The 111,482-nt window shown below is 70.8% G+C and carries 103 protein-coding genes and 1 other RNA gene (1 of these 104 cut by a window edge); 53 read left to right on the top strand and 51 right to left on the bottom strand.

The features are described 5' to 3' along the window. Window positions 1–57 precede the first annotated feature (57 nt). The 3 genes from JMJ56_RS12715 to JMJ56_RS12705 form a co-directional block, all read right to left on the bottom strand. Entirely contained in the window at window positions 58–288 is a 231-nt protein-coding gene (locus JMJ56_RS12715) for a hypothetical protein (RefSeq protein ID WP_144404362.1), read from the bottom strand. Window positions 289–354: 66 nt separating this feature from the next. After that, entirely contained in the window at window positions 355–1,155 is an 801-nt protein-coding gene (locus tag JMJ56_RS12710; RefSeq protein WP_202832138.1) for an NUDIX hydrolase, read from the bottom strand. A 5-nt stretch (window positions 1,156–1,160) separates the two neighbouring features. Continuing rightward, a complete protein-coding gene (locus JMJ56_RS12705) occupies window positions 1,161–2,162 on the bottom strand; it encodes a Bug family tripartite tricarboxylate transporter substrate binding protein (protein ID WP_202832137.1) in 1,002 nt (333 codons plus the stop codon). Between the two features lie 124 nt (window positions 2,163–2,286). On the opposite strand from JMJ56_RS12705, the gene JMJ56_RS12700 reads away from it, so the two are divergent. Continuing rightward, window positions 2,287–3,006: a DUF1028 domain-containing protein gene (locus JMJ56_RS12700; RefSeq protein ID WP_202832136.1), complete on the top strand. Its 720-nt coding sequence runs from the start codon at window positions 2,287–2,289 to the stop codon at window positions 3,004–3,006. A gap of 18 nt (window positions 3,007–3,024) precedes the next feature. On the opposite strand, the gene JMJ56_RS12695 is transcribed toward JMJ56_RS12700, so the two are convergent. After that, window positions 3,025–3,489, bottom strand: coding sequence for a GatB/YqeY domain-containing protein (locus tag JMJ56_RS12695; protein WP_456318787.1), 465 nt, complete (start codon window positions 3,487–3,489; stop codon window positions 3,025–3,027). Window positions 3,490–3,617: 128 nt separating this feature from the next. Between JMJ56_RS12695 and carA the strand changes: the two genes are divergently transcribed. The 7 genes from carA (at window position 3,618) to JMJ56_RS12660 (ending at window position 11,877) form a co-directional block, all read left to right on the top strand. Beyond that, the gene (gene carA, locus JMJ56_RS12690) at window positions 3,618–5,000 is read left to right on the top strand and encodes a glutamine-hydrolyzing carbamoyl-phosphate synthase small subunit (protein ID WP_202832134.1); all 1,383 of its coding nucleotides are present in this window, start codon (window positions 3,618–3,620) and stop codon (window positions 4,998–5,000) included. Next, complete coding sequence (locus tag JMJ56_RS12685) at window positions 5,000–5,758, top strand: SDR family NAD(P)-dependent oxidoreductase (protein ID WP_202832133.1); 759 nt, start codon at window positions 5,000–5,002, stop codon at window positions 5,756–5,758. Before carA ends, JMJ56_RS12685 begins: the two co-directional genes overlap by 1 nt. 3 nt (window positions 5,759–5,761) lie before the next feature. Further along, a complete protein-coding gene (locus JMJ56_RS12680; protein ID WP_202832132.1) occupies window positions 5,762–6,397 on the top strand; it encodes a LysE family translocator in 636 nt (211 codons plus the stop codon). Further along, window positions 6,394–6,654, top strand: coding sequence for a hypothetical protein (locus JMJ56_RS12675; RefSeq protein WP_202832131.1), 261 nt, complete (start codon window positions 6,394–6,396; stop codon window positions 6,652–6,654). Before JMJ56_RS12680 ends, JMJ56_RS12675 begins: the two co-directional genes overlap by 4 nt. Before the next feature lie 87 nt (window positions 6,655–6,741). Beyond that, on the top strand, window positions 6,742–9,987 hold the full coding sequence (gene carB, locus JMJ56_RS12670; protein WP_202832130.1) for a carbamoyl-phosphate synthase large subunit: 3,246 nt from the start codon (window positions 6,742–6,744) through the stop codon (window positions 9,985–9,987). A gap of 196 nt (window positions 9,988–10,183) precedes the next feature. Next, window positions 10,184–10,657 carry a transcription elongation factor GreA gene (gene greA / locus JMJ56_RS12665; protein WP_043338559.1) on the top strand — a complete coding sequence of 158 codons (474 nt, stop codon included), beginning with the start codon at window positions 10,184–10,186 and terminating at the stop codon, window positions 10,655–10,657. Between the two features lie 8 nt (window positions 10,658–10,665). Then, window positions 10,666–11,877 (top strand): threonine ammonia-lyase, encoded by a 1,212-nt coding sequence (locus tag JMJ56_RS12660; protein ID WP_202832129.1) that lies wholly within the window; start codon window positions 10,666–10,668, stop codon window positions 11,875–11,877. A 3-nt stretch (window positions 11,878–11,880) separates the two neighbouring features. On the opposite strand, the gene JMJ56_RS12655 is transcribed toward JMJ56_RS12660, so the two are convergent. Continuing rightward, complete coding sequence (locus tag JMJ56_RS12655; RefSeq protein ID WP_202832128.1) at window positions 11,881–12,225, bottom strand: HNH endonuclease; 345 nt, start codon at window positions 12,223–12,225, stop codon at window positions 11,881–11,883. 16 nt (window positions 12,226–12,241) lie between these two features. Beyond that, window positions 12,242–12,721, bottom strand: coding sequence for an Lrp/AsnC family transcriptional regulator (locus JMJ56_RS12650; RefSeq protein WP_202832127.1), 480 nt, complete (start codon window positions 12,719–12,721; stop codon window positions 12,242–12,244). A 158-nt stretch (window positions 12,722–12,879) separates the two neighbouring features. On the opposite strand from JMJ56_RS12650, the gene trxB reads away from it, so the two are divergent. The 6 genes from trxB to JMJ56_RS12620 all read left to right on the top strand — a co-directional run bounded on the left by trxB (window position 12,880) and on the right by JMJ56_RS12620 (window position 20,976). Further along, window positions 12,880–13,860: a thioredoxin-disulfide reductase gene (gene trxB, locus JMJ56_RS12645; RefSeq protein ID WP_236037701.1), complete on the top strand. Its 981-nt coding sequence runs from the start codon at window positions 12,880–12,882 to the stop codon at window positions 13,858–13,860. A 130-nt stretch (window positions 13,861–13,990) separates the two neighbouring features. Further along, window positions 13,991–14,878 (top strand): LysR family transcriptional regulator, encoded by an 888-nt coding sequence (locus JMJ56_RS12640; protein WP_202832125.1) that lies wholly within the window; start codon window positions 13,991–13,993, stop codon window positions 14,876–14,878. A 407-nt stretch (window positions 14,879–15,285) separates the two neighbouring features. Beyond that, window positions 15,286–16,305 (top strand): SH3 domain-containing protein, encoded by a 1,020-nt coding sequence (locus tag JMJ56_RS12635; RefSeq protein ID WP_202832124.1) that lies wholly within the window; start codon window positions 15,286–15,288, stop codon window positions 16,303–16,305. A gap of 57 nt (window positions 16,306–16,362) precedes the next feature. Next, complete coding sequence (locus JMJ56_RS12630; RefSeq protein ID WP_202832123.1) at window positions 16,363–19,332, top strand: caspase family protein; 2,970 nt, start codon at window positions 16,363–16,365, stop codon at window positions 19,330–19,332. Between the two features lie 28 nt (window positions 19,333–19,360). Next, on the top strand, window positions 19,361–19,960 hold the full coding sequence (locus tag JMJ56_RS12625) for a nitroreductase family protein (RefSeq protein ID WP_202832122.1): 600 nt from the start codon (window positions 19,361–19,363) through the stop codon (window positions 19,958–19,960). A gap of 128 nt (window positions 19,961–20,088) precedes the next feature. Further along, window positions 20,089–20,976: a hypothetical protein gene (locus JMJ56_RS12620; RefSeq protein ID WP_202832121.1), complete on the top strand. Its 888-nt coding sequence runs from the start codon at window positions 20,089–20,091 to the stop codon at window positions 20,974–20,976. 279 nt (window positions 20,977–21,255) lie between these two features. Here the strand turns inward: JMJ56_RS12620 and JMJ56_RS12615 are convergent, their stop codons facing one another. Genes JMJ56_RS12615 through JMJ56_RS12605 form a run of 3 tightly spaced genes read right to left on the bottom strand, consistent with a single transcriptional unit; the run spans window position 21,256 to window position 24,405 of the window. Then, complete coding sequence (locus JMJ56_RS12615) at window positions 21,256–22,389, bottom strand: bifunctional 2-methylcitrate synthase/citrate synthase (protein WP_202832120.1); 1,134 nt, start codon at window positions 22,387–22,389, stop codon at window positions 21,256–21,258. Beyond that, window positions 22,386–22,862, bottom strand: a complete 477-nt coding sequence (locus tag JMJ56_RS12610; RefSeq protein ID WP_202832119.1) for a GNAT family N-acetyltransferase — start codon at window positions 22,860–22,862, stop codon at window positions 22,386–22,388. The genes JMJ56_RS12615 and JMJ56_RS12610 overlap by 4 nt, the downstream gene beginning before the upstream one ends. Window positions 22,863–22,866: 4 nt before the next feature. Continuing rightward, window positions 22,867–24,405, bottom strand: coding sequence for an MmgE/PrpD family protein (locus JMJ56_RS12605; protein ID WP_202832118.1), 1,539 nt, complete (start codon window positions 24,403–24,405; stop codon window positions 22,867–22,869). A 118-nt stretch (window positions 24,406–24,523) separates the two neighbouring features. Between JMJ56_RS12605 and JMJ56_RS12600 the strand changes: the two genes are divergently transcribed. Next, entirely contained in the window at window positions 24,524–25,435 is a 912-nt protein-coding gene (locus JMJ56_RS12600) for a LysR family transcriptional regulator (protein WP_202832117.1), read from the top strand. A 36-nt stretch (window positions 25,436–25,471) separates the two neighbouring features. Next, complete coding sequence (locus JMJ56_RS12595) at window positions 25,472–26,860, top strand: dihydroorotase (protein ID WP_202832116.1); 1,389 nt, start codon at window positions 25,472–25,474, stop codon at window positions 26,858–26,860. Window positions 26,861–27,082: 222 nt separating this feature from the next. Here JMJ56_RS12595 and JMJ56_RS12590 read toward each other — a convergent pair whose 3' ends face one another. Beyond that, window positions 27,083–28,060, bottom strand: coding sequence for a Bug family tripartite tricarboxylate transporter substrate binding protein (locus tag JMJ56_RS12590; RefSeq protein WP_202832115.1), 978 nt, complete (start codon window positions 28,058–28,060; stop codon window positions 27,083–27,085). Between the two features lie 137 nt (window positions 28,061–28,197). On the opposite strand from JMJ56_RS12590, the gene JMJ56_RS12585 reads away from it, so the two are divergent. Continuing rightward, complete coding sequence (locus tag JMJ56_RS12585; protein WP_202832114.1) at window positions 28,198–29,427, top strand: ABC transporter substrate-binding protein; 1,230 nt, start codon at window positions 28,198–28,200, stop codon at window positions 29,425–29,427. Between the two features lie 209 nt (window positions 29,428–29,636). On the opposite strand, the gene JMJ56_RS12580 is transcribed toward JMJ56_RS12585, so the two are convergent. Beyond that, window positions 29,637–30,200, bottom strand: coding sequence for a hypothetical protein (locus JMJ56_RS12580; RefSeq protein WP_202832113.1), 564 nt, complete (start codon window positions 30,198–30,200; stop codon window positions 29,637–29,639). A 213-nt stretch (window positions 30,201–30,413) separates the two neighbouring features. Here JMJ56_RS12580 and JMJ56_RS12575 point away from each other — a divergent pair, with 213 nt between their 5' ends. The 4 genes from JMJ56_RS12575 to JMJ56_RS12560 all read left to right on the top strand — a co-directional run bounded on the left by JMJ56_RS12575 (window position 30,414) and on the right by JMJ56_RS12560 (window position 32,864). Then, window positions 30,414–31,037 carry a hypothetical protein gene (locus tag JMJ56_RS12575; RefSeq protein ID WP_202832112.1) on the top strand — a complete coding sequence of 208 codons (624 nt, stop codon included), beginning with the start codon at window positions 30,414–30,416 and terminating at the stop codon, window positions 31,035–31,037. A 16-nt stretch (window positions 31,038–31,053) separates the two neighbouring features. Then, entirely contained in the window at window positions 31,054–32,016 is a 963-nt protein-coding gene (locus JMJ56_RS12570; RefSeq protein WP_202832111.1) for an N-carbamoyl-D-amino-acid hydrolase, read from the top strand. 76 nt (window positions 32,017–32,092) lie between these two features. Beyond that, on the top strand, window positions 32,093–32,500 hold the full coding sequence (locus JMJ56_RS12565) for a hypothetical protein (RefSeq protein ID WP_202832110.1): 408 nt from the start codon (window positions 32,093–32,095) through the stop codon (window positions 32,498–32,500). Window positions 32,501–32,555: 55 nt separating this feature from the next. Beyond that, entirely contained in the window at window positions 32,556–32,864 is a 309-nt protein-coding gene (locus JMJ56_RS12560; RefSeq protein WP_202832109.1) for a hypothetical protein, read from the top strand. 43 nt (window positions 32,865–32,907) lie between these two features. Here JMJ56_RS12560 and JMJ56_RS12555 read toward each other — a convergent pair whose 3' ends face one another. From JMJ56_RS12555 to JMJ56_RS33830, 7 genes are all read right to left on the bottom strand, one after another. Next, window positions 32,908–33,312 carry a cupin domain-containing protein gene (locus JMJ56_RS12555; protein WP_202832108.1) on the bottom strand — a complete coding sequence of 135 codons (405 nt, stop codon included), beginning with the start codon at window positions 33,310–33,312 and terminating at the stop codon, window positions 32,908–32,910. Between the two features lie 70 nt (window positions 33,313–33,382). Next, window positions 33,383–34,867 carry a Ppx/GppA family phosphatase gene (locus JMJ56_RS12550; protein WP_202832107.1) on the bottom strand — a complete coding sequence of 495 codons (1,485 nt, stop codon included), beginning with the start codon at window positions 34,865–34,867 and terminating at the stop codon, window positions 33,383–33,385. A gap of 5 nt (window positions 34,868–34,872) precedes the next feature. Further along, window positions 34,873–37,056, bottom strand: coding sequence for an RNA degradosome polyphosphate kinase (locus tag JMJ56_RS12545; RefSeq protein ID WP_202832106.1), 2,184 nt, complete (start codon window positions 37,054–37,056; stop codon window positions 34,873–34,875). A 9-nt stretch (window positions 37,057–37,065) separates the two neighbouring features. Then, a complete protein-coding gene (locus JMJ56_RS12540) occupies window positions 37,066–37,812 on the bottom strand; it encodes a P-loop NTPase family protein (protein ID WP_202832105.1) in 747 nt (248 codons plus the stop codon). Continuing rightward, the gene (locus JMJ56_RS12535; RefSeq protein WP_202832104.1) at window positions 37,812–38,924 is read right to left on the bottom strand and encodes an AI-2E family transporter; all 1,113 of its coding nucleotides are present in this window, start codon (window positions 38,922–38,924) and stop codon (window positions 37,812–37,814) included. Before JMJ56_RS12535 ends, JMJ56_RS12540 begins: the two co-directional genes overlap by 1 nt. 47 nt (window positions 38,925–38,971) lie before the next feature. Then, window positions 38,972–39,589: a CDP-alcohol phosphatidyltransferase family protein gene (locus tag JMJ56_RS12530; RefSeq protein WP_236037700.1), complete on the bottom strand. Its 618-nt coding sequence runs from the start codon at window positions 39,587–39,589 to the stop codon at window positions 38,972–38,974. Beyond that, entirely contained in the window at window positions 39,576–40,277 is a 702-nt protein-coding gene (locus tag JMJ56_RS33830; protein ID WP_236037699.1) for a hypothetical protein, read from the bottom strand. Before JMJ56_RS33830 ends, JMJ56_RS12530 begins: the two co-directional genes overlap by 14 nt. A gap of 95 nt (window positions 40,278–40,372) precedes the next feature. Between JMJ56_RS33830 and purM the strand changes: the two genes are divergently transcribed. The 3 genes from purM to JMJ56_RS12515 are packed head-to-tail and all read left to right on the top strand — an operon-like array spanning window position 40,373 to window position 42,271. Continuing rightward, window positions 40,373–41,446, top strand: a complete 1,074-nt coding sequence (gene purM, locus JMJ56_RS12525) for a phosphoribosylformylglycinamidine cyclo-ligase (RefSeq protein ID WP_202832221.1) — start codon at window positions 40,373–40,375, stop codon at window positions 41,444–41,446. Next, window positions 41,443–42,102: a phosphoribosylglycinamide formyltransferase gene (gene purN / locus JMJ56_RS12520; RefSeq protein ID WP_202832102.1), complete on the top strand. Its 660-nt coding sequence runs from the start codon at window positions 41,443–41,445 to the stop codon at window positions 42,100–42,102. Before purM ends, purN begins: the two co-directional genes overlap by 4 nt. A 10-nt stretch (window positions 42,103–42,112) precedes the next feature. Then, on the top strand, window positions 42,113–42,271 hold the full coding sequence (locus tag JMJ56_RS12515) for an aa3-type cytochrome c oxidase subunit IV (protein ID WP_202832101.1): 159 nt from the start codon (window positions 42,113–42,115) through the stop codon (window positions 42,269–42,271). A gap of 37 nt (window positions 42,272–42,308) precedes the next feature. Here JMJ56_RS12515 and ndk read toward each other — a convergent pair whose 3' ends face one another. Further along, window positions 42,309–42,731, bottom strand: coding sequence for a nucleoside-diphosphate kinase (gene ndk / locus JMJ56_RS12510; protein WP_202823565.1), 423 nt, complete (start codon window positions 42,729–42,731; stop codon window positions 42,309–42,311). A gap of 111 nt (window positions 42,732–42,842) precedes the next feature. Between ndk and JMJ56_RS12505 the strand changes: the two genes are divergently transcribed. Continuing rightward, complete coding sequence (locus tag JMJ56_RS12505; protein ID WP_202832100.1) at window positions 42,843–43,031, top strand: hypothetical protein; 189 nt, start codon at window positions 42,843–42,845, stop codon at window positions 43,029–43,031. A gap of 53 nt (window positions 43,032–43,084) precedes the next feature. Next, a complete protein-coding gene (locus JMJ56_RS12500) occupies window positions 43,085–44,950 on the top strand; it encodes an ABC-F family ATP-binding cassette domain-containing protein (protein ID WP_202832099.1) in 1,866 nt (621 codons plus the stop codon). Here the strand turns inward: JMJ56_RS12500 and JMJ56_RS12495 are convergent, their stop codons facing one another. The 3 genes from JMJ56_RS12495 to JMJ56_RS12485 all read right to left on the bottom strand — a co-directional run bounded on the left by JMJ56_RS12495 (window position 44,951) and on the right by JMJ56_RS12485 (window position 47,606). After that, window positions 44,951–45,424 (bottom strand): DUF1203 domain-containing protein, encoded by a 474-nt coding sequence (locus JMJ56_RS12495; RefSeq protein WP_202832098.1) that lies wholly within the window; start codon window positions 45,422–45,424, stop codon window positions 44,951–44,953. A gap of 187 nt (window positions 45,425–45,611) precedes the next feature. Beyond that, entirely contained in the window at window positions 45,612–46,472 is an 861-nt protein-coding gene (locus JMJ56_RS12490) for an isoaspartyl peptidase/L-asparaginase family protein (RefSeq protein ID WP_202832097.1), read from the bottom strand. Window positions 46,473–46,490: 18 nt separating this feature from the next. Beyond that, complete coding sequence (locus tag JMJ56_RS12485; RefSeq protein WP_202832096.1) at window positions 46,491–47,606, bottom strand: DUF1835 domain-containing protein; 1,116 nt, start codon at window positions 47,604–47,606, stop codon at window positions 46,491–46,493. A 66-nt stretch (window positions 47,607–47,672) separates the two neighbouring features. Here JMJ56_RS12485 and JMJ56_RS12480 point away from each other — a divergent pair, with 66 nt between their 5' ends. Then, window positions 47,673–48,608 (top strand): calcium-binding protein, encoded by a 936-nt coding sequence (locus JMJ56_RS12480; RefSeq protein WP_202832095.1) that lies wholly within the window; start codon window positions 47,673–47,675, stop codon window positions 48,606–48,608. 6 nt (window positions 48,609–48,614) lie between these two features. On the opposite strand, the gene JMJ56_RS12475 is transcribed toward JMJ56_RS12480, so the two are convergent. The 3 genes from JMJ56_RS12475 to JMJ56_RS12465 all read right to left on the bottom strand — a co-directional run bounded on the left by JMJ56_RS12475 (window position 48,615) and on the right by JMJ56_RS12465 (window position 52,088). Continuing rightward, window positions 48,615–49,586, bottom strand: coding sequence for a tripartite tricarboxylate transporter substrate binding protein (locus tag JMJ56_RS12475; protein ID WP_202832094.1), 972 nt, complete (start codon window positions 49,584–49,586; stop codon window positions 48,615–48,617). Between the two features lie 94 nt (window positions 49,587–49,680). Next, window positions 49,681–50,682, bottom strand: coding sequence for a Bug family tripartite tricarboxylate transporter substrate binding protein (locus JMJ56_RS12470; RefSeq protein WP_236037698.1), 1,002 nt, complete (start codon window positions 50,680–50,682; stop codon window positions 49,681–49,683). Window positions 50,683–50,732: 50 nt separating this feature from the next. Next, entirely contained in the window at window positions 50,733–52,088 is a 1,356-nt protein-coding gene (locus JMJ56_RS12465; RefSeq protein WP_202832093.1) for a class-II fumarase/aspartase family protein, read from the bottom strand. Between the two features lie 164 nt (window positions 52,089–52,252). On the opposite strand from JMJ56_RS12465, the gene JMJ56_RS12460 reads away from it, so the two are divergent. Then, entirely contained in the window at window positions 52,253–53,002 is a 750-nt protein-coding gene (locus JMJ56_RS12460) for a GntR family transcriptional regulator (RefSeq protein WP_202832092.1), read from the top strand. 3 nt (window positions 53,003–53,005) lie between these two features. On the opposite strand, the gene JMJ56_RS12455 is transcribed toward JMJ56_RS12460, so the two are convergent. From JMJ56_RS12455 to JMJ56_RS12440, 4 genes are all read right to left on the bottom strand, one after another. Then, entirely contained in the window at window positions 53,006–55,342 is a 2,337-nt protein-coding gene (locus JMJ56_RS12455) for an LPS-assembly protein LptD (RefSeq protein ID WP_236037697.1), read from the bottom strand. Beyond that, the gene (lptG, locus tag JMJ56_RS12450) at window positions 55,339–56,460 is read right to left on the bottom strand and encodes an LPS export ABC transporter permease LptG (protein ID WP_202832091.1); all 1,122 of its coding nucleotides are present in this window, start codon (window positions 56,458–56,460) and stop codon (window positions 55,339–55,341) included. The genes JMJ56_RS12455 and lptG overlap by 4 nt, the downstream gene beginning before the upstream one ends. After that, a complete protein-coding gene (lptF, locus tag JMJ56_RS12445; RefSeq protein ID WP_202832090.1) occupies window positions 56,457–57,632 on the bottom strand; it encodes an LPS export ABC transporter permease LptF in 1,176 nt (391 codons plus the stop codon). Before lptF ends, lptG begins: the two co-directional genes overlap by 4 nt. A 97-nt stretch (window positions 57,633–57,729) precedes the next feature. After that, window positions 57,730–59,154, bottom strand: coding sequence for an FAD-binding oxidoreductase (locus JMJ56_RS12440; RefSeq protein WP_202832089.1), 1,425 nt, complete (start codon window positions 59,152–59,154; stop codon window positions 57,730–57,732). A gap of 143 nt (window positions 59,155–59,297) precedes the next feature. Between JMJ56_RS12440 and JMJ56_RS12435 the strand changes: the two genes are divergently transcribed. Further along, window positions 59,298–60,098 carry a M10 family metallopeptidase C-terminal domain-containing protein gene (locus JMJ56_RS12435; protein WP_202832088.1) on the top strand — a complete coding sequence of 267 codons (801 nt, stop codon included), beginning with the start codon at window positions 59,298–59,300 and terminating at the stop codon, window positions 60,096–60,098. 55 nt (window positions 60,099–60,153) lie between these two features. Then, window positions 60,154–61,230 (top strand): tartrate dehydrogenase, encoded by a 1,077-nt coding sequence (locus JMJ56_RS12430; protein ID WP_202832087.1) that lies wholly within the window; start codon window positions 60,154–60,156, stop codon window positions 61,228–61,230. Window positions 61,231–61,254: 24 nt separating this feature from the next. Here JMJ56_RS12430 and JMJ56_RS12425 read toward each other — a convergent pair whose 3' ends face one another. Together JMJ56_RS12425 and JMJ56_RS12420 are read right to left on the bottom strand one after the other, a co-directional pair. Further along, window positions 61,255–61,890 carry a hypothetical protein gene (locus JMJ56_RS12425; RefSeq protein WP_202832086.1) on the bottom strand — a complete coding sequence of 212 codons (636 nt, stop codon included), beginning with the start codon at window positions 61,888–61,890 and terminating at the stop codon, window positions 61,255–61,257. A gap of 136 nt (window positions 61,891–62,026) precedes the next feature. Then, complete coding sequence (locus tag JMJ56_RS12420; protein ID WP_202832085.1) at window positions 62,027–62,935, bottom strand: class I SAM-dependent methyltransferase; 909 nt, start codon at window positions 62,933–62,935, stop codon at window positions 62,027–62,029. A gap of 114 nt (window positions 62,936–63,049) precedes the next feature. On the opposite strand from JMJ56_RS12420, the gene JMJ56_RS12415 reads away from it, so the two are divergent. Together JMJ56_RS12415 and JMJ56_RS12410 are read left to right on the top strand one after the other, a co-directional pair. Then, the gene (locus JMJ56_RS12415; RefSeq protein ID WP_202832084.1) at window positions 63,050–64,228 is read left to right on the top strand and encodes a M20 aminoacylase family protein; all 1,179 of its coding nucleotides are present in this window, start codon (window positions 63,050–63,052) and stop codon (window positions 64,226–64,228) included. Window positions 64,229–64,308: 80 nt separating this feature from the next. Next, window positions 64,309–66,213: an AI-2E family transporter gene (locus JMJ56_RS12410; RefSeq protein ID WP_202832083.1), complete on the top strand. Its 1,905-nt coding sequence runs from the start codon at window positions 64,309–64,311 to the stop codon at window positions 66,211–66,213. A gap of 44 nt (window positions 66,214–66,257) precedes the next feature. On the opposite strand, the gene JMJ56_RS12405 is transcribed toward JMJ56_RS12410, so the two are convergent. From JMJ56_RS12405 to JMJ56_RS12395, 3 genes are all read right to left on the bottom strand, one after another. Beyond that, window positions 66,258–67,214 (bottom strand): acetyl-CoA carboxylase carboxyltransferase subunit alpha, encoded by a 957-nt coding sequence (locus JMJ56_RS12405; protein WP_202832082.1) that lies wholly within the window; start codon window positions 67,212–67,214, stop codon window positions 66,258–66,260. 287 nt (window positions 67,215–67,501) lie between these two features. Continuing rightward, a complete protein-coding gene (locus tag JMJ56_RS12400; RefSeq protein ID WP_268884999.1) occupies window positions 67,502–68,404 on the bottom strand; it encodes a tyrosine recombinase in 903 nt (300 codons plus the stop codon). Window positions 68,405–68,408: 4 nt separating this feature from the next. Continuing rightward, the gene (locus JMJ56_RS12395; protein ID WP_202832081.1) at window positions 68,409–68,555 is read right to left on the bottom strand and encodes a hypothetical protein; all 147 of its coding nucleotides are present in this window, start codon (window positions 68,553–68,555) and stop codon (window positions 68,409–68,411) included. An 89-nt stretch (window positions 68,556–68,644) separates the two neighbouring features. On the opposite strand from JMJ56_RS12395, the gene aroB reads away from it, so the two are divergent. Next, window positions 68,645–70,384, top strand: a complete 1,740-nt coding sequence (gene aroB, locus JMJ56_RS12390) for a 3-dehydroquinate synthase (RefSeq protein ID WP_328702365.1) — start codon at window positions 68,645–68,647, stop codon at window positions 70,382–70,384. A 51-nt stretch (window positions 70,385–70,435) separates the two neighbouring features. Here the strand turns inward: aroB and JMJ56_RS12385 are convergent, their stop codons facing one another. From JMJ56_RS12385 to JMJ56_RS12375, 3 genes are all read right to left on the bottom strand, one after another. Beyond that, the gene (locus tag JMJ56_RS12385; protein WP_202832080.1) at window positions 70,436–72,553 is read right to left on the bottom strand and encodes a PAS domain-containing sensor histidine kinase; all 2,118 of its coding nucleotides are present in this window, start codon (window positions 72,551–72,553) and stop codon (window positions 70,436–70,438) included. 130 nt (window positions 72,554–72,683) lie between these two features. Then, window positions 72,684–76,178 carry a methionine synthase gene (gene metH, locus JMJ56_RS12380; protein WP_202832079.1) on the bottom strand — a complete coding sequence of 1,165 codons (3,495 nt, stop codon included), beginning with the start codon at window positions 76,176–76,178 and terminating at the stop codon, window positions 72,684–72,686. A 12-nt stretch (window positions 76,179–76,190) separates the two neighbouring features. Further along, window positions 76,191–77,141: an ArsR/SmtB family transcription factor gene (locus JMJ56_RS12375; RefSeq protein ID WP_202832078.1), complete on the bottom strand. Its 951-nt coding sequence runs from the start codon at window positions 77,139–77,141 to the stop codon at window positions 76,191–76,193. Window positions 77,142–77,196: 55 nt separating this feature from the next. Here JMJ56_RS12375 and JMJ56_RS12370 point away from each other — a divergent pair, with 55 nt between their 5' ends. From JMJ56_RS12370 to JMJ56_RS12340, 7 genes are all read left to right on the top strand, one after another. Next, complete coding sequence (locus JMJ56_RS12370; protein ID WP_202832077.1) at window positions 77,197–77,556, top strand: hypothetical protein; 360 nt, start codon at window positions 77,197–77,199, stop codon at window positions 77,554–77,556. 244 nt (window positions 77,557–77,800) lie between these two features. Then, a complete protein-coding gene (locus tag JMJ56_RS12365; protein ID WP_202832076.1) occupies window positions 77,801–78,910 on the top strand; it encodes a TRAP transporter substrate-binding protein in 1,110 nt (369 codons plus the stop codon). A gap of 1 nt (window position 78,911) precedes the next feature. Continuing rightward, the gene (locus tag JMJ56_RS12360; protein ID WP_202832075.1) at window positions 78,912–81,836 is read left to right on the top strand and encodes a PAS-domain containing protein; all 2,925 of its coding nucleotides are present in this window, start codon (window positions 78,912–78,914) and stop codon (window positions 81,834–81,836) included. 116 nt (window positions 81,837–81,952) lie between these two features. Further along, window positions 81,953–82,876 carry a polysaccharide deacetylase family protein gene (locus tag JMJ56_RS12355; protein ID WP_236037696.1) on the top strand — a complete coding sequence of 308 codons (924 nt, stop codon included), beginning with the start codon at window positions 81,953–81,955 and terminating at the stop codon, window positions 82,874–82,876. Next, window positions 82,873–83,478: a TRAP transporter small permease subunit gene (locus tag JMJ56_RS12350; protein WP_202832074.1), complete on the top strand. Its 606-nt coding sequence runs from the start codon at window positions 82,873–82,875 to the stop codon at window positions 83,476–83,478. Before JMJ56_RS12355 ends, JMJ56_RS12350 begins: the two co-directional genes overlap by 4 nt. Further along, the gene (locus tag JMJ56_RS12345; RefSeq protein WP_202832073.1) at window positions 83,475–84,779 is read left to right on the top strand and encodes a TRAP transporter large permease; all 1,305 of its coding nucleotides are present in this window, start codon (window positions 83,475–83,477) and stop codon (window positions 84,777–84,779) included. The genes JMJ56_RS12350 and JMJ56_RS12345 overlap by 4 nt, the downstream gene beginning before the upstream one ends. Before the next feature lie 26 nt (window positions 84,780–84,805). Then, entirely contained in the window at window positions 84,806–85,843 is a 1,038-nt protein-coding gene (locus JMJ56_RS12340) for a TRAP transporter substrate-binding protein (protein WP_202832072.1), read from the top strand. 3 nt (window positions 85,844–85,846) lie between these two features. On the opposite strand, the gene JMJ56_RS12335 is transcribed toward JMJ56_RS12340, so the two are convergent. Then, on the bottom strand, window positions 85,847–86,590 hold the full coding sequence (locus JMJ56_RS12335) for an enoyl-CoA hydratase/isomerase family protein (protein ID WP_202832071.1): 744 nt from the start codon (window positions 86,588–86,590) through the stop codon (window positions 85,847–85,849). Beyond that, entirely contained in the window at window positions 86,587–87,555 is a 969-nt protein-coding gene (locus JMJ56_RS12330) for a tripartite tricarboxylate transporter substrate binding protein (RefSeq protein ID WP_202832070.1), read from the bottom strand. The genes JMJ56_RS12335 and JMJ56_RS12330 overlap by 4 nt, the downstream gene beginning before the upstream one ends. Window positions 87,556–87,660: 105 nt before the next feature. Between JMJ56_RS12330 and cysK the strand changes: the two genes are divergently transcribed. Next, window positions 87,661–88,623 (top strand): cysteine synthase A, encoded by a 963-nt coding sequence (cysK, locus tag JMJ56_RS12325; RefSeq protein WP_202832069.1) that lies wholly within the window; start codon window positions 87,661–87,663, stop codon window positions 88,621–88,623. A 26-nt stretch (window positions 88,624–88,649) separates the two neighbouring features. Continuing rightward, window positions 88,650–89,150, top strand: a complete 501-nt coding sequence (locus JMJ56_RS12320) for a cupin domain-containing protein (RefSeq protein WP_202832068.1) — start codon at window positions 88,650–88,652, stop codon at window positions 89,148–89,150. A 38-nt stretch (window positions 89,151–89,188) separates the two neighbouring features. On the opposite strand, the gene ilvC is transcribed toward JMJ56_RS12320, so the two are convergent. The 4 genes from ilvC to miaA form a co-directional block, all read right to left on the bottom strand. Then, a complete protein-coding gene (gene ilvC, locus JMJ56_RS12315) occupies window positions 89,189–90,205 on the bottom strand; it encodes a ketol-acid reductoisomerase (protein ID WP_202832067.1) in 1,017 nt (338 codons plus the stop codon). Between the two features lie 34 nt (window positions 90,206–90,239). Next, entirely contained in the window at window positions 90,240–90,764 is a 525-nt protein-coding gene (ilvN, locus tag JMJ56_RS12310) for an acetolactate synthase small subunit (RefSeq protein ID WP_202832066.1), read from the bottom strand. A 69-nt stretch (window positions 90,765–90,833) separates the two neighbouring features. Then, window positions 90,834–92,624, bottom strand: a complete 1,791-nt coding sequence (locus tag JMJ56_RS12305; protein ID WP_202832065.1) for an acetolactate synthase 3 large subunit — start codon at window positions 92,622–92,624, stop codon at window positions 90,834–90,836. A gap of 87 nt (window positions 92,625–92,711) precedes the next feature. Continuing rightward, window positions 92,712–93,656, bottom strand: a complete 945-nt coding sequence (miaA, locus tag JMJ56_RS12300) for a tRNA (adenosine(37)-N6)-dimethylallyltransferase MiaA (RefSeq protein WP_202832064.1) — start codon at window positions 93,654–93,656, stop codon at window positions 92,712–92,714. Window positions 93,657–93,685: 29 nt separating this feature from the next. Here miaA and serB point away from each other — a divergent pair, with 29 nt between their 5' ends. Together serB and rutA are read left to right on the top strand one after the other, a co-directional pair. After that, window positions 93,686–94,579: a phosphoserine phosphatase SerB gene (gene serB, locus JMJ56_RS12295; protein ID WP_202832063.1), complete on the top strand. Its 894-nt coding sequence runs from the start codon at window positions 93,686–93,688 to the stop codon at window positions 94,577–94,579. Window positions 94,580–94,619: 40 nt separating this feature from the next. After that, complete coding sequence (gene rutA, locus JMJ56_RS12290) at window positions 94,620–95,699, top strand: pyrimidine utilization protein A (protein ID WP_202832062.1); 1,080 nt, start codon at window positions 94,620–94,622, stop codon at window positions 95,697–95,699. A gap of 39 nt (window positions 95,700–95,738) precedes the next feature. On the opposite strand, the gene JMJ56_RS12285 is transcribed toward rutA, so the two are convergent. The 3 genes from JMJ56_RS12285 to hflK all read right to left on the bottom strand — a co-directional run bounded on the left by JMJ56_RS12285 (window position 95,739) and on the right by hflK (window position 99,543). Then, window positions 95,739–97,322 (bottom strand): DegQ family serine endoprotease, encoded by a 1,584-nt coding sequence (locus JMJ56_RS12285; protein WP_202832061.1) that lies wholly within the window; start codon window positions 97,320–97,322, stop codon window positions 95,739–95,741. A gap of 146 nt (window positions 97,323–97,468) precedes the next feature. Next, a complete protein-coding gene (gene hflC, locus JMJ56_RS12280) occupies window positions 97,469–98,353 on the bottom strand; it encodes a protease modulator HflC (RefSeq protein WP_202832060.1) in 885 nt (294 codons plus the stop codon). Then, window positions 98,350–99,543: an FtsH protease activity modulator HflK gene (gene hflK, locus JMJ56_RS12275; protein ID WP_202832059.1), complete on the bottom strand. Its 1,194-nt coding sequence runs from the start codon at window positions 99,541–99,543 to the stop codon at window positions 98,350–98,352. The genes hflC and hflK overlap by 4 nt, the downstream gene beginning before the upstream one ends. A 194-nt stretch (window positions 99,544–99,737) precedes the next feature. On the opposite strand from hflK, the gene JMJ56_RS12270 reads away from it, so the two are divergent. Next, window positions 99,738–100,850, top strand: a complete 1,113-nt coding sequence (locus JMJ56_RS12270; RefSeq protein ID WP_202832058.1) for an Mrp/NBP35 family ATP-binding protein — start codon at window positions 99,738–99,740, stop codon at window positions 100,848–100,850. Between the two features lie 4 nt (window positions 100,851–100,854). Here JMJ56_RS12270 and JMJ56_RS12265 read toward each other — a convergent pair whose 3' ends face one another. After that, complete coding sequence (locus tag JMJ56_RS12265) at window positions 100,855–101,163, bottom strand: hypothetical protein (RefSeq protein WP_202832057.1); 309 nt, start codon at window positions 101,161–101,163, stop codon at window positions 100,855–100,857. After that, window positions 101,160–102,101, bottom strand: coding sequence for an FAD-dependent thymidylate synthase (gene thyX, locus JMJ56_RS12260; RefSeq protein WP_202832215.1), 942 nt, complete (start codon window positions 102,099–102,101; stop codon window positions 101,160–101,162). Before thyX ends, JMJ56_RS12265 begins: the two co-directional genes overlap by 4 nt. 130 nt (window positions 102,102–102,231) lie before the next feature. Between thyX and ssrA the strand changes: the two genes are divergently transcribed. From ssrA to JMJ56_RS12220, 8 genes are all read left to right on the top strand, one after another. Next, window positions 102,232–102,529: a transfer-messenger RNA gene (gene ssrA, locus JMJ56_RS12255) on the top strand. 74 nt (window positions 102,530–102,603) lie between these two features. Continuing rightward, window positions 102,604–103,086: an SspB family protein gene (locus JMJ56_RS12250; protein ID WP_202832056.1), complete on the top strand. Its 483-nt coding sequence runs from the start codon at window positions 102,604–102,606 to the stop codon at window positions 103,084–103,086. 198 nt (window positions 103,087–103,284) lie between these two features. Continuing rightward, on the top strand, window positions 103,285–104,886 hold the full coding sequence (locus tag JMJ56_RS12245) for a fumarate hydratase (protein WP_202832214.1): 1,602 nt from the start codon (window positions 103,285–103,287) through the stop codon (window positions 104,884–104,886). Further along, a complete protein-coding gene (locus tag JMJ56_RS12240) occupies window positions 104,886–105,137 on the top strand; it encodes a DUF1272 domain-containing protein (RefSeq protein ID WP_202832055.1) in 252 nt (83 codons plus the stop codon). The genes JMJ56_RS12245 and JMJ56_RS12240 overlap by 1 nt, the downstream gene beginning before the upstream one ends. Before the next feature lie 5 nt (window positions 105,138–105,142). Continuing rightward, entirely contained in the window at window positions 105,143–105,538 is a 396-nt protein-coding gene (locus JMJ56_RS12235) for a RidA family protein (RefSeq protein WP_202832054.1), read from the top strand. After that, complete coding sequence (locus JMJ56_RS12230) at window positions 105,538–105,936, top strand: VOC family protein (protein ID WP_202832053.1); 399 nt, start codon at window positions 105,538–105,540, stop codon at window positions 105,934–105,936. The genes JMJ56_RS12235 and JMJ56_RS12230 overlap by 1 nt, the downstream gene beginning before the upstream one ends. A 73-nt stretch (window positions 105,937–106,009) precedes the next feature. Further along, window positions 106,010–107,416: a class II fumarate hydratase gene (locus JMJ56_RS12225; protein ID WP_202832052.1), complete on the top strand. Its 1,407-nt coding sequence runs from the start codon at window positions 106,010–106,012 to the stop codon at window positions 107,414–107,416. Beyond that, complete coding sequence (locus tag JMJ56_RS12220; RefSeq protein ID WP_202832051.1) at window positions 107,409–107,630, top strand: ribbon-helix-helix domain-containing protein; 222 nt, start codon at window positions 107,409–107,411, stop codon at window positions 107,628–107,630. The genes JMJ56_RS12225 and JMJ56_RS12220 overlap by 8 nt, the downstream gene beginning before the upstream one ends. On the opposite strand, the gene JMJ56_RS12215 is transcribed toward JMJ56_RS12220, so the two are convergent. The 3 genes in view from JMJ56_RS12215 to JMJ56_RS12205 are tightly spaced (at most 44 nt apart) and all read right to left on the bottom strand, a layout consistent with a single transcriptional unit that may run on beyond the window. Beyond that, window positions 107,627–107,956, bottom strand: coding sequence for a hypothetical protein (locus JMJ56_RS12215; protein ID WP_202832050.1), 330 nt, complete (start codon window positions 107,954–107,956; stop codon window positions 107,627–107,629). The two genes, JMJ56_RS12220 and JMJ56_RS12215, sit on opposite strands and share 4 nt — an antisense overlap. Before the next feature lie 41 nt (window positions 107,957–107,997). Beyond that, the gene (locus tag JMJ56_RS12210; RefSeq protein ID WP_202832048.1) at window positions 107,998–109,152 is read right to left on the bottom strand and encodes an acyl-CoA dehydrogenase family protein; all 1,155 of its coding nucleotides are present in this window, start codon (window positions 109,150–109,152) and stop codon (window positions 107,998–108,000) included. Window positions 109,153–109,196: 44 nt separating this feature from the next. After that, on the bottom strand, window positions 109,197–111,482 hold the 3' portion of the coding sequence (locus JMJ56_RS12205; protein ID WP_202832046.1) for an indolepyruvate ferredoxin oxidoreductase family protein. It continues 1,146 nt past the right edge of the window; the window shows 2,286 of its 3,432 coding nt (coding positions 1,147–3,432); its start codon lies off the right edge, out of view — the gene reads right to left on this strand; the stop codon is at window positions 109,197–109,199.

Here is a 111,482-nt window from a genome sequence, read left to right as displayed (position 1 = left end):
GGCGCGGGGCCGACGGATGGCCGGGTCAAGCCCGGCCATGACGCGAGGGAAGCGGCGTCAGCGGGTGCCGGCGCGGCCAGGCTGGTTGCCGCTGCCGACGCCACCGGCGCCGCCCGGCTGCAAAGGCGTGGGCACGCCGCCGCCGGTCGCCGTGCTGTTCACCGAGCCGGTGGGCGACCTGGCGCTCGGCGCCATCGGCTCGCCCGGCGTGCGGCCGCCGGGACCGGAATTGGAGCAGGCGCCGAGCGCCAGGGCCAGCGCCACCATTCCCACCAACCTGCCTGTCATGGACCTCTCCTTACCGTCATGTCACGCCGGAGGTAACCGGGACGGAGCAGGAAGGTTCCGCCGGGATCATCCGGGTGGGCGCACCTGTGGCACCATCGCCCGTATCCCAGCCGGGAAGAGCGGGCCGCCATAGCCGGCCTCGACCGGAATGCGGAGCATCTTGCGGCCCTCGGCATCGACCTCCATCACCGGCTGCACCGTCACCACGGGGCGGGCCGCGGCGCGCGAGAGGGCATCGCCAAGGCTAGCCGCCTCGGCGAGGCGCAGGAGGTTGAGCCGGGTCGGGAAGAGCAGGGTGCGCTCGCCCGCCTCGGCCTCGGCCAACGCCTGGGCCGGCGAGATCCAGATGCTGTCCACCGCCTCGTGACCGTCATGCGTCGCCTCATGGCCGCCGGGAGCGGGGGCGAGGAAGAAATGCGTGTCGAAGCGCTTGGAGAGATCGGCGGGCGTCACCCAGTGGGCGAAGGGGACCAGGCAGTCGATATCGGGGCGGAGGCCCTCGGCCTGGAGCAGGGCGGCGAAGCCGCGGCTGCCGGCGTTCAGCGCGTCGCGGTGCGCGAGGGCGATGGCGGCGCCCTGGGCGGGGTCCAGCGCCGTGCCTGATTCGGTGCGGGCGAGCAGCAGGCCGCTTTCCTCGAAGGCTTCGCGGATGGCGGCGACGCGGTAGGCGGCGAGCGGGTCGGTGCTGCCGAGGGCGGTAGCGAGCTCGGCATCGGCCGCCTCGACGCGGCCGCCGGGGAAGACCAGGGCGCCGGCGGCGAATTCGATCTCGCGGTGGCGGACGACCATGAAGATCTCGGGGCCGGAGGCGCCCTCGCGCAGCAGCAGGACGGTGGCGGCGGGACGCGGGGGGACGGGGTCTGACACGCGGGTTACTCCGTGCGGATGCCGGCGGCCTGGATCAGCGGTGCCCAGCGGGCATGCTCGGCCTGGAGGAAGGCAGCGAAATCGGCGGGGCTGCCGCCGACGACCTGCGAGGCCTGGGTCTGCTCGATCACCCGGGCGACCTCGGGCTGGCGGAGGGCGGCGTTGAAGACGCGGTTGGTGGCCTCGACCACCGGCTCGGGCAGGCCGGCGGGGCCCACGATGCCGTGCCAGCCCTGGGCCTCGAAGCCGGCGAGCGCCGTGCCGCCAGCCTCCGCGATGGTGGGCACATCGGGCAGGAAGGGGTGGCGCTGCCGCCCAGCCACCGCAAGCGGCCGCAGCTTGCCCTCGCGGATGAAGGGCAGGCTGGTCGAGACGGTGATGATGCTGCTGCTGGTCTCGTTGGCGAGCAGGCTGCGGGCGACTTCGGCGCCGCTGCGATAGGGCACGGGCGTCATGGTCAGGCCGGTGCGGCGGAGCAGCAATTCCTGCGCCAGGTGGCCGATATAGCCGATGCCGGGATGGGCATAGACCATGTCGCTGCGGCGGCGGGCGAGGTCGAGGAAGCCGGGCAGGTCGGTCACCGGCAGCGCCATCGGGGCGAGGAGGACGAGGGGCAGGTTGATCAGGTGGCAGATCGGGGTGAAGGCGCGCATCGGGTCGTAGCCGAGGCTCGGCTGCAGCTCGCGGCCGATGGCATTGGGCGAGAGGTCGGCCATCATCAGCGTGGCGCCGTCGGGGCGGGCGCCGGCCACCACGGCCCCGGCGATGGTGCCGCCGGCCCCGGCGCGGTTCTCGACCACCAGCGCATGGCCGTTGGCGAGCACCGGGAAGGCGTTGGCGACGGTGCGCGAGAGGGTGTCGATGGCGCCACCGGCGCCGAAGGGGACGATGAGACGGACGGGCCGGTCCGGCCAGGGGGAGGCGGCCGGTTGCGCGCGGGCGAGCGCCGGAAGGGCGAGGCCGCCCAGGAGCGTGCGCCGGCACCATGCACGTGACGCTTGCGACATGGTAGTCCCCTCCCCGATTGTAGCGGCGCGCAGGGTGCCGCCGGGCCGCGGCGGGCGCAACCGCTGGCGGAATCTGTGAAAACGCATATGGTCCGGGCCCGGCTCGGAAGGGGAGACGTCCTGCATGACTTGGTCCATCGTTGCGCATGACCCAGCGACCGGCGCCTTCGCCGTAGCCGTGACGACATGCGCCTTCGCCGTTGGCGCGAGCTGCCCCTTCGTGCGCTCGGGGGTTGGGGCGGTGTCCACCCAGTCGATGACCAACCGCTACCTGGGCCCCGCGGTGCTGGACGGGATGGCACGGGGGCTGTCGCCGACGGCGGCGATCGAGAGCGCGCTGGCGGGGGACGAGGGGCGCGGCATCCGGCAGGTCCATGCCGTCGACCGGCATGGGCGAAGCGCGGCCTGGACCGGGCAGAATTGCGTGGAATGGTGCGGCGACCGGCCGGGCCAGGGCTTCTCCGTTGCAGGCAACATGCTGGCCGGCGAGGCGGTGCTGGCGGATACGATGGCGGCCTTCGTCACCAAGGACGACCTGCCGCTGGCCGAGCGGCTGGTGGCGGCGCTCGAGGCCGGGGACGCCGCGGGCGGCGACCGGCGCGGGCGGCAATCGGCGGCGCTGCTGCTGACGACGACGGAGGACTTCCCCGACATCAACCTGCGTGTCGACGACCACCCGGAGCCGTTGGGCGAGCTCGGGCGGCTGCTCGGCCTCTGGCGGCGGGAGCGGGAGCCGGGGCTTAGGGACCAGCCGCGCAAGGCCAACCCGTCGGGCTGGATCGACCTCGACGCGATCGAGGCGGGCTGGCGGCGGAAGGGGTCGAGCCTGCGGTTCCGGCGGTAGGCCCCTCCCCCGTCCCTCTCAGCCTCCGAGGGCCGCCTTCACCAGCGGGCCTGCCTTGGCCATGTCGAGGCTGGCGGCGTGCTTCGCCCGCAGGGCGGCCATCACCTTGCCCATCTCCTTGATGCCGCTGGCGCCGGTCTCGGCGATGGCGGCCTGGACGGCGGCCTGCATCGCGGACTCGTCCATCTGCTGGGGCAGGAAGCCCTCGATGACGGCGATCTCCGCCTCCTCCTTCTCGGCGAGTTCGGGACGGTTGCCCTGGCGGTAGAGCTCGACGCTCTCGCGCCGGCTCTTGGCCATGCCGCGGAGCATGGCGGTGACTTGGTCGTCCGGCACCTTGTCGATGCCGGAGGGACGGGCGGCGATGTCCACGTCCTTCAGCTTGGCCAGGATCATGCGGAGGGTGGAGGTGCGGGCCGCGTCCTTGGCGAGCATGGCCTCCTTCAACGATGCGGTGAAGCGGCTGCGCAGATCCTCGGCCATGGACATGTCTCCGATGCTATGGGGTGCGGGGCTGTAGCATGGGGTGGGGCGGAGGGGGGAATGGGAAGTTGTTTCCCACGCCCCGCTTCCGGCTTGAAATGGGAAGTTCCTTCCCGCATGTTCGGGCCATGCGGACCGTCGAAGAGATCATCGCCCAGCTCGGCGGCCCCGAGGCCGCCGCGGCGCGTTGCGGCATCGGCACCGAGGCGGTGCGGAAGTGGCGGCAGGCGCGAGCCATCCCGCCCCGCCACTGGCCCGCCATCCTCGCCGCCACCGGGCTGACGCTCGCCGACATGCCCGGCACCCCCGAACCCCGTGTGGAGACAGAGATGCCCCAGACCGAGACCGCGCCCGAGGGTGCGACCGCCTGCCTGGTGCTGGCCGATGGCAGCGTCTTCTGGGGGCGAGGCTTCGGGGCGCAGACGGCGCCGGGGGCGGCGCCGGTGGCCGAGGTCTGCTTCAACACCGGCATGACCGGGTATCAGGAGACGCTGACCGACCCCTCCTATGCCGGCCAGATCATCACCTTCACCTTCCCGCATATCGGCAATGTCGGCGCCAACCCCGAGGATATCGAGGCGGTGACGCCGGCGGCGCGGGGGCTCGTCGTCAAGCAGGACCTGACCGAGCCGGCCAACTACCGGGCGACGCGGCACCTCGACGACTGGCTGAAGTCCTTCGGCATCCCGGGGATCGCGGGCGTCGATACGCGGGCGCTGACCATCCGCATCCGCGACGGCGGGGCGCCGAACGGGGTGCTGTGCTTCCCGGCCGATGGGCGGTTCGACCTCGATGCGCTGCGCGCGCAGGCGGCGGCTTGGCCGGGGCTTGAGGGGATGGATCTCGCGAAGGAGGTCTCCTGCCGGCAGTCCTATCATTGGGACGAGACCACCTGGGCCTGGCCGGAGGGGTTCGGGCGGCAGACGGCGGCGAAGCACAAGGTCGTCGCGGTCGATTACGGCGCGAAGCGGAACATCCTGCGCTGCCTCGCCTCGGCCGGGCTCGACGTGACGGTGGTGCCGGCGACGGCGACGGCGGAGGAGATCCTGCGCCACGAGCCGGATGGCGTCTTCCTCTCCAACGGGCCGGGTGATCCGGCGGCGACGGGCGCATATGCCGTGCCGGCGATCCAGGGCGTGTTGGAGAAGCGGGTGCCGGTCTTCGGGATCTGCCTCGGGCATCAGCTGCTGGGCCTCGCGCTGGGCGGGAAGACCTACAAGCTGGATCGCGGGCACCGGGGGGCGAACCAGCCGGTAAAGGACCTCGCCACCGGACGGGTCGAGATCACCAGCCAGAACCATGGCTTCGCGGTGGACGACAAGAGCCTGCCCGAAGGGGTGAAGGTCACGCACATCTCGCTCTTCGACCAGTCGAACGAGGGGCTGATGGCGACGGACCGGCCGGCCTTCTCGGTGCAGTATCATCCGGAAGCGTCGCCGGGGCCGACGGACAGCCACCACCTGTTCCACCGCTTCGTCGCGCTGATCGAGAAGAACAAGGGAGGGGCGTGATGTTCGACCTGAAGGGACGCACCGGGCTGGTCACCGGCGGCAATGGCGGGATCGGCCTCGGCTTCGCGCGGGGGCTCGCCAGGGCGGGCGCCAGCGTGATGGTCGCCGGCCGGAATGCCGAGAAGAACGCGGCGGCCGTGGCGGAACTCAAGGGGCTCGGCGCGGAGGCGGATGCGGTCATCGTCGACGTGACGGATGCCGCGAGCATCGAGGCGATGGTGGCCGCGACGGCGGAGCGCTTCGGCGGGATCGACATCCTGGTCAACAATGCGGGGACGAATATCCGCAACCGGCCGGAGGTCTATGCCGAGGCCGACTGGCATGCGGTGATCGACACCAACCTGACCAGCGCCTACCTCGCCTCCAAGGCGGCCTATCCGCACCTCAAGGGCAGCGGGCATGGGCGGGTGATCAACAACGGCTCCATGCTGTCGATCTTCGGCCTGCCCTTCCACATCGCCTATGCGGCGTCGAAGGGCGGCGTGGTGCAGTTCACCAAGTCGCTCGCCGTGGCCTGGGCGGCGGACGGGATCACGGTGAATGCAGTGCTGCCGGGCTGGATCGACACCGAACTGACCCGCAAGGCACGGAAGGACATGCCTCAGCTCAACGACAATGTGCTCGCGCGGACGCCGAAGGGGCGCTGGGGCGCGATGGAGGATTTCGAGGGTCTGGCGGCCTTCCTCGGCAGCGATGCGAGCGCCTTCATCACCGGCGTCGCCATTCCGGTGGATGGCGGGTTCTCGGTCCAGGGCTGAGCCGTGCCCTCCGCCGACACCCTCCTCGTCTTCGCCGCGCTGTCGCTCGGCCTCGCGGTAACGCCGGGGCCGAACATGCTCTACCTCGTCTCGCGCTCGCTGGCGCAGGGGACGGGGGCGGGGATGGTCTCGCTGGCCGGGTGCCAGGCGGGGTCGCTCGCCATCATGCTCTGTGCGGCGGCGGGGATCACGGCGGCGCTGCTGGCCATCCCCTATGCCTGGGACGTGCTGCGGCTCGGCGGTGCGGCGTATCTGCTGTATCTCGCCTGGCAGAGCGTCAGGCCGGGCGGGCAGCCGGTCTTCGCGCCGAGGGCGATGCCACGGGAGCCGGCCGTCAGGCTGTTCTCCGTCGGCTGCGCCACGGCGGCGCTCAACCCGAAGGTGGCGCTGTTCTACATGGCGGTGCTGCCGCCCTTCATCGACCCGGAGCGGGGGAATGCCTTCCTCCAAGCCGCGGTGCTGGGCGCGGTGCAGGTCGCCATCTGCACGGCCTTCGACGCGGTGCTGGTCTGGGGCGCGGCGGGCGTCGCGCGGTTCCTCGGCACGCGGCCGGGCTGGATGGCGGCGCAGCGCTGGGTGCTCGGCGCGGCGCTCGGGCTGCTCGCCGTCAAGCTGGCGAGCGAAGGGCGCCGGGCATGACTCTGTTCCTCATCGCCCTGGCCGCCCTGTCCTGGACGGGGCTGAGCCTCGCGGTGCTCGCCATGGTGCTGCGGCGCGTCGGCACGCCTCGTCAGGCGGCGTGGCGGGCCTTCGGCATCGGCCTCGTCGTCAACACGATCTCGGCCTGGTACGCGTCGCCGGGGGAGCCGGTCGCGGCCGTGATCCTGATCATCCTCTGCCACCTGCTGCTGCTGCCGGCGCTGCTGATCGCGGCGCGGCGGGAGGAGCGGCCTTGATGCGCGCGCTCCGACGATAGCGGCCGGCGCCCGCCCCCGACTGCCTGCTGCCGCCTGCACGGCCCCGAACCGACGGATACCCGACCCATGCCGAAGCGCACCGACATCAAGTCCATCCTCATCATCGGCGCCGGGCCGATCGTCATCGGCCAGGCCTGCGAATTCGACTATTCAGGTGCCCAGGCCTGCAAGGCGCTCAGGGCCGAGGGCTATCGCGTCGTCCTGGTGAACTCGAACCCGGCGACGATCATGACGGACCCCGGGCTGGCGGATGCCACCTATATCGAGCCGATCACGGTGGAGATGGTCGAGAAGATCATCGCCAAGGAGCGGCCGGATGCGCTGCTGCCGACCATGGGCGGGCAGACGGCGCTCAACACCGCCCTCAAGCTCGCCGAGGCGGGGGTGCTGGCGAAGTACGGCTGCGAGCTGATCGGGGCCAAGGCGGAGGTCATCGACAAGGCCGAGGACCGGCTCAAGTTCCGCGATGCGATGACGAAGATCGGCATCGAGAGCCCGCGCTCGGCCATCGCGCATACGATGGAGGAGGCGCGGGCGGCGCTCGACCTCGTCAAGCTGCCCTGCGTCATCCGGCCTTCCTTCACCCTCGGCGGCACCGGCGGCGGCATCGCCTATAACCGCGAGGAATTCGAGCAGATCGTGGCCGCCGGCCTCGACGCCTCGATGACCAACGAGGTGCTGGTCGAGGAGAGCGTGCTGGGCTGGAAGGAGTACGAGATGGAGGTGATCCGTGACACTGCGGACAACTGCATCATCATCTGCTCCATCGAGAACCTGGACGCGATGGGCGTGCATACGGGCGACAGCGTCACCATCGCCCCGGCGCTGACGCTCACCGACAAGGAATACCAGCGGATGCGCGATGCCAGCATCGCCTGCCTCCGCGAGATCGGCGTCGATACCGGCGGCTCCAACGTGCAGTTCGGCATCAACCCGGCCGACGGGCGCATGGTGGTGATCGAGATGAACCCGCGCGTCAGCCGCTCCTCCGCGCTGGCCTCGAAGGCGACGGGCTTCCCGATCGCCAAGGTCGCGGCCAAGCTCGCCGTCGGCTACACGCTCGATGAACTGACGAACGACATCACCATGGTGACGCCGGCCAGCTTCGAGCCGACCATCGACTATGTGGTGGTGAAGATCCCGCGCTTCACCTTCGAGAAATTCCCCGGCACGCCGGCGACGCTGACCACCAGCATGAAGTCGGTCGGCGAGGCGATGGCGATCGGCCGCAGCTTCGCCGAGGCCTTGCAGAAGGGGCTGCGCAGCCTGGAGACGGGGCTGTCGGGGCTCGACGAGATCGCGGCGCCGGGGGATGGCAGCGCGCAGGCCTTCCATGCGGCGCTGGCCACGCCGCGGCCGGACCGGATCGTCATGGCGGCGCAGGCGATGCGGGCGGGCGTCTCGCTGGCGGAGATCGCCGAGGCGAGCAAATTCGATTCCTGGTTCCTGCGCGAGGTGGAGAAGGTCGTCGCCGCCGAGCGCCGGGTGAAGGCCGATGGGCTGCCACGGACGGCGACCGGGCTGCGGGGGCTTAAGGCGCTTGGCTTCTCCGACAAGCAGCTCGGCAAGCTGACCGGGCAGGGCGAGGCGGCGGTCGAGGCGCTGCGGCTGAAGCTGGGCGTCATGCCGGTGTTCAAGCGGATCGACACCTGCGCGGCGGAGTTTGCTTCCGACACGCCTTATATGTACTCGACCTATGAAGGTGGCTTCGGCGTGCCGGAATGCGAGAGCCGGCCGACGGACCGACAGAAGGTCGTCATCCTCGGCGGCGGGCCGAACCGAATCGGCCAGGGCATCGAGTTCGACTATTGCTGCGTCCATGCCTGCTACGCGCTGAAGGAAGCGGGCTTCGAGACCATCATGGTCAACTGCAACCCGGAGACGGTCTCGACCGACTACGACACCTCCGATCGGCTCTATTTCGAGCCGCTGACCGGGGAGGACGTGCTCTCCCTGCTGCGGAAGGAGCAGGAGCGCGGCAGGTTGCTCGGCTGCATCGTGCAGTATGGCGGGCAGACGCCGCTGAAGCTGAGCCAGGCGCTGCACAAGGCGGGCATCCCGATCCTCGGCACCTCGGCGGAGGCGATCGACATCGCGGAGGACCGTGAGCGGTTCCAGCACCTGCTGAAGGGTCTCGGCCTGCGGCAGCCGCAGAACGGCACGGCGCGGACGCTGGAGGAGGCGGCACGGGAGGCCGAGCGCATCGGCTACCCCGTCGTCGTCCGGCCGAGCTACGTGCTGGGTGGGCGGGCGATGGAGATCGCCTGGAACCGCGAGCAGCTCATGCGCTTCGGCCAGGAGGCGGTGAGGGTCTCGGGCGAGAACCCGATCCTGATCGACCAGTACCTGGCGGACGCCATCGAGGTCGATGTGGACTGCATCGCCGACGAGGACGGCACCGTCTATGTCGCCGGCGTCATGGAGCATATCGAGGAGGCGGGCATCCATTCAGGCGACAGCGCCTGCTCCCTGCCCCCCTACTCGCTGCCCCCCGCCATCGTCACCGAGCTGAAGGCGGAGACCGAGGCGATGGCCAAGGCCCTCAAGGTCAAGGGGCTGATGAACGTCCAGTATGCGGTGAAGGACGGGGAGATCTTCGTCCTCGAGGTCAATCCGCGCGCCTCGCGCACCGTGCCCTTCGTCGCCAAGGCGACGGGCGTGCCGGTGGCGAAGATCGGCGCGCTGGTCATGGCCGGGCAGCGGCTCGGCGAGTTCGACCTGGACGACAGCGCCATCAACCGGCATGTGGCGGTGAAGGAGGCGGTCTTCCCCTTCAACCGCTTTCCCAATGTCGACGTGATCCTCGGGCCGGAGATGAAGTCGACCGGCGAGGTGATGGGGCTGGATGCCAGCTTCGAGCGTGCCTTCGCCAAGGCGCAGCTCGGCGCCGGGGTGAAGCTGCCGCTGGCGGGTGCCGCCTTCATCTCGGTGAAGGAGAGCGACAAGCCGGCCGCGGTGGTCCTCGCCCGGCGGCTGATCGACATGGGCTTCGCGGTGGTGGCGACGCGGGGGACGGCGGCCCGCATCCGCGAGGCCGGCCTCGCCTGCGAGATCATCAACAAGGTGCTGGAGGGGCGGCCGCATTGCGTGGACGCCATCAAGTCCGGCGACATCCAGCTCGTCATCAACACCACGGGCGGTGGGCAGTCGGTGGCGGACAGCTTCGACATCCGCCGCTCCGCCCTGACCCATGGGGTGCCGCATTACACCACGGCGGCCGGGGCCCGGGCGGCGGTGCATGCCATTGCGGCGCTCAAGGCCGGAACCCTTGATGTGGCGCCGTTGCAGGCCTATTTTCATCGCTCGTTCTGATCCCGGGCGCGGGTTCCACTGAGGTTCGCCGGGTTTCCCCCGGCGGGCCGGAACCCGGTGCCCGGTTTCCGTGTTTCCACTCGCCATCCCGTGCCGCAACCGCAAGGGTGGTGGGCTGGGTCAGCGTTTTTTGGCTGCACTTGCGGTGGCGGACCGCGCACACTCCGCTTCGATATGCTCAAGGGAAGGGCTAGCCGTGCAGAAGTTCCCCATGACCGCGGAAGGTCTGGCGAAGCTGGAAGAGGAGCTGAAGGTCCTCCGGGCCGAGGAGCGCCCGGCGGTGATCCGTGCGATCGCCGAGGCCCGGGCGCATGGCGACCTTTCCGAGAACGCCGAGTACCACGCGGCACGCGAGCGGCAGTCCTTCATCGAGGGCCGGATCGCCGAGCTGGAGACGATCATCCCGGCCGCCGAGGTGATCGACGTTTCGAAGCTCTCCGGCGACCAGGTGAAATTCGGCGCCCGCGTCACCGTCGTCGACGAGGAGACGGAGGAGCAGAAGACCTACCGGATCGTCGGTGCCTATGAGGCGGACATGAAGGTGAATTCCATCTCCATCTCCTCGCCGCTCGCCAAGGCGCTGATCGGCAAGAAGGTGGGCGACAGCGTCGAGGTGCCGGCGCCGGGCGGTGCCCGCGCCTATGAGATCACCGCCGTCGCCTTCCGCTGACGGGCAGGGTGCTCGACCAGCGGGTCGGCCTGGCGGAGGTCCGGGCCGCGGCGGCGCGCATCCAGGGCGCGGTGCTGCGGACGCCGACCGTCGAGGTCGATGCGGTGTCCCGCGTCGCCGGCGCGCGGGTCTTCCTCAAGCTCGATAACCTGCAGGCGACCGGGGCCTTCAAGGAGCGCGGGGCGGCCAACCGCATCGCGCTGCTGACGGCGCGGGAGCGGGCAGCGGGCGTCATCGCGATGTCGGCCGGCAACCATGCGCAGGCGGTGGCGCGGCATGCCTCGCTGGCCGGGATCGCCGCGACGATCGTGATGCCACGCTTCACCCCCTCCACCAAGGTGGTGCGGACCGAGGGCTGGGGGGCGCGCGTCGTCCTGCATGGCGAGACGCTGGCCGAGGCTGCGGCGCATGCCCATGCCATGGCGCTGAACGAGGGGCTGACCTTCATCCATCCCTATGACGACCCTGGCGTGATCGCGGGCCAGGGAACGCTGGCGCTCGAGCTGCTGGAGGATGCGCCGGCGGTGGAGGCCGTGGTCTTCCCTGTCGGCGGCGGCGGAATGTTGGCGGGCTGCGCCGGGGCGATCCGCGAGCTGCGGCCGGAGGTGCAGGTCTTCGGCGTCGAGGTCGAGGGCTATCCGGCCATGGCGCAACGCCTGGCGGGGCGGCCGGTCTCGGTCGGCGGGCCGACCATCGCCGAGGGCATCGCCGTGCGCGATGTGGGCGAGTTGCCCTATGCGCAGCTCCGCCGCCTCGGCATTGAGGTGCTGGTGGTGCCGGAGCGGGCGGTGGAGCAGGCGATCGCCCTGCTGGCCGAGGGGGCGAAGCAGGTGGCGGAGGGCGCCGGGGCGGCGGGGCTGGCAGCGATGCTCGCCCATCCGGCGCGCTTCACCGGGCGCTGCGTCGGGACCGTCATCTGCGGCGGGAACATCGATGCGCGCATCCTCGCCAACGTTCTGCTGCGCAACCTGCTGCGGGACGGGCGGATCCTCCGCCTGCATCTCGACATCCCGGACCGGCCGGGGGTGCTGGCCGATATCGCCATGCGGGTGGCGGCGGCCGGGGGAAATGTCATCGAGGTGAGCCACCAACGGCTTTTCGCGGCGCCCTCGGTGCAGAGCGCCGAGCTCGAATTGATGGTGGAGGTCCGGGATACGGTGCAGGGCGACGCCATCGTCGCCGCGCTCGAAGCCGGGGCCTATGTGGTGCGACGCGGCTGAGTCTCAGCCATCGTAATGAGGATAGAGGGCTGCGATCTTGGCGATGCGGACCCGCATCGGCAGGAGGTCGAGGTCGTCATAGATCGAGGCGTCGCGCCAGCTGCCGCCCTGGTGGACGCTGTAGTGGCAGGACCGGCAGAGGATCACGCAGTTCTCCAGCGTCACCGGCCCGCCCTTCTTGTGCGGGATGACGTGATGGGCCTCGGCCCTTTCGCCATAGGCATGGCTGGCGATGCCGGCTTCGCCGGGGGCGGATATGCGGGTGCCGCAGCTGGCGCAGAGGTTCCTCTGTCGGGCGAGGGCCTGGCGCTGCACGGCGGCCGGGAAATTCATGTGGGGCGCAGCCATCGGGGCCTCCTCGTGATCAGGGGGTGACCGGCACCCCCGCCTCGTCCTTCGAGGTGCGGATGGTCTGCAGGGTTTGGACGCGGGCGACCATCTCGGCGGCGGTGATGCGGGCGGTCAGCGCATTCTCATGCGCGGTGTCGCGGGCGACCAGGCGGAGCAGGAAGTCGCCGCCACCGCGGATCATGTGGCACTCGCGCACCTCGGGCCAATCCTTGGCCATGCGCTCGAAGGATTGCAGCACGGCCTCCTTCTGGCTCTCGAGGCCGACCAGGGCGAAGAAGGTGATCTCGTAGCCAAGAGGCACCGGGTCGAGATCGGCATGGTAGCCGCGGATGATGCCCTCCTCCTCCAGCCGGCGGACGCGGCGGAGGCAGGGTGGGGCGGAGAGGCCGACGCGGCGGGCCAGCTCCACATTGGTCATCCGTCCGTCCGCCTGCAATTCGGCCAGGATCTGGCGGTCCACCTCGTCGAGGGATGCGTCGGTCTCGATGGTCATGCTCTCTGTTCATTGCCGGTGGCGCGCGCCTGGCGCAATATCATTGCAGCGGGCCGGGGCCGCAAGACATCGGCGACCTTCATCCCGGCTTTCGCTTGTTCCGCGGGGCGCTCGGGCAAATATGCTCGGCCACCCTACCGACTGCCGGGAGCCGAGCCTTGTCCAACACCCATCGCACGCGACTGCTGATCCTCGGCGCCGGGCCGGCGGGCTACACCGCAGCGATCTATGCCGCAAGGGCGGGGCTGAAGCCGCTGGTCGTCGCCGGCATGCAGCCGGGTGGTCAGCTGACCATCACCACCGATGTGGAGAACTACCCGGGCTTCGCCGACCCGATTCAGGGGCCCTGGCTGATGGACCAGTTCAGGGCGCAGGCGGAGCATGTCGGCGCTACGATCATCCAGGACGTGGTGACGCGGATCGACCTCAGGGCGCGGCCGATCCGGGGGATCGGCGATTCGGGGGATGTCTACCTCGCCGAGTCGCTGGTGATTGCGACGGGGGCGCAGGCGCGCTGGCTCGGCATCCCGGGCGAGCAGGACCTGTCGGGCTTCGGCGTCTCGGCCTGCGCGACCTGCGACGGCTTCTTCTTCCGCGGCAAGTCGGTCGCCGTCATCGGCGGCGGCAACACGGCGGTGGAGGAGGCGCTCTACCTGTCGAACCTCGCCAGCCATGTCACGGTGGTGCATCGGCGGGACAGCTTCCGCGCCGAGCGAATCCTGCAGGAGCGGCTTTTTGCCAAGCCGAATGTTACCGTTCTGTGGGATACGGTGGTGGAGGAGGTGCTCGGGACCGAGGGCGGGCGCTTCCGCGCCGTCCGCGCCATCGCCACCCGGAATGCCCGCACGGGCGAGCGGGGGGAGCTGGCGGCGGATGGCGTCTTCATCGCCATCGGGCATGACCCGGCGACCGCGCTGTTCCGCGGCCAGCTCGGGATGGATGGGGAGGGCTATGTCGTGACCGAGCCAGGCAGCACCCGCACCAGCATCCCGGGCGTCTTCGCTGCGGGCGACGTGCAGGACCGCATCTACCGCCAGGCGGTGACCGCCGCCGGCACCGGCTGCATGGCCGCGCTGGAGGCCGAGAAATGGCTGGCACACCTGCCCGAGGATGCGCCCGCCATCGAAGCGTGGACCTGATCCCCACCAGGCCGCTTCGCGGCTCCGCGGGCCCCCCGATGGGCGCTCGGCGCTCCAGGCCTCGCACAGCCTGCCGCGGCAATGTCGCGGCAGGACACCCCCACAGGGCCGCTTTGGATAGGTGCATTTGATGCCGCTGGACTGGGACAAGCTGCGCGTCTTCCACGCGGTCGCCGAGGCAGGCTCCTTCACCCATGCGGGGGAGACGCTCAATCTCAGCCAATCCGCCGTCTCGCGGCAGATCCAGGCGCTGGAGGAGGCCCTCGCCGTTCCCCTCTTTCATCGCCATGCGCGGGGCCTGATCCTCACCGAACCGGGCGAAACGCTGAACCGCACGGTGCGCGAGGTCTTCGCCAAGCTGGCGATGACGGAAGCACTTCTGACCGAAAGCCGGGAGCGGCCGGCGGGGCGGCTGAAGGTGACCTGCACCACCGGCTTCGGCGGCACCTGGCTGGCGCCGAGGCTTTCGCGCTTCCTGGCCCTCTACCCGGATGTCAGCGTGACGCTGCTGCTGGACGACAGCGACCTCGACCTCGCCATGCGCGAGGCCGATGTGGCGATCCGCATGCATCCGCCGCGGCAGCCGGACCTGATCCAGCGCCACCTGGCGAGCTTCGGCTGGCGGGTCTGCGGGGCACCGGCCTATCTCAAGGCCGCCGGCGTGCCGGAACGGGTGGAGGAGCTGGACGCCCACCGCATCATCTGCTGGGGCGACCACCGTCCGCCGATCGACGAGGTGAACTGGCTGGCGGAGGCGGGGCGACGGCCCGGTTCGGCGCGCCGGGCCGCGGTGGAGGTGAACAGCCTCACCGGCATGCTGCGGGCGGTGCAGAGCGGGCTCGGCCTTGCCGCATTGCCGGACTACATGGGACCCGACCTGGACGGGCTGCTGCAGGTGCTGCCGGAGCTGAAGGCGCCGAAGCTCGATGCCTATTTCGTCTATCCGGAGGAGATGCGGCACTCGAAGCGCGTCTCGGTCTTCCGCGACTTCCTGGTGGCGGAGCTGAACGGGCATTAAAGTGAACTCCGGTCGGGCGGACCCACTCGATCGGGGCGATTTGCTCTTTTGGACAACGGCTTGGAGCGGCTGCGGCGAGCGGTTCGAACAAAAACCCTTCTGTTGCATGCGTCTGGCGCATGGGAGCCGGCCGATTTCACCAATACTGCACAGCAGTAGCAGGCGTAGGCTCACTGCATCCGGCGGTTGCGCCGGACAGGGTTTCGGGGGCCTCCCCCGGCATCCTTCGTCTCCCAGACGTGAAGCCTCCCTGTTTGACTTGGCCGCCGCCCCATCGGGACGGCGGCTTTCTTTTTGCGCGATCACGCCACCACGATATTGCCGCAAAATCACACAAGCGCGCGTGATGCGTGACGCAACCTCTGGCTGTGCTGGCCGGAAATGCACCGTCCTGTTACGTTCGGCACATGCATCATCCTCTTCCGCGGCGCCCGCTTCGGCGCCTGACCGCCAGCCTGACGGGCCTCGCCTTCCTTGCTGGTTGCGCCACGACCCAGGCCGACCGCATCGGCGCCGATGACGGCATGGATGCCTGCCGGCCGCAGCGGGTGGCCCTCGATTCCACCGGCAATTTCTACGGCCAGGACATGATCCGCGGCGCGGCCATCGGCGCCGTCTCGGGCGGCGTCCTCGGTGGGCTGATCGGCGCGGCGGCGACGGGGCGGACGCGGGACATCGCCATCGGCGCCGGGGCAGGCGTGCTGGCGGGTGGCGCGCTCGGCGCGGCGGGCGGGTACCTTGCGGCGAAGCAGCGGCAGGCGCAGGACCAGGCGAGCCTCAGCGCCGCGATCGGCGGCGACCTCGCCAACGAGAACGCGCAGATCGACAGGACGCAGCTGGCCTTCAACCAGCTCATCGACTGCCGGCTGATGGCCGCCGAGGCGATCCGCCAGGACGTGCGCGGCGGGCGGACGGCCCCGGAGGCCGGACGGCTCCAGATGGCCGATCTTCGGACGCGGGTGCAGCAGGACATCGCCATGGCGCGCAGGATCAACCAGCAGATCAGCACGCGCGGCGCGGAGTTCGACACGGCGATCGATGCCGTGGCGCCGGGGACGCGGACCCAGGTGGCGGCGCACAATGCCGCTCCCCCTGCCCCGGCCCGGCCGCGGGCGCCGGTGCCGCTGCGCATCCGCCCGGAGCCGAATGCGCCGGAGGTCGGCCGGGTCGCCGCCAACGAGCCGGTGAAGGTGAAGCCGGCGGGGAGCAATTTCGCCCTGGTCGAGACCGATAGCGGGCTGCGCGGCTATGCGCCGGCGAGCAGCTTCCCTGGGCGGCGCCAGGCGGCGGCGCCGGTGGGCGGCGGCGAGGGCGGCAGCACGCGGGAGCTGGCCGCCTCCAACATCGCCAAGCGCGACAATTTCTCCGAGAGCGTGACCAATGCGGAGCGGGCGGTGCAGGGCCAGGGCTTCGAGCTGGCCGGCTAGAGCAAACCCCGGTGGGGTGCCCAAGCTGGGAGGGGTAACTTGCTCATAGGAACCTCCATGCTGCGCCCGAGGCTACGGCTGGCTGGGCTGTTGCTGCTGGGCCTGCTGCTCGGCGCCGTGGCGGTGGCGCAGCCGGCGCCGCCGGAGCCGCCGCAGCAACCCTTCCTCCGCATCGAGGCTGGGGCGCATACGGCGCCCGTCGCCCGGCTGGCGGTGGATGCGGCCGGGCAGACCCTCGCCAGCGTCTCGGACGACAAGACGCTCCGCCTTTGGACCCTGCCGGAGGGGACGCAGCAGCGGGTGATCCGCCCGCCCATCGGCACCAACGAGGATGGCGAGCTCTATGCCGTCGCGCTCAGCCCGGATGGCGGACGGGTGGCGGCAGCGGGCTTCACCGGGCAGTCCTGGGACGGGGTCTTCTGCCTCTATCTCTACGACGCGCGGAGCGGGCGGCTGCTGGCACGGCTCTCCGGCCTGCCGGCGCCGGTGCAGCACCTCGCCTTCTCGGCCGATGGGCTGCGGCTGGCGGTGGCGCTGGGCGGCCGGGCGGGCATCCGGGTCTTCGATGCGCGGACCGGGGCGCTTCTGTTAGACGACCCGGGCTATGCCGGGCCGGCACGGATGCTGGGCTTCGACCGCAGCGGGCGGCTCGCCACGGCCTCCGCGGACGGGCATGTGCGGGTCTATGGCCCGGACGGGCGCAGGCTGGCCGACAGGGTGCCGCTCAACGGCGCCCGCCCCTTCGGCCTGGCCTGGTCGCCCGATGGCGGGCTGATCGCCATCGGCTACGAGGACCGGCTGCGGGTTGAGGTGCTGGCGGCGGCCGACCTGCGCAGCGTCATGCTGCCGGATGTGGCGGGGCTGGCCGGAGAGGGGCTGCCGGCCGTCGCCTGGGCCACGGATGGGCAGGGCGGCGTGCAGCTCCATGCCGGCGGCTATGCGCGGCTGGCGGGGGCGCCGGCCGCCTCCGGCCGGGGCATCGCGGTGCAGCGCCAGGCGGCGCCCACCCCCTCCCCCAGGCGCGAGTTCGTGGTGCGGCGCTGGACGGATTTCGGGCTCGGGCCCTCGACCGATATCCCCGCGGCACGGGATGCGATCTCCCACCTGCTGGCGCTGCCGGGTGGGGGCGTTGCCTATGCGGCGGCCGATCCGGGCTGGGGACGGATCACGCCGGAGGGGCTGATCGCTTTTCCGCCGCGGCCGCCGGGGGCGGATTTCCGGGCGACGGGGGCGGGCCTCGCCGCGACCGAGGAGGGCACGACGCTGCGCGTAGCGCTGCGGGCGGGCGAGGCGCCGGTCGTTTTCGATGCGCTGGACGGGCGGCTGGAGGCGGCGGGCGGCACGGGCGCCTTCCAGCCGGCGCGGATAGCGAGCGCGCGGCTGCCGGTCACCGACTGGCATAACTCCAACCGGCCGCGGCTCGGGCAGAACCCGCTCAGGCTCGGCGAAGGGGAATTCGCGCGGAGCCTCGCCATCCTGCCGAGGGAAGACGGGTTCCTGCTCGGGACGGACACGCATCTCCGCCTCTTCGATGCGGCGGGGCGAGCGCTGGACGCGCTGGCGGTGCCGGGAGCGGTCTGGGGGCTGACGGTGGCAGGCGACATGGCGATCGCCGCGCTCGGCGACGGCACGCTGCGCTGGTACCGGCTGGAAGGCGGGGCGGTGGTGGAGCAGGCGGCGCTCTTCATCCAGGCGGAGACGCGGCGCTGGGCACTCTGGACGCCGGAGGGGCTGTTCGACCATGCCGCCAATGGCGGGCAGGAGCTGGTCGGCGTGCTGCTCAACCGTGGGCGGGCGCAGAATACCGAATGGGTGAGCTTCCAGCAGGCCTATCGAGCGCTCTATGCGCCGCGGGCCGTCAGGCAGCGGATCGCCGGCGACCAGGAACCGGCGCAGCAGCGGCTGACGCAGCTCGGCGAGGTGCGGGCGCGGATCGGCCGGCTGCCGGTGCTGGCGGCGGGGCGCGCGGCCTGCGCCGTCGTCGGGGCGGGGTGCGTGCCGCTCGGCTGGGAGGCGCGCAGCCTGCCGGAAGGGGCGACGGCGCTGCGCCTCACCTTCGCCACCACGGACCGGGGGCTCGGGCTCGGCCCGCTCGACGTCCTGGTGAATGACCGCATCGCCGCGCGCACCGAGGCAAGCCCGGGCGAGACCGAGGTGGAGGTGCCGCTCGACCCCGGGCCGAACCGCATCGCCACGCGCCTCTATGCTGAGGACCGCACGCTCTTCGCCGATGGTCCGGGGCTTGCCCTGCGACGGCCGGGGGATGCGGAGCCGCCGGCGGATGCGGGGCGGCTCGTCGTGCTCGCCATCGGCGTCAACCGCTATGCCAACCCGGAGCTCGACCTGCGCTTCGCCGTGCCGGATGCGGAGACGGTGGCGGGGCTGCTGCGCGAGGGCGCCGGCTCGCTCTTCCGCGAGACGCGGGTGACGGTGCTGCGCGATGCCGAGGCCTCGCGGCGCGGCGTGCTGGATGCGCTGGCACGCGCCGCCGACGATGTGGGGCCGGGGGACACCTTCATCCTCTACATCGCGGGCCATGGCATCCGCACCGAGCCGGACAACCGCTTCCTCTTCCTGCCGGCGGATACGCGTGACACCTCCGGCTGGGCGGCGCTGCGCGCGCAGGGGATCGACGACGGCACGCTGGTCGCGGCGCTGGCGCGCATCCGGGCGCGGGATGCCTTCCTGCTGCTCGACACCTGCCATGCGGGGCAGCTCACCATGGAGCAGCTCTCGGCGCTCGGGAACGAGACGGGGCGCTTCCTGCTCGCCGCGAGCGGCAGCGTGCAGGAGGCGCTCGACAGCTATGACGACCGCAACGGCGTCTTCGCCTATGCGCTGCGCGAGGGACTGCGGGGCAAGGCGGCGATGGATGCGGAGGGGCGGGTCAGCGCGCTGGGCCTGGGCGAATGGGTGACACGGCGGGTGCCGGAGCTGGCGCGGCAGCGGCAGCATCAACAGGACGCGGTGTTCCGCACGGCACAGCGGGACCTGCGCTCCTTCCCGATCTCGCAGGTGCGGCGGTAGGCTTTCCTCCTCACTGAGGAGCAAGCGCATGTCCACGTCACCCGACCGCGAGGCGCCGGCCGAGCATCCGATCGAGGCGCTGCTGCGGCGGCGCTGGAGCCCGCGCAGCTTCACCGGGGCGCCGGTGGAGCGGGCGGCGCTCGACAGCCTGCTCGAGGCAGCGCGCTGGGCAGCAAGTTCGAGCAACCAGCAGCCCTGGCACCTCATCGTCGCGCGGCGCGACCGGGAGGCGGAAGCCTTCGGCAAGCTGCTCGGCGTGCTGGCGCCGGGCAACCAGGCCTGGGCGGACAAGGCGAGCGTGCTGATGCTGGCCGTCGCACGCATGGTGAACCCGGCGAACGGCAACCCCAACCGTCATGCCTTCTACGACACCGGCGCGGCGATGGCGCAGATGGCGTTGCAGGCTGTGGCGCTCGGGATGCAGCTGCACCAGATGGGCGGCTTCGACGCGGCGAGGGCGCGGGAGGTGTTCGGCATCCCCGAAGGCTACGAACCAGTGGCGGCGATCGCGCTCGGGCCGGTCGACGTGGCGGAGGCCTTGCCCGAAGCCCTGGCGGCGCGCGAAGTGGCGCCGCGGCAGCGCAGACCCGTCCGCGAATGGGTCTTTTTCGGCGAGTGGCAGGGATGAGCGCGGCGAAGGCCGAGATGCCCGCGCTTAAGGAACATAAGGCGGAAACGCGTTGCGCCCGCGGCGCGGCATGGCCCGCGGGCACAGGGCCGTAGGCACTCAGCTCTCCGTCATGGCCGAACACGGCCATGACGGAGAGGACTGCGTTGCCTCAGGTCGCCGGGGTCTCGGCCTCGGCCGGCGCGGAGGCCGGGGCGGCGGAGTTCATCGTGGCGGTCGCGGCGGCGGCCTTCCTCGCGGCGCGCGTGGCGGCGCCCTTCTTCGCCGCCTCGGAGCGGGCGGTGCTCATCGCCGTCGCCTTCTTCGTGGCGGGCTTCGCCACGGCCTTGCGCGCAGCGGGCTTCCTCGTGGCAGTGGCCTTTCTCGGCGCGGCCTTGCGGGCAGCCGGCTTCGCCACGGCCTTGCGCGCGGCAGGCTTCCTCGCGGCAGCGGCCTTCTTCGGCGCGGCCTTGCGCGCGGCCGGCTTCGCCACCGCCTTGCGTGCGGCGGGCTTCTTCGCGGCAGCAGCCTTCCTCGGCGCGGCCTTGCGGGCAGCCGGCTTCTTCGTGGCAGCAGCGGCGCGCTTCGGCGCGGCCTTCCTCGCCGCCGGCTTCTTCGTGGCGGCGGCAGCGCGCTTCGGTGCGGCCTTCTTGGGGGCTGCCCTCTTGGGTGCTGCCTTCTTGGCGACGGCCTTGCGCGCGGCGGGCTTCTTCGTGGCGGCGGCAGCGCGGCTGCGCGCAGTCACCGGCTTCTTGGCAGCGCGGCGGCTGGTGGCAACGGCCATGGGCTGCGCGCGATCGGCGGCGGGGGCTTCGGGTGTATCGGTCACGGTGGGCATCTCCTTGCGCATTCCGGTGTTGATCGGGCGGCAGCGCGTCGGCGCGTCCCCCGGTTGGTGGCAGCAGGCATCGCAGTCCTGGCCAGCCAGGCAGCACGCGGCGGCGGGCGATCGGCGGCGTGGTGCCGCATCGTGCTGCCGCCTTCCGCATATCCGGCATCGGGCAATGAGACTCTGCCCTGCTCCGGCGCGACGATGACGACGGACTGCGTCGCATCCTCGCCTTGCCCGCGGTCCATGGACCGTCCTTCCCTGCTGCGGCACGCTGTCGCCGGATGGCTCCGCGAGGTGCAGCGGTGCGAGCACCGCCGAACGAATCGCATGCAACATCGTGCGCGCGATTCACGCTATCTGCACACGCAACCACCGTGTCAACAGAAACCGCAATTCGCGCAGCGCTTTTATGCGCGATGCGCAATTGAAGACGGCCGCCGGATTGCTCCGGCGGCCGTCCTTCGGTGCGCGATGCCGCTGCCGCTCAGCGCTGATCCATCGGCGGCACCGGGCGCTGCTCCGGCCCGGTGTAGTGCGAGAGCGGGCGGATCAGGCGGTTGTCGGCGGCCTGCTCAATGACATGCGCCGCCCAGCCGGTGATGCGCGAGGCGACGAAGATCGGCGTGAAGAGCGGGATGTCGAAGCCCATCAAATAGTAGGCGGGGCCGGCGGGGAAATCGAGGTTCGGGTGGATGTTCTTCTCCTTGAGCATCTTCGCCGCCAGCACGCGGGAGGTCTCCATCCAGCGCCGGTCGCCCACAACCTCGGCCATGCGCTCGGCGTACTTGGTCATCGTCGGTACGCGGCTGTCGCCCGACTTGTAGACGCGGTGGCCGAAGCCCATCACCAGCGCCTTGTGGTCGAAGCGGGTGGAGAGCCACTCCTCCGCCTTCTCCGGCCCGCCGACCTCCTTCAGCATGTGCATCACGGCCTCGTTGGCGCCGCCATGCAGCGGGCCCTTCAGCGCCGCGATGCCGGCGGTGATGGCGCCGTGGATGTCCGCCCCGGTCGAGGTCACCAGCCGCGCCGTGTAGGTCGAGGCGTTGAACGTGTGCTCGGCGTAGAGGATCAGGGAGACGTCGAAGGCCTTCAGCACCTCGGGCTGCGGAACCTTGCCGAAGACCAGGTTGAAGAAGTTCTCGCCGAAGCTGTGGCTTGGGTCCGGCGCCACCGGATCGAGCCCCTTCGAGGCGCGGTGCGCGGCGGCGATGGCGGTCGGGATCTTCGCCAGCAGGCGGACGGCCTTGCGGCGGGTGGCCGCCTCGCTGACATCGGCGCTCTCCGGGTCCTCCATCCCCATGAAGGAGACGGCGGTGCGGATGGCGTCCATCGGGTGGGCGCTGGCGGGGAAATCCTTGATGACGCGGTGCAGCGCCGGGCTGATCTCGCGCTCCGCCGCCTCGGCGGCCTTGAACTCGGCGAGCTGGTCGCGGTTCGGCAGCTCGCCGTTCCAGAGCAGGTAGGCGACCTCCTCGAAGCTGCAATTCTCGCAGAGATCCTGCACGGCATAGCCGCGATAGGTGAGGCTGTTGGTCTCCGGCATCACCTTGGAGACGGTGGACACGTCGGCATAGACGCCGACCAGGCCCTTCTTGATCTCGGGGGTGGCTTCGCTCATGCGCTCTCTCCTTGTCGTGGTGTGGGTGGCGGCGGGGCCCAGGCGAGGATCACGTCCCCCTCCCCTTCCGCATTGGCCGTGGCGTCGCGGCAGGCGGTCGGCCGGAAGCCGCGCTGGCAATAGAAGGCGAGCGCGGCCCGGTTGCGCCGAAAGCAGGCGAGGCGGAGGCCGCCCGGCGCGGCGGCCTTCGCTGTCTCGAGCAACGTGGTGCCGACACCCCTGCGATGCAGGGCCGGCACTACATAGAGGTGCAGCACCTCATCCCTATCCTGGGCGAGGTAGCCGACCGGCTGGCCCGCCTGCTCCGCGACGGTGACGCGGTGCTGGGCCAGCAGCTCGCCGGCGAACCAGGCGAGCGTCTCCGCCTCCGTCCAGGGCCGCGCCAGGCCGGGCAGCGCGGCGTCGAGCGCGGCCCGGTGGATGGCGACCAGCGCCGGCGCATCGGCCGGCGTGCCGGGACGGAGGACGGTCATCGGCCTAGAAGATCCCGGGCTTCCCCTCGGCCAGCGCGTCCCGCGGCAGGGCCACGTTCAGCACCTCGAGCTCGCCGGCGGGGATGCGGGCCAGGTCCTGCACGTCGGCGAGGAACCGGTCGCTCTCCTTCGCCGAGATGATGCCGTCGGTCAGGATCTGGAACTTGTTGATGTAGTCGGCCCGGCCGAAGGGCTTTGCCCCGAGCGGGTGGGCGTTGGCGACCGCCAGCTCGTCGCTGAGGACCGAGCCGTCCTTCATGGTGATCTCGACGCGGCCGCCGAAGGACAGCTCGTTCGGGTCGCGCGAGTGGTAGCGGCGGGTCCACTCCGCCTCCTCCCGCGTCTCGATCTTGTGCCAGAGGCGGACGGTGTCGGCGCGGCCGGCCCGCTTCGGGGCGTAGCTGTCGACATGGTGCCAGCGGCCGTCCTGCAGGGCGACGGCGAAGATGTACATGATGGAGTGGTCGAGCGTCTCGCGGCTCGCCTTCGGGTCCATCTTCTGCGGGTCGTTGGCGCCGGTGCCGATGACGTAGTGGGTGTGGTGGGAGGTGTGGATCAGGATCCGTTCGATCGCGTCGAAGTCGCTGATCTTCTCCCGCATGCGGAAGGCGAGGTCGATCAGCGCCTGGGACTGGTACTCGGCCGAGTGCTCCTTGGTGTAGCTGTCGAGGATGGCGCGCTTCGGCTCGCCGGCGCCGGGCAGCGGCACCTCGTAGTAGACCGGCTGGTAGGCGGCCTCGCGGCCCTCCTTGTCGGCGACGGTGCGGCCGGAAAGCACCCAGCCGATGACGCTGTCCTCGCCCTCGTAGATCGGGCTCGGCGCACCCTCGCCGCGCATGGCGCGGTCCACGGCCTCGACCGCCAGCTTGCCGGCATGGGCGGGGGCGAAGGCCTTCCAGGAGCTGATCTCGCCCTTGCGGCTCTGGCGGAAGGAGATCGAGACGTGCAGCGCCTGCTGCACCGCCTGGTAGATCGTCTCCTGCGGCAGCTTCAGCAGGGTGCCGATGCCGGCCGCCGCCGAGGGGCAGAGATGGGCGATGTGGTCGACCTTGTGCTCGTGCAGGCAGATCGCCTTCACCAGGTCGATCTGGATCTCGTAGCCGGTGGCGAGGCCGCGGATGAGGTCCTTCCCCGACTTCTCCATGGTCTGCGCGACCGCCAGGATCGGCGGGATGTTGTCGCCGGGGTGGGAGTAGTCGGCGGCGAGGAAGGTGTCGTGCATGTCGAGCTCGCGCACCGCGGTGCCGTTCGCCCAGGCCGCCCATTCGGGCGAGAAGCGCTTGTTGGCCCCGACGCCGAAGATCGTGGCGCCGCCCTTGCGCGGATGGCCGAGCGCCATGGTGCGGGCCGAGGTGACGGGGCGGCGGTTGATGGCGGCGATGGCGACGGAGGCGTTGTCGATGATCCGGTTGATGATCATCCCCGCCACGTCCTTCTCGACCGCCACCTTGTCGGCGGCGACGCCGGCGATCTTCCAGGCGAGCTGGTCCTCGCGCTTCAGCAGCGACTTGGACGGATAGAGCTTCACTTCGTGTTTCTGCATCGGTGGCTGTCCCCCGGCGGGTGGTGAGGGATGCTTTGTCCCCCCGCCGGGCATCTTCGTCCATTCCGATTGAGCGGCAAGGGCGATAGGATTTTCGTATCGAAGCGAGTTGAGGGCGATGGATTTCCGTATCCTGCGGCGCATGGGGCATTTCCTCGCGGTCGCCGAGGAGGGGCATTTCGGCCGGGCGGCGGCGCGGCTCGGCGTCTCGCAGCCGCCGCTGACGGCGCAGATCCAGGCGCTGGAGGCGGAGCTCGGCGTGCGGCTGCTCGAGCGGACGCGGAAGGGCGCGCGGCCGACGCGGGAGGGCCAGGCGCTGCTGCCCATCCTCCGTCGCCTTGCCGAGGAGGCGAAGCAGGTGGAGAGCCTGGCGCGTGAGCTGCGTGCGGGGCGGCATGCGCCGATGGCCATGGCCTGCGTCACCTCGGCGCTCTTCGACTACCTGCCGCCGCTGGTGCGCGGGCTGCGCGCGGCGGCGCCCGACAGCGCGCTGGCGGTGCGGGAGATGGATACCGCCGATGCGGTGGAGGCGCTGCGGCGCGGCGAGGTGGATTTCGCGCTCGCCCGGCTCGACCGTGACCGGCCGCCGCTCAGGGTGATGCCGCTCGGCTCGGATGCGCTGGTGGCGGCGATGCCGGAAGGGCATGCGCTGCTCGATGAGGCGGGGCCGCTGCCGCTGGCCGCGCTGGCGGGCGAGGCGCTGGTGCTGCTGCCGCGCTCGATCAGCCCGGCCTATTTCGACCGGCAGGTCAGCGCCTGCCGCGAGGCGGGGTTCGAGCCCGTGGCGATGCGGGAGGTGGGGAGTGCGATGGCGCAGCTTGCCTTCGTCGCGGCGGGGCTGGGCGTGGCGCTGGTGAGTTCGGGGATGGCGGTGCTGCGGCCGCCGGGGGTCGCCTTCCGCGCGCTGGCGGGGCCGGTGGGGTCGGTCGGCGTGGCGCTGGTGTGGAACGGCGAGCGGGAGACGGAGGCGGCGCGGGCGGCGATCGCCGCCGCGCGGGGGGCCTTTCCGGCGGCGGGGGATGCGGCCTAGCCTCCCCGCCTCAACGACTCCAGGGACGCCCGCAGCATGGACCAGAGCCCCTTCGACCGCGTGATCCTCGGCGACATCGTGCTGCCCGATGCGGTGCTGCCGGGCGGCTATGTCGGCATCCGCGGCGAGGCGATCGCCGCCATCGGCCAGGGCGCGCCGCCGCCGGCCGGCGCCGTCGCCGACTATCGCGGCAAGCTGGTGCTGCCGGGGCTGGTCGATGGCCACATGCACACCAGCAGCAGCACGGGCTGGCCGGGGATCGAGGGGGCGTCGATGTCGGCCGCCGCCGGCGGCGTCACCACCTGCGTCGACATGCCCTATGACGTGCCGCAGCCGGTGACGGATGCCGGGGTGCTGCGCGCCAAGATCGGCGTGGTCGAGGGGTCGAGCCATGTCGACATGGCGCTCTACGGCACCATCGCCAAGACCGGTGGCGTCGCCGCCATCGAGGGGCTGGCGGAGGGGGGCGTCTGCTCCTTCAAGCTCTCCACCTATGAATATGACGCGGTGCGGTTTCCGCGCATCGACCACCCGACGATGCTGGCCGCCTTCCGCGAGATCGCCAAGACCGGGCTGATGTGCGCCATCCACAACGAGGACCAGGAGCTGGTGCAACGCCTGACCGAGGAGGCGAAGGCGGCCGGACGGACGGACCCGATCATGCATGCCCGCACCCGGCCGCCGCTGGCCGAGAGCATGGCGGACCTCGAGATCTTCGAGATGGCGCTGGAGACGGGGTGCCACGTCCACATCGCCCACTCCTCCCTGGCGCGGGGCTTCGAGCTGGCGGAGCTGTTCCGCCGCCAGGGGGCGAAGGCGAGCGGCGAGGCCTGCATCCAGTACCTCTGCATGACCGAGGACGACCTCGTCCGGCTCGAGGGCTTCGGCAAGTGCAACCCGCCCTTCCGCAGCGCAGCCGAGGTGGAGCGGGTCTGGGGCGCGGTCGCCGCCGGGCAGGTCGCCTATGTCTCGACCGACCATGCGCCCTGGCCGCGGGAGCGGAAGATCTACAAGGGCGACATCTTCACGCCCGGCGCCGGGCTGACGGGGATGCAGAGCTTCGCGCCGCTGATGTTCTCCCTGCTCGAGGAGCGCGGCCTGCCGGTGACGCTGATGGCCAGCCTCTGCGCCGAGCGGCCGGCGCGCTTCCATGGCCTCGCGCCGAAGAAGGGGGCGATCCGCATCGGCGCGGATGCCGACCTGCTGGTGATGGAGCGCGGCGACTTCACCTTCGACGAGGCGACGATCCAGGACCGGCCGGATGCGCGCTGGTCGCCCTATCATGGGCGGCGGATGCGGGCGCGCGTCGCGGCCACTTGGCTGCGCGGCAGCCTCATCTGGGACGGCGAGACTGTGCTGGCGCGGCCGGGCCAGGGGCGCTTCGTGAAGCGGCAGCACCGGGAGACGTATCTGGGGGAGGGCTGAGAGCCATCTCCTGGTCGAGGCGGCGCAGGGCATGGGCCAGCGCCGCCTTGGTCCTCGGCAAGCCGAGCGCGTCGGCGGCCAGGATCAGCAGGCCGAGGGAGTCGGCCATCTGCTGACGGGCATATGCCGTCCTGCCCCGTTCGTCCTTGTCCTCCGGCATCGCTCCCCGCGCCTCCCGGCGGCGTTACGTCCGGGGGAGGCGGGTGGATGCAGCCGGGCCGGCTATTCGACGCGGATATCGGCGCGGCGGATCACCGGCTCCCAGCGGGCGCCCTCCTCCTCAATGATGCGGGCGAGGGTGCCGCCATCGGCCCAGGCGGATTCGATGCCGCGGGCGGCCATGGCCGCGCGGCCTTCGGGCGTGTCCACGGCCATGCGGACGGCCTCGGCAATGCGGGCGAGGATGGCGGGCGGGATGCCGGCGGGGGCGAGCACGGCGCCCCAGTTGTCGACCGCATAGCCGGGCAGGCTGGCCGCCTCCGCGACGGTCGGGACGCCCGGCATCAGCGGGCTGTCCTGGGCGGCGAGGTTGCCGAGGGCGCGGAGCTGGCCGCCCTTCACCAGCTGCTCCACGGCGGACCAGGGGGCGGAGACCAGCTCCACCTCGCCGGCGACGCAGGCCGTCACGGCCGGGCCGGTGCCGCGGTAGTGGACATGCGTCAGCTTGCCGCCGGACATGCTGTCCATCAGCTCGGCCGAGACATGGGTGATGGTGCCGAGGCCGGGCGTGCCGTGGTTCAGCAGGCCGGGCTGGGCGCGGGTGATGGCGACGACCTCCGCCAGATCCTTGGCCTTCAGCTTCGGCCCGCCGGCGATGACGGTCGGCGCCAGCGCCACGCGGGCGACCGGCGCCAGGTCCCGCTTCAGGTCGAAGGGCATGGTGCGGAAGATGAACTGGTTCACCACGATGGTGTTGAACACCGTGACCAGCGTGTAGCCATCGGGCGGGGCCTTGGCGACGGCATCCGTGCCGATGTTGCCGCCGGCGCCCGACCGGTTCTCCGGCACCACCGGCTGGCCGATGACGTCGCCGATGCGCTGGGCCAGCAGCCGGCCGAGGATGTCGCTGCCGCCGCCGGGCGGAAAGGGAATCACCATCCGCAGCGGGCGGTTGGGGAAGTCGCTGACGGATTGCGCGAGGCCAGGGTTGGCGAGCGGGGCGGCGGCGAGGGCGAGCGCGGCACGGCGGGTGAAGGGCATGGTTTTCCTCCTTGGCCAGGTGACATGCCGCATGCGGCAGCCCCTGTCATCGGGGCTTATGCACTGGCAGGCGGAAAGCGAAACGGTGTAGCCTCCGGTGCAGGCGGCGCCATAAGCCGCAAGGGAGGACACCGACGATGGACATGTCTCGACGCGCCCTGCTGGGCGCGGGCGCCGCGCTTTCCGGCGGCCTGCCCTGGCGCAGCGCCCGCGCGCAGGCGGCCAACACCATCCGCATCGCGCTGCTCTGCGACTTCTCCGGCACCTACCGCGACGTGACCGGGCCCACGGAGCTGGCCTGCATCCGCCAGGCCGTGGCCGAGTTCGGCAATCGCGGCTTCAACATCGAGGTGGTCTTCGCCGACAACCAGAACCGCGCCGATGTCGGCTCCAACGTCACCCGGCAGTGGTTCGACCGCGACGGCGTCGATGTCGTGGTGGATGGCGGCGCCTCCTCGGTGGCGCTGGCGGTCAACGAGGTGGTGCGGGAGAAGAACAAGGTCTTCCTCAACACCTCCTCCGCCACCTCGGACCTCACCGGGCCGAGATGCACGCCGAACACCGTCCACTGGACCTACGACACCTGGATGCTGGCGAAGTCGACCGGCGGCGCCACGGTACGGGCGGGCGGGGACAGCTGGTACTTCATCACCGCCGACTACGCCTTCGGCCATGCGCTGGAGCGGGATACCGGGACCTTCATCAAGGCCGCCGGGGGCAGCATCATCGGCTCGGCCCGCACCCCCTTCCCCGGCACCTCGGATTTCAGCTCCTTCCTGGTGCAGGCGATGGCAGCGAAGCCGAAGGTGATCGGCCTGGCCAATGCCGGCTCCGACACCATCAACTGCATCAAGCAGGCCTCCGAGTTCGGCCTGGCGCGGCGCGGCATCAAGCTGGCCTCGCTGCTGATGTTCCTGCCGGACGTGCATGCGCTCGGCCTCACCACGGCGCAGGGGCTGATCTGCACCGAGACCTTCTACTGGGACCTGAACGACCGGACCCGGGCCTTCTCGGCGCGCGTGCGGCCGAATATCGGCACCAACGCGCTTTGCATGAATCATGCGGGCGGCTATGCGGCGGTGCTGCATTACCTGAAGGCGGCGGTCGACATGGGCGTGCCGGCGGCCAAGGCGAATGGCGCCGAGGTCGTGGCGCGGATGAAGGCGATGCCCTGCGACGACGACTGCTTCGGCCCCGGGACCATCCGCGCCGATGGCCGCAAGCTGCATCCCGCCTACCTCTTCGAGGTCAAGAAGCCGGAGGAGAGCCGCGGGCCCTTCGACTACTACAAGCTGCTGCAGACGACGGCGGGTGATGACGCCTTCCGGCCGATCGGCGAGGGCGGCTGCCCGCTGATCAGGGCCTGATGGGGCGCTGCTCAGCAAAAGAAGTTCGACTTTGTACACACGCCGATATCGCAGTATCGGCGCGATAGCGCAGCGGCCAGTTACAGAAAGCGCGTGCCTTCAGCTTCGGCCCGCCGGCGATGCCGCGGACGCCAGGGCGTGTGAGCATGGGCAGGTTCCTCCTGCCCTGCGCTCTGTCCGACGCGCCCCGGCTTGTCACCAAGACATGCTCAACCGAAGGTCGCGGCGACGCTCCCGAGGGTCGAATAGGCGCCTGCGGGAGCGTCCTTCAGCGGCCAGTTCTTCACATAGGCGAAGCTCGGCGTCCTGCCCGTCTGATCGCCGTAGTGGTTGTTGCTGTAGATCAGGTGGGCAAAATAGCCGCCATCCGAGCTGTGGATGGTCTTGCCGGTGGGGGACTGCGCGCCCGGCCAGTTTTTCAGGATAGCGATGAGGCGGCGCGGCCCGTTTGGGTCGTTCGGCGAGCCGCGGTTGTAGAGATCGAAGGTGACGCACCAGAATTGCATGGGTGCCTCCGCGAGCTTCGTGAAGCCCTTATGAATCAGAAAGCTGCGCTTCAGGGCATGGACGGAGCGCCGGAGGTCGGAGCGGGGCAGCGAGAGGGAGCGGTAGAGGTTGGCATAGGTGTCGTTGATGACGTGGATGCCGCGGGCGTACTTCTCCTCGTCCTGCTTCGCCATGAACTGGCCGTTGCGGTCATTGGCGTGGACGTTCCGGCGGTTGAAGATCGACCAGAAATCGATCTCTTCCGGCAAGTTCAACGGATTGGCCATGATCCTGCTCCGTGCGGTCATCCGGGGGTATTTCAAGCCCGATTAGCCAGTTTCCGCCCGGCGAACCAGCCGGTCCCGCTTCGCCTTCACTTGCGGCGCGGCGGGGGGGCCTGCTTGTTTCTGCACGAATGTGAACTTCCTTACGGCAACCTATCGTTGATGTCACAACAAGTTCGGTGCGATACCGCAGCGGCCAGTTACAGAAGGCCGATCATGCCCTCCCCGATCACCCTGCGCATCAACGGCGAGACGACCATTGCCTATATCGTCCGCTTCAAGCCCTCCCACACCGAAGGCCCGCCGGATGGCGGCCATAGCGACTGCATCCTGCCGGGCGGCGCACCGGTCGGGTATTTCGGCACCGATGCGGTGGGCGGCAAAGGCATCGTCTTCTCCTACGCCACCTATCTCACCCAGCGCCGGCATTACGTGACGCTGGCGAATGCCCGCACGGAGCCCTGCATCTCCACCATGCTGGTGCTCGATGTGGGCAGGCGCCGGGCGGAGGCCTTCCGCGATGCCTGGCTCTCCATGCGCGCCAAGACGGACGGCTTCACCATCGCCGGCAACAACTGCTCCACCCATGCCTCGCGCGCCTGCTACGCGGCGGGGCTGATCTCCACCCATGAGGTGGACGGCATCGACACGCCGAACAACCTCTACGACCAGATCGTCAGCGAAAGCCCGGCCGCCTGGAAATCCTACAGCGGCTATCTGGATTTCAAACCGATCGGCTCCGGGGCCGATCCGTTGATGCTACCCTACGCCGTCACCCTCGACGCGACCGTGGTGCCGACCATCGGCGGGCCGCGCGGCGGGGGCGGCAGCACACTCTGACCGCGGAGCCTTGCCCATGTCCCGACGCCTCGTCCTCGCCGCCGCCCAGCTGGGGCCCATCCAGAAGGCCGAGGGGCGCGATGTCGCGGTCGGGCGCATGGTTCGGCTGATGGAGACGGCGCACCGGCGCGGGGCGGAGGTGGTGGTCTTCCCCGAGCTCGCGCTCACCACCTTCTTCCCGCGCTGGTACCATGAGCACCTGGCGGAGGCCGACCATTGGTACGAGACGGCCCTGCCCTCCAACGCCACCGCCCCGCTCTTCGAGGCGGCGCGGAAGTTCAATATCGGTTTTCATCTCGGCTATGCCGAGCGGACGCCGGAGGGGCGGCGTTTCAACACCGCCGTTTATGTGCATCCCTCGGGCGAGGTGGTGCTGAAATACCGCAAAGTCCACCTGCCAGGGCATGCCGAGTACGACCCGACGCGGACGGTGCAGCACCTGGAGAAGCGCTACTTCGAGGTGGGCGACCTCGGCTTCCCGGTGGTGCGGGCGCCGGTCGGCGAGGCGCAGGTCAATATCGGCATGATGATCTGCAACGACCGGCGCTGGCCGGAGGCCTGGCGGGTGCTCGGCCTGCAGCAGGTCGAGCTGGTCATGCTCGGCTACAACACGCCGAGCCTCAACATGGAGAACCGCGGCTTCGAGGCGCATCACCTGCGCGTCTTCCACAGCCATCTCTCCATCCAGGCGGGGTGCTACCAGAATGCCTGCTTCGCCGCGGGCGTCGCCAAGGCAGGGGACGAGGACGGGCATGAGCTCTTCGGCCATTCCATCATCGTCAACCCGCAGGGCGAGATCATGGCCCAGGCGACGAGCTGGGGCGACGAGCTGATCGTCGCCGATTGCGACCTCGGCATGTGCGAGCTGGGGCGGCAGACGATCTTCAACTTCGCGGCCCACCGGCGGGTCGAGGCCTATGGGCGGATCACCGGGCAGACGGGCAGCGCGGCGCCGGCGGAGTGGGTGCCAAAGGGGTAGAGGCTCACGCCGCGGGCACATCCATTGGGCAGTGGCCGGGTTGTTCCTGTATCGTCGAATGAATGGAGAAGACTGCTTGCGCCTTTGGGTGATCCGCCTTCTGCTGGCCCTGTCGATGCCCGTCATGGCTGCGGCCCAGGCCCAACTCGGCAAGCCGGATGCGCTGCCGCCGGCAACGGGAGGCCGCATGGCTCCTGCCGAACCCGGCGGGAAACCGCCGCCGCTGCCGCGCGACGACACGGGCAGCGCCGCGGCGCCGCGGGCGCCTGCCGCACCGACGGACAACGGCCAGGCGGCACCGCGCTGTGCCCAGCCGCTCGCCAGCAACTGCCTCGCACAGCAGAGTTCCTGCCAGATCGCCTGCCCGCCCATGTGGAGCACGAACCCGAGCGCGCCGGCCTTCACCCCGACGGACCGGGCGGGCTGCATGAGGCAATGCCAACAGCGCTATTTCTCCTGCATGCGGCTCTACGGCTGCATGTGACGCGTGGCGGCGGATGGGCCCGGAACCGCACCGAAGCCCAGGCGCTATCTGCGGCATGCCGCACGCAACCGCCCCCCGCTTCCTCCTCCTCGCCGCCGCGCTGATCGCCGGACCGGCGCTTGCCCAGACGCCGGCTGAGCGCGCCTCGCGCCAGCTCAACCAGGAGACCCAGCGGGATCGCGCCGTCGATCAGGCCGAGGCGGCCAGGGAGCCGCAGGCCGTGGTGCCTCCGGCGCAGGTGCTGCCGCTGGAGGCGGATCGCAGCTCGCTGCGGCCGGATGTGGGGCGGCCCGAGGAGCAGGGACGGCTGGGCACAGGCAGTGCAGGCATGCAGCCGGGGCTGAACCAGAACACGCAGCGGTAGGGCAGGCCGGCAGGAAGCCCTTGCCTCCCGATCGACACCGGCCTCAGTGGGCCGGGTCGAGGAAGGGTGTTCCCGGATCGGACACGTAGACGATGAGGACGCGCGCCGGCGTGTCGGCGCGCCGGTTGTAGCCGGTCATGCGGACATGCGGCGGCTCCACCAGGGCACCGCCGGCCTGGACGGTAACAGGCTCGCGCCCTTCCATCTCCAGTGTGAAGGCGCCCTCCAGGACATAGACGGTCACCGGGAAGCGGTGGGTATGGAACACGGTCGCCTGGCCCGGAGCGATGGTGGCGGTGAGGACCTGGACTTCCTGCCGCTCGCCTCGGGGCATGCCCTCCACCACCTCGCGAAGGACTAGGTTCGGCCGCGCTGAATCCTGCGCCAGGGCGACGCTGCCCATCATCGCCATCCCGACCATGGCGCCCAAGCCTGCGATCCGGTGCATCCTGGTCCTCCCCATTTCGACCGCGGAGGAGTTGACGATGGAATGGCGCGGCGCGGGAAGAAAACTTCGCTCACCCCTCGACTTCGACCACCGCCTCCAGGCCAAGCACGGCGCCGAGCTGCTCCACGCGCCGCAGCACGCTCTCGCCCGCGAAGACGCCGGTACCCTCGGCGAGTCGGAGGACAAGGCGGCTGCCCTGGCGCTCCAGCCGCGTGCCGGCCAGCAGCGCGGGCGTGCCGCCGCAGAGCGTATAGGCGAGGCGCAGCGCGGCGCCGAGCGCCTCCGCCCGGCGGATGGTCGGCAGGTCGAGCAGCACGCGCGTCGGGCCGAGGAAGGGGGCGCTCGGCTCGGCCTCGTAGCGCAGCGCGGCGCAGAGGCCGAGGAAGGCGCGGGCATGGTGGTCGAGCCCGGCGCCATGCTGGCGGAGGATGCGGAGGAAGGCCTGCTCCGCACGGTATTCCGGATGGTCGTGGCTGCCGATGTCGGAAACCCAGCAGGCCGCCTCGCGCAACGCCCGCACCGCCGGGTCCTGCTCGGGGAGGATCGGGTCGGTCCAGGCGATCAGCGCTGGCGGCAGCCCCGGGTCGCGCCCCCAGGCGGCGGCAAGGTCGCGGGCGGCGGCCAGCATCGGGTCTCCCTGCCGCACCGCCTCGGGCAGCAGGCGGGCATACCAGCCCTCGCGCAGACCATTGGCCGAGAAGACGACGCGGGAGGCGCCGGTGGCGCGCAGCAGGCGACGCATCGTCACCGCGGCGAAGGGCATGTCGGCCAAGCGCTTCTGCGGGGCGCCGGCCATCCGCTCCAGCACGCGGCGGGAGGCGGCCATGACGACGCCGGCGAGATCGCGCGCTTCCTCGCGGCGAAGGACGTAGTGGTGGACGATGGCCAGCGGATAGCCTGTCTGGGCGATATGCATCCGCGCCAGGGCCCGCCAAGCGCCGCCGACCAGGTAGAGGTCGCGGCCGCCGCCCTCGGCGAGCCAGGGGTGCCTTGCCAGCTCCTCCTCGGCGATGGCGCGGGCGCGGGCCACCTCGCCCCCGGCGCGCTCGGCGAGGCGGATGGCGCCGATCGGCAGCGAGGCCGCGCGGGCGACCCGGCCCTCGGTGAGGCGCACCACCTCGAGGCTGCCGCCGCCGAGGTCGCCGAGCACGCCATCGGCGCCGGGGAAGCCGAGCAGCACGCCATCGGCCGAGAGCCTGCCCTCCTCCTCGCCGGTGAGGATGCGGATGCTGAGGCCGAGCATGCGCTCCCGCATGGCGGCAACGAAGGCAGGGCCGTTCTCGGCATCGCGCACCGCGGCGGTGGCCACCACCTCCAGCGGGTCGGCGTGCATGGCACGGGCGACGGCGTGATAGCGGGCGAGCACGGTGAGCGCGGGGCCGATCGCCCCCTCGTTCAGCCGCCCCGTCGCCTGGAGCCCCCGTCCCAGGCCGAGCACGGCCTTTTCGTTGAAGATTGCCTGCGGGTTCCGCCCTCGCCCCTCGAAGATGACGAGGCGGACGGAATTGGAGCCGAGATCGACGACGCCGCAGCGGCGCGCTTCGGAAATGGTCATGCCTGTCAGTCCTGGGCGATGCGGTCGGGGCGCGGCTTGCGCATCGTGGCCCGGCCGCTGCGGTTCAACGCGCTGCCGCGGCCGGAGAGGGAGGGGTTGGTCATGAAATATTCATGCGCCGAGACCGGCTGCGGACCGCGCGGCAGGCGGCGCCAGGCGCCGTCGCTCGCCAGCTCCCAGCTCTGGGCGGTGTCCTTCAGGTTCACCACCATGATCTGGTCGAGGATCTGGGCGTGCACGGTCGCATTCTCGACCGGCACCATGGTCTCGACCCGCCAGTCCATGTTGCGCGCCATCCAGTCGGCCGAGGAGATGAAGACCCGCGCCCGGCGCGAGGGCAGGCGGTGGCCATTGCCGAAGACATGGATGCGCGAATGCTCAAGGAAGCGGCCGACAATGGACTTCACCCGGATATTTTCCGAAAGGCCGGGCACGCCGGGGCGGAGGCAGCAGATGCCGCGCACCACGCAATCGATCTTCACCCCGGCGCGGGAGGCGGCATAGAGCGCGTCGATCAGCTGCTCGTCGACCAGGCTGTTCATCTTCAGCCAGATGCCGGCGGGCTTCCCCTCCTCGGCGAAGCGCCGCTCCTGCTCGATGAGGCCGAGGAGGGTCGGGCGGATGGTGAGCGGGGCGAAGGCGAGGCCTTCCATCCGCTCCGGCCGGGCGTAGCCCGTCATGTAATTGAAGAGCCGCGCGGCATCGCCGGTCAGCGCCGGATCGGCGGTGAAGAAGGAGAGGTCCGTGTAGATGCGCGCGGTGATCGGGTGGTAATTGCCGGTGCCGAAATGCGCGTAGCTCCGCAGCGCCCCGGCCTCGCGCCGTACCACCAGCGACATCTTGGCATGGGTCTTCAGCTCGACGAAGCCGAAGACCACCTGCACGCCGGCCGCCTCCAGCTCCCGCGCGAGGGCGATGTTCCGCTCCTCGTCGAAGCGCGCCTTGATCTCGACGATGCCGGTGACGTTCTTGCCCGCCTCCGCCGCTTCGATCAGGGCGCGGGCGATCGGGCTGTCGCGGCTGGTCCGGTAAAGGGTCTGCTTGATGGCGACCACATTCGGGTCCCGCGCCGCCTGGCGCAGGAACTGCACCACCACGTCGAAGCTCTCATAGGGGTGGTGGACGACGATGTCCTTGGCCCGGATCGCCGCGAAGCAGTCCCCGCCGTAATCGAGGATGCGCTCCGGGAAGCGCGGCGTGTAGGGGGTGAAGAGCAGGTCCGGCCGATCATCCACGATAAGCTGGCGCAGGTCGTCGAGGCCGAGCAGCCCGTCCACCACGAAGACGCCGCTGCGCTCGGCATCCAGCTCCTCGATGACGAAGTCCACGATGTCGGACGGCGTCGCGGCGGTCACGCTGAGGCGGATGGCGCGGCCACGGCGGCGGCGCTTCAGCGCCGTCTCGTAGGAGCGGACGAGATCCTCGGCCTCCTCCTCGAACTCCACGTCGGTATCGCGGATGAGGCGGAAGAGCCCGTTCTCGGCCGGGATGAAGCCGGGGAAGACGCGGCGCAGGCTGAGCTCGATCAGGTCCTCGAGCAGAAGGAAGCGGATGGCCGTCTCGCCCTCCTGCCGCGGCAGGCGGATAAAGCGCTCGACCTGCGCCGGCAGCGGCAGCAGGGCGCGCATGGTGCCGCCATCCTCCTCCCGCACCAGCTTGAGGACCATGCAGGCGGCGAGGTTCTGGATGAAGGGGAAGGGATGCGCCGGGTCCACCGCGAGCGGGGTGAGCACGGGGAAGACCCGCTCCATGAACCAACCGTCGAGCCAGGCGCGGTCGGCCTCGCTCAGTTCCTCGATGCCGCAGACGATGATGCCCGCCTCGCGCATCAGGCCGCGCAGCGTGCGCCAGGCGGCCTGCTGCGCCTCGATCAGCACCTCGGCGCGGTCATGGATGGCGGCGAGCTGCTGCGTGGGGGTGCGGCCGTCGGGCGAGCGGCTGGTGATGCCGGCGCCCTCCTGGCCGATCAGCCCGGCGACGCGGACGGAGTAGAATTCGTCGAGGTTGGCGGCCGAAATGGCGACGAAGCGCAGCCGCTCCAGCAGCGGGTGGTGCTCGTTGCCGGCCTCCTCCAGCACGCGGGTGTTGAAGTCGAGCCAGGAGAGCTCCCGGTTGACGAAGCGCTCGGGCTCCTGCGGGCCGGGCACGGGCTCGGCGGCGGGTGGGGTGCGGATCTCGGCGAGGCTCATGCACCCACCCTATAGCAACCTCGGCGCAGGCGGGCAGCCGGTCTCCGGGAATGCCATGGATTCGTCATCCGTACCGAAGCCCGGCAACTCGGCCAGGGTTGCACGGGCGAGCGCGCGGGTGACGCGACCGCCGAGCGCGAGCGCGGCGCGGTCGAGCCGGGCGGCCGCCTCGGCGATGGCGGCGGCCTCGCGCGGCAGGCGGGCCAGCAGCCAGGCCTGCACCCCTTCCTCCACCCGAAGCTGGCGGCGGGCGAAATGCCGGCGCAACAGGGCGGCGAGCAGCCCGTCCCCGGGCGGGCGGATGCCGGTGGCGGGCATGGCGCGCAGCCGGCTGCGGAGGTCGGGCAGCGCCACCGGCCAGCGCGCCGGCGGGGCACGGCCGGCAAGGAGAAGGAGCTGGCCGCGCTCGGCGCAAAGGTTTAGCAGGTGGAAGAGCGCCGCCTCCTCGGCCATGCAATCGGCATCGTCGAGCGCGAGGCCGGGGCCGGGCGGCAGGTCGGGCAGGCCGCGCAGCGCCGGGCCGGTCAGCACCGGCCAGCCGCGCCGGGCGGCGAGGCCGCGCAGCATCAGCGACTTGCCGGTCGCCGCCGGGCCGTGAAGGGCGAGGCGGCCGCCAGGCCAGGCCTCGGGCCGGGCGAGCCAGGCCAGGGCTTCGGCATTGCTGTCATCGGCCAGCACCGGCTCTGCTTGGAAAGGCGCGAAGGCGGGCAGCGGCAAGGCGAGCTGCCGCGGCAGCGGCGCCGTGGTGTCGAGCATCAGCCGGTCCGGGGCGGATCGAGATAGAGCGGGCTTTCCAGGTAGCGGCGCAGCCAGTAGCGGGCGATGACGCCGATCACGGCCGCCAGCGGCACCGCCAGCAGCACGCCGAGGAAGCCGAAGGCCACGCCCCCGGCGAAGAGGGCGAAGATCACCCATACGGCGTGCAGCTCCACCCGGTCGCCGAGCAGCCAGGGGTAGATCATGTAGCCTTCGATCACCTGGCCGGCGACGAAGACCGCCATCACCACCAGCACGCCGTTCCAGGTGCCGAACTGCGCCAGCGCCAGGGCAAGCGCCGTGACGAGGCCGGCGATGGAGCCGATATAGGGAATGAAGGACAGGATGCCGGCCATCAGCCCGACCGTCAGGCCGAGCTCCAGCCGCACCGCCGAGAGCGCGGCGGCGTAGTAGGTGGCGAGCAGCGCGCAGCAGAGCAGCTGGCCGCGCAGCCAAGCCGAGAGCACGCGGTCCGTGTCGCGGGCGAGCTGGCGGAGGGTGTTGGCGGAGCGGCGGGGCAGCCAAGCATCCATCCGGCGGATGATCCGCGGCCAGTCGCGCAGCAGGTAGAAGGCGACGACGGGCGTCACCGTCACCAGGGTGAAGACGCTGAAGAGGGCGATGCCGCCGGTGATCATCCGCGCGAGCGAGGTGCCGAGATAGGAGATGATCGCCCCCGCCTGGCCGACCGCGAGGTCCTGCAGGCGCTGGTCGAAGACATCGGGGCCGAGGCGTTCGGAGAGCGCGGTCAGCGCGTCGCGCACCGCCTGGCCGATGCCGAGCACATAGGCCGGCAGGCGCTGGATCAGCACCGTCACCTGCGCCACCAGCAGCGGATAGAGCAGCAGCAGGCAGAGCAGGGCGAGCGCCACCAGCGCCAGGATCATCAGCAGCGCCGAGACGCCGCGCGGGATGCCGATGCGGGTTAGCCGCGTCGCCGGCGGGTCGAGGAAATAGGCGATGACGGCGGCCAGCACGAATGGGGTGAGGATCGGCGAGAAGAGCCAGAAGGTGAGGAACAGCCCGCCTGCGACACCGAGCGCGAGGGCCACCCGCTGGGCGCGCGTCGCCACCGGCGGCGCGGTGCGCGGGCGGACCCCAGGAAGAGGCATCAGTGGCGGCTCAGGCTTCATGGCCGGGGGCTGGGGTGGGACGAGGTTCATGGCCGTGGCCGGGGATGATGCGTCCAATGTATTGCTGAAACCACATAGGCGATGCCCGAGGCGAGCGTCGTCAGCGCAACCGCCCAGATCAGCCCGGCCAGCAGCCCGTCGGCGGCGAGGCCGAAGCCGAGGATGAAGAGGGCAAGGGCGGCCAGCGCGATCTGGGCGCAGGTGTTCAGCTTCGAGACCAGCAGCGGACGGATGCGCGGCGGCTGGCCGAGCCCCCAGAGCACCAGCACGCCGCCGACGATCAGCAGGTCGCGGAACACCACCAGGATGGCGAGCCAGTCCGGCAGCCCGCCGATGGCGGCGAGCGTCACATAGACCGAGACCAGCAGCGCCTTGTCCGCCACCGGGTCGAGCATCGCCCCGAGCGCACTGCGCGAGTTGGTCACCCGCGCCAGCCAGCCATCGACGCCGTCCGAGATGCCGGCGCCTACGAAGACGTAGAAGGCAAGGTCGAGCCGCCGGTGCAGGATCAGCCAGATCGTCGCCGGCACGGCGCAGAGCCGCGCCAGGGTGATGAGGTTGGGCAGGGTGACGAGCACATGCGGCGGCGCCTCGGACGGCGGTTTGCCTCCCTGCTCGACCGGGCGCGTCTCAGCTTCCGGCAAGGCCCAGCCGCCAGGCGGAACCCGCCTGTTCCAGCGCGATGCCGAGGGCGGCGAGCAGCGCCGCGGCTTCGGGCGGCGGGGCACGCAGGCCGAGCCGGAGCCGCGCCGCATCGACCGCGATCGCCTGGATGTCGACCGAGGCGACCGGGGGAGCCCCGCGCAGCCGCCGCTGGAGTTCGAGCCATTCGCCCATGGAACGGTAGATGGCCCTCGCCTCGATCCAATTCGAGGCCGGCGCGCCGGCGGCGACGGGGGGCGGCGAGGCGCCCGGCACGCTGGCGCTGCCGCCGAGGGCGGAGCGCACCCGGTTGGGGTCGAAGACCACGGTGATGCGGCCGGCATAGCGGGTCGGCGCCGTGCGCTCCTGCTCGATGACGATGGAGCGGACCATGTCCTCCAGTCGCCCGTCGGAGAGGTTGACCGGCGGCAGCCCGGCCTCGGAGAGGGCCCGCTCCCAGGCAGTGCGCCGGCCGGCGGCCAGCGCCCGCTCCCGCGCCAGCACGCCGTTCTCGGCCGAGGCCTCGGCCGGGATGCCGCGCTGGGTGAGGTTCAGCGCCGAGGCGTCGGGCGTGGTGGCCACGGGCGGCAGCGCGCCGGTCTGTGCCAGGGCCAGGGGGGTGGCTAGAGTGGCGGCGAGGGCCAGGGCGGCGCCCGCCATGCCCCGGAGGACGCCCGATCTGCCCAGCATTGCGCTTTCTCCTGCCATGCGGCCCGGCACAGGGGACGCGCCGGAAAAGGCGCGCTAGAAAGCCGCCGACCCCCCTTAGCCGATCGGAGGCCGCCCTGACCAGTTCCCCGCGAAACAGCCTGACCTACCGTGATGCCGGGGTGGATATCGATGCCGGCGACGCGCTGGTCGAGGCGATCAAGCCGATGGCGAAATCCACCGGCCGGACCGGCACCATGGGCGGGCTCGGCGGCTTCGGCGCGCTGTTCGACCTGAAGGCGGCCGGCTTCACCGACCCGGTGCTGGTCAGCTCGACGGATGGGGTCGGCACCAAGCTGCGCGTCGCGCTCGATGCCGGGCTGCACGGCACGGTCGGCATCGACCTGGTCGCCATGTGCGTGAACGACCTCGTGGTGCAGGGGGCGGAGCCGCTCTTCTTCCTCGACTACTTCGCCACGGGCAAGCTCCGGCTGGAGCAGGCGCGGGACGTCATCTCCGGCATCGCCGAGGGCTGCCGCCAGGCGGGCTGCGCCCTGGTCGGCGGCGAGACGGCGGAGATGCCGGGGATGTATGCCGCCGAGGATTACGACCTCGCCGGCTTCTCGGTCGGCGCCGCCGAGCGTGGGGCGCTGCTGCCGCGGCCGGATGTAGGGCCTGGCGACGTGCTGCTGGGGCTGGCCAGCACGGGGGTGCATTCCAACGGCTTCTCGCTGGTGCGGCGGGTGGTGGAGGCGGCGGGGCTCGGCCTCGAAGCCCCCTCCCCCTTCGGCGGCGGGACGCTGGGCGCAACGCTGCTGGCGCCGACCCGGATCTATGTGAAGTCGCTGCTGGCGCTGCACCGCAAGGGCCTGCTGAAGGCGGCGGCGCATATCACCGGCGGCGGGCTGCCGGGCAACCTGCCGCGGGTGCTGCCGGAGGGGGTCGCGGCGGTGGTGGATGCGGGCGCCTGGACGGTGCCGCCGGTCTTCGCCTGGCTGGCCGTGGCGGGCAATGTCGCGCCGGAAGAGATGCTGCGGGTCTTCAACTGCGGGGTCGGGATGGTCGTCGTCGTCTCGGCCGAGGCGGTTGCCGAGGCGACGGCCCTGCTGGAAGGCGCGGGCGAGACCGTGTTCCGCATCGGCGGGCTGGAAGCCGGAAGCGGCGAAGCCCGGGTGCGGATCGACAACCTGCCGGAGAACTGGCCCCGGTGAGGGTGAAGACCGCCATCCTGATCTCCGGCCGCGGCTCCAACATGGTGGCGCTGCTGGAGGCGGCGCGGGCGCCGGGCTTTCCGGCGGAGATCGCCCTCGTCCTCGCCAACAAGGCGGATGCGGGCGGGCTGGCGCTGGCCGCGGCGGCCGGGGTGCCGACGGCGGTGGTCGAGAGCCGCCCCTTCGGCCGAGACCGCGCCGCGCATGAGGCGGCGGTGCAGGCCGTGCTGGAGGCTCATGGCATCCGCCTCGTCTGCCTCGCCGGCTACATGCGGCTGCTGACACCCTTCCTGGTCGGGCGCTGGGCCGGGCGGATGCTGAACATCCACCCCAGCCTGCTGCCGGCCTTCCCGGGCCTCGACACCCATGCGCGGGCGCTGGCCGCCGGCGTCCGCCTGCATGGCTGCACCGTCCATTGGGTGACCGAGGAGATGGATGCCGGGCCCATCCTCGCCCAGGCTGCGGTGCCGGTGCTGCCGGGGGATACGGAGGCGGCGCTGGCCGCCCGGGTCCTGGCCCAGGAGCACCGGATCTATCCGGAGGCGCTGCGGGTCGCGGCGGGCGGGGCAGCGGCGCATCCCGATCACTCGGCGGCCCTCACCAACCCCTTGCCGAGCCCGCCCGCGCTTTCTACACCCCATTCCGAGAGTGGATGAGGACCGGACCGTGGCCGAACACCGTGAGCATTACGATTTCGGGGCAGTCGACCAGAAGGCGCTGCTCGTCGACCGGCAGCGGGGCTGGGAAGGCTTCGTGCAGTTCTCCACCTGGGGGATCGTCATCACCGTGCTGCTGCTGCTGGCGCTGCTGCTCTTCGTGGCCTGACGCAAGGGGGCCGGCCCCGAGGGCCGGCCCCGCCGCCTCAGCCGACGATCTCGGTGCCGGCGAAGAAGAAGGCGATCTCCGTGGCGGCATTCTCGGCGCTGTCGGAACCGTGGACGCTGTTCGCCTCGATGCTCTCGGCGAATTCCTTGCGGATGGTGCCCGGGGCCGCATTGGCCGGGTTGGTGGCGCCCATGATCTCGCGGTTCTTGGCGACGGCGTTCTCGCCTTCCAGCACCTGCACCACCACCGGGCCGCTGATCATGAAGCTGACCAGGTCCTTGTAGAAAGGCCGCTCCTTGTGGACAGCGTAGAAGGCGCCGGCCTGGGCCTCGCTGAGCTGCAGGCGCTTCTGGCCGACGATGCGGAGGCCCGCTTCCTCGAACTTGGCGTTGATCTTGCCGGTCAGGTTCCGGCGGGTGGCATCCGGCTTGATGATGGACAGGGTGCGCTCGACAGCCATAGGGGCATCCTTTCGTGACGGTGGCGGCGGGATAGGCGGGCCAGGGCGCGGATGCAAGCCCAACCCGGCCGCCCGCCCCGCGTTGGCTCCCCGGAAGAGGAGTACCGCCACATGGCCCAGGACGACGCACCGCCGAAACCCCGCATCCCCCGCCCGCCCAGCCAAGCCGACATCGACCTGGTGAGCAGCCAGCAGGGCATGGTCTCCGACGAATGGGCCGAGGCGCCGGCACCGAAGCCCCCCTCCCCGCCCCAGACCGCGACCGAAGCCGAGGCCGAAACCGAGGAGCAGCCCAGCTAGCACCGCATGCTGCGGCGCGTGACGGGGGGCCGGGGCGGCGGTAGAAGGCGCGCATGACCGTGCTCGCCATCCGCGACCTCACCCTCCGCATCGCCGGCCGTGCCCTCCTGGAAGGCGCCGACCTCGCCGTCGATCCTGGCCGCAAGGTCGGGCTGGTCGGCCGCAACGGGGCCGGCAAGTCCACCTTGCTGAAGGCCATCATCGGCGACATCCAGCCGGATGGCGGGGAGATCCGCCTCGCCCAGCGGGCCCGGCTTGGCCATGTGGCGCAGGAGGCGCCGGGCGGGCCGGAGAGCCTGCTGGACACGGTGCTCGCCGCGGACACCGAGCGCGCCGCCCTGCTCGCCGAGGCGGAGGCGGGGCCGGAAGGGCACCGCATGGCCGAGATCCATGAGCGGCTGATCGCCATCCAGGCGGACAGCGCCCCCTCCCGCGCCGCAACCATCCTCGCCGGCCTCGGCTTCGATGCGGCGGCGCAGGCGCGGCCCAGCACGGAGTTCTCCGGCGGCTGGCGGATGCGCGTGGCGCTGGCCCGAGTGCTCTTCCTCGAGCCCGAATTGCTGCTGCTCGACGAGCCAACCAACCACCTCGATCTCGAGGCGACGATGTGGCTGGAGGGCTGGCTGCAACGCTTCTCAGGTGCGGCCATCATCGTCAGCCACGATCGCGGGCTGCTGGAGCGCTGCGTCGATGCCATCGCCCATCTCGACCGGGGCAAGCTGACGCTCTACCCGGGCGCCTTCGACAATTTCGTCCGCGTCCGGACCGAGCGCCAGGCCCAGCAGGCGGCCATGAACGAGAAGCTCGCCGCCGAGCGGGCGCATATCCAGAGCTTCGTCGACCGCTTCCGCGCCAAGGCGAGCAAGGCACGCCAGGCGCAGTCCCGCATCAAGGCCTTGGAGCGCATGCCGGCGATCGAGAGCGTGGTCGAGGACCATGTGACGCGTTTCGCCTTCCCCGAGCCGGCCGAGCTGGCACCGCCCGTGCTTTCCATCACCGGCGGCAGCATCGGCTATGACGGGCGCGTCGTGCTGCGCGGCCTCGACCTCAGGCTCGACCAGGACGACCGCATCGCCCTGCTGGGGGCCAACGGCAACGGCAAGTCGACGCTGGCGAAGCTGTTCGCCGGGCGCCTCTCGCTCATGGGCGGGCGCGAATTCCGCTCGCCCAAGCTGAAGATCGGCTACTTCGCCCAGCATCAGACGGATGAGCTGGACATGGAGGGCACGCCGCTCTCCCACATGCAGGCGGCGATGCCGAAGGCGACGGTGACGCAGTGCCGCTCGCAGCTTGCCCGCTTCGGCCTCGACGTGGAGCGGGCGACGACGAGGATCTCCGCCTGCTCCGGCGGCGAGAAGGCGCGGCTGCTGCTGGCGCTCTGCACGCGCGAGGCGCCGCAGCTGCTGATCCTCGACGAGCCGACCAACCACCTCGACATCGACGCGCGCGACGCGCTGGTGAAGGCGCTGGCCGACTACAACGGCGCCGTCATCCTCATCAGCCACGACCCACATCTAGTGGAACTGGTGGCGGACCGGCTCTGGCTGGTGGGCGAGGGCAAGGTGGCGTCCTTCGACGGCGACCTCGACGACTATCGTGCGCTGCTCGGCGGCGGGCGGCGCGGCGCGCGCAGCGAGCCGGCCGGCGCGGCGCGGCCTTCCGAGCGGCGCGGCCGGGCGGAGAGCCGCACCGCCCTCGCGCCCCTGAAGGAGCGGCTGAAGCAGATCGAGGCGCAGATCGCCAAGCTGCAGGACGAGGCGGCGGTGATCGACAAGGCGCTGGCCGACCCGCGGCTCTATGCGGGCAACAAGACCGACCTGATCAGCCGCGCGACGACGCGCCGCGCGGTCATCAACAAGATCCTGCCGGGCCTCGAGAGCGAGTGGCTGGAGCTGCAGGAAAAGCTGGAAGCGGCCTGATCACAGACGCTCCACCGCCGTCAGCAGGCAGCCCGGCCGCGCGGTGTGGATGTTGACGAAGCGCGTGCGCGGGTCGGCCAGCGCCCGCTCCAGCAGCGGCGCCACCGCCTGGCCCTCGCTGATCGCGCCCAGGTCGTAAAGGCACATCTCCCCGGCATCATAGGCGCGGACGGAGACGGTGCCGTTGGCGAGCACGATGGGGGCAATCTCGTCCATCACCTCGAAGCGCGCGCAGTCGTCGGCGTGCAGGAAGATCGGGCTCGGCGTCCAGTAGACGCCCTGCGGATGCGGCAGGGCGTAGCTGCCGAGCAGCATCGCCTCGCCCGGCATGCCAAGGCGCAGGCAATGGCGGCAGGGGAAGCCCGGGCCGTCCACCACGCGGCGATGCAGGGTCTGGCTCCGGTCATCGAGCCCGGTGGCGCGCCATCGGCGGGCGGTCTCGGTGGGGATGGGCGTGCAGCGGAACCGGGCCATGCGCAGGGTCTCCTTCGCGCCCATTGTCCCGAATGGCGAGGGCTCGCGCCTTCCGCCGGTTGCGCCGGCATGCGGGAAACTCAAGCTTCCGCTCGCGGATGCACGATCCTTGGGGATCGGTTGCGGGATGCGCATCATCCATGCAGCTGAGGTAACGTGATCCCCGGAGGACCTCGGCCCGCTGGACTCAGGCGTAGATGCCGATCTCCGGCGCGGCGCCATCGCGGAGGACACCCCGATACATGCCGGGCGTTCCGAAGGCGAATCCCGGCTCGCCCGCTGCGTCGACGGCGATGAGGCCGCCGCTGCCCCCGCTCGCGGGAACCAGCACCTCGGCAACCTCCACGGCCGCCCGCTGCACCGCATGGCCACGATGGCGCATCAGGGCGGAAAGCTCATGCGCCGCAGCGCAGCGGATGAAGGCCTCGCCGACGCCCGTGCAGCTCACCGCGACCGTCGCATCAGCCCAGGTGCCGGCGCCGATCAACGGACTGTCCCCGACGCGGCCGGCGCGCTTGTTCGTCATCCCCCCGGTGGAGGTGGCGGCGGCGAGGCGGCCGCTGCGGTCGCGGGCGACGGCGCCGACCGTGCCCATGCGCGCGGGCAGGTCGTGGTCGAGGGCGATGCGCTGCGTCGCCAATGCCGCCTGCAATTGCTGCCAGCGATGCTCGGTGCGGAAATACTCCGCCGGGGCGAGGTCAAAGCCCTCGGCCTCAGCGAAGGCATCCGCGGCCTGGCCGATCAGCAGCACATGCGGCGTGCGCTCCATCACTACCCGCGCAGCCGTGACCGGGTTGCGGATGCGCTGCACGCCGGCGACGGCGCCGGCGCGGCGCGTCGTGCCGTCCATCAGCGCGGCATCCATTTCGATCGTGCCGGCGACGGTGAAGGTGGCGCCGCGGCCGGCATTGAAGAGCGGGCAATCCTCCAGCGCGCGCACCGCCTGGTCCACCGCATCGAGCGCGCCGCCGCCCCGCACCAGGACCGCGCCGCCGGCGGCGAGGGCAGCCTCCAGCGCGGCGCGATGTTCCGCCTCCCGCGCCGCCATGGATGACGAGGGTGGTGCTCATGCCTTCGCCCCGGGGACGACGGCGGCCTGGGCAGGGTCCCAGAACCAGGGCGGATCCGGCAGCACATGCACGCCGGCGTGGAAGCGCGGCGGCGGGCGGAAGCGGTCCGTCCCGGCCAGCACGGCAGCGCCGCGCGGCGTCGGGTGAAGCTGCTCGTCGCGGGAGACCAGGCGGTTCGGCCCCTGGCGCAGCCGGTTGATCACCTCGCGCACGATCAGGTCGGTGACGTGGAAGACCGGGTCGCCATCCTGCAGCCGCTGGAACACGGCGGCCTCGTCCGTGGCGCCGGCCGCGATGGCGCGGAGTGCGCGACGCTCGGTCTCGCCGAGCCCGTCCGTCGTCCAGGGCAGGTCGCGCAGGTGCCGGCGCAGCGCCGCGGCGAGGAAGGGCAGCGCCAGCTCGCGCCGGCTGAGCGCGTCCAGCCCGCGCGGATCGGGCGCGGCGAAGGCGGCCCAGGCCTCGGCCGCCTGCTCGATCTGCAGATCGGAGAGCGGCGCGGGGTGGAGTGCGCCGAGCTCGGCATCGCTGAGCGCTGGGAAGCTGCGCTCGCCATCGGCGGGCAGCAGCAGCAGCTTGCCGCGCAGCAGGCGTTTCTCGGCTAGCAGGGAGAGGATGCGGATGAGCGCGGCCTGGTCCCAGAGGTCGTGCTCGAACCAGAGCCACACGGCCTCGCGCCGGTGCAGGCCGTTGAGCGCGGCATATTCCCGGCCGAGGCGGAGGCGCACGGCAGCCGGGTCCTGCCCCGCATGCAGCGCCACGTAGCGCGCCCGCATGCCGAGCCAGGCCATCAGGTCGCCGTCGTCCTGCGCCGGCCCGACGCAGACCGGGTCGGCGAAGCAGAGGTACTCGCCGGCGATCCCGGCCGAATGGAGGCGGCTGCGGAGGTCGTCGCCGCAGCGGAGATGCAGCAGCGGCGTCACCGGCGGCGCGGCCTTGCCTGACCCTGATTGAATGCGGATGCCCTGTCGCGCGGCCTTGCGGCCATGCCTCTCCTCCGTCCCCTGCCAGCCTGGTCGACCGGTCTCGGCGAAGCATGCGACGGAACCACGGCGCCGCGCCACCCCCTTTGCCACGCCAGCGCCAACGGCAGCGGCGTCGCGCAAGCGTGTCATCGGAACCATCGCAGAGGGTGCGCTGGCCGTCATAGGCTCGCCCAAAAGTCGGGAGGGGCAAGGATCATGGCATTTCGCAACGGTACCGCTGGACCGGACAGCCTGCTCGGAACAACGGAGGACGATCTGATCCTCGGCGGCGCCGGGGATGACCGGATCGAAGTACTGCCGGGCAACGACGTCATCCTCGCAGGCTCTGGAAACGACACGATCTTCGGGGATAATTTCTTTGGAGGCGGCAGCTTCGGTGGACCGTTGCCGCCGCCTTATAATTCCGGTGACGTCCTGCCCGGCCGCAACCTCATCCTGGCCGGTGCCGGCAATGACCTGATCGGCGCCGGCTTCGGTGCGGACACGGTGTTCGGCGGCGATGGCAACGACTCGATCAACGGCTACGGCGTCTTCGGCGGCAGCCCGTCCGGCAGCATCGGTGTCGTCGGCGCGGATGGAGCCGACCTGCTCTTCGGCGGTGCCGGAAACGATACGATCGATGGCGGCGGCGGAGCCGACCAGATCTACGGTGGTGCCGACAACGATGCCATCGACGGTGGCCGTGGCGTCGATCGGCTCTACGGTGGTGTTGGCGACGACCGGTTGCGTGGGGAGGAGGGTGCCGACCGGTTGACCGGCGGGGCCGGCGCCGATACCTTCGTCTATGTCAGGGAATTCCCTTTCGGCGACATCGAAGCCGGGGTCGGCCCCGGCGCGCGGGACGTGATCCTCGACTTCTGCCAAAGCGTGGACCGTATCGACCTTCGCGGCTACGCAAACACCTTCGCTCCGGACCGAGAGTCGGTCTTCCTCGGCGAGGGCGAATTCGGCGCGAGCCTCGGCCTCCAGGTCCGCACCGTAATCGAGGAGGGGCGCACCATCGTCCAGCTCGCCGCCGTCTTCGGAAACCCGCCTCCGGACTTCCCTGTGCCGACACCATCCGGCCCGAACGGCGAGATCGAGCTCAACGGGGTGTATGACCTGACGGCGGCCGACTTCATCCTGTCCTGAAGAGGCTCAGTCCATCCTGAGGCCGAGCTTGCGGATGATGGCGCTCTCCTCCGCATAGGTCTTCATGGCGAAGGCGGCGTAGTCCTCGCTGTTCATGTAGCGCAGCGGCATGTCGTAGCGGTCGAGCGTCTCGACGTGCTTCGGGTCGAACAGCGCCTCCTTGAAGGCATCGTGCAGCACCCGCACGATGCCCGGGTCGACGCCCTTCGGCGCGCCGATGCCGAAGGGGCTGTCGGCGACGATGTCGATGCCCACCTCGCGCAGCGTCGGCACGTTGGGGAAGCGCTTGGCGCGCTCGGCGGTCCAGACGACGAGGAGGCGGAGCCTGCCCTCCTGCACCAGCTGCGCCCAGCCGGTGCTGTCGCTGTTCGCCACGGTCTGGCCCGAGAGCACGGCCTGGGTGTTGTCGGCGCCGCCGCGGAAGGGGATGTGCAGCCACTCGATGCCGAGCATCTCGCCGATGCGCTCCATCGTGATGTGCAGCGTGCTGCCGACGCCGGGCGTGCCGTAGGTGACCTTGCCGGGATTGGCCTTGGCATAGGCGACGAACTCCTGCCAGGTCTGCCAGGGCTGGTCGGCGCGGACGACGACGCCGAAGACGTAGCCGGTCAGGTGCAGGATCCAGCTGAAGTCCTTCGCCGGGTCGAAGATCGGGCGGCGCGACATCGCCGGCATGCGGAAGACCGTGACCGGCATCTGCCCGACCACATGGCCGTCGCCCTTCGCCTCCTGCGACATCGCCAGCGCGCCGAGCGTGCCGGAGGCGCCGGGCTTGTTCTCCACCACCACCGGCTGGCCGAGCTTCGTGCTCGCCAGCTCGCTCAGCACGCGCAGCGGCACGTCGGAGGAGCCGCCGGGAAGCCAGGGCACCAGCATGCGGATCGGACGGTTGGGAAAGCCGGACTGGGCGATGGCCGGGCTGGCAAGGGTAGCCAGCCCGGTCCCGATCAGGGAACGGCGGTTCAGGCGGATGGTCATGCTTGGGCAACTCCCGTCGGCGGCCTCTCCAGGGGCCGCTTCTCGGCGGCATGGTCGGGCTGGAATGCCCGCCATGCAAGATGCCGGCGACGGTTCAGTCGGCGTCGACCTGCAGCCCCTCTTTCTTCAGCACCGTGCCCCACTTCTCGATCTCGGACTGCACGAATGCGCCGTACTCCGCCGGGGAGCGATGGTCCGGGACGCCGCCGAGCCCGGCGAAGCGCGTCCGCGTGTCTGGACCGTCGAGCAGGACCTTCATCTCGGCGTTCAGAGCCTGCACCACGGCGGCCGGCGTGCCTGCCGGGTGGAAGGCGCCGAACCAGGTGTTGACGTCGTAGCCCGCGAGTTCCGGCATGGTCTCCCGCAGCGTGGGCAGGTCCGGCAATTGGTTGTTGCGGTCGGCGCTGGTCACCGCCAGCGAGCGCACCTTGCCGGAGCGGATGTGCTCGACCATCGTCGGCAGGTTGTCGAACATGTACTGGACGTCGTTGCCGATCAGCGAGACCTGCGCCGGCGCGGAGCCGCGGAAATGCGCGGCCGTGCCGGGGACGCCGATCAGCTGGTGGAACAGCACGCCGGAGATGTGCACCGACTGGCCGAGGCCCGAGGTGCCATAGCTGAGCCGGTCCGGGTTCTTGCGGAGATAGGCGACGAATTCCGGCACGCTCCGCACCGGCAGGGTGGGGTTCACCACCAGGACGTTCGGGCCACGGATCATGCCGGAGACGGGGATCAGGTCGCTCGGCTGGTACTGCATGCCGCGGATCAGCGAATAGACGATGGCCTGCGGGCCGATATTGCCGAGCAGGATGGTATGGCCGTCCGGCCGCGAACGGACCGCCTCGAGCGTGCCCACGGTGCCGCCGCCGCCGGAGCGGTTGTCGACGACGATGTTCTGGCTCCAGCGGGATTGCAGGTGGCTGGCGAGGAAGCGGGCCATCAGGTCGGTCGTGCCACCCGGCGCGCCCGGGACGACGATGCGCACCGTCTGGCTCGGCCGCCAGCCCTCCGCCGCTGCGGCGCGGTGGGCGGTGGACATGGCGGCGGCGGACAGGGCGCCCGTACGCAGCAGGTGGCGGCGGCTGAGGCTGATCATGGCTGGTTTCCTCGGATGGCGATGGACACCTTGTTGGCGAGGCGGACCGCTCAGCGGGCGCCGCCGAGCAGGCCGAGCTGGCGGTCGACCATCTCGGGCGCATGGCCGAGATAGTTGGCCGGGTCGCAATGGCGGCGCACCGCCTCCATGCCGCCCAGTGCCTCGACGATGAGCGGCTCCCCGGCCAGCACCTCGGCCAGCGGCCGCCGCTCCGTTGCGGCGGTACGGCAGGCGTCGTAGACGACGTCGTGCGCGTGCTGGCGGCCGAGCTTCGGCGCCGACGCCATCATCACCGCCTCGGCGACGATGAGGCCGCCCGTGATCTCGAGGTTGTCGCGCATGCGGCCGGCATCGACGATCAGCCCGCCGAGCATGAAGCGCGCCTGGGCCAGCGCGCCGCCGGTCATGATGAAGCTTTCGGGAATCGCCACCCATTCGGCGTGCCAGGGGCCGGTGGCGCGCTCGAAGTCGTGGATCATGCCGTCGAGCATGAGCGCCACCTGCTGCCGCACCGCCTTGGCCGCCGCCAGCATCAGCTCCGAGGAGATCGGATTGCGCTTCTGCGGCATGGTCGAAGAGGCGCCGCGTCCCTTGACGAAGGGTTCCGCGACCTCGGCGAATTCGGTCGCCATCATCAGCATTACGTCGGTGGCGATCTTGCCGAGGCTGCCGGTGACAAGGCCGAGGAAGGCGACGGCCTCGGCCAGCCCGTCGCGGGCGACGTGCCAGGTGGCGGAGGGCTGCGCGAGCCCGAGCACCCGGCAGAAGGCCGCCTGCACGCGAAGCCCGTCCGGCGCGAGCGAGGCGAGCGTGCCCGCGGCGCCGGCGAGCTGGCCCATCAGCACCCGTGGCCGCAGCTGCTCCAGCCGCTCGATATGGCGCTCGATCATCGAGAGCCAGACGGCGACCTTGTAGCCGAAGGTCACCGGCAGCGCCTGCTGCAGATGCGTCCGCCCCGCCATCGGCGTCGCGCGATGCCGCGCGGCAAGGTCGGCGAGGATGCCGCGCAGCGCCAGCAGGTCGGTGGCGACGAGGTCCAGCGCGGCGCGCATCTGCAGGATGGTGGCGCTGTCCATGATGTCCTGGGTCGTGGCGCCCCAGTGGACATAGCCGCCGGCGGGCCCGGCGGCCTCGGCCAGCTGGTGCACGATGGGCAGGATTGGGTAGCCGACGATCTCGGTCTCACGGCGCAGCCGGTCGAAGTCGACCGTCATGCTACGCCCCGCCTCGGCGATGGCGGCGGCGGCCTCGGCGGGGATGACGCCGGTCTCCGCCTGGGCCCGGGCCAGCGCCACCTCGACCTCGACGTAGCGGCCGATCAGCGCCTCGTCGGCGAAGATGGCCCGCATCGCGGCGGTACCGAACATGTCGCGGAAGATGAGGGATTCGGTGACCGTGCTCGGCATTGATCCTGGGTCCGCCCCGGCGAAGGCGCGTGATGCTGCCCTCTTAGGTACGGACTTAGACGCAGGATTGGACCATCGTCAATGCTAGGTACGGACCTATTGTTTGTGATACCCCATCAGCACCCGGATGGAATCGCCCGGATCACACAGGGAAAGGGCAGGCTTTGCCGACGCGTTGGGCCATCGTGGCAAAGGTGCTGACCCAGCGGATCACCGAGGGCACCTACCCGGTCGGGGCGGTGATGCCGAGCGAGGTGGAGCTGGCCTGTCATTTCGGGGTAAGCCGATCGACCGTCCGGGCCGCGTTGGACTCGTTGCAGGGCGCGGGCATGATCTCGCGCCGGCGCAATGCAGGCACGCGCGTCGAGGCACAGCATCCGCTGCGCGGGCCCGAGAGCTATAACCAGACCCTTGCCACCGTCGAGGACGTCGCCCAGTACGGCGCCGAGACCGAACGGCAGGTGCAGCAGATCGAGACCGAGCCGGTGGACGAGGCGCTCGCCGAGTTGCTCGGCTGCCCGGTCGGCCAGGCCTGGCTTCGGGTCTCGAGCCTGCGGGCCACGCGCGGCGCCGCGGCCGCGCCGCTCTGCTGGACGGATGTCCATGTCGCGCCGGTCTTCGCGCCGCTGGTGCGCGAGAGGATCGCCAGCTATCCCGGCCTTGTCAGCACGCTCATCGAGGAGTTCGCCGGCCATCGCACGGCTGAGATCCGGCAGCGGATCACCGCGATCGGCGTACCGCGCCGCCTTGCACCCGCCCTCCGCACTAGGCCGGGAGCGAGCGCGCTCGAGATCACCCGGACCTATCTCGACGCCAAGGGGCGGCGCTTCCTCCTGAGCCGGAGCATCCATCCGGCCGACCGCTTCGCCTATGAGAGCCGGCTGCGGCGACAGCCGGCCTCAGGCGGCCTGTGACGGTCAGATCGCGCGGAAGAAGTACTCGCCGAGCGTCTTGAAGCCGAGCCGGAAGAGGATGACCGTATTCGCCGCGTAGAGGCTCTCGGTCGTCGGGTCCTGGGCGAAGCGCTTGATGAAGCGGCCTTCAATGATGAAGCACTCGTCCTCGTAGCCGGCCGAGCCCTGGACCAGCACGGCGCGGCCGAGGCCGAGATCGTACTTCCCGGTGGCCGCCACCCGCCAGTACTGGCCGATGCGGGCGGTGAAGCCGACGCTCACCTCTTCGCGCGAGCGGCTGGGGACCAGGTAGGGCAATGGCGGCGAGTAGAGATAGCCGGCCGAGAGCGTCACCCGGCCGAGGCCGAGATTGGCGACGGTGTCCACCAGCCGCCGGTCGGTGATGCTCTCGCCATCGAGGCGGATGCGGCCGATGGTGTCGAACCAGGTGGTCGGCGCGATGCGCAGCCGGGCCACGTAGTCGGAGGCGCGGCGGTCGAGTCCGGAGCCGGCATAGGGGCTCGAGATCTGGTCGTCGAGGCGGAAGGAGCGGCCGATAAGGCCTTCGACCTGCCCGCCGTTGGGGAAGTCCCAGGCGGCGCGGAGCGCGGCGTCGACGCGGGTGCCACCCTCCTGCCGGTCGCGGCCGGTGAAGCGGTTGAGGGCGAAGAGATTGGCATCGGTGAACTCGAAATCGATGCTGTCCTCGTTCGGCACCCGGTATTGCGGCCCGACCCGCGGCCCGGTGACGAGTTGCACATGCGGCTCGATGGTCTGGCTGCCCCAGTTGCCGGCATAGCGGACGAAGGGCATGCGCCAGTCGAGCGCGGCGCGGATGTTGCCGTTGAACCGGTCGCCATTGGCTTCGGGCAGGTTGGTCGGCGGCTCCTGCAGCCCCTGGGCGCGGTAGCCGAGGCCATCGGCCTGGATCTTCACCGTCCAGAGGCCGCCGAAGCGGTCCGTCTCCGGCCGCTGCCAGGAAACGCGGCTCGAGAGGCGCTGGGTGGAGCTGCCGATGTCGCGGCTGATGCCGAGCAGCCCGGCATCGACGGTGAGGAAGCCGCCGAGATACTTGCCGTGCGGCGCGTGCTCGACCACCGCATTGGGCAGCACATAGGGAATCTGCCGCGTGTCGTCGATGCTGCGCAGGCCCTGATAGGCGCGCGCATCGATGCGGGCATAGGTTTCGGTGTTCCAGAAGCCCTCGACATAGGCTTGGCTGGTCAGCACCCGGCGGTATTCGTAGCGGAAGGTGCGGAGATACTGCTCGCTGCTGGCGCGGTTGAGGTCGAAGCCGGCCCGCCAGTTCTCGTCAATGGTGAAGCGGCCCTTGAGGAAGATATGGCCCGCCAGCTCCCGCTTGCCGCCGGTGTCGGTGCCGTTCAGCCCGCCGACCGAGGCGCTGCCGGTGATCTCGCCGAAATTGAACAGCTTGCGGTATTCAAGGCCGAGATTGGGATATTGCCTGGTCGAGAGGATGGGAATGACGGTGAGGTCGGAGGTGTCGTCGATCGCCCAGTAGTAGGGCGTCTCGGCGAAGGCGCCGAGGAAGCGGGTATAGCCGAGCGTCGGGAAGAGGAAGCCGGAGGCGCGCGGGGCGCTCGGGTCCGGATGGGAGAGGTAGGGCGTGTAGAGCACCGGGACCCCGCCGAGGCGGACGGTCGCGTCGCGGTAGGTGATGCGCTGCTCGCCCTTGTCCTGTGTCGCGCGACGGGCCTCGACCTGCCAGAGCGGCGGGGCGGTCGGGTTGTCGGCGCACAGGTCGCAGGAGGAATAGACGACGCGGGAGAGCTCGTTGATGGTGCCGCCGGTGCGCCGGGCGCCGTTGGCCGCCATGCGGCCATTGGCGGCGAGCAGGGCGCGGACGCCTTCCAGCACGCCGTCGCGGAAGCGGTCCTTCAGCTCCGCCTCATCGGCGAAGAGCACCTGGCCGTCCGGCTCCAGCAGCTGGACGTTTCCGCGGGCGGTGGCGACGCCGGTATTGCGGTCATAGGTGAACTGGTCGGCGCGCAGCAGCCGCTCGCCCTGCCAGGCCTCGACCCGGCCGCGGGCGATGACGAGGCCCTTGTCGCGGTCGTACTCCACCTCCTCGGCTGTGAAGGTAACCGGGGCGTTGCGGTCGACCGGCTGGCCGCCGCCGGCGATGCCGCCGAAGGGCTGGATGGCGGACGCGCTGGAGCCGGGGGGCTGGCTCATGCCAGGGGCGGTTCCAGGGGCCGGCGCGACCAGGGACGGGCGGATGGACGAGTCGAGCGGCGTCACGCTCGGCTGCTCCAGCTGCGCCAGGGCCTGGCCGGCCGGCAGCAGCGCAAGCGCTCCGCCGAGGAGCAGGCGCCGGCGGCGTGCGGGGCGAGGGCTCATCCATCCTCCAGATGCAGCAGCAGGGCGAGGGCCAGCAGCAGCCCGGCCATGGTGGGTGCCCAGGCAGCGAGCAAGACCGGAAGCGTCCCGGCCTCGCCGAACTCATTGGCGATCTTGTCGAGCACAAAAAGCATGAAGCCGGCCGCGACGCCGGCCCCGATCATCTGCGCCACCCCGCCGCGGCGGGAGGAGCGCATGGAGAAGCCGGCCGCCAGCAACGCCATGGCCGAGGCCAGGACGGGAAGCGAGAGCAGGCTCTGGAAATGCAGCCGGTGCCGCACGGCGGAGAAGCCGGCCGCCTCCAGCACGGCGATGAAGCCCGGCAGCGCCCAGACCGACAGCGTATCCGGCGAGGCGAAGCTGTTCTCGATGCGGTCGGGCGTCAGCTCGGTCGGGATGCTGAGATCCTGCTTCGGCCCGGCGGCGCGGTCGGCGTTGAAGGTGACGGCATCCTCCAGCACCCAGCGGCCGGGCAACAGCCGGGCCCGCGGCGCCTCGATACGGGCGAGCGGGCGGTCGCTGGCCGAGAGGCGCCAGAGGGAGACATCGGTCATGCTGAATCCCTCGCGCGCCGTCTCGCGGTCGGAGACCGGGCGGCCTGAGAGGATGGCGACCCCCTGCTCCTCCATGCCGCGATCCGCCTGGCGCAGCCAGAGCCGGCCGCCAGCCAGCGCGGTGAGGCCGGCGCTGGAGCGGAGATAGGCGTAGTCCAGCCGCTCCGCCCGGGCGAGCATCACCGAGGAAAGGGGCGAGATCGCCGCCGTGCCGAGCCCGCCGAACAGCAGCGCGACGGCGACCGGACCGGAGAGGAAGCCCCAGGCGGAAATCCCCGCCGCACGCGCCACCACCAGCTCCGAGGAGCGGGTCAGGCGCCAGAAGGCAAGCAGCCCGCCAAGCAGGATGGCGAAGGGCAGGATCTGCAGGGCAACGAAGGGCAGGCGAAGCCCGGCGATGGTCGCCACCAGGGCGAAGCCGGCATCCGCCCGGGTGGCGGCGCGGCGCAGCAGCTCGATGAAGTCGAAGAGCGAGACAAGCAAGGTCAGCCCGGCCAGCATGGCCAGCGTCGCGCCGACGAAGCGCCGGGCGACGTAGCGCGCCAGGGTCAGCGCCACCATCATGATGCGGCGGCGCCCATGCCGCGGCGGCCGAACCACCAGCGCTGCGGCCAGCCCGGCGCGCCGGAGAGGATCCAGGCGGAGGCGAGGCCGGGCAGCAGCGTGTTCAGCCAGATCAGCGGGATCAGCCGCGGCGTCCGCGCCGCGAGATTGCTGGCGGTCAGTCCGAAGGCGAGCAGCGCCACCACCACCGCGATGCCGGTGAAGAGGCGGAGACTGCCGCCATGGCGGCGGAACTGGCCGGTCAACGCCGTCGCCAGGGCGACCAGGGCATAGGTTATCGTCGTCAGCGGGCCACTCAGGCGCTGATGCGCCTCGGCGATGAAGCGCTTCAGGTCGCGTTCCGGGATATGCTCGGCCGGGTCGGGGTGAAGCAGCTCGTCCAACGTCCGCTCCTGGGCGTTGCGGTAGCGGCTGTCGGCCTCGCCGCTGCGCGCGCGGGCCAGGTCCACGCTGTTCTCGCTGAAGGAGAGGATGGAGAGGCGGAGCTGCGGCGGCGTGCCGGCCGGCGAGCCGGGCGGCGGCGAGACCTTCTCCACCTGCTGGCGCTGGCCGTTCTCGAGGGTGACCCGCGGCCCGTTGGGGCCCGGAGAGATATGGCCCGATTCGGCCAGGATGGTGACGGGGGCGCCGGCCTCGCGCGCGTCATGCACGAGGATGCCGCGTAGCGTGCCGTCCGGATCGCGGTAGCGGGCATAGACGGTGAGGTCTTCGCCGACCGAGCTGAAGACGCCCTCTTGCACCAGGATCGCCGCCAGTTCGTTGCGGATTTCGTACTGCCAGGCACGGAAGGCGGCCTGGCTCCGCGGCACCACCCAGAGGTTCAGCACGTAGCAGACCAGCATCGCCAGGCCGGCGATGGCCAGTACCGGCCGCGCCAGCTGCCATTGCGATAGGCCAGCGGCGCGCATCACCACCAGCTCCCGGTCCGAGGCGAGACGGACATAGATGAAGAGCGAGACGACGAAGGTGGTGATCGGCAGGATGATGGCCAGGAAGCTTGGCAGCAGCAGGCCGGTCAGCTCGATGAAGACGCTGAAGGACAGGCCCCGGTCGAGCACCAGCTCGATGAAGCGCAGCGACTGGGTCAGCCAGACGAGCGCCGCCAGCCCTATGGTGACGGCAAGCAGCGCGACGCCCAGCTGGCGGAAGATGTAACGGTCGAGGCGGCTCATCACGGCTCAAGCGGTGGGGGCGCGCACCCTAGCCGCTGGCGGGAGCGGGGGAAAGGATCGGGAAAGCCGCCGGGCCGGTGGCGGCCCGACGCTGCTTTCAGGGCAACACCTTTCCCGGATTCATGATCCCCTGCGGGTCGATCGCGGCCTTGATCCGCTGCATCACGGCGAGTTCCGGCCCGCCGCGCCAGCCCTCCATCATGTCCATCTTCAAGCGGCCGATGCCGTGCTCGGCGCTGAAGCTGCCGCCGAGGTCGCGGACCACCTCGTTCACCGTGTCCATGATGTCATGGCTGCGGGCGAGGAAGGCGGCCGGGTCCATCCCCTCCGGCTGCTGCAGGTTCATGTGGATGTTGCCGTCGCCCAGATGGCCGAAGGGCACCGGGCGCACCCCGGGGATCAGCCGGCGGCAGGCTTCGGAGGCGCGGCGGATCAGCTCCGGCACCCGCGAGACCGGGACGGAGACGTCGTTCTTGACCGAGGCGCCCTCGCGCTTCTGCGCCTCCGGGTGCTCCTCGCGGATGCGCCAGATGGCGGCACGCTGGGCCTCGCTCTCGGCGATGGCGGCGTCCAGCACATCGCCGGCCTCCAGCGCCTCCTCCAGCACGGCTTCCAGCAGGGGGCGGAGGCCGGCATCGGGGCGGGTGGAGGCGAGGTCGACCAGCACGTAGTGGTCGGCGGGCGTGGCAAGCGGGACGCTGCCACCCTCGATCAGCCGGGCGTAGAAGCCGACGCCGGTGCCGGACATGTATTCGAAGGCTCGCACCGCCGTCTCGTCGCGGTCGCGGAAGCGGCGGAACAGGGCCAGCGCCGCATCCTCGTCGCGGACGGCGCAGAGCGCGACCTCGCTCTCCTTCGGCCGGGCGAAGAGGCGGAGGACGGCGGCGGTGATGAAGCCGAGCGTCCCCTCCGCGCCGACGAAGAGGTGACGGAGCGCATAGCCGGTATTGTCCTTCCTGAGGCGGCGAAGACCGTTCCAGACCTGACCATCGGGCAGCACCACTTCGAGGCCGAGCATCAGCTCGCGCGCATTGCCGTAGCGCACGGTGGTGTTGCCGCCGGCATTGGTGGACAGCACGCCGCCGATCGTCGCCGTGCCCTCGGCACCGAGCGAGAGCGGGAAGAGGCAGCCGGCCCCGGCGGCTGCGTCCTGCGCCGCCTTCAACACGAGGCCCGCCTCGGCGGTCATCGTCATGTCGAGTGGGTCTAGGTCGCGGATGCGGTTCATCCGGCCGAGGGAGACGACGATCTGCCGGCCGCCCTCGTCCGGCGTGGCGCCGCCGACCATGGAGGTGTTGCCGCCCTGCGGCACCAGCGGCATCCCCGCGGCGGCGCAGAGCCGCACCGCCTCGGCCAGTTCCGCCGTGCTGGCCGGGCGCAGCACGCAGGGGGTGCGCCCGCGGTAGAGCAGGCGCCAATCGGCCAGGTGCGGCTCCAGGTCGGCAGCTTCGGTCAGGATGCCGCGGGGGCCGAGCAGCGCGGAAAGGCGGTCGAGCAGCGGGGGCGAGAGGTCGTCGGGCATGGCGGGAAGGTCGTGCCGAAGGGGCCTCGGGTCAATCGCCGCCTTGCCCATCTTTCTCTCGGGTTTGTGCAATGTGACAGGGCCGCCTCGCCTATAGCATGAATATTGTATTCAGTTTAGCGCGCAATAGGACAAATCAAGTCATGTCCACGTACATCACCGGCGGTTTCTGGGCTGACACCCTTCTCGGCGATGCCGGCGAAAATGGAATCCAGGGCTGGGGTGGTAACGACCTAATCTACGGCGACGGGCTGAACGGACCTCGCCCACCGATCTTCCCGGAACCTTTTCCCGGCCCCGTCATCCACTCCAACTGGATCGATGGCGGCGAGGGAAACGACACGGTCTATTCAGGCTATGGCAAAGATCATGTCTGGGGCCGCAGCGGCAACGACTTGATCTACGGCTACGGCGTCATCGCCGGGAACGATCAGTGGCAGAGTGCCCAGGCCCGGGACAGCGACGGCAGCGACAGCCTTTACGGCGGAGACGGGCACGACACGCTGATGGGCGGCGGTGGTTACGATCTGCTGATGGGCGGGGCCGGCAATGACGTGCTTGTGGGCGGCGTCGGGGCCGACACGCTTACCGGCGGGACCGGGTACGACGTCTTCCGCTTCGGCAGCACCAACAGCCAGGCCAAGATGCCGGTCTATGACACCACCGGCGACGTGGTGACCGACTTCCGCCGCGGCGAGGACAAGCTGGATCTCACGTCCTTCCTCACTCCCTTGTACAACAAGCCGGCGGTGGACTTCCTTGGCTCCGGCGCCTTCACCGACGCCACCCACATGCAGGTGCGGGCGAAGGTCGCGGGCGGGCAGACAGTGGTCGAGGTCTATGTCCCGTTCTTTAACCAGACCGGCGCGCCGGGCGGGCCCAGCGCGAGCTTCACCCTGAGCGGCGAGCACTACCTGGCGAAATCCGACTTCATCCTGGCTTGATGCGGCCCCTCCTCCCGGGCTTCATGGCGGCCGAGGAATCGGAGGAACGTTCGCCATGCGCAGCCTGAGGATTGCCGCCATCGGCGGCGACGGCATCGGCCCCGAGGTGATCGAGGCCGGCTGCCGGGTGCTGGAGGCGACCGCTCGGGCCGATGGCGGCTTCGCCTGCGAGTTCCAGGGCTTCGACTGGGGCAGCGCAATGTACCGCGCGAGTAGCCGGATGATGCCGGAGGACGGGCTCCGTCAGCTCGAAGGCTTCGACGCCATCTTCTTCGGCGCGGTCGGCGCGCCGGACATCCCGGATCACGTCACCCTCTGGGAGCTGCGGCTGGCGATCTGCCAGGGCTTCGACCAGTACGCCAATGTGCGGCCCACCCGCCTGCTTCCCGGCGTCCAGGGGCCGCTGCGGGAGGAGCTGGGACGCCAGATCGACTGGGTGATCGTCCGCGAGAATTCGGAAGGCGAGTATGCCGGCGTCGGCGGCCGGGCACATCGCGGCCTGCCGCTCGAGATCGCCATGGATGTCGCCGTCTTCACCCGCGAGGGCGTGGCACGCATCTGCCGCCATGCCTGCGAGATCGCCATGAGCCGGCCGCGCCGGCTGCTCACCGTCGTCACCAAGTCCAACGCGCAGCGGCATGGCATGGTGATGTGGGACGAGGTCTGCGCCGAGGTCACGGCGCAGTACCCAGAGCTCACCGTCGACAAGATGCTGGTCGATGCCATGACGGCGCGCATGGTGATGAAGCCGGGGACGGTCGACACCGTCGTCGCCACCAACCTGCATGCCGACATCCTCTCCGACCTGGCCTCGGCGCTGGCCGGGTCCCTCGGCATCGGGGCCACGGGCAATATCGACCCATCGCGGCAGCGGCCCTCGATGTTCGAGCCGATCCATGGCTCGGCCTTCGACATCACCGGCAAGGGCATCGCCAACCCGCTCGGCGCCTTCTGGACGGCGGCCATGCTGCTCGAGCATTGCGGCGAGCCGCGCGCGGCGGGCCGGTTGATGGCTGCGGTGGAGGCGGTCACCGGCCGCGGCGAGGTGCTGACGCCGGATCTCGGCGGCAAGGCGACCACGGCCGAGGTGACGGCCGCGGTGATCGCGGCGCTGGCGGGGGCGAATGCCTGACCGGCACCGCCCCCGGCGCGGGCGCTACCGGACGGTATAGTTGGTCAGCGAGCAGGCATTCACGTTGCGCCGCTCCTGCGATTGGCCGCCGGCGAAGACGACGCGGATGTCATAGTTGCATTCGCCCTGCGGCAGGCGGACGGCGAAGGTCGCGCCCTGCTGCACCACGTCGTCGCCCAGCCGGTCCGGGCCCCAATTCTGCTGCGAGGAGGGCGAGGCGTAGAATTCCTCGATTACCCGGCCGCTCTGGTTGACTAAGTTGAAGGAGGGGTTGCCTTGCTGCGTGCTGCCCTGCTGCTGGTTGCGCTGGGTGCGCGGCGCCGGCCCGCCTGGCTGGCCGAGCACGAGGTCCGTCATGGCGCAGGTGTTGACGTTGCGGCGCTCTTCCGCCGTTCCGCCCTGGTAGACGATGCGGATGTCAAACGTACAGTTGCCGTCGGCCGGCATGCGGATGATCCAGTTGGCGCCGGGCGCGATCACTTGGTCGCCCAGCCGGTCCTGGCCCCAGCTCCGCTCGCTGGTGGGCGAAGCGTAGACCTCATTCACCACATTCGGCGTGTTGTTGACGACACGGAAGGAAGGGTCGCTCGACTGTGCCTGGCCGGGCCCGACCCAGGCCATGAACCCCAACACAGCGACCAGCACCGCGCGACGCAACATGCCATCCTCCGAAAAGATTGGGTTGCAGGATAACCAATCGGTCCAGGGGCGACCATAGGTTGCAACCATGCCGGTCGTACACGGCGGCGTCACAGGATAGCGAAGGCCTGCGGACCCGCGTCCCGGCAATCACGCTTCAACGCCGTGGCCGGACTTCCAGCACGGCGCGGGCGACGAGGTCGTCGGCGGCGGGGCGCATCGCCTCCGGATGCGGCCGGGAGGGACCGCGGGGGCGGCGCGGCCAAACCATGGCCTCCGGCACCTCCACCAGGAAGCCGGCGCGGCGGAAGCGCCCCACCATGGCCGAGAGGCCCAGGCGGTTCACGTAGATGCCTGCCCGCCCGACCAGCGGGCTGCTCCAGAAGGCGTCGCTGAAGCGTAGATGCTGCAGGCCGCCGCCGAGATGGTCCTGGAAGTCGATGCGATGCAGGCCGATGCCATCCGGCGCCGTTACCCGGCGGAGCTGCGCCAGCAGCGGCCCCATCTCGTCGCGCCGGACATGCTCGAGCACCGCCTCGCTCACAACAAGGTCGATCGCCCCGTCCGGGATTGCGCCGAGGGCCGAGGGGCTGCCATGCAGCAGCGTTACATGGCAGCGCTGGAGCACGGCGGCGCGGTCGGTGCAGCCGGCGAGGTCAGGCACGGGCAGGCCCTGGCTGCGCGCGAGGGCTGCAACCTGCTGATAGGCGGCGGCCTCGGTGGGGGCGCTGTCGGCCGGGTCGATGAACCAGATGTGGTCCAGCCCGAGCCCGGCCAGCACCGGGGCGCGCAGCACCATCCGCCCAGGCCCGACCTCGAGGATGGTGCGCGGGCGGCGGCCCATCAGCCGCGTCGCATCGCCGACCCAGGCCGACGGCGCGCCGAGCAGCTTGGCCGGATCACGCGCCTCGAAGGAGGGCCGGGCCAGGCCGACCGCCCGGGCGCGGGCGCCGTGGATGCCGATGGCGGCGAGGCCGAGCTTGACCCCGAGCTTCACCCACCACGGCACCGGCGCTCCGCGGGAGAGCCCTTGCGGCGCGGGCAGCACGCGCCGGGGGCCCGCCATATCCTCCGTCTGGTGTTCCGTCGCCACGTTGTTGACCCAGTGCTGTCGCAGGCTTAGCCCACAGGGATAGCGCAGAGCGGTGGGGCTTGCCCACCTCAACCGCAGGAGAGTCACGTGAATCCCATCGAGCATATCCGCCGGCACCAGGAGGAACTCACGACCTGGCGCCGGGATTTCCATGCGCATCCGGAGACAGGCTTCGAGGAGGTGCGGACCAGCGCGCTGGTGGCGGAACGGTTGGAGTCCTGGGGGATCGAGGTGCATCGCGGCATCGGCCGCACCGGGCTGGTCGGCGTGCTACGCGCCGGCAACGGCGACCGCGCAGTCGGCCTGCGCGCCGACATGGACGCGCTCGACATGCCGGAGGCGAACGGCTTCGCCCACCGCTCCACCATTCCTGGCAAGATGCATGGCTGCGGTCATGACGGGCACACGACGATGCTGCTCGGCGCCGCCCGCTACCTCGCCGAGACCCGCAACTTCAACGGCACGGTCCACTTCATCTTCCAGCCGGCCGAGGAGGGTCAGGGCGGCGCGCGGGCGATGGTGGAGGAGGGGCTGTTCCACCGCTTCCCTTGCAATGCCGTTTATGGGATGCACAACCGCCCGGGCATGCCGGTCGGGCAATACGGCATCCGCGCCGGCGCGATGATGGCCGGCTGCGCCTTCTTCGACCTCGTGATCCAGGGCCGTGGCGGGCATGGGGCACGGCCGGAGAGCACGGTGGACCCCGTCGTCTGCGGCGCCGCCATCGTCTCGGCCTATCAGTCGATCATCGGCCGCAACGTGGCGCCGAACGACACCGGCGTCGTCAGCGTCACCGGCTTCAGCGCCGGCACGGCCTACAACGTCATACCCGACCAGGTCTCGCTGCGCGGCACCGTCCGCGCCTTCCGCACCGAGACCATGGCATTGATCGAGCGGCGGATGCGCGCGCTCGCGACCAGCATCGCCGAGGGCTTCGGCGCCGAAGCGCGGCTCGACTTCCGCGAGGTCACGGTGCCGGTGGTGAACGGCGCGGAGCAGACGGCGATAATCGCCGATGCCGCGGCCGCGATGGTCGGCGAGGCGGCGGTGGACCGCAACCGCATCCCGGCCATGGGCTCGGAGGACTTCTCCTACATGATGGCCGAGGTGCCGGGCGCCTATATCCTCGTCGGCAATGGCGAGGGCGAGGCTGGCGGCTGCGAGGTCCACAACCCGCATTACGACTTCAACGACGCCGCCATCCCCTATGGCGCGGGCCTGCTCGCGGCGGTTGTGGAGCGGGAATTGGCACCGATGAAAAGCTAGGACAGCGCAACGGAACCGCGGGACGGGCGTTCGCGTCGGGCGGGCCGGCGGAGGCCCGAGGATCACGGAACCGAGGCCGGATGCCCGAAACACGACCTGCCCCTGCGCCACCCCGCGGCTTGAGCGCGGCAGGCACCCCCGCTTCCGGCCTGCAGATGCTCCAAGGCGCGCTGCTCGTCATCGCGGTGCTCTATTTCGGCCAGGACCTGCTGGTGCCGCTGGTGCTGGCCGTGCTGCTCGCCTTCGTCCTGGCGCCGGTGGTGCGGCTGCTGCGGCGGGTCCGCATGCCGCGCTCCATGGCCGTCGTGATCAGCGTGCTGCTGGCCTGCGCTATCATCTTCGGCATCGGCGGGTTGATGGGGCGGCAGGCGACCATGCTCGCCGAGAACCTGCCAAGCTATCAGACGACCATCCGCGAGAAGCTCTCGGGCCTGCAAAGCGCGGGCGGCTGGATCGACCGGCTGAGCGGCGCCGTCCAGGCCGTCGGCCATGGCATGGGCAGCCGGGAGGACCCCGCGCCCGTCGTCTCGGGTGACCCGGTACGGCCGCCGATGCCGGTCGAGATCCACACGCCGGACCCAACGCCGATCGAGATGCTCCGCCGCGTGGCGGAGCCCTTGCTCGGGCCGCTGGCGACGGCCGGCATCGTCGTCATCCTCGTCATCTTCATCCTGCTCTACCGCGAGGACCTGCGCGACCGGCTGATCCGCCTGGCCGGTGCCCGCGACCTGCACCGCACCATGGCTGCGATGGACGACGCGGCCTATCGCCTCTCCCGCTTCTTCCTGGCGCAGACCGGGATGAATGCCCTGTTCGGCCTGTTCATCGCCGCGGCGCTCTGGGCCATCGGCATCCCCAACCCGCTGCTCTGGGGCTTCGTCGCCGGGCTGATGCGCTTCGTGCCTTTCATCGGCGTGTTCATCACGGTGAGCGGGCCGGTGCTGCTGGCCCTCGCCGTCGATCCGGGCTGGGCAACCCTGATCTGGGTGCTGGTGCTCTTCGGCATCAGCGAGATGCTGATGGGCCAGGTCGTCGAGCCGATGGTCTTCGGCCATTCGACCGGCCTCTCGCCGATCGCCGTCATCGCCGCGGCGACCTTCTGGACCTGGCTTTGGGGGCCGGTCGGGCTGCTGCTGGCGGTGCCGCTGACGGTCTGCCTCGTCGTGCTCGGGCGGCATGTGGACCGGCTGGAATTCCTCGAGGTGATGCTCGGCGACCGGCCACCGCTCGACCCAGAGGAGACCTTCTACCAGCGGGCGCTGGCGGGCGACTCCAACGCACTGGCCGAGCAGGCCGAGCGCTGCCTCAAGGACAAGCCCCTCGCCGACTACCTCGATGCGGTAGCGCTGCCGGCGCTGCGGCTTGCCCAGGCCGATGCGGTGCATGGCGCCCTCCGCCCGGAGCGGCGCGATGCCCTGCTGCGCAGCGTCGAGCTGCTGATCGAGGACCTCGAGGAGGAAGAGGACCCGGTGCCGCCCGATGGCGAGACGCCGCAGGAGCCGATCCCCGCCGCCTGGCATGTGCCTGGTGCGGTCCTATGCCTGCCGGGACGTGGGCCCTTCGATGCGCTGGCGGCCAATATGCTCGGCCAGGTGCTGGCGCGGCGCGGCTTCGGCGTCCAGGTCGGGGGCGTGAGCGCCGTGCCGGGGGCGCCGCCGCGGCTGATCTGCCTCTGCCTGCTGGAGGGCGGCAGCAGCAGCGCAACCGCCCGCTACCTGCTGCGCCGGGCGCGGCGGCGGCTGCCGGGCGTGCCGGCCATCGCCCTCGCCTGGTCGCCGGATGGCGGAGGGGAGAGCGACGGCGTGCTCGCCAAGGCGCTGCGGGCGGAGGGCGAATCGGCGCCGCTGCAACTGGCGATGAACCTGGCCGAGGCGCTGGACCTGGCGGTGGAGGCGAGCGGCACGGCGCCGGCACCGGTGCTCACCGCACCGGCACCCCGGCCAGAGGCACCGCCCTCGATCGGCGTGGCGCCGGCGCCGGCCTGAAGCTTCTCCCGCATCCGCCCGGCGGCAGCCAGGCGGATGCGGGGCTAGACCACGCTGTTGCGGCCCATCTCCAGGAATTTCTCCCGGCGGCGGGCACGCAGCGTGGCGCCATCCAGCGCCAGCAACGGCTCCAGGCTTTCCCAGACCTTGTCGCCGACCGCGGTGAGCGAGGCCTCCGGGTCACGGTGCGCGCCACCCATCGGCTCCGGCACCACGGCATCGACCAGGTTGAGGCGACGGAGGTCTTCCGCGGTGAGCTTCAGAGCCTCGGCCGCGGTCGGCGCCTGGGCGGCATCGCGCCAGAGGATGCTGGCGCAGCCTTCCGGACTGATGACCGAGTAGACCGAATGCTCCAGCATCAGGATGCGGTCGGCCGCCGCCAGCGCGATGGCGCCGCCCGAGCCGCCCTCGCCGATGATGGTGGCGACAAAGGGCACCGGCGCCTCGAGCCCCGCCTCGATGGAGCGGGCGATGGCCTCTGCCTGGCCGCGTGCCTCGGCCTCGATGCCCGGGAAGGCGCCGGCGGTGTCGACGAAGGAGAGGATGGGGAGGCCGAAGCGGCTGGCGAGCTCCATGATGCGGCGGGCCTTGCGGTAGCCCTCCGGGCGGGCCATGCCGAAATTGTGCAGCACCCGGCTCTCGGTGTCGCTGCCCTTCTCCGTGCCCAGCACGGCCACGGCCCGGCCGCGAAAGCGCCCGAGGCCGCCGACAACGGCCGCATCGTCGGCGAAGGCGCGGTCGCCGGCCAGCGGCGTCCATTCCTCGATATGGGCACGGATGTAGTCGAGGCATTTCGGCCGGTCCGGGTGGCGGGCGACCAGGGTCTTCTGCCAGGGCGAGAGCTTGGCATAAGTGGTCTTCAGCAGGGCCTGCGCCTTGTCGCGCATCCGCGCGACCTCCTCGGCAACGTCGATCCCGCCGGCATCGGAGGTCCGACGCAGCTCCTCGATCTTGCCTTCCAACTCGGCGATCGGCTTCTCGAAATCCAGGAAGTGGCGCATGGCGGGCGGGGTTAGCGGAAAAGCTGCCGCTGCGGAAGCGGGGGCGGAGTGGGCAGGACTTCAGCCATTGATTCAATCCCGTACCGCACCCTGCTGCCCCGTCACTGCGCCTCCCGCAAGGGAACGGTGCCGCGCTTCTTCACCCGCCGCGATGACCTGGCCGACAAGGCAGGGTGGCCGGCCCCCCCGCCATTCGGCGCCGGCTGTGGGACGCCATGCCGCATGCGGGGGATGCCTTGCATCCGAAGGCGCGATGGACCTGGCCGGCCGGGACGAACGGGGCCGCTCTAACTCTCCGCAAGCGGGTGATGGGCCTCGACGAGCGCCCGCAACCGCTCCTCCATCACCTTGGTATAGATCTGGGTGGTGGCGATGTCGGCATGGCCGAGCAGGATCTGCAGGCTGCGAAGATCGGCGCCGCGGGCCAGCAGGTGGCTGGCGAAGGAATGCCGCAACACATGCGGCGAGACGCGTTCCTGGGCGAGGCCGGCCGCCATTGCCGCCTCCTTCAGCAGCAGGCCGAGACCCTGGCGGGTCATGTGGCCGGAGGCGCCGCGCGAGGGAAAGAGCCAGCGGCGGCGACGGTCGCCGGGGGGTGCCTCATCCTCCCCGGCGCGGGCCTCGGCGGCGGCTTCCCGGGCACGGGAGGAGATCGGCACCAGCCGCTCCCGCCCGCCCTTGCCGCGCAGCGCGATCATCGGCTGGTCGGCGCGGAGCGCGGAGGCGGGGAGCGTGACCAGCTCAGTCGCCCGCAGTCCGGCGCCGTAGAGCAGCTCGATCGCGGCGACGGCCAGCGGGCCGCGGCCCTTCGGCAGGGCGGCGGCGCCGGCGAGCAGGGCCCCGACCTCCTCCTCGGCCAGCGGCTTGGGCAGGGACGGTGTCGGCCGCGGGCCGTCCAGCAGCTCGGTCGGGTCGTCGGGGCGGATGCCCTCGCGGGCCAGGAAGCGGTAGAACTGGCGGAGGGCCGAGAGGCGCCGCGCGGCCGTCCGCGGCTTCAGTCCGAGATCGGCGAGGGAGCGGAGATAGTCGCTGAGCGGCTCCGGCCCCACCGCCTCCGGCGCCAGGCCGAGCCGGGCGCAGAAGGCAGCGAAATCCTCGAGGTCGGTCCTGTAGGCGGCGAGGGTGTTGAGGGCGGCGCCACGCTCCGCCGCCAGCATCTCGAGGAAGGACTCGCGGAGGGCGCCGGCCAAGGGGTCAGCGGGTCTGGAAGCGGTCGTTCGGCAGCACGCGCTCCACCGCGGTTGGGGTGGCGGCCGGTGGGAAGGCGCCCAGCGCCAGCAGCCCCGCCGCCACCAGGGCAACCAGGATCACGGCCAGCAACAGGATGGGGCGGCGGAACATGGGCGGCTGGGCTCCTGGAGAGACATAGGCTTCGGCAATGAAGCCGGCCCCATCGCATCGGGGCCGCGGTGTGCTAGCCTCTTGGCATCGTGTCGCGCAACACCGCCAACGCCATCGTTCCACAGGGCGCATCCGGGGCCCTGGACACCGCCATCTGGAGCGGCCCGGCCGGGCCGGAGCCCGCGCCTGCCCGGCCGGGCCGCAGCATCGTGCTGGTCGGCATGCCGGGGGCGGGCAAGACCTCGATCGGCCGCCGCCTGGCGCTGCGCCTCGGCTTACCCTTCCTTGATGCGGACGCGGAGATCGAGGCGGCCGCCGGCCTGCCCATCACCGACATCTTCGCCCGCTACGGCGAGGCGCATTTCCGCGATGGCGAGCGGCGGGTAATTGCCCGGCTGCTGGCTGGGCCGCCGCTCGTGCTGGCGACCGGCGGCGGCGCCTTCGCCGATGCGCGGACACGGGCGGCCATCCGCGCCTCGGGCGCCGTTTCCGTTTGGCTGCACTGCCGCATGGCGACGCTGCTGAAGCGCGTCGCCGGGCGGGAGCACCGGCCGATGTTCCTCAATGCCGACCCGGCCGAGGTGCTGGAGCGGCTGATGGTGGCACGCCACCCCCTCTATGCCGAGGCCGATATCGTGATCGCCTGTTCCGACGAGAGCCCCGAGGTCACCACCCGCCGGGTGCAGCAGGCTGTGGAGGGGTGGCAGCCCCCCATCCGCCTCTCGGTCCCGCTCGGGGAGCGAGGCTACGACATCCTGATCGGCGAGGGCCTGCTGGCCCGGGCGGGGGCGCTGCTCGCCCCGGTCCTGCCCACCCGGCGCGTGGTGGTGGTGACGGACGACGTGGTGGGGCCGCTGCACCTGCCCACTCTGCGGGCCGGCCTCGCCGAGACAGGCACCGCCATCCTTGCCGAGATCACCGTGCCGTCCGGCGAGGCGAGCAAGGATATCGGCGTGCTCCATCGCGTGCTGGAGCAGATGCTGGCGGCCGGGGCCGACAGGCGGACGGCGGTGCTGGCGCTCGGCGGTGGGGTTGTGGGCGACCTGGCCGGCTTCGCCGCGGCGGTCGCGCTGCGCGGCCTGCCCTTCGTCCAGCTCCCGACGACGCTTCTCGCCCAGGTGGACAGTTCGGTCGGCGGCAAGACCGGCGTGAACCTGTCGCTCGGCAAGAACCTGGTCGGCGCCTTCCACCAGCCGCGGCTGGTCCTGGCCGACAGCGGGACGCTCGGCACCCTGCCGGTACGGGAGCTGCGCGCCGGCTATGCCGAGGTGGCGAAGCACGGGCTGCTCTCCGGCGAGAGGTTCTGGCGCTGGTGCGAGGCCCATGGCCCGGCCCTCGTCGGCGGCGACCGGGAGGCGCTGGTAACGGCGGTGCTGGAAAGCTGCCGGCTGAAATCCAGCGTCGTCGCCGGCGACGAGCGGGAGGAGAGCGCCGAGGGCGGCCGGGCGTTGCTCAATCTCGGCCATACCTTCGGCCATGCGCTGGAGGCGGAGTGCGGCTATGGCGGCATGTTGCTGCACGGCGAGGCGGTGGGGGTGGGGCTCGGCCTCGCCGCCAGCCTCTCGGCCCGGCTCGGCCATTGCAGCCAGGAACTGCCGGGGCGGGTGATCGCCCATCTGCAGGCCTGCGGCATGCCGGCACGGATCGGCGACCTGCCCCGGCGCTTCTCCGCCACGGCGCTGGTCGGGCGGATGCGGAAGGACAAGAAGGCCCGCGAGGGTGCGCTGCGCTTCGTGCTGCTGCGCGGGCCGGGCGAGGCCTTCACCGCCGGCGACGTGCCGCTGGAGACGGTCGAGCGACTGTTGCGTGACGAGGGTTGCGAGGCCTAGGCCACGATTACCGGGTCGCCTCCAGCCAGTTCAGCCTTCGGCGATCACGCTCTAACCCGGTTCCTGAAGCAGGCGGAGGGTCACCCTGCCCTCCCCTTCCGTCAAGGTGGCGGCGATCTGCCGCGCGAGCGCCTTCACCACCGTCTGGCCGAGTCCCGCCTTGCTGCCGCAGCCCGCGCCGTCGCCATGGCATTCGACCTCGGCCAGGATCGCGCCCTCGTCCAGCCGGGCGGAGAGCCGCACAGGCCCGCCCCTTGGGCCACCATGGCGCAGCGCCTGGGTCACCAGCTCCGAAAGGATGAGGGCGAGGGGGATGGCGCGCTCGGCATCGAGGGTCAGCGTCTCGGGCGCCGCGGTGCGGATGTCGGCAGCCGGGTGATGCACGGCCGCACCGGCGGCCAACTCGCGCAGCATGTCGGAGAGGCGGATGTTGCGGAAATCCGGGCTCTGTTGCAGGGCGCGATGCGCCTCGGCCACGGCCTGGACGCGGGCGGTCGCAGCCTCCAGCGCCTCGCGCGCCGCCGGCTCCTCCACCCGCCCGGCCTGCAGGCGGAGCAGGGCAGCAACCAGCTGCAGGCTGTTTTTGATGCGGTGATCGGCCTCGCGCGCCAGCTGCTCGCGGGCGGCCAACGCCTCGCGCAGCCGGTCCTCGGCGATGTGGCGCTCCTCGGTGTCGGTGCAGGTGCCGACCCAGTGACGGACGATGCCGGCGGCGTTGCAGACGGGGGCGGCCTTCACCCGGTGCCAGCGGTAGCGGCCCTCGTGGTCGCGCAGCCGGGCATCGACGTCGTAATCCTGAGTGGCGCCCCGGGCCGCGGCCCAGGCGGCGGCGAGGGGCTGGCGGTCCTCCGGGTGGACGGCATCGAGCCAGCCTCCGCCGCGGAGCTGCGGCAGGTCGAGGCCGGTCAGCTCCCGCCAGCGGGAATTGACGTAATCCGGCTCGCCATTCGCATCCGTTTGCCAGACCAGATGCGGCATGGCCTCCGCCAGGGTGCGGAAGCGTGCCTCGCTGTCGCGCAGCGCCCGCGCGGCCCGCTTGCGGGCGTCGATATCGGTGTTGACGCCGAGCCATTCGACAATCTGCCCACGCATGTCACGCAGCGGGGCAGCGCGCACGGCGGTCCAGCGCCAGGCGCCGCCCGGGCCGCGCAGGCGGTATTCGGCCTCGTAGATCTCGCCGGAGGCGACGGAAGCGGCCCAATCGGCACGGACACGGCCGCGATCCTCCGGGTGGACCGCCTGCAGCCAGCCCCAGCCGACCGACTGGGCCGGGGTCTGGCCGGTGAACTGGCCCCAGCCGCCGAAGCTCACCACCGCCCCATCCGCCGCGGCGGTCCAGACGGCGAGGGCGCCGGCCTCGACCAGCGCCCGATAACGGGCATCGAGGCCGATCCCGGCCTCCGGCGGGTCGGTCCAGGCGAGGATGCCGCCGGCGATGCGCCCGGCACAGTCCCGCACCGGGGCCGCGCTGCATTCGAGGCTGCGCTCCGTCCCGTCCCAGGCGCGGAGCAGCCAAGGCTCGCGTACCACCGCCTCGCCCTGCGTCAGGGCACGGGCCAGGGGCAGCACCTCCGGCTGGCCTTCGCCGCGCGTCGCCGCCCAACCATCGGCGGCGGGTCCGCCCGTCAGGCATTCGGCAAGCCCGCGCCCGGCAAAGGCCAGGCCATGCCGGCTGAGCCGTTGCAGCCCGCCCTCCGGCCCGGCGATGGCGAGACCGATCGGCGCGTGCTCCAGCACCGCCTCGAGCATGGCGGTGGCGGCTTCCGCCTGACGCAGCCGGCCGCGCAACGCGGTCACATCGTGGAGCTGGACGAGGACGCCTGTGATGATGCCGTCGCGGGCACGGATCGCAACGGCGTCGACATCCCAAAGCCGGTCCGGGCCACCGAAGGGCAGCCGCCTGGCCTCGGCCCGGAACGGCCGGCCGGTAGTGCGTACCAGATCGAGTGGCGCCAGATGGCCGCCTTCGGCGAAGGCCGGAAACAACTCGGCCGTCGGGCGGCAGTCCGGCTCGGCGCAATCCTGCCCGCAGGCCGCGGCGAAGGCCGGGTTGGCGTAGAGCAGGCGATGGGTCGGGCCGGCGACCACGACGATGGGATGCAGCGCCAACTCGGCGAAGCTGCGGATCGCATCGATATCGGGTGCCGCTCCTCGGCCTTCCTCTGGCACGGTCCGCTCCTCAGGCTTTCGGCCCGTCTCCGCCGCATCCTAGGCGCCGCGTCGGCGAGGCGCGACGCCTATGCCGGCGCATCGGATCAAAGGCGCGGGAGCCGGGCCACAGGAGGGAACTGTCCAATGACTACACCGAGAAGTATTTCGCCCGCGGGTGGTGCAGCACGATGGCGCTGGTCGACTGTTCCGGATGAAGTTGCCATTCGTCGCTGATCGACACGCCGATACGCTCCGCGCCGAGCAGCCGCAACAGCGGCACCTGATCCTCCAGCCGCGGACAGGCCGGGTAACCGAAGGAGTAGCGCCCGCCGCGGTAGCTCTGCTGCAACATCTTGTCCATGTCGCGGTCGTCGTCGCCGGCGAAGCCCCACTCGGCGCGGATGCGCTTGTGGACATACTCCGCCATCGCCTCCGCCATCTCGACGCTGAGGCCGTGCAGGTAGAGGTAGTCCTGGTAGCGGTTATCCTCGAACCAGACCCGCGCCACGTCGGAGGCCTTCTGCCCTACGGTGACGACCTGCAGGCCGATCACGTCGCGCCGGTCCGGCCCGTCGCCGATGTCGCGGATGAAATCGGCGATGCACTCGCCGTCCTTTCGGGGCTGGCGCGGCAGGGTGAAGCGGCAGGCTTCCGTCACGCCATCCTCCTCGAAAAGGATGAGGTCGTTGCCCGCACCGGCGCATTTCCAGTAGCCGTAGATGGCCTGGGGCCGAAGGATGTCCTCCGCCTCGGTCAGCGCCAGCATGCGCTTCAGCACCGGGCGCAGCTCCTGCTTCGCCCAGCCGAGGAAGTCGTCGAGCGAACGGCCCTGCTTCCGGAAGCCCCATTGGAATTGGTAGAGGCTGCGCTCGTTGACGAAGGGGATGATCGCCTTCGGCGCCGCCTCGATGACGCGGGCGCCCCAGAAGGGCGGCGCCGGCACCGGCTCCTCCGCGGTGAGGCGGCGGCGGCGCGCTTCGGCATAGGCGACATCGACGGGGGCGAAGCCGCGCGGGTCGGCGGTGCCGAGGGTGCGGGCCTCGTTGCGCGGCCTGCCCTTCCGCTTCGATTGCAGGGCGGCGAGGTAGTCGTCGAAGCCGTTGCCCGTCACCTTGTCCATCAGGTGGAGGCCGTCGAAGGCATCCCGCGCATAGGCGACGCGGCCGGAAGCATAGGCGCGGACGCAGTCATCTTCGACATAGTTCCGGGTCAGCGCGGCGCCGCCGAGGAGCACCGGCACGTCGAGGCCGATGCGGCTCATCTCCTCGAGGTTCTCGCGCATGACGACGGTCGACTTCACCAGCAGGCCGGACATGCCGATGGCATGGGCCCGGTGTTCCCTTACCGCCGCCACCATGTCGGCCAGCGGCACCTTGATGCCGAGATTGACCACGCGGTAGCCGTTGTTGGTCAGGATGATGTCGACCAGGTTCTTGCCGATGTCGTGCACGTCGCCCTTCACAGTGGCGAGGACGATGGTGCCCTTCTCCTGCCCCTCGATCTTCTCCATGAAGGGCTCGAGATAGGCGACGGCGGCCTTCATGGTCTCGGCGCTCTGAAGCACGAAGGGCAGCTGCATCTTGCCGGCGCCGAAGAGTTCGCCGACCACCTTCATGCCGTCGAGCAGCACGTCGTTGATGATGGCGAGCGGCGCGATGCCCTGGTCGAGCGCGTCCTGCAGCTCCTCGCTCAGCCCCTTGCGGTCGCCATCGACGATGCGGTCCTTGAGGCGGCCCTCCACCGTCTCGGCCCGCACCTTCTTCGTGTTGTCGGCCGCCTTCCGGCCGGAGAAGATCTCGAGCAGCTTCTGCAGCGGGTCGTAACCCTCCCGCCTGCGGTCGAAGATCAGGTCCTCCGCGACCTCCACCTCCTCCGGCGGGATCAGGTGCAGCGGCTTGATCTTGCTGACATGCACGATCGCCCCGGTCATCCCCGCCTTCACCGCATGGTCGAGGAAGACGCTGTTCAGCACGTGCCGCGCGGCCGGGTTGAGGCCGAAGGAGATGTTGGACAGGCCGAGGATGATCTGGATGTCGGGAAATTCCTCCCGGATCATCCGGATGCCCTCCAGCGTCCACTGGCCGAGCTTGCGGTCGTCCTCGTTGCCAGTGGCGATGGTGAAGGTCAGCGGGTCGATCAGCAGGTCGGATTGCGGCAGGCCGTGCTTGTTGCAAGCGAAGTCGACCAGGCGGCGCGCGATTCGGAGCTTGTCCTCCGCCGTCTTCGCCATACCGACCTCGTCGATGGTGAGCGCAATGACGGCGGCGCCGAACTTCCTGGCGAGCACGAGGCGATCCTGCGCCGCGCCCTCGCCATCCTCGAAATTGATCGAGTTGATGATCGGCTTGCCGCCATGCAGCTTCAGCGCCGCCTCGATCACCGGCGTCTCGGTGCTGTCGATCACCAGCGGGGCATTGACCGAGGAGGTGAAGCGGGTAACGACTTCGTTCATCTCGGCCATCTCGTCGCGGCCGACGAAGGCGGTGCAGATATCGAGGCTGTTGGAGCCTTCGCCCACCTGCTCGCGGCCCATGGCGACGCAGCCGTCCCAGTCATGCGCCGCCTGCCGCTCGCGCCAGGCCTTGGAGCCATTGGCGTTGCAGCGCTCGCCGATGGAGAAATAGGCATTCTCCTGCCGTAGCGAGACCGCCCCATAGAGCGAGGCGACGGAGGGGACCCAGTGGTACTTGCGGGCGACAGGGGCCGGGCGCCAGGCGTCATTCTTCCGCAGCATGGCGTCGAGGGCTGCGATATGCGGCGTCGAGGTGCCGCAGCAGCCGCCGATCAGGTTCACCCCGTCCTCGCGGACGAAGCGCTCCATCCAGCTCGCCATCTCCGCGGCGCCGAGGGGGTAGTGGGTCTTACCGTCGACCAGTTCAGGCAGGCCGGCATTGGGCTGGACACTGATGAGGCCGGGCCAGTTCTGGCTGAGGAAGCGGACATGCTCGGCCATCTCCTGCGGGCCGGTCGCGCAGTTGAGCCCGATCAGCGGCACGTCCAGGGCATGCACCACGGTGGAGGCGGCGGCGATGTCGGGGCCCACCAGCAGCGTGCCGGTGGTCTCGACCGTCACCTGGACGAAGATCGGCAGGTCGCGCCCGGTCTGCTTCAGCGCCGCCTTGGCCGCGTTCACCGCCGCCTTGATGAAGAGCGTGTCTTGGTTGGTCTCGGTCAGCAACGCGTCGACGCCGCCGGCGATCAGCCCGCGGCACTGCTCCTCGAGCGCGGCCTGGAGGTCGTCATAGGCGATATGGCCCAGGGAAGGCAGCTTGGTGCCCGGGCCGATATCGCCGATCACCCAGCGGTCACGGCCATCAGCGAAGGTCTCGGCGGCCTCGCGCGCCAGCTCGCCGGCCAGCTTGTTGATCTCGAAGGCGCGCTCGGTCAGCTCGAACTCGCCGAGCGTCACCGGGGAGCCGCCGAAGCTGTTGGTCAGCACCATGTCGGCCCCGGCCTCGTAATAGCCGCGATGAATCTCGCGGACGAGGTCGGGGCGGGAGAGGTTCAGCACCTCGGTGCAGTTCTCCTTGCCCCAGTAGTCGCGGTCGACATCAAGGGTCAGCGCCTGCACGCGGCTGCCCATGCCGCCGTCGCAGAGCAGCACGCGGTCGCGGAGGGCTTGGAGCAGGGGGGGACGCGCCATGGTGAGGGCTTCCTAGAAGGTCAGGGCAGGCAAGGCGGCGACGGGCACCGCAAGCCGGCGAGCCGGCCAAAGGCGGACGGCGAGCGGGCCAGGAATGGTGACGGGCGGCAGCGGCGCGCAGCCGGCGGGGCCGAGCCAGCCGGCGATCCCGGCATCGTCGAAGCCGGGCCAGCGATGGGCGTGGCGGTCCAGCAGTTCGGCCCGGCCATGCGGGGCGAGGTCAAGGATCAGCAGAAGCCCGTCTGGGCGCAGCACGCGGGCGGCCTCGGCCAACGCTGCGGCCGGGTCCTCGGCATAGTGCAGGACCATCTGCATGGTGGCGAGGTCGAAGCCGGCATCGGGCAGCGGCAAGCGGTACATGTCGGCCTGGCGCACGGCGCAATGGGCGCCGAGACCACGCTCGGCCAGGCGGGCACGGGCGAGGGCCAGCATGTCGCGGCTGGCATCGACGCCAAGCGCTGCCCCGGCACGCGGGGCCAGCAGCTCCAGGAGGCGGCCGGTGCCGGTGCCGATATCGAGGACGCGGCCGATGCGCTCTGGCAGGGCGTCGAGCAGCGCCGCCTCGATCGCCTCAGCCGGCAGGCCGAGGGCACGCATCTCGTCCCAGTCGGCACCGTGACGGCGGAAAGCGTCGGAGGCGATGCGCGCGCGCTCGGCGGCGAGCCGCGCGGCCTGGCGCCGGTCCGCGGCGAGGAGCGGGTCCTCCTCCGGCAGCCGGGCGAGCAGTTGATGGACGAGGCCGGCGGCGGCGGGAACCTGGAAATAGACATTGGCGCCTTCCGGCAGGCGCTCCAGCAACCCGGCCTCGACCAGCAGCTTCAGGTGGCGCGACAGGCGGGGCTGGGACTGGCCGAGCACCGCGCAGAGGTCTGAGACGCAGAATGCCCCGCGGGCACAGAGCGCCAGCAACCGCAGGCGGGTCGGCTCGGCGGCGGCACGCAGCTGGGCCAGAAGCTCATCCATGGCGCTGGATATCACATAAAGATATCCTTATGTCTAGTGGCTGAAGGAGAATTCCATGGCCTGGACCCTGGATGCGCGTATCCCGCTGTTGCTCGTGGAGGACGAGGTAGCGCTCGATCGGGCGCTGGCCGACGGGCCGCCGGCTGCGGTGCTGGCCGAGGTGCCTGCTCTGGCCCGGCCACACCATGCGGTGGAGGCCTTCGCGGCGGAGGCGCATGCAGTGGCCTGCACCTGCTGTGGCGGCCGACCGGCGGCGGCGGTGGCGCTCGACCGGCTGTTTCAGGCGCGGGTCCGCGGGCACTGTCCCTGGTTCGAGCGGGTGGTGACGCTGGCCGCTAGTGCGGCCGGCCAGTCGCAGGTGCTGGCGGCGCTCGGCGGGGATGCGGTGACGGCGGCGCGGTTCAGGCCAGGCTGAAGGCCCGCGCTCCGCGATGGTGGCCGCGGATGGATGTCGAAACTCGTGACAGACCCGGATATAATGGGAGCGGGGCGAATCGAGGCGGCGAGTTAACAAGACCGAAAGCGACATCGGCTTGATGAGGCAGGATTTGCCGTCATGCGACGGGACAGCACGCTGGACCGCGATCCGAGGACCATGGATCATGGTCCCAGCCCATGGCGTGGCGCCGCCCCCTGCCGGCGCGAGAGGAAGGGGTTTCATGGTTCTGCGCCGGCACTTCTTGACCGGGCCTTCGCTCCGGCCCGGCGCCGCGCGGCGTGCGGCGTCGCTCCTGTTCGCTTGCCTGGCCTGCCTCGCCTTGTTCGGTGCCGTGCCGGCCCTGGCCGATAACCCGCCGATCAGCCTGAAGATCGTCGGCGGCCTGGGCGGCGTCACGCAGTACACACGCTACGAGATGCCCTTCTGGACCGAGCAGGTACCGCAGCTCACCCGTGGCCAGGTCCGCGCGGAGATCGCCCCCTTCGACCGCAGCGGCATCCGCGGGCCCGAGATGCTGCCGCTGATGCGGCTCGGCGTGGTGCCCTTCGGCACGGTGCCGCTCGCGGTCTCGGCCAGCGAGGAGCCGGAGATCAACGCCGTGGACCTACCGGTGCTGAACCCCGACATTGGCACGCTCCGCCAGACCCTGGCGCAGCTCCGCCCGCGGCTCGAGACGCTGCTGAAGGAGCGTTTCAATGTCGTCTTGCTGGCGATCTACGCCTATCCGTCGCAGGTGGTGTTCTGCCGTCAGCCCTTCTCCGGCCTCGGCGACCTGGGCGGGCGGCGCATCCGCGTCTCTTCGGTCGGGCAGAGCGAGCTGTTCGAGGCGCTGGGAGCGACCCCGGTGGTGATCCCCTTCGCCGACATCCCGGCCGCGCTGCGCGGCGGCATCGTCGAATGCGCGGTGACCGGCAGCTTCTCCGGCAACACGCTCGGCCTGCCCGGCATCGCCAACTATGTCTCGCGGCAGGCGATCAGCTGGGGCGTCTCCGTCTTCGGCGCCAATGCAGGCGCCTGGGCGGCCCTCCCGCCCGAGATCCGCGGCCAGTTGCAGGGCGGCCTCAGCGAATTGCAGCAACAGATCTGGCGGGCAGCCGAGCAGGAGACGGAGGAGGGCTTCGCCTGCAACGCCGGCCGGCCGGAATGCTTGCGCGGCACGCGCGGCCAGATGGTCGTGCTGGACGACGAGCCGCGCGACCGCCAACGCCGCGCCCAATTGCTGCGGGATGTCATCCTGCCGAGCTGGGTCCGCCGCTGCGGCGGCGACTGCATCGAGACCTGGAACACCATCATGGCCCCCAGCCGGGGCATCCTGGCACGGCCCGAATAGCATGCAGCAACGCCGCTTCCGCCTCGCCGTCCTGCTCGTTGCCCTGCTGCTGCTGCTGGCGCTCGGCCTCGGCACCAGCCTGTTGATCGACCGCCTGCACCGCACCGCGGAGCAGACGGCGCGGGAGACGGTGCAGCGCGTGACCCGCGTGGCCGAAAGCACCGTCAACCGGCATTTCCTGGCCGTGGACGGCATGCTGGCCGGGCTCCCGGCCCTGCTCAACCAGGTCGGAAGCAACGGCCGGATCGAGCAGGCGGCGGCCAACCGCATGCTGCGCGAGCTGAATTTCCAGAATTTCAGCTTCCGCGACCTGATGCTGGTGCTGCCGGATGGACGCCCATGGGCTGCGGCGCTGGCCGCCTCACGCAGCCGGCCACCACCGATCGAGCCGGCGGCGCTGGCCAGCGCGGCCGCGCTCGGCGCCGCCGTCATCAGCGGGCCGGCGCGCAACCCGCTGACAGGCGAGTGGTCGCTGATGTTCCTCCGCTCCACGGAGCTGCCCGGCATCGGCCCGGTGGTGGGGGTGGCCGAGGTGCCCGTCTCCCTGGTCGCCACCCTGCTCGCCCCGATCGGCGAGGTGCCGGGGCTGCGCATCTCGGTGGAGCGGTCGGATGGGCGGGTGCTCGCTTCCCTCCCGCATGACGAGACGCGCATGGGGCGGCCACTCGCCCGGCCCGCCACCACCCTGCCGGCGGATGGCAGCGCCGCCTTCGTCCCCGGCCGCTTCCAGAACGCGCCGGTCCTGGCCGCCGCCAAGCCGATCCTCTACCGCGACATGCATGTGGTGGCGAGCTACGACCAGGGCGCCGCCTTCGCCGCCTGGGAGCAGGACCGGCGGCGCCTCATCATCGTCGCCGCCAGCCTCGGCGTGCTGATGGCAGCGCTCGCGGCCGCGCTCTATCACGCGCTGCGCCAGCGCGAGCGGGTCGACGCCGAGCGGGCGCGGGCGCGGTCGGTGCTGGAAGGCGCGATCGAGACCATGCCCGACGGCTTCGTCATGTTCGATGCGGACGACCGGCTGGTGATCTGCAACCAGCGCTACCGCGAGCTCTATGCGGTCAGCGCGCCCTTCATCACCGTCGGCGCCAAATTCGAGGACATCATCCGCGAGGGCGCCCGGCGCGGCCAGTACCCACAGGCGGGCGAGGATATCGAGCGCTTCGTCACCGAGACCACCGCCTGGCACCGCGGCAACCACCCGAGCATCGAGCGGCTGCTCCCCGACGGGCGCTGGCTGATGGTCAGCGAGCGGCGGACCCCGGATGGCGGCACGGTCGGCATCCGCACCGACATCACTACGTTGAAGCGGGCGATGAGCGACCTCGCCCTGGCGCGCGACCAGTCGGCGGCGGCGACCGCGGCCAAGTCCCGCTTCCTCGCCCAGATGAGCCATGAGCTGCGTACCCCGCTGAACGGCGTGCTCGGCCTCGCCCAGGCCTTGGCGCGGGACCCCGCGCTGTCGGGCGAGCAGCGCGCCCGGGCACGGACGTTGGAGGAGGCGGGGCGTCACCTCGTCACCGTCGCCAACGACGTGCTCGACCTCGCCAAGGTGGAGGCGGGGCGGCTGGAGCTGCGGCTCGGCCCGACCCGCCTGGGCGAGCTGCTGGACAGCGCCGCAACGCTGGTCCGCCCGGCAGCGGAGGAGAAGCAGCTGACGCTCCGCGTCCAGGTCGCGGCGGAGCTGCCGCCCCTGGTCCAGGCCGACCAGACCCGGCTGCGCCAGCTGCTGCTCAACCTGCTCTCCAACGCGGTGAAGTTCACCCCCGCCGGCGGGCTGGTGGAACTGATCGCGCGGCTCGTCGGCCCCGCCGGCACGGATGGCCGCCGGCTGGTGCGGATCGAGGTGCGGGATACCGGGCCGGGCGTGCCGGAGGCGAAGCGCAAGGTCGTCTTCGGCGATTTCGTCCAGCTCGACCGCGGCGAGCGGGCGGGCGGCACCGGCCTCGGCCTCGCCATCGCCGCCGGCATCGCGGCACAGATGGAGGGCAGCATCGGCTGCACCGACAACCTCGCCTCGCCGAGCGGGCATGGCGCCGTCTTCTGGGTGGAGCTGCCGCTGCTGCCGCTTGCCATGCCCCAGGCCGAACCCGCCGAGCCGGCGGCGCCGGCGGCGGAGCAGCGGGCGCTCCGCGTGCTGGTGGCGGATGACGTGCCGGCCAACCTGGCGGTGGCGCGGGCGCTGCTGGAGTCGGGCGGGCACCGGGTGGACTGCGTCTCGGACGGCTCACTCGCCCTCGAGACACTGGCCAAGTCGGCGCCGGCCCGGCCCTACGATCTGGTGCTGATGGACGTGATGATGCCCGGCATGGACGGGTTGGAGGCGACGCGCCGCATCCGCCAGCTGCCGGCGCCGGGCGGGCAGGTGCCGATCCTCGCCGTCACCGCCAGCGCCTTCGCCGAGGACATCGCGGCCTGCCGCGCCGCCGGGATGAATGCGCATCTGGCGAAGCCGATCGAGCGGGACGCCCTGATAGCCGCGATCGGGCGGCTGACCGCTGGCGAGGACACCGCCCAGCCCGTCGCTTCGCCGCCCGCCGCCGCGGCCGCGGCGCAGCCGGAGCTGCCGCTGCTGACGCAGCGCGGGACGAACGGAAAGCTCACCATCCCCGGCCTCGACGAGGCGGCGGCGAGCCGGTTGGCGCCGGTCTTCCTCCAGGAAATCGCCGAGCAGACGCGGGTGCTGCGCGCCGCCGGGCCGGAGATGACGAGCGAGGCGATTGCCGCGGCGCACCGCCTGACCGGCTCAGCCGCGACGCTCGGCGCGAGCCGGCTGGCGGCGGCGGCGCGGCAGTTCCAGGCCGATGCGAAGCGGCTGCCGGCGGAGGAGGCAATGGCGCTCCGCGCCTCGGTCCTCGCCGTCGCCGACGAGACTCTGTCGGCGCTGGAAGCGGCACTCGGGCCGGAGCCGAGCGCCGCCCTCGCCTGAGGACGGCGCCCAGGGCCTGGGCAGCCTGCCCGTTGCGGCGCCAGCTTCAGGCCGCCGTGACCGATTCCGGCTTGGCACGCGCATTGCTGCTCATTCGGCGCCCAACGGAGCGCCGCATGACAGACCTCCCCAGCGGGATGCCGCCCGCCACGCGCGACCTGGCCGGCTATGGCCGCACCCCGCCCGATCCGCGTTGGCCAGGCGGCGCCCGCCTTGCCCTCTCCTTCGTCGTCAATGTCGAAGAAGGGGCGGAGCTCTCCATGGCCAGCGGCGACGAGCGGAACGAGCGCGTGCCGGAGAGCCACCAGCTGGTCGAGGGCCACCCCGATCCCTGCATGGAGACGCATTTCGCCTATGGCTCGCGGGTTGGGATCTGGCGGATCCTTGACCTGTTCGACCGCTTCGGGGTGAAGGCGACCTTCTCCTGCTGCGGCCGCGCCGTCGCGGCGACGCCGGCGCTGGCCGCGGCTCCGGCTACCGCCGGACATGAGGTCAGCGCCCATGGCTGGCGCTGGGAGATGCTGGCCGGCATGCCCGAGGCACAGGAGCGGGCCGTCATCGCCGCGACGGTGGAGACGCTGGCAAGGGCCGCCGGCACCCGCCCGGTCGGCTGGCACACCAAATCGGCGCCCTCGGTCAATACGCGGCGGTTGCTGATCGAGGGGGGCGGCTTCCTCTATGACTCGGACGCCTATGATGACGACCTGCCGCGGCTGGTCGAAGTTGCCGGGCGGCCGCATGTCATCCTGCCCTACAGCTTCGACACCAACGACATGCGCTTCGCCCCGGGCCAGGGCTTCGTCCAGGCGCGGGACTTCGCCGAATACTGCATCGGCGCCTTCGACTGGCTGATGCAGGAGGCAGCGCACCAGCCGCGGATGATGTCGGTCGGGCTGCACCTCAGGACCATCGGCAAGCCGGGCCGCATCCGCGGATTGGAGATGCTGCTGGAGCACGTCACCCGGCAGCCCGGCGCCTGGATCGCCCGGCGGATGGACATCGCGCGGCATTGGCGGGTCCGGATGGGGCTGCCGGCATGATGCAGGAGAACCCGGTGGCACGGCGGCTGGAGCCGGCGGTGCGCCTTGTTGCCATCATCGGCGGCTGGTGGCTGCTCGGCCTCGCCTTCCTCACCTGCGCCGAGATCCTCTGCCGCAAGCTGCTGAGCATCTCGCTCCAGGGCGTGGACGAGATCGGCGCCTATACGCTGGCCGTCTTCTCGACGCTCAGCTTCGCCCATGCGCTGCTGATGAAGTCCCATACCCGGGTCGATTTCCTGCTGGCGCATCTGCCGGGGCCGCTGCGGGCGCTGCTGAACGCGCTCGCCTATGTGCTGCTCGCGGCGCTCGCGGTCTTCGCCGCCTGGCGCGGCTGGTGGGTGCTGGAGGAAAGCATCGAGTTTCAGAGCCACGCCAATTCGCCGCTCGGCACGCCGATGTGGCTGCCGCAGGGGCTGTGGCTGGTGGGGCTGGTCGCCTTCGCCATCACCGCGACGGCGCTGGCGCTGCATGCCGCCTGGCTGATGCTGACCGACTGGCGGCGGGTGAACCGGCTCTATGGCCCCATGACCATCGATGAGGAGGTAGAGACCGAGGCCGGCGCCATCCTCGCGCGCGGCCCGGTCGAGGAGTTCAAGGCATGATCGGCGTCGGCGAGGCGGCGATCGGCTTCGGCATCCTGGTGGCGCTGCTCTTCCTCGGCCTGCATGTGGCGACCGCGATGTTCCTCACCGCCGTGCTCGGCGCCTCCCTCTACCTCTCCCCGGCGCTTGTCGACTCGCTCGGCACCCAGCTTTGGGCCTCGATGGAGGACTACGTCCTTCTCTCCATCCCGCTCTATATCCTGCTCGGCGAGATCCTGGTGCGCAGCGGCAGCACGGACCGGCTCTACCGCAGCCTGGCAGACTGGCTGAACATCCTGCCCGGCGGGCTGCTGCACACCAATATCGCGGCCTCGGCCATTTTCTCGGCCGTCTCCGGCTCTTCCGTGGCGACGGCGGCGACCGTTTCCACCGTCGCGCTGCCGAGCTTCCGGACCCGCAAATACGACGAGCGGCTGGTGCTCGGCTCCATCGCCGCCGGCGCCTCGCTCGGCAACCTGATCCCGCCGGGGATCGCGCTGATCGTCTATGGCGCGATGACCAATACTTCGGTCGGGCAGCTCTACGCGGCGGCGGTGGTGCCAGGGATCGTCATGACACTTCTTTTCATGGCGACCATCATCCTGATGGCCCTGCTGAAGCCGGAGTGGATCCGCCAGCAGGAGGCGAAGGATCGGCTGGCGGTGCGGCTGCGGCGACTGGTCGACATCCTGCCGCCGCTCCTCATCTTCGCCATCATCATGGGCAGCATCTACAGCGGCTGGGCCACGGTGACCGAGAGCGCGGCCCTGGCCTGCGTCGCGGCGCTGCCGATCGCGGCGCTCTATGGCCGGCTCAGCATCGCCATGCTGCACGACTGCTTCACCGCGACGGCGACGCTGACGGCGATGAGCCTGCTGATCCTCGCCGTCGCCTTCTACCTCAATTTCGTGCTCGGCTTGCTCGGCGTCACGCCCGCGCTCGGCGCCTTCGTGACGCAGATCGGCGTGACACCGCTCGGCCTCATCCTGGCGCTGACGGTCTTCTACCTGCTGCTCGGCGTCTTCTTCGAGACCTTGCCGATGCTGGTCGGCACCGTGCCCGTCGTCTTCCCGGTGATCGTTGCCGCGGGCATCGACCCGGTCTGGTTCGGCGTCTTCATCGTGCTGATGTGCGAGATCTCCCTCATCAGCCCGCCGGTCGGGATGACGCTCTACGTCATCCAGGCAGTGCGGAAGGAGGGGACCATCGCCCAGGTCTTCGAGGGCACCATCCCCTTTTTCCTGGCCATGGTGGTGATGACGGCCCTCCTCATCGCCTTCCCCCGGATGGCGACCTGGCTGCCGAAGCTGACCTACGGATGACCGTCCGCAACCCCAACGGAGCACCCATGACCCGCATCCTCGCCCTGACCGCCGCGCTGCTCTGCGTCGCCGCCCTCCCCGCCCCCGCGCAGCAGATCCCGCTGCGCGCCGTCGGGCATTTCTCGCAGAACACCAAGCAGATCGAGATCGAGCGCGCCTTCTATGCGCGGCTGCCCCAGGCGACAGGGATGAACCTCGCCGTCAGCTTCAACCCGATGGACCAGATCGGCGTGCAGGCGGCGGATGCGCTGCGCCATCTCCGCAGCGGCGCCTTCGACGTCATGGCGGTGCTGATCGGCCAGGTGGCGCGGGACGAGCCCTTCTTCGACGGGCTCGACCTCATCGGCGTCTCGACCAACATCGACGACCTGCAGAAGGCGGTGGAGGCCGGGCGCGAGACCTTCGACCGGCGCCTGCAGGAGCGCTTCAATGGCCGCGTCATGGCGCTCTGGCCCTTCGGACCGCAATACTTCTTCTGCAACAGCCCCGTCCGCAGCGTGGCCGACCTGCGCGGGCTGAAGGTGCGGAGCTACACGCCCAGCATGACGGCGCTGGTGCAGCATTTCGGCGCCATTCCCGTCACGCTGCAATTCTCCGAGGTTTATCCTTCGCTCCAGCGCGGGCTCGTCACTTGCGGCATCACCTCCGCCGTCTCCGCCTATGCCGGCAACTGGGGCGAGGTGACGACGCATGTGCTGCCGCTTTCCGTCGCGGGCGGCATCCAGGGGCATTTCATGAGCAATGCCGCTTGGCGCCGCTTCACGCCGGAGCAGCAGGCGGCGCTGGCCGCCGCCTTCAAGGGGCTGGAGGCGGAGATGTGGCGCTTCGCCCAGGTGAGCGATGCGCAGTCGCTGGCCTGCCTCGCCGGCAAGCCGGAATGCCCGGAGCGCAAGTTCGGCGCCGTCATCAGCGCCGTGCCGCCCGAGGACGATGCGCGGGTGCGGGAGGCGGTGAGCAGCGTGGTGCTGCCCACTTTCCGCGACAGCTGCAACCGCGTCTGGACCGAATGCGCCGCGGCCTGGAACCGGACGGTTGGCGCGGCGCGGGGCTATACGATCCCCTGAGCCCTACCGCCCCTTGAACTGCGGCGGGCGGCGTTCGCGGAAGGCGGCGACGCCTTCCTGGAAATCCTCCGAGTTGCGGATGCCGTTCAGCCGCTGGCCCTGCAGGGCCCATTGCTCGGAGGGGCCGCGCGGCAGGATGTCGTCCAGCACCATCCGCTTGATGGCGCCGGTGACCATCGGCGCGAAGCCGGCCATCTCCTTGCCCCACTCGACCGCCTTCGCCAGTGCGCCGCCATCCGGCACCACCTCGTTGACGAGGCCGACGCGCTCCGACTTCGCCGCGTCGAAGGTGCGGCAGAGCAGGGTCAGCTCCATGGCGAATTTATGCGGGATGCGGGAGGGGAGTGCGGCAATCATCCCGCCCGTCAACCCGAGCTTCGCCTCCGGATAGTAGAATTTCGCCGAGGTCCCGCAGACGGCGAGGTCGGCCATCATGGCGAGGACCAGCGCGCCGCCGATGCACCAGCCCTCCACCGCGCAGATCAGCGGCTTGTCGGTCTGCCAGCCGACATTGGGGACGGCACGCCAGAGCTCCGGCGGCTCCCCCACATCAGCGCCGAAGGAGAAAGCCTTCTCGCCCATCCCCGTCAGCACCGCCACCCGCTGGTCGGAGGTGGCGAAGTCCTGCATCGCCGCCTGGATCTCCTCGGCCATGAGCCGGGTGATGGCGTTGCCCTTGTCCGGCCGGTTGAGCGCGACGATGCGCACCGGGCCGTCGTCCCAGGCCTTGATGTGTTCGAAGCTCATTCCACTTTCGCTCCCGTGCGGCGCACCGCCTCTCCGAAGATCGCCCGGTCCCGCTGGATGCGGTTGGCGAAGGCCTCGCCCGCCTCGAGCTGCGGACGGAGGCCGACCGGCGCCATGGCCCGCGCCACCTCCGGCAGGGCCAGCACCCGCTCCAGCGCCCCGACCAGCCGCGCCACCAGCTCCGGCGGCATTCCCGCCGGCCCGGCCAGGCCGAAGAAGGCGAGGCCGCCCTCGCCGTAGAGGCCGAGCTCGCGCAGCGTCGGCAGCTCGGGCAGTTCCGGGCTCCGCGTCCCGCCGGTGGTGGCGAGGCCGATCAGGCGCCCGTCCTTCACCGGCGGCGTGGCGACCGGGTCGAATTGCAGTTCCACATCACCGGCCAGCAACGCGGTCAGCGCCGGGGCGGAGCCGCGATAAGGGACATGCTCCAGCCGGATGCCGGCCGCATGGGCGAAGATCTCGCCTGTCATCTGGGTGATGGTGCCGTTGCCGGCGGAGCTGAAGCGCAGCTTGCCGGGATTGGCCTTGGCAAAGGCAACCAGCGCCCTGATGTCCCGCACCGGCACCGAGGGGTGCATCGCCACCACGCCATCCGAGATGGCCAGCATGGCGATGGGGGTGAAGTCCCGCTGCGGGTCATAGGGCAGGCGCATCATATGCGGGCTGATGGTCAGCACCGCGGTCGGCCAGACCAGCAGGGTCAGCCCATCGGGTCTCGCCTGCGCCACCATGGCCGCGCCGATCGAGCCTCCGGCCCCACCGCGATTCTCGATCAGCACCGGCTGGCCCAGCGCCTCCGCCAGCGGCTGCTGGATCGGCCGCGCGACGTTGTCGCTGCTGCCGCCGGGGGGATAGGGGACGATGAGCGTGATCGCCCGCCCGCCCTGCGCAAGCGCCGGCGCGGCGAGCAGCGGGCTGGCGAGCAGCAGCCGGCGCGCGAGGCGCGGCGTGGTGCCTGGATGGGCCATGGGTCGGCTCCGTTTCCTCCGCCGCCAGCTTGGCATGGCCCCGGGGCGCTGGGTAGCGCCCTACCCCCTCATCTTGGCTGTGGAACCGTGATACCCACATGCATCATGGTGAAAGACAATGTTTCCCTGACCCCACGCGGGCGGATCTATGACAGCGTGCTGGAGATCGTCGGCGGCACTCCGCTGGTGCGGCTGCCGCGGCTGAAGGCAGCCGAGGGCCTCGGCGCCGACATCGCGCTCAAGCTGGAATTCTTCAACCCGCTTGGCTCGGTGAAGGACCGCATCGGCCTTGCCATGGTCGAGGCGGCCGAGCGCGAGGGGCTGATTTCCCCCGGCCGCTCCACGCTGGTGGAGCCGACCTCGGGCAATACCGGCATCGCGCTGGCTTTCGTCGCCGCCGCCAAGGGCTACCGGCTGATCGTCGTCATGCCGGACGGCGCCAGCATCGAGCGGCGCAAGATGATGCGGCTGATGGGCGCCGAACTGGAGCTGACCCCGGCCCGCCGCGGCATGGCGGGCGCCATCGCGCGGGCCGAGGCCATCCTCGCCGCGACGCCGGGCGCCTGGATGCCGAAGCAGTTCGACAACCCCGCCAATCCCGCCATCCATGCGGCCACCACGGCGGAGGAGATCTGGGCCGATACCGATGGCGCCGTCGATGCCGTCATCGGCGGGCTCGGCACGGGCGGGACGCTGACCGGCATCGCCCGGGCGCTGAAGCCGCGCAAGACCGGCCTCCGCATCATCGGGGTGGAACCGGCCGAGAGCGCGGTGCTCTCGGGCGACGAGCCTGGGCCGCATGGCATCCAGGGCATCGGCGCCGGGTTCAAGCCGGCGGTGCTGGAACTCGACCGGCTCGACGGCGTGATGCGCGTCGCCGAGCGGGAGGCGATCGCCGCCGCCCGCCGCTGCGCGCAGCTCGAGGGGCTGCCGGTCGGCATCTCCTCCGGCGCCATGCTGCATGCGGCGGTGCAGGTGGCGCGGGAGATGCGCGGCGGGCTGGTGGTCGGCATCGCCCCCTCCTTCGCCGAGCGCTACCTGTCGACGGAGCTCTTCGCCGGTCTATGATGGCGGCATAGCCAGGAGCGCACGCCATGCCGCATGACGGCCATCACAGCCACGATATGCCCCCGGATGACGGGTGGAAGCATACCGGCGTCCGGGTGATCCCCGGCGACCAGCTCGACACCAACACGGCGCAGACCCCGGGAATGAACCGCGCCGCGGCCATCAACGCGGCCCGCGTCGGCGCGCAGAAGATTTGGGCCGGTACGGTCCATATCCACCCGAATGCGAAGACGGGCGCCCACCATCACGGCGCGCTGGAGAGCGTGATCTACATCGTCTCCGGCCGCGCCCGCATGCGCTGGGGTGAGAAGCTGGAATTCGTCGCGGAAGCCGGACCGGGCGACTTCATCTTCGTGCCGCCCTATGTGCCGCACCAGGAGATCAATGCCAGCACCGACGAGACGCTGCGCTGCGTGCTGGTGCGCTCGGACAACGAGGCGGTGGTGGTCAACCTCGACATCGAGCCGGTCGAGAAGCCGGAGCAGGTGCTCTGGATCGACCCGATCCACAAGAACGGCGGCATGTGAAGCAGGTTGGGCGGGGGAGGCTCCCCCGCCCTTCCGGCTCAGTTCTTCGCCTTGTCGACCAGGGCGTTCTTCTTGATCCAGGGCATCATGGCGCGCAGCTTCTCGCCCACGTCCTCGATCTGGTGCTCGGCGAGCTTGCGGCGGGTCGCCTTGAAGCTGGCCTGGTTCACCCGGTTCTCCAGCATCCAGTCGCGGGCGAATTTGCCGGTCTGAATGTCGTTGAGCACGCGCTTCATCTCGGCCTTGGTCTCGGCGGTGATGATGCGGGGCCCCGTCACGTACTCGCCGTATTCGGCGGTGTTGGAGATCGAGTAGTTCATGTTGGCGATGCCGCCCTCATAGATGAGGTCGACGATCAGCTTCACCTCGTGCAGGCACTCGAAATAGGCCATCTCCGGGGCATAGCCTGCCTCGACCAGCGTCTCGAAGCCGGCCTTGATCAGCTCGACCAGGCCGCCGCAGAGCACGGTCTGCTCGCCGAAGAGGTCGGTCTCGCACTCCTCCTTGAAGGTCGTCTCGATCACGCCGGCGCGGCCGCCGCCGATGGCCGAAGCATAGGAGAGCGCGATCTCGAGGCCGTTGCCCGAGGGGTTCTGCGCGAGTGCCACCAAGCAGGGCACGCCGCCGCCGCGCTGGTACTCGGAGCGGACGGTGTGGCCCGGGCCCTTCGGCGCGATCATGAACACGTCGAGGTCGGGGCGCGGATCGAGCAGGTTGAAGTGGACGTTCAGGCCGTGCGCGAAGGCCAGCGCGGCGCCCTCCTTCATGTTCGGGCCGAGCGCCTCGCGGTAGAGGTCGCCCTGCAGCTCGTCCGGCGTGAGGACCATGACGACGTCGGCCCACTTGGCCGCATCGGCCGGGGACATGACCTTGAAGCCGGCGCCCTCGGCCTTCTTCCAGGAACCGCCCTGGCGCACGCCGATCGCCACGTCGGCGACGCCGCTGTCGCGCAGGTTCATCGCATGCGCATGGCCCTGGCTGCCGAAGCCGATGATCGCAACCCGCTTGGCCTTGATCAGGTTCACATCCGCATCGCGGTCGTAATACACGCGCATGATCGCGCTCCTCCTCACTGCAACGAAAAAAGAATCAGGCCTCGAAACCGCCGGGCCCACGGGCGATGGCGACGACGCCGGTGCGCGACACCTCGGCGAGGCCGATCGGCCGCATCAGCGCGATGAAGGCATCGAGCTTCTCGCCCGCTCCCGTCATCTCGAAGACGAAGCTCTCGATGGTCGCATCCACCACTCGGGCGCGGAAGGCATCCGCGAGGCGCAGCGCCTCCATCCGCGCCTCGCCCTTGCCGACGACCTTGATGAGCGCCAGCTCGCGCGCGATATGCGGGCCCTCCAGCGTCAGGTCGCTCACCTTGTGCACCGGCACCAGCCGGTCGAGCTGCGCCTTGATCTGTTCGATCACCATGTCGGTGCCCGAGGTGACGATGGTGATGCGCGACAGGCGCCTGTCGGCATCGACCGGGGCGACGGTCAGGCTCTCGATGTTGTAGCCGCGGCCGGAGAAGAGGCCGACGACGCGCGCCAGGATGCCGGCCTCGTTCTCGACGAGCACGGCAATGGTCGCGTTGCGGAGCGTGGTTTCCAGGGAATCAGGCATCGGTGAGCCAAGGGCAGGAGGGCGCGCGGGGCGTAGCCGCCCCGGGACGGATCGGCAAGTGCGGCGCGGTCAGACGAGGACCTTGCCCTCATCCGTCACGCCGGTGACGCCACCCTTCTGGCCGGGGGCCAGGATCATCTCGTTATGCGCCGCACCCGAGGGGATCATCGGGAAGCAGTTCTCGTCCTTGGCAACGGCGATGTCGGCGATGACCGGGCCGGGATGCGCGATCATCTCGCGGATCGCATCGTCGAGCTGGCTCGCCTCCGTCACCCGCATGCCGCGGGCATGGAAGGCCTCGGCGAGGCGGACGAAATCCGGCAGCGCCTCGGAATAGCTTTCCGAGTAGCGGCTGCCATGCAGCAGCTCCTGCCACTGCCGCACCATGCCCATGTACTCGTTGTTCAGGATGAAAACCTTCACCGGCAGGCGGTACTGCGCCAGCGTCCCCATTTCCTGGATGTTCATCAGGATGCTGGCCTCGCCGGCGATGTCGATGACGAGCGCATCGGGGTGGGCGATCTGCACGCCCATCGCCGCCGGCAAGCCGTAGCCCATGGTGCCGAGCCCGCCCGAGGTCATCCAGCGGTTCGGCTTCTGGAAGCCGAAATACTGCGCCGCCCACATCTGGTGCTGGCCGACCTCGGTGGTGATGAAGGTCTCGCGCCCCATTTCGCGGGTGATCTCGTAGAGGCGCTTCACCGCATGCTGCGGCTTGATGATGCTGCCTTCCTGCCGGTACTGCAGGCAGCCCGTGCCGCGCCAGCCATCGATGGCACGCCACCACTCGGCGATGGCCGCCCGGTCCTGCGGCTGCTCGTCGGCCTGCCAGCACTCGATCAGCGCCTTCAGCACCGCGCCGGCATCGCCGACGATCGCCACGTCGACCTTGACGTTCTTGTTGATGGACGACGGGTCGATATCGGCGTGGATCTTCTTCGAGTTCGGCGAGAAGGCGTTCAGCCGCCCCGTCACCCGGTCGTCGAAGCGGGCGCCGATGTTCAGCATGACGTCGCAGCCATGCATGGCGAGGTTCGCCTCATAGGTCCCGTGCATCCCCAGCATGCCGAGGAACTGCGGATCCTCCGCCGGGAAGGCGCCGAGCCCCATCAGCGTGTTGGTGCAAGGCATGCGCGTCATGTGGACGAATTCGTTGAGCAGGCGCGAGGCCTCCGGCCCGGCATTGATGACGCCGCCGCCGGCATAGACGATAGGCCGCCGCGCGCCCTTCAGCAGCCGCACCGCGGCGCGGATGCTTGCCATGTCGGGCTCGGTCTGCGGCCGGTAGCTGCGGTGCGGGGCCTGCGGCGCCTCGCTGTACGGCCCCTTGCCGATCAGGATGTCCTTCGGCAGGTCGATCACCACCGGGCCGGGCCGGCCGGACTTCGCCACGTAGAAGGCCTCGTGGACCGTGCCCGCGAGCTTCCGGATGTCCTTGACCAGGTAGTTGTGCTTGGTCGCCGGCCGGGTGATGCCGGTGGTATCCGCCTCCTGGAAGGCGTCGTTGCCGATGAGGTGTGTCGGCACCTGCCCGGTCAGGCAGATCACCGGGATGCTGTCCATCAGCGCATCGACGAGGCCGGTGACGGCATTGGTCGCGCCGGGCCCGCTCGTCACCAGCACCACGCCGACCTTGCCGGTGGAGCGGGCATAGCCCTCCGCGGCATGCACCGCCGCCTGCTCGTGCCGCACCAGGATGTGGCGGATGGCGTTCTGCTGGAACAGCGCATCGTAGAGCGGCAATACGGCGCCGCCGGGATAGCCGAAGATGACCTCGACGCCATTGTCCTTCAGCGCCTGAAGGACGATCTCCGCACCGGTCATGGTGCGGGTCTCGGCGGTCTGCAGGGTGGCGGACATGGCGGACTCCTCGAAGACACATCGCCCCGCCGGGTTGGACCCCGGGTCGCGGCGGAGCGGGAGGCTTAGACCCCTCCTCCGGGTTGGTCAACGCCGCTTCTCAACAAATGCGAAGATTTCTGCCGATTTGCTTTCCTGAAATTGCGCGTGGCCCGTCATGCGCGCATGGATGATATGCGTCTCGCTCGGGGCGGCCAATTCATGGTGGCGGAACCAGGTCGCCTGCCGCTTGGTGTACTGCCCGGTGTTGAGGATGGCCCGCTCCCGCGCCGCCTCCGGTGCCATGGCGCCGCGCAGCACGGCGGCCAGTTCCGGCACGCCGTGGGCGCGCATTGCCGGCAAGACAGGGTCAAGGTCCTGGGTGAGCAGGGCCTGCACCTCCTCCATCGCCCCGCCTGCCAGCATCGCATCGAACCGGGTGGCGATGGCGGCCCGCAGCACATCCCGCGGCGGGTCGAGGCGGATGGCGGCGACGCGCCAGGGCGCCGGCCCGGTCTGCGGCGCTTCCCGCTGCCAGGCGGCGAGGCCACGCCCGGTGCCGATGAGCACCTCATAGGCCCGGGCGATGCGCTGGCTGTCGCCGGGGCGGAGCAGGGCCGCCGTCCCCGCATCGAGCCGCGCATGCAGGGCGGGCGCGCCGAGCGCCGCAAGCAGCGCCCGCGCCTCCGCCCGCGCCTGGGCCGGAACGGGCGGGATGGCGGAGAGCCCCTCGGTCAGCGAGAGGAAGTAGAGCCCCGTCCCACCGCAGAGGATGGGAAACTCCGCACGCCCCATCTCGGCCAGCGCCGCCTCGCGCCACCAGGCGACGCTCGCCGCCTCCGCCGCCGGGCGGATGCCGTAGAGCCGGTGCGGCACCAGCGCCTCCTCCTCCGGCGTCGGCCGCGCGGTCAGCACGCGGAGCTCGCGGTAGAGCTGCATGGAATCGGCATTGATGACGGTGCCGCCGAAACGCTGCGCAAGAGCCAGGGCCAGGGCCGACTTCCCGCTCGCCGTCGGCCCGGCGAGGAGCAGCGCAAGCCGCCGTTGCGTCATGACGCCAGCCCCGGCATATCCCGCGCCGCATGTCCCATGTCCTGACCCTGGTGGCCCCCGCCGGCTGCCTTGCCGCCACCACCCTCGCCCGCCTCCGCGCCGCGCTTGCCGATCTCGGCGCCGATGCCGGCACGCCGGACTGGCTCGCCCCGGAGGAGGCGGCCGACATCCCCTTCGCCGGCCTCTCGCCGGAGCAGGCGACCGCCGCCGCCCGCGCCACGCTGGAGGATGCGCCGGTCGATGCCATCGCCCTCCCCGCCGAGGGCCGCCGCAAGCGCCTGCTGCTGGCCGACATGGACAGCACCATCGTCACCAGCGAGACGCTGGACGAGCTGGCGGCCTTCGCCGGGCTGAAGGACCGCATCGCCGCCATCACCCGCCGCTCGATGAATGGCGAGCTGGATTTCCGGGAGGCGCTGGCGGAGCGCGTCGGCCTGCTCGCCGGCCTCGATGCCGCCGCACTGGAAGAGACCTGGAAGTCGACCGAGATCACCCCGGGCGCCCAGGCGCTGGTCGCCACCATGCGGGCGCATGGGGCGCATTGCGCCATCGTCTCCGGCGGCTTCACCTTCTTCACGGGACGGGTGGCGGAGAGGCTCGGCTTCCATGCCCACTACTCCAACACCCTCGGCGTGGCGGATGGCAAGCTGACCGGGATGGTGGAGGAGCCGATCCTCGACCGCGACGCCAAGCTGGCGACGCTGAAGCGCCTCTCGGCCGAGCACGGCCTGCCGCTCTCCGATGCGTTGACGGTGGGCGATGGGGCGAATGACCTCGCCATGCTGCAGGCCGCCGGCCTCGGCATCGCCTTCCGGGCCAAGCCGGTGGTCGCGGCCGCGGCGCGGGCCCGGGTGGATCATGCCGACCTCCGCGCCCTGCTCTTCGCCCAGGGTTACCGGGCCGAGGAGATCGCCGCGGCATAGCGCTTGCCTCACCGGGCGCGGGAACACCGGGAGCGGCAGGATGGATATTGGCGTCTTCATTCCGATCGGCAACAACGGCTGGCTGATCTCCACCACCTCGCCGCAATACATGCCGAGCTTCGACCTGAACCGCGAGGTGGTGCAGCGAGCGGAGCGCTACGGCTTCGACTTCGCCCTTTCGATGATCAAGCTGCGGGGCTTCGGCGGTCCCAGCGAGTTCTGGGACCACAACCTCGAAAGCTTCACCCTGATGGCGGGCCTGGCCGCGGTCACCAGCCGCATCCGCCTCTATGCCTCGGTCGCGGTGCTGACCATCCCGCCCGCCATCGTGGCGCGGATGGCCGCCACCGTCGACGACATCTCCCGCGGACGGTTCGGGGTCAACATCGTCTCCGGCTGGCAGCAGGCGGAGTACAGCCAGATGGGCCTCTGGCCGGGCGAGGCGCATTTCGCCCGGCGCTATGAGTATTGCGCCGAATATGTGCAGATCCTGCGCGAGCTCTGGGCCACCGGCCGTACCGATCTCAAGGGGCAATTCTTTCAGATGAAGGATTGCCGCGTCAGCCCCCGTCCGAAGGGCGAGGTGAAGATCGTCTGCGCCGGCCAGAGCCCGACCGGCATCCGCTTTGCCGCGCAGTACGGCGACTATAATTTCTGCGCCGGCGCCGGGGTGAACAACCCGATGCAGACCGCCCCCAACATCGCCCGCCTGGTCGAGGCGACGGCGGAGACGGGCCGCGCGGTCGGCGCCTATGTCCTCTACATGGTCATCGCCGCCGAGACGGATGCGGAGGCCGAGGCGCGCTGGGAGCACTACCGCGACGGGGTCGACCTCGAGGCCGTGGCCTGGCTCACCGAGCAGGCCGGCGCCGACACGGCGGCGGACGAGACCTCGACCGCCCGCTGGATGGCGAAGGCGAAGTCGGCGGTGAATTTCAACATGGGGCTGATGGTCGGCTCCCATGCCACGGTCGCCCGGCTGCTGGACGAGGCGGCCGCGGTACCGGGGACCAGCGGCATCATGCTGGTCTTCGACGACTTCCTGCGCGGCATGGACGAGTTCGGCACCTGCATCCAGCCGCTGATGCGCTGCCGGGCGGGGCGCTTCGCCACCGCCTGACAGGCGTGACGGGGGCCGGCAACCCGGCCCCCTGCCTCCTCAGCCCGGGCTGCCGCGCTCGCCGCGCAGCCGCAGCGGGACGAAGCGCTGGCCCTGCGCCGTCTCGATCAGCAACAGCGCACTGGGACGGTTCTGCCGGCGGAGCTGCTCCAGCTTCGCCTGAACCTCCTGCGGCGTCGTCACCCGCTCCTGCTGCACCTCGACGATGACGTCGCCGGGACGCAGCTCCCGCTCGGCGGCGGGGCTGTCGGGCGCCACCTCCATGACGACCACGCCGCGCTGGTCCGGCTTCAGGCTGAACCGCTCCCGCGTCTCCGGCGAGATCGGCGCGACGCGGAGGCCGAGGCCGGAGAGCTCCGTCGGCCGGTTCGCCTGCGGGGCGGGCGTCGCCGCGGCCTGCTGCGGCTCGCCAGGCAGCTCGCCGACGGTGACGTTGACCGTCTGCTCGCGCCCGTCGCGCCAGACCACCACCGGCACCGGCCGGCCGACCGGCGTCTCCGCCACGATGCGCGGCAGGGTGCGCATCTCCCGCACCTCCTGCCCGTTGAAGCGGAGCACCACGTCCCCGTTGCGGATGCCGGCCTTGGCAGCCGGGCCGTCCTCCTGGGCACGGGCCACCAACGCCCCTCGACCGCCGCCCTGGAGCCCGAGGCTCTCGGCGATCTCGTCCGTCACCTGCTGGATGTTCACGCCGAGCCAGCCGCGCCGCACCTTGCCGCCGTCCCTCAGCTGCGCGGTGATGTTGCGCGCCAGGTTGGCCGGGATGGAGAAGCCGATGCCGATCGACCCGCCGGAAGGCGAGTAGATCGCGGTGTTGATGCCGACGACCTGGCCGTCCAGGTTGAACAGCGGCCCGCCGGAATTGCCGCGGTTGATGGCGGCGTCCGTCTGGATGAAGTCGTCATACATGCCCTGGCGGATGTCCCGCCCGCGGGCCGAGACGATGCCGGCCGTGACCGTCCCGCCGAGGCCGAAGGGATTGCCGATCGCCAGCACCCAGTCGCCGACCTGCGCCGAGTCGCTGTCGCCGAACTGCACGGCATGCAGCGGCTTGTCGGTCTTGATCCGCAGCACGGCGAGGTCCGTCCGCGGGTCGGTCCCCAGCAGCTCGGCCCGGATCGACGTGTTGTCCTGGAGGATGACGTTGATCTCGTCGGCGCCGTCGATGACGTGGTTGTTGGTCACCACGATGCCGCTGGTGTCGATGATGAAGCCGGAGCCGAGCGACTGCGCCCGGCGCGGCCGCTGCTGCTCCGGCCCCTGCCCCGGCTGGCCCGGCTGTCCCGGCCGGTTGCGGTTGAAGAAATCGCGGAAGAATTCCTCGAAGGGACTGCCGGGCGGGGCCTGGGGCATGTCCGGCGCATCCGGCCGATTGGCCCGGGCCTGGGAGTTCTGGGTCGTCGAAATGTTGACCACCGCTGGGAGGAGCTGGCGCGCCAGCGGTGCGAAGGAGGGCGGCACGTCCCGCATCGGCATCGCCGGCGGCGCATTGGTGGGCGGCACCGCGGCGGGTGGGGCAGGCAGCGGTGCCACCTGCGCGGGCGTGCCCGGCGCGGGCTGGCCCTGGGCCAGCGCCGGCAGGCCGGCGATCACCAGGGCAAGGAGGGGATGGGCTAGGCGCATCGGCGACACCTCAATTGCGAAAGGGTGCCGCTTCAACGCGGCACCCGCCGGAAGGACTGAACGACAGGCTAGGCTAGATGGTGGCTGGTGCCCAATCCGCCAGCCGGAACGAGGAGGGGCGCGGCCCGGCACCGCGCCCCGTCCGCTCAGGGCGTCCGCACCGCGCCCGGCGTCGGGATGCTGCGGAAGTACTTGAAGAAGTCGCTCTCCGGGCTCAGCAGCATCCGCGTTTCGCCATCGGAGAAGGCCTCCCGCATCGCCTGCATGGTCCGCCAGAACTGGAAGAACTCCGGGTCCTGCTGGAAGGCCTCGGCGAAGATGCGGATGGCGGTCTGCTCGCCCTGGCCGCGCAGGATCTCGGCCTGGGACTGCGCCTCGGCGATCAGCACCGTCCGGTCGCGCTCGGCCGCGGCGCGGATGCGCTGGGCCTGCTCGGCGCCCTCCGCCCGCTGCTCCCGGGCGACGCGCTCGCGCTCCGACTGCATGCGGGACAGGATGGCCTGGGTGTTCTCCTCCGGCAGGTCGGCACGGCGGATGCGCACATCCGTCACCTCGATGCCGAAGCTCTGCGCCTCGGTGTTCACCCGCTGGCGAATCTCGCCCATGATCCGGGCGCGGTCGGCCGAGAGCACCGCCAGCAGCGTCTCGCTGCCGAGGGTGTTCCGCAGGGTCGAGGAGACGATCGGCCCGAGCCGCAGGCGGATGCCGTTCTCGGTCGCGCCCACCGTCTGGTAGAAGCGCAGCGGGTCGGTGATGCGGTAGCGGGTGAAGGTATCCACCACGATCCGCCGCTGATCGCCGAGAATCACCTCCTGCCCCTGCGCATCGAAGTCGAGCAGGCGGCGGTCGAAGGCGATCACCGTCTGGATGAAGGGCACCTTCATGTTCAGCCCCGGCTCCCGCACCACCCGGCGTGGCTCGCCGAACTGGGTGATCAGCACCTGCTGCGTCTGGTGCACGGTGAAGAGCGAGGAGAGCACGGCGAAGAGCGCGAAGAGCAGCACCACGCCGGCAACGGCAAGGCGGTTCATCGCGTGCCTCCCTGCGTCTGCGCACCGCGCGGCATGCTCGGCAGCGTCGGCGGCGAAGACGGGGCCGGGCGGCTGCCGCCGCGGGCCGGCGGGTCCGTCAGGTTCAGGAAGGGCACCAGCCCCTGCAGCCGGTCATCCACGATGACCTTCGGGTTGCGCCGCAGGATGTCCTCCATGGTTTCGAGATAGAGCCGGCGCATCGTGATGTCCTGAGCCTGGCGATAGGCGCCGAGCACGCTGACGAAGCGCGTCGCCTCACCCTTGGCCCGGGCCTCCTGGCTGTCGCGGTAGCCCTGGGCCTCCTGGATCATCCGCTCCGCCTCGCCGCGGGCGCGGGGGATGATGTCGTTGCGATAGGCCTCGGCCTCGTTGCGGGAGCGCTCCTTGTCGGCCGCGGCGCGCTGCACGTCGCGGAAGGCCTCGATCACCTCGGAGGGCGGGTCGACCTTCTGCAGCTGCACCTGGGTGACGACGACGCCCGCCTTGTACTGGTCGAGGATCGCCTGGGTACCCTGGGCCACCTGGGTCTCGATCTGGGCGCGCGCCTCAGTCAGCGCCGGCTGGATCGGCGTGCGGCCGATCACCTCGCGCATCATGCTTTCGGCGGCCGATTTGATGGTGTTTTCCGGGTTCCGGGTGTTGAACAGGAACTCGGAGGCGTCACGCACGCGCCAGCGCACCACGAAGTCGATATCGATGATGTTCTCGTCGCCGGTCAGCATCAGCGACTCCTCCCGCACATCGCGGCCGGCGCCGGCGCGCGGGGCGCTGGCATCGGCCGAGCGGAAGCCGATGAAGACTAGGTTCTCGGTGGTGACGCGCGGCGTCAGCGCGGTCTCGACCGGCCAGGGAATGTGGTAATTCAGGCCGGGCGGGGCATTGCGGTGATAGGCGCCGAAGCGCAGCACCACGCCCTCCTCGTCCGGCTGGACGCGGTAGATGCCGCTCGCTGCCCAGACGCCAAGGACGAGCAAGGCCAGCAATGCGGCCGCCCGCCCGCTGCCACCGCCCCGCGGCGTGCGCAAGAAACCGCGGACCCAGTCCTGCGCGCGGCGGATCAGGTCGTCGAGGTCAGGTCCCGGCCCGCCCGGGCCGCGGCCGCCCCCCGGTGGCCCGGGTGGAGGTGTCCCCCACGGCCCGCCCGGTCGGGGATTCCCCCAGGGGCTGGGTCCGCCACTGTTCAGCGCCATCGTTTGGTCCGGCCTCCACCGATTGATCGTTTTGACCGCCGGCAGGACCCTGGACACACCTGGCGGCGCGTTTGGGGCTGGATGCGCGGCGGCACCCGGCCATATGACACGCCCGGCCGGGCGACGGGTGCCCGCACGCTGCAGAGCGCCCCAGGCGCGCGCGATATTGGCCGGAAGCGGAGGGTTTTCAAGCGATGTCCGAACAACTGGTCGATACGGTCCGGAATATACTGCGCGCGGTGCGCGATCCGGCGACGGGGCAGGACATCGTTTCCTCCGGCATGGTGCAGGGGCTGGCGGCGCGGGACGGGCTGGTGCAGTTCGCCCTCGCCGTGCCGCGTGAGCGGGCGCCGCAGATGGAGCCGTTGCGCCTGGCGGCCGAGCGCGCTGCGGCCGGCGTGCCCGGCGTACTGAGCGCGACGGCGGTGCTGACGGCGCATCGCCCGGCCCCGGCGGCCCCCGCCGCCCCGCCGCGCCCGGGGCCCAAGGCGCCTGCCGGCCAAGGCCCGATGCTGCTGCCCGAGGTTAAGAAGATCATCGCCATTGCCTCCGGCAAGGGCGGCGTCGGCAAGTCAACGACGGCGGTGAACCTCGCCGTGGCGCTGGCCGCCGAGGGGTTGCGGGTCGGGCTGCTCGACGCCGACATCTTCGGCCCCTCTCTCCCCCAGATGCTCGGCACGCGGGAGCGGCCGCGCACCGAAGGCCAGCGGATCATCCCGATCAGCCGCTGGGGGTTGAAGGCCATGTCCATCGGCTTCCTCGTCGAGGAGGAGACGGCGATGATCTGGCGTGGCCCGATGGTGATGGGCGCGCTCGAGCAGCTGATGGGCCAGGTGGAGTGGGGCGCGCTCGACATCATGGTCGTGGACATGCCGCCCGGCACCGGCGACGCGCAGCTCACCATGTCGCAGCGGGTGCCGCTGGCTGGCGCCGTCATCGTCTCGACGCCACAGGACGTGGCGCTGATCGACGCCCGGCGAGGGGTGAAGATGTTCGAGAAGGTGAATGTCCCCGTGCTCGGGGTCATCGAGAACATGTCCTACTATTGCTGCCCGAATTGCGGGCACCGGGAGGAGCTCTTCGGCCATGGCGGCGCGCGGGCCGAGGCGGCGAGGATGGGCGTCGAATTCCTCGGCGAGCTGCCGCTGAAGCTCGACATCCGCCTGCTGGCCGATGCCGGCACGCCGATCGTCGCCGCCCGGCCGGAGACGGAGGAGGCGCAGGCCTACCGCCGCATGGCCACGAGGCTCTGGGACAAGCTGAACGGCGCGGAGGCACCAGCCGGGCCGCGGATCGTCATCGAGTAGCGGGTCAGCGGCGCGGCGCCGTCCAGCGCCCGAGCAGGACGCCGAGCAGCAGCGTCCCGCCGAGCAGCGCCACTACCTCGCCGAACAGGGCATGGGCCAGCGGCAGGCCGATCAGCACGGCGAAGACCAGCACGCCGACCCAGAGCCAGCGCCGCCAACCGGCCAGTGGCGAATCCGGTACCGGCGCCCGCGCCGCGCGCGGCGCGGCGGGGCGGCCTACCGGGCGGCCGGCGCGCGAGGCGCGGGGCTTCGGCGCCGGGCGGGCGGCGCCGCCCGGGCTGCCGGCATCCTTGCCGCCAGGGCTCCGGCTCATGCGGCGGGGCGCCCCAGCATCTCCATCAGCTCGCGCCATTCCCGCTTGGAGAGGCCGCTGCCGGGCTGCTCCACCGGCTCGCCGGCCAGCATCCGCCGGACGATCGCCAGCATCCCGGCCGAGAGCGTCGCGGCGCCCATGCGGTAGTCGACGAAGGCCTCGTGGCAGGCGGGCACCCAGGCCCTCACCATCTCCAGCATGGCGTCGGCATAGGCGCGGATCTCGTACTGGGCATGGGAATCGGCGCGCAGCGAGAGGAAGTTGAGAAGGTTGTGGAGGTCAGCCTTCCAGTACCACTGGGTATAGGTGTTGAGCGTCAGGTTCATCCGCGCCAGCTCGCGCGCCAGGCCCTGGCGGGCCCGGTCGAGCGGCTGGCCCTCGGCATCCTCGTTCAGCATCCAGGCATAGTGGTCATAGGCCTGCATGGCGTCGCCGCGCAGCAGATCGAGCACCCGCGCCGCTTCCTCGCCCGCCAGCACATCGCCGCGGCCCTGCCGGTTGGCGGTGGATTGCGCGGCGAGCTGCTCGGGTGCCGGGATGTAGAATTCCCGGTCGAGGATGGAATAGCGTGCCGAGTACTCGTTCACGTTCGCGGTGCGGTGCCGGATCCACTGCCGGGCGATGAAGATCGGCAGCTTTACGTGGAACTTGATTTCGCACATCTCGAAGGGCGTCGAGTGGCGGTGCCGCATCAGGTAGCGGATCAGGCCTCGGTCCTCATTGGCGGCGCGGGTGCCGCGGCCGTAGGAGACGCGCGCGGCCTGCACCACCGCCGCATCGTCGCCCATATAGTCGATGACCCGGACGAAACCGTGGTCGAGCACCGGCACCGCCCGATAGAGCAGCGCCTCCAGCCCCGGCGCGACAGGGCGGCGGGTGCGGCCCTCGGCGGCGCGGGCGGCCTCGATCTCCTGCTGCTGGTCGTCGGTAAGCGGCATGGGCGGTCCTTCGTGCTGGGTCGGGATGTAGCCCAGCGCCGCCCGCCGCGCCACGACGATGGGGGATGATAGGGGCGGGTGTGGCACCGGCGCATCGCCGGGTGGCTCACCGCGAGATGAGCGACATCGCCCCCTCGCTTTCGGCGGCCGGAGCGCCTACATCTGGTCCGTCGCTTCGGCGACTATGGTGATAAACACGGCTTGGAATAATCGTTGCGGACCCGGGGGCAGTGCCCGGCGCCTCCACCATAACGGGGGCGAAACAGGCTCGACGCGCGTGGTAAAGAAGCCGCTTTTGCCCGGCATGGTTCCGCCGTCATCGGGCCGATTCTAAGTGCGAACGATAACAGCCGCGAGGCTGTCGCACTCGCTGCCTAGGAATAGGTAAGCGCGGCTCGGGGGGCGCCGGGCAACAGAAGCCCCCCACTTTCTGCATGTCGATCTTATACTCCCACTTCCGTGATTGAGTAAAATCGCACTATATGGAGGGGGAGTTCGATGCATGAGCGATTCGTCAACCCGTCCTGAGAGCCTTCTGCCCTACGCCGTTTGGACGGAGGAAGCCCTGCGCGCCGTGGTGCAGGATGCGCTGGCGCATGCCGCCAAGCATGGCCTGCCCGGCGAGCACCATTTCTACATTACCTTCCGCACCGACCATCCGGGCGTCGCCATGCCCGGCCATCTCCGCGCCCGCTATCCGCAGGAAATGACGGTCGTGCTGCAGCACAAGTTCTGGGACCTCGTCGTGGACCGCAGCGCCGGCAGCTTCTCCGTCGGCCTCTCCTTCGGTGGTGTCCCGGCCATGCTGACCGTGCCCTTCGCCGCGCTGACCGCCTTCGCCGACCCCTCCGTCCGCTTCGGCCTGCGCTTCCAGGCGATGCCTGCGCAGGAGATGGCATCGGAGCCCGCCACCGCGGCCGCTGCCGCAGAGCCAAGCCAAGTCGTCAGCCTCGACAGCTTCCGCCGCCGGCCGGCCCGCGACTGATCCTCTGCCGGTTGGCTTGGCCTCGCCTCTGGGCTAATGCCGGGTGATGATCGCGCCGCCGGTGGCCCATCGGCGGCGCTCCCTGCGCGGAGACCGCCCGTGACCCCTCCCCAAGACACCCTCCGCGTGCCTTCGCACGACGTCGACGCCGGCCCGGTGTCGGCACCTGCCCGACCCTCCGGCTTCCAGTACAGCCCGATGTTCCCGCTGGCGGAGGATGGCACGCCCTGGCGCCGCCTGCCGATCGAGGGCGTCCGCGCCATCGAGGTCGATGGCAAGACCGTGCTGAAGGTCCCGGCCAAGGCCCTGGAGGAGCTCGCCTTCCAGGCCTGCCGCGACGTCTCCCACCTGCTCCGCCCTGGCCATCTCCAGCAGCTCGCCAACATCCTCGAGGACCCGGAGGCGAGCGCCAACGACCGCTTCGTCGCGCTCGACCTGCTGAAGAACGCCAATATCGCCGCCGGCGGCGTGCTGCCCATGTGCCAGGACACCGGCACCGCCATCGTCTTCGGCAAGAAGGGCCAGCGCGTCTGGGTCGAGGGCGACGAGGAAGAGGCGCTGAGCTACGGCGTCCACCGCACCTATACCGAGACCAACCTGCGCTACTCGCAGATGGCGCCGCTCTCGATGTTCGAGGAGGTGAACACCGGCAACAACCTGCCGGTCGACTTCTCCATCATGGCGCAGCCGGGCGAGCACCATGCGGACGAATTCCACATGATGTTCGTGCTCAAGGGCGGCGGCTCGGCCAACAAGACCTTCCTCTACCAGCAGACCCGCGCGGTGCTGAACAAGCCGAAGCTGCTCGCCTTCCTCGAGGAGAAGATCAAAACCCTCGGGACCAGCGCCTGCCCGCCCTACCACCTGGCGATCGTCATCGGCGGCACCACGGCCGAGACCACGCTAAAGACGGTGAAGCTCGCCTCCACCCGCTGGCTCGACACCCTCCCCACCGAGGGCGACAGGTCGGGCCATGCCATCCGAGACCCGGAGCTGGAGGCGGAGGTCCACAAGCTGACGCAGAATCTCGGCATCGGCGCGCAGTTCGGCGGCAAGTATTTCTGCCACGACGTGCGGGTGATCCGCCTGCCGCGCCATGGAGCCTCGCTCCCCATCGGCATCGGCGTCTCCTGCTCGGCCGACCGCCAGGTGAAGGCGAAGATCACCCCCGAAGGCGTCTTCCTCGAGCAATTGGAACACGACCCTGCGCACTACCTGCCGGAGGCGACGGACAGCATCCTCGGCGGCGACGTGGTCCGCATCGACCTGAACCGGCCGATGGGCGAGATCCGCGCCGAGCTGTCGAAGCACCCGGTGAAGACCCGCGTCTCGCTCACCGGCACCGTGGTCGTCGCGCGTGACATCGCCCATGCCAAGCTGCAGGAGCGGCTGGACCGCGGCGAGGGCCTGCCCGACTACATCAAGGACCACCCGGTCTATTACGCCGGCCCGGCCAAGACGCCGGAGGGCTATGCGACCGGCAGCTTCGGCCCGACCACGGCCGGGCGGATGGACAGCTATGTCGCCGCCTTCCAGGCCGCCGGCGGCAGCCTCGTCATGCTCGCCAAGGGCAACCGCAGCAAGGCGGTGCTGAATGCCTGCAAGCAGTATGGCGGCTTCTACCTGGGCTCGGTCGGCGGCCCGGCGGCGCGGTTGGCGCAGGACTGCATCCGAAAGGTCGAGGTGCTCGAATACCCGGAACTCGGCATGGAGGCGGTCTGGCGCATCGAGGTCGAGGACTTCCCGGCCTTCATCGTCGTCGACGACAAGGGCAACGACTTCTACGAAGGGCTGGAGTGATGCTGGAACTCCGTCCGAATTGCGAATGCTGCGGGCGGGACCTGCCGCCCGAGAGCGGCGAGGCGCTGATCTGCTCCTTCGAATGCACCTGGTGCCGGGACTGCGCGGATAACCGCCTGCCCGGCGGCCTCTGCCCGAATTGCGGCGGTGAGCTGGTGGCGCGGCCGGTCCGGCCTGCGGGCAAGCTCGAGCGTTTTCCCGCCGCCACGGCGCGCAAGCGCTCCCCCCTCCCCGCCTGCACCGGAGCCTGAGCCGCATGGCCCGCATCCATATCTCCTCCGGCTCCCGCTTCGAGGAGGAGATCGGTTATTCCCGCGCCGTGGTCGATGGCAACCATGTCTGGGTCTCCGGCACCACCGGCTATGACTACGGCCGCATGACCATCGAGGACGATGTCGTGGCCCAGGCCGACCAAGCCTTCCGCAACATCGCCACCGCCCTGGCCGAGGCCGGCGCCAGCCTCGACGACGTGGTGCGGGTGCTCTTCATCGTGCCGCGCCGCGAGGATTGGGAACCCTGCTGGCCGGTGGTGACGCGCCATCTCGGCAAGGCCCGCCCCGCCTCCACCCTCATCCATGCCGGGCTTCAGACCGATGCCATGCGCATCGAGATCGAGGTCACGGCCCGCCTGCCCAACAAGGGATCCGCCTGATGCGCTTCGCGGTCGACCGGCTGGACCATCTCGTCATCAACTGCCGGGACCTGGAGGTCATGGCCTCCTGGTACCAGCGCGTCCTTGGCATGGAGCGGGAGGATTTCGGCTCCCCACCGCGGATCGCGCTGAAATTCGGCGGGCAGAAGATCAACCTCCGCCCTGCCGACGCGCCGGCGGAGGAATGGATCGCCGCCGCCCGCTGCGAGCCAGGCACGCAGGACCTCTGCTTCGTCGTCGCGGTCTCGCCGGAGGAGATCGTGGGCCAGTTCCACGCCTGCGGCGTCACCATCGAACTCGGCCCGGTCACCCGCACCGGCGCGCTCGGTGCCATGGGCTCGGTCTACTGCCGGGACCCGGAGGGCAACCTGATCGAGGTCTCCTCCTACTCCGCCTGAGGCGCCCCGGCCGGGCTGACGAACGGCGGGCCATGCTCCACGTTGGCAGGACGACCGCCAAGGAGACGCCCGCATGGCCGAGACCCGCACCGAGACCGACAGCCTCGGCACCATCGACATCCCCGCCGATCGCTACTGGGGCCCGCAGACCGAGCGGGCGCGCCTTCTCTTCCGCATCGGAACGGAACATTTCACCCCTGCCCTGATCCGCGCCGTCGGCCTGCACAAATGGGCCTGTGCCGAGGCGAATGGCCGGCTCGGCGAGCTTCCGGCCGAGCTTGTCGGGCCGATCAGGGATGCGGCGCAGGAGATCGTCGATGGCAAGCGGGATGCCGACTTCCCCTTGCCGATCTGGCAAACCGGCTCCGGCACCCAGACCAACATGAATGCCAACGAGGTCATCTCGAACCGCGCCAACGAGATGCTCGGCCAGCCGCTCGGCAGCCGAAAGCCCGTTCACCCGAACGACCACGTCAACCGGGGCCAGTCCTCGAACGACAATTTCCCGACCATGATGCATATCGCCGCCGCCGAGACGGTGGAGGGGCGCCTGCTCCCCGCCCTTGGCCGGCTGCATGCGGCGCTGAACCAGCGCGCCGCCGAATGGTCCGACATCATCAAGGTGGGCCGCACCCACATGATGGACGCGGTACCGGTCACGCTCGGCCAGGAGGCCGGCGCCTGGGCCCGCCAGGTGGAACTCGGCCAGGAGCGCCTGCGCGCCACCCTGCCGCGGCTGCTGATGCTGCCCCAGGGCGGCACCGCGGTCGGCACAGGCCTCAACCGCCACCGCGACTTCGACCGCGTCTTCTGCGAGATCGTCGCCGAGCGCACCGGCCTCGCCTTCGCCCCGAACCCGAACAAGTTCGAAGGCATGGGCGCGCATGACGCCCTCGTCGAGTTGCAGGGGGCGATGAATGTCATCGCCGTCTCGCTCAACAAGCTCGGCAACGACGTACGCCTGCTCGGCAGCGGCCCGCGCTCCGGCCTGTCGGAGCTAGTGGTGCCGGCGGACGGGCTCTCCTCCTCCATCATGCCGGGCAAGACCAACCCGACCCAGGCGGAGGCGCTAACCATGGTCTGCGCCCAGGTGATGGGCAACACCACCACCGTCACCATGGCGGGGGCGCAGAGCTTCCTCGAGCTCAACGTGTTCAAGCCGGTCATCATCCATTGCGTGCTGCAATCGGCGACGCTGCTGGCCGATGCCGCCGAGAGCTTCGCCGAGCACATGGTCATGAAGCTGGAGCCGGCACGGGAGCGCATCGCCGAGAACCTGGCCAAGTCGCTGATGCTGGTGACGGCGCTGAACCCGCGGATCGGCTACGACAAGGCCGTCGCCATCGGCAAGCTGGCGCTCAAGGAGAACCTGACGCTGAAGGACGCCGCCCAGCGCCTCGGCCATGTCAGCCCGGAGGATTTCGACCGCTGGGTCCGGCCGGAGGACATGGTCACCCCCGGCGCCACGCTGGATGGGTGAGGAACGGCATCTCAGGAAACGCAGCTTCCAGCTTGCCGGGCATCGCACCTCGGTGGCGGTGGAGGCGGAGTTCTGGGTGGTGCTGGAGGATGTCGCCGCCCGGCGCGGGCAGAGCCTCGCCGGGCTGGTGACGGAGATCGACATGGTCCGCGCCGGCTCCGGCCGGCCGCTGGCCAGCGCGCTTCGGGTCTTCGCCCTGGCGGAGAAGGCTTAGCGCGTCCGCGCTGGGGCCGAGACGCCGCCCCCTCCCCCACCGCCGCCACCGAGCGTCGCCGCCAGCACCCCGGCCGCGATGCCGAGTGGCACGCTGACCAGCAACGAGGTTGGCGTGCCCGTCTCGGCCGGCCGGGGCGCCTGCAGCACCCGTTCGCTGATCGCCCGGCGCGGCCGCCGCGGTGGGCCGGGTGTGGCGACGGGCGCCGCGCCCCGTGCCGGCACGATGATGGAGGCCTCCGCCGGCACCACCACGGCGCGCTGCTGCGCTGCCGCTGGCCAGGCCAGGACGATCAGCAGCAGCGGCAGGAGGGGGCGAGGGATCATTGCGATCTTGTACCTAACCGCTGCCGCCCCCGGCAAGCGGCTTATCGCCGGCCGAGCATCGAGCGGGCGATGATCAGCCGCATCACCTCGTTGGTGCCTTCGAGGATGCGGTGGACGCGCAGGTCACGGACGATCTTCTCGATCCCGTACTCCGCCAGGTAGCCATAGCCGCCGAGCAGCTGCAGCGCGTCATCGGCCACCTTATGGCAGGTATCGGTGACGAAGCGCTTGGCCATGGCGCAGAAGGCCCCGGCATCCGGCGCCTTGGCATCCAACTTGCCGCAGGCACGCCAGAGCAGGGTGCGGCTCGCCTCCAGCTCCGTCCGCATGTCGGCCAGGCGGAACTGGGTGTTCTGGAAATCGGCGACCGCCTTGCCGAAGGCCTGCCGCTCCTGGACGTATGCCAATGCTTTATCGAGCGCCGCCTGCGCCCCGCCGAGCGAGCAGGCGGCGATGTTCAGCCGCCCGCCATCGAGCCCCGCCATGGCGAAGCGGAAGCCGTGCCCCTCCTCGCCGAGCAGGGCGGAGACCGGCACCCGCGCACCGTCGAAGATCAGCTGCCGCGTCGGCTGGGCATTCCAGCCCATCTTCCGCTCGTTGGCGCCGAAGGAGAGGCCCGGCGTTTCCTTCGGGATCAGCAGGGCGGAGACGCCGCCCGGCCCCTCGCCGCCGGTGCGCACCATGGTGAGATAGAGGTCCGAGGCGCCGGCGCCGGAGATGAACTGCTTGGTGCCGTCGAGGATGTAGTGGTCACCCTCCCGCCGCGCCCGGGTGCGGAGCGCCGCGGCGTCGGAGCCGGAGCCGGGCTCGGTCAGCGCATAGCTGGCCACCAGCCGCATCGGCACCAGCTCCGGCAGCCAGCGGGCGCGCTGGGTGTCGTTGCCGAAGCGATCGATCATCCAGGCGACCATGTTGTGGATGGAGAGATAGGCCGAGACGGTGGGGCAGCCCATCGCCAGCGCCTCGAACACCACCGCGGCGTCGAGCCGCGTCAGCCCCGCCCCGCCGCTCTCCTCCCGGACATAGAGCGCCGCCATGCCGAGGCTGGCGGCGGCCCGCATCTCCTCCACCGGGAAGTGCCGCGCCTGGTCCCATTCCAGCGCCCGCGGGGCGAGGGTGTCCATGGCGAAGCCGAGCGCGGTCTCGCGCAGCTCCTGCGTCGCCTCGGGCAGTTCGAAGGCCTGGTCGGGCAGCATGGTCGTCCTCCGGATGCCGTCTCTGCGGCTGGGGCGGATGTAGCCTATTCCGCCGCCATCGCCACCATGGGCTGCGCGACCGCCGCCTCCAGCTCCGCCATCCGCGCCCGCGTCGCCGCGGCGTTGCGGGCCTTGATGTGGCCGTAGCCCTTGATGCCCGCCGCCGCCTCGGCCCAGTCGCAGATGCGCGCATGGGTCTCGGGGGAGAGGAGGGCCAGCAGCCGCTCCACGCCCGCCCGGTACTCGCCGGGCAGGGCGCGCTCCATCCGCCGCTCCTCGGTGCGGCCGAAGGGGTCGAGCGGGGTGCCGCGCAGCAGCTTGCCGTGGCGCAGCAGGCGCATGGCCTGCAGCATCCAGGGGCCGAAGGCCATCTTGCGCGGCTGGCCGGTCACCGGGTCGGTCTTGGCGAGAATGGGCGGCGCCAGGTTCAGCTCCACCTTCTGGGTGCCGGTGAAGTGGCTGGCGAGATGCGCCTGCCATTCCGGCAGGTTGTGCAGGCGGGCGACCTCGTACTCGTCCTTGTAGGCCATCAGCCGGAAGAGCTGGGTGGCGACGGCGCGGGTCAGCCGCTCCTCGGCCGCCACCGCGCGCGCTTCGGCGGCACGGACCTTGGCGACGAACTCCGCATAGGGACGAGCATAAGAGGCGCTCTGATAGGCCGCGAGTTCCGCGACGCGGCGGTCGATCAGCGCATCCAGCGTCTCGTCCTCCGGCGTCACCGGCGCGGGCGGGGCGAGGGCCGCGGCGCGGCCGAGGGCGAAGGCGGCCTTGTTGCGCTCGATCTGGGCGCCGTTCAGCTCCAGCGCCCGGTTGATCGCCTCGGCCGAGAGCGGCACCAGGCCGCGCTGGAAGGCGATGCCGAGCAGCCAGACATTGAGGTAGATGAGGTCGCCGAAGGCCTCCTCCACCGCATGCACGCCGGGCACCGCCACCACCTCGCGGCAGGCGCCCTGGATGCTCGCCAGCATGCCGGCGCGGTCGTACTTCGTGCTCGTGTCCTTCACGAACTGCGCGGTCGGCTGCAGGTCGGCGTTCAGCACGGCGACGGTGCGCCCGGCGCCGAGCAGCGGCCGCGCCGTCCGCCCATGCGCCACCACCATGTCGGCCGAGAGCAGCAGGTCGGTCTGGCCCATGCCGATGCGGGGCGCCTCGATCGTCTCCGGCGCCGCGCCGGCCCGGCCGATGCGGAGCTGGGCGAAGACGCCGCCGCCCTTCTGGGCGAGGCCGAGCATGTCGACCGAGCGGCTCGGCCGGCCTTCCAGATGCGCCGCCATGCCGAGGATGGCCGAGAGCGCCGTCACCCCCTGCCCGCCGACGCCGGCGAGCAGGATGTTCCAGGCCGGCTCGCCGGCGCGGGGCTCCGGCACCACCGGCTCCGCCAGCGCCTCGCCCGGCTTCGGCACCGGCTTCCGCACCGGCTCCGCGCCGACCAGCGTGACGAAGGAGGGGCAGAAGCCCTCGACGCAGGACAGGTCCTGGTTGCAGGCGCTCTGGTCGATCTGGCGCTTGCGGCCGAACTCGGTCTCGATCGGCTCGACGGCGAGGCAGTTGGAGGTGCGGGAGCAGTCGCCGCAATCCTCGCAGACGCGCGGGTTGATCGCCACGCGCTTGATTGCCACGGCCTGGGTGCCGCGCTTGCGCTTGCGGCGCCGCTCCGTCGCGCATTGCTGGTCGTAGATCAGGACGGAGACGCCGGGCAGCTCGCGCAGCTCGCGCTGCACCGCGTCCAGCTCGCTCCGGTGGCGGTAGGCGATACCCTTCGGCATGCGCGCGTCGTCCTGGTGCCGCTCCGGGTCGTCGGAGACAAGGACGATCTTCTGCACGCCCTCGGCCGCCATCTGCGCGGCGATCTCGGGCACGCCGAGCTCGCCCTCCGGCGTCTGCCCGCCGGTCATGGCGACGGCGCTGTTCACCAGGATCTTGTAGGTGATGTTGGCGCCAGCCGCGATCGCCTGCCGGATGGCGAGGCTGCCGGAATGGGCATAGGTGCCGTCGCCGAGATTGGCGAACATATGCTTTTCGCTGACGAAGGGCGCCATGCCGAGCCAGGGCATGCCCTCGCCGCCCATGTGGGTCAGCAGGTCCGTGCTGCGGTCCATGTAGATCGCCAGCGTGTGGCAGCCGATGCCGGCCATGGCATGGCTGCCCTCGGGGACCTTGGTGCTCGTGTTGTGCGGGCAGCCCGGGCAGAAATGCGGCGCGCGGTCATGCACCGGCGCCACGGCGAGGTTGGCCAGATCGTCGAGCTGGGCGATGCGCGCCGCCAGCTGCTCGGTCCGCAGCGCTTCCGGCAGGCGGGCGTAGAGCGCCCGGAGGACGGCGCCGGTGTC

Source organism: Belnapia arida, from assembly GCF_016773205.1.
GTDB classification, from domain to species: domain Bacteria; phylum Pseudomonadota; class Alphaproteobacteria; order Acetobacterales; family Acetobacteraceae; genus Belnapia; species Belnapia arida.
The sequence above is the reverse complement of the archived record's forward strand: the minus strand, read 5'-3'. Positions and strand labels throughout refer to the sequence as shown.

Coding starts and splice junctions, on each gene's coding strand:
- JMJ56_RS12715 (WP_144404362.1), bottom strand. CDS start 288: ATGACAGGCAGGTTGGTGGGAATGGTGGCGCTGGCCCTGGCGCTCGGC.
- JMJ56_RS12705 (WP_202832137.1), bottom strand. CDS start 2,162: ATGTCGCAAGCGTCACGTGCATGGTGCCGGCGCACGCTCCTGGGCGGC.
- JMJ56_RS12700 (WP_202832136.1), top strand. CDS start 2,287: ATGACTTGGTCCATCGTTGCGCATGACCCAGCGACCGGCGCCTTCGCC.
- JMJ56_RS12695 (WP_456318787.1), bottom strand. CDS start 3,489: ATGGCCGAGGATCTGCGCAGCCGCTTCACCGCATCGTTGAAGGAGGCC.
- carA (WP_202832134.1), top strand. CDS start 3,618: ATGCGGACCGTCGAAGAGATCATCGCCCAGCTCGGCGGCCCCGAGGCC.
- JMJ56_RS12685 (WP_202832133.1), top strand. CDS start 5,000: ATGTTCGACCTGAAGGGACGCACCGGGCTGGTCACCGGCGGCAATGGC.
- JMJ56_RS12675 (WP_202832131.1), top strand. CDS start 6,394: ATGACTCTGTTCCTCATCGCCCTGGCCGCCCTGTCCTGGACGGGGCTG.
- carB (WP_202832130.1), top strand. CDS start 6,742: ATGCCGAAGCGCACCGACATCAAGTCCATCCTCATCATCGGCGCCGGG.
- JMJ56_RS12655 (WP_202832128.1), bottom strand. CDS start 12,225: ATGGCTGCGCCCCACATGAATTTCCCGGCCGCCGTGCAGCGCCAGGCC.
- JMJ56_RS12650 (WP_202832127.1), bottom strand. CDS start 12,721: ATGACCATCGAGACCGACGCATCCCTCGACGAGGTGGACCGCCAGATC.
- JMJ56_RS12640 (WP_202832125.1), top strand. CDS start 13,991: ATGCCGCTGGACTGGGACAAGCTGCGCGTCTTCCACGCGGTCGCCGAG.
- JMJ56_RS12635 (WP_202832124.1), top strand. CDS start 15,286: ATGCATCATCCTCTTCCGCGGCGCCCGCTTCGGCGCCTGACCGCCAGC.
- JMJ56_RS12630 (WP_202832123.1), top strand. CDS start 16,363: ATGCTGCGCCCGAGGCTACGGCTGGCTGGGCTGTTGCTGCTGGGCCTG.
- JMJ56_RS12625 (WP_202832122.1), top strand. CDS start 19,361: ATGTCCACGTCACCCGACCGCGAGGCGCCGGCCGAGCATCCGATCGAG.
- JMJ56_RS12620 (WP_202832121.1), top strand. CDS start 20,089: ATGACGGAGAGGACTGCGTTGCCTCAGGTCGCCGGGGTCTCGGCCTCG.
- JMJ56_RS12615 (WP_202832120.1), bottom strand. CDS start 22,389: ATGAGCGAAGCCACCCCCGAGATCAAGAAGGGCCTGGTCGGCGTCTAT.
- JMJ56_RS12610 (WP_202832119.1), bottom strand. CDS start 22,862: ATGACCGTCCTCCGTCCCGGCACGCCGGCCGATGCGCCGGCGCTGGTC.
- JMJ56_RS12605 (WP_202832118.1), bottom strand. CDS start 24,405: ATGCAGAAACACGAAGTGAAGCTCTATCCGTCCAAGTCGCTGCTGAAG.
- JMJ56_RS12600 (WP_202832117.1), top strand. CDS start 24,524: ATGGATTTCCGTATCCTGCGGCGCATGGGGCATTTCCTCGCGGTCGCC.
- JMJ56_RS12595 (WP_202832116.1), top strand. CDS start 25,472: ATGGACCAGAGCCCCTTCGACCGCGTGATCCTCGGCGACATCGTGCTG.
- JMJ56_RS12590 (WP_202832115.1), bottom strand. CDS start 28,060: ATGCCCTTCACCCGCCGTGCCGCGCTCGCCCTCGCCGCCGCCCCGCTC.
- JMJ56_RS12585 (WP_202832114.1), top strand. CDS start 28,198: ATGGACATGTCTCGACGCGCCCTGCTGGGCGCGGGCGCCGCGCTTTCC.
- JMJ56_RS12580 (WP_202832113.1), bottom strand. CDS start 30,200: ATGGCCAATCCGTTGAACTTGCCGGAAGAGATCGATTTCTGGTCGATC.
- JMJ56_RS12575 (WP_202832112.1), top strand. CDS start 30,414: ATGCCCTCCCCGATCACCCTGCGCATCAACGGCGAGACGACCATTGCC.
- JMJ56_RS12570 (WP_202832111.1), top strand. CDS start 31,054: ATGTCCCGACGCCTCGTCCTCGCCGCCGCCCAGCTGGGGCCCATCCAG.
- JMJ56_RS12560 (WP_202832109.1), top strand. CDS start 32,556: ATGCCGCACGCAACCGCCCCCCGCTTCCTCCTCCTCGCCGCCGCGCTG.
- JMJ56_RS12555 (WP_202832108.1), bottom strand. CDS start 33,312: ATGCACCGGATCGCAGGCTTGGGCGCCATGGTCGGGATGGCGATGATG.
- JMJ56_RS12550 (WP_202832107.1), bottom strand. CDS start 34,867: ATGACCATTTCCGAAGCGCGCCGCTGCGGCGTCGTCGATCTCGGCTCC.
- JMJ56_RS12545 (WP_202832106.1), bottom strand. CDS start 37,056: ATGAGCCTCGCCGAGATCCGCACCCCACCCGCCGCCGAGCCCGTGCCC.
- JMJ56_RS12540 (WP_202832105.1), bottom strand. CDS start 37,812: ATGCTCGACACCACGGCGCCGCTGCCGCGGCAGCTCGCCTTGCCGCTG.
- JMJ56_RS12535 (WP_202832104.1), bottom strand. CDS start 38,924: ATGCCTCTTCCTGGGGTCCGCCCGCGCACCGCGCCGCCGGTGGCGACG.
- JMJ56_RS33830 (WP_236037699.1), bottom strand. CDS start 40,277: ATGCTGGGCAGATCGGGCGTCCTCCGGGGCATGGCGGGCGCCGCCCTG.
- ndk (WP_202823565.1), bottom strand. CDS start 42,731: ATGGCTGTCGAGCGCACCCTGTCCATCATCAAGCCGGATGCCACCCGC.
- JMJ56_RS12505 (WP_202832100.1), top strand. CDS start 42,843: ATGGCCCAGGACGACGCACCGCCGAAACCCCGCATCCCCCGCCCGCCC.
- JMJ56_RS12500 (WP_202832099.1), top strand. CDS start 43,085: ATGACCGTGCTCGCCATCCGCGACCTCACCCTCCGCATCGCCGGCCGT.
- JMJ56_RS12495 (WP_202832098.1), bottom strand. CDS start 45,424: ATGGCCCGGTTCCGCTGCACGCCCATCCCCACCGAGACCGCCCGCCGA.
- JMJ56_RS12490 (WP_202832097.1), bottom strand. CDS start 46,472: ATGGCGGCGCGGGAGGCGGAACATCGCGCCGCGCTGGAGGCTGCCCTC.
- JMJ56_RS12485 (WP_202832096.1), bottom strand. CDS start 47,606: ATGACACGCTTGCGCGACGCCGCTGCCGTTGGCGCTGGCGTGGCAAAG.
- JMJ56_RS12480 (WP_202832095.1), top strand. CDS start 47,673: ATGGCATTTCGCAACGGTACCGCTGGACCGGACAGCCTGCTCGGAACA.
- JMJ56_RS12475 (WP_202832094.1), bottom strand. CDS start 49,586: ATGACCATCCGCCTGAACCGCCGTTCCCTGATCGGGACCGGGCTGGCT.
- JMJ56_RS12470 (WP_236037698.1), bottom strand. CDS start 50,682: ATGATCAGCCTCAGCCGCCGCCACCTGCTGCGTACGGGCGCCCTGTCC.
- JMJ56_RS12465 (WP_202832093.1), bottom strand. CDS start 52,088: ATGCCGAGCACGGTCACCGAATCCCTCATCTTCCGCGACATGTTCGGT.
- JMJ56_RS12455 (WP_236037697.1), bottom strand. CDS start 55,342: ATGAGCCCTCGCCCCGCACGCCGCCGGCGCCTGCTCCTCGGCGGAGCG.
- lptG (WP_202832091.1), bottom strand. CDS start 56,460: ATGATGGTGGCGCTGACCCTGGCGCGCTACGTCGCCCGGCGCTTCGTC.
- lptF (WP_202832090.1), bottom strand. CDS start 57,632: ATGAGCCGCCTCGACCGTTACATCTTCCGCCAGCTGGGCGTCGCGCTG.
- JMJ56_RS12440 (WP_202832089.1), bottom strand. CDS start 59,154: ATGCCCGACGACCTCTCGCCCCCGCTGCTCGACCGCCTTTCCGCGCTG.
- JMJ56_RS12435 (WP_202832088.1), top strand. CDS start 59,298: ATGTCCACGTACATCACCGGCGGTTTCTGGGCTGACACCCTTCTCGGC.
- JMJ56_RS12430 (WP_202832087.1), top strand. CDS start 60,154: ATGCGCAGCCTGAGGATTGCCGCCATCGGCGGCGACGGCATCGGCCCC.
- JMJ56_RS12425 (WP_202832086.1), bottom strand. CDS start 61,890: ATGTTGCGTCGCGCGGTGCTGGTCGCTGTGTTGGGGTTCATGGCCTGG.
- JMJ56_RS12420 (WP_202832085.1), bottom strand. CDS start 62,935: ATGGCGGGCCCCCGGCGCGTGCTGCCCGCGCCGCAAGGGCTCTCCCGC.
- JMJ56_RS12410 (WP_202832083.1), top strand. CDS start 64,309: ATGCCCGAAACACGACCTGCCCCTGCGCCACCCCGCGGCTTGAGCGCG.
- JMJ56_RS12405 (WP_202832082.1), bottom strand. CDS start 67,214: ATGCGCCACTTCCTGGATTTCGAGAAGCCGATCGCCGAGTTGGAAGGC.
- JMJ56_RS12395 (WP_202832081.1), bottom strand. CDS start 68,555: ATGTTCCGCCGCCCCATCCTGTTGCTGGCCGTGATCCTGGTTGCCCTG.
- metH (WP_202832079.1), bottom strand. CDS start 76,178: ATGGCGCGTCCCCCCCTGCTCCAAGCCCTCCGCGACCGCGTGCTGCTC.
- JMJ56_RS12375 (WP_202832078.1), bottom strand. CDS start 77,141: ATGGATGAGCTTCTGGCCCAGCTGCGTGCCGCCGCCGAGCCGACCCGC.
- JMJ56_RS12370 (WP_202832077.1), top strand. CDS start 77,197: ATGGCCTGGACCCTGGATGCGCGTATCCCGCTGTTGCTCGTGGAGGAC.
- JMJ56_RS12365 (WP_202832076.1), top strand. CDS start 77,801: ATGGTTCTGCGCCGGCACTTCTTGACCGGGCCTTCGCTCCGGCCCGGC.
- JMJ56_RS12360 (WP_202832075.1), top strand. CDS start 78,912: ATGCAGCAACGCCGCTTCCGCCTCGCCGTCCTGCTCGTTGCCCTGCTG.
- JMJ56_RS12355 (WP_236037696.1), top strand. CDS start 81,953: ATGACAGACCTCCCCAGCGGGATGCCGCCCGCCACGCGCGACCTGGCC.
- JMJ56_RS12350 (WP_202832074.1), top strand. CDS start 82,873: ATGATGCAGGAGAACCCGGTGGCACGGCGGCTGGAGCCGGCGGTGCGC.
- JMJ56_RS12345 (WP_202832073.1), top strand. CDS start 83,475: ATGATCGGCGTCGGCGAGGCGGCGATCGGCTTCGGCATCCTGGTGGCG.
- JMJ56_RS12340 (WP_202832072.1), top strand. CDS start 84,806: ATGACCCGCATCCTCGCCCTGACCGCCGCGCTGCTCTGCGTCGCCGCC.
- JMJ56_RS12335 (WP_202832071.1), bottom strand. CDS start 86,590: ATGAGCTTCGAACACATCAAGGCCTGGGACGACGGCCCGGTGCGCATC.
- JMJ56_RS12330 (WP_202832070.1), bottom strand. CDS start 87,555: ATGGCCCATCCAGGCACCACGCCGCGCCTCGCGCGCCGGCTGCTGCTC.
- cysK (WP_202832069.1), top strand. CDS start 87,661: ATGGTGAAAGACAATGTTTCCCTGACCCCACGCGGGCGGATCTATGAC.
- JMJ56_RS12320 (WP_202832068.1), top strand. CDS start 88,650: ATGCCGCATGACGGCCATCACAGCCACGATATGCCCCCGGATGACGGG.
- ilvC (WP_202832067.1), bottom strand. CDS start 90,205: ATGCGCGTGTATTACGACCGCGATGCGGATGTGAACCTGATCAAGGCC.
- ilvN (WP_202832066.1), bottom strand. CDS start 90,764: ATGCCTGATTCCCTGGAAACCACGCTCCGCAACGCGACCATTGCCGTG.
- JMJ56_RS12305 (WP_202832065.1), bottom strand. CDS start 92,624: ATGTCCGCCACCCTGCAGACCGCCGAGACCCGCACCATGACCGGTGCG.
- miaA (WP_202832064.1), bottom strand. CDS start 93,656: ATGACGCAACGGCGGCTTGCGCTGCTCCTCGCCGGGCCGACGGCGAGC.
- serB (WP_202832063.1), top strand. CDS start 93,686: ATGTCCCATGTCCTGACCCTGGTGGCCCCCGCCGGCTGCCTTGCCGCC.
- rutA (WP_202832062.1), top strand. CDS start 94,620: ATGGATATTGGCGTCTTCATTCCGATCGGCAACAACGGCTGGCTGATC.
- JMJ56_RS12285 (WP_202832061.1), bottom strand. CDS start 97,322: ATGCGCCTAGCCCATCCCCTCCTTGCCCTGGTGATCGCCGGCCTGCCG.
- hflC (WP_202832060.1), bottom strand. CDS start 98,353: ATGAACCGCCTTGCCGTTGCCGGCGTGGTGCTGCTCTTCGCGCTCTTC.
- hflK (WP_202832059.1), bottom strand. CDS start 99,543: ATGGCGCTGAACAGTGGCGGACCCAGCCCCTGGGGGAATCCCCGACCG.
- JMJ56_RS12270 (WP_202832058.1), top strand. CDS start 99,738: ATGTCCGAACAACTGGTCGATACGGTCCGGAATATACTGCGCGCGGTG.
- JMJ56_RS12265 (WP_202832057.1), bottom strand. CDS start 101,163: ATGAGCCGGAGCCCTGGCGGCAAGGATGCCGGCAGCCCGGGCGGCGCC.
- thyX (WP_202832215.1), bottom strand. CDS start 102,101: ATGCCGCTTACCGACGACCAGCAGCAGGAGATCGAGGCCGCCCGCGCC.
- JMJ56_RS12250 (WP_202832056.1), top strand. CDS start 102,604: ATGAGCGATTCGTCAACCCGTCCTGAGAGCCTTCTGCCCTACGCCGTT.
- JMJ56_RS12245 (WP_202832214.1), top strand. CDS start 103,285: ATGTTCCCGCTGGCGGAGGATGGCACGCCCTGGCGCCGCCTGCCGATC.
- JMJ56_RS12240 (WP_202832055.1), top strand. CDS start 104,886: ATGCTGGAACTCCGTCCGAATTGCGAATGCTGCGGGCGGGACCTGCCG.
- JMJ56_RS12235 (WP_202832054.1), top strand. CDS start 105,143: ATGGCCCGCATCCATATCTCCTCCGGCTCCCGCTTCGAGGAGGAGATC.
- JMJ56_RS12230 (WP_202832053.1), top strand. CDS start 105,538: ATGCGCTTCGCGGTCGACCGGCTGGACCATCTCGTCATCAACTGCCGG.
- JMJ56_RS12225 (WP_202832052.1), top strand. CDS start 106,010: ATGGCCGAGACCCGCACCGAGACCGACAGCCTCGGCACCATCGACATC.
- JMJ56_RS12220 (WP_202832051.1), top strand. CDS start 107,409: ATGGGTGAGGAACGGCATCTCAGGAAACGCAGCTTCCAGCTTGCCGGG.
- JMJ56_RS12215 (WP_202832050.1), bottom strand. CDS start 107,956: ATGATCCCTCGCCCCCTCCTGCCGCTGCTGCTGATCGTCCTGGCCTGG.
- JMJ56_RS12210 (WP_202832048.1), bottom strand. CDS start 109,152: ATGCTGCCCGACCAGGCCTTCGAACTGCCCGAGGCGACGCAGGAGCTG.